At 46.8% G+C, this 115,343-nt stretch carries 91 protein-coding genes, 2 rRNA genes and 1 riboswitch (1 of these 94 running past the window's edge); of the genes, 63 read left to right on the top strand and 30 right to left on the bottom strand.

Going from position 1 to position 115,343, the window contains the following annotated elements:
• From EC604_RS03855 to EC604_RS03875, 5 genes are all read left to right on the top strand, one after another.
• Nucleotides 1-123: ribosomal RNA gene (locus EC604_RS03855) — 23S ribosomal RNA — on the top strand; the annotation flags it as partial.
• A gap of 147 nt (nt 124-270) precedes the next feature.
• Nucleotides 271-387: ribosomal RNA gene (rrf, locus tag EC604_RS03860) — 5S ribosomal RNA — on the top strand.
• Nucleotides 388-623: 236 nt separating this feature from the next.
• Nucleotides 624-1,247, top strand: a complete 624-nt coding sequence (locus EC604_RS03865; protein ID WP_123062891.1) for a deoxynucleoside kinase — start codon at nt 624-626, stop codon at nt 1,245-1,247.
• Entirely contained in the window at nt 1,244-1,900 is a 657-nt protein-coding gene (locus EC604_RS03870; protein ID WP_123062892.1) for a deoxynucleoside kinase, read from the top strand. The genes EC604_RS03865 and EC604_RS03870 overlap by 4 nt, the downstream gene beginning before the upstream one ends.
• Before the next feature lie 265 nt (nt 1,901-2,165).
• Nucleotides 2,166-2,648: a hypothetical protein gene (locus EC604_RS03875; protein WP_123062893.1), complete on the top strand. Its 483-nt coding sequence runs from the start codon at nt 2,166-2,168 to the stop codon at nt 2,646-2,648.
• A gap of 117 nt (nt 2,649-2,765) precedes the next feature.
• Here the strand turns inward: EC604_RS03875 and EC604_RS03880 are convergent, their stop codons facing one another.
• The 4 genes from EC604_RS03880 to thiM all read right to left on the bottom strand — a co-directional run bounded on the left by EC604_RS03880 (nt 2,766) and on the right by thiM (nt 6,113).
• Nucleotides 2,766-3,509: a MerR family transcriptional regulator gene (locus EC604_RS03880; protein WP_123062894.1), complete on the bottom strand. Its 744-nt coding sequence runs from the start codon at nt 3,507-3,509 to the stop codon at nt 2,766-2,768.
• A gap of 317 nt (nt 3,510-3,826) precedes the next feature.
• Nucleotides 3,827-4,492, bottom strand: coding sequence for a thiamine phosphate synthase (thiE, locus tag EC604_RS03885; RefSeq protein WP_123062895.1), 666 nt, complete (start codon nt 4,490-4,492; stop codon nt 3,827-3,829).
• Nucleotides 4,492-5,304, bottom strand: coding sequence for a bifunctional hydroxymethylpyrimidine kinase/phosphomethylpyrimidine kinase (gene thiD, locus EC604_RS03890; RefSeq protein WP_123062896.1), 813 nt, complete (start codon nt 5,302-5,304; stop codon nt 4,492-4,494). The genes thiE and thiD overlap by 1 nt, the downstream gene beginning before the upstream one ends.
• Nucleotides 5,304-6,113: a hydroxyethylthiazole kinase gene (thiM, locus tag EC604_RS03895; RefSeq protein WP_123062897.1), complete on the bottom strand. Its 810-nt coding sequence runs from the start codon at nt 6,111-6,113 to the stop codon at nt 5,304-5,306. The genes thiD and thiM overlap by 1 nt, the downstream gene beginning before the upstream one ends.
• Before the next feature lie 186 nt (nt 6,114-6,299).
• Nucleotides 6,300-6,402: riboswitch (TPP riboswitch) on the bottom strand.
• Nucleotides 6,403-6,632: 230 nt separating this feature from the next.
• Between thiM and EC604_RS03900 the strand changes: the two genes are divergently transcribed.
• The 7 genes from EC604_RS03900 to EC604_RS03930 all read left to right on the top strand — a co-directional run bounded on the left by EC604_RS03900 (nt 6,633) and on the right by EC604_RS03930 (nt 16,441).
• Complete coding sequence (locus EC604_RS03900; RefSeq protein WP_123062898.1) at nt 6,633-7,514, top strand: radical SAM/SPASM domain-containing protein; 882 nt, start codon at nt 6,633-6,635, stop codon at nt 7,512-7,514.
• 245 nt (nt 7,515-7,759) lie between these two features.
• A complete protein-coding gene (locus tag EC604_RS03905; RefSeq protein ID WP_123062899.1) occupies nt 7,760-10,600 on the top strand; it encodes an S-layer homology domain-containing protein in 2,841 nt (946 codons plus the stop codon).
• Between the two features lie 338 nt (nt 10,601-10,938).
• On the top strand, nt 10,939-11,607 hold the full coding sequence (locus tag EC604_RS03910; protein ID WP_192895056.1) for a pectate lyase: 669 nt from the start codon (nt 10,939-10,941) through the stop codon (nt 11,605-11,607).
• A gap of 323 nt (nt 11,608-11,930) precedes the next feature.
• Nucleotides 11,931-13,409 carry a sensor histidine kinase gene (locus tag EC604_RS03915; RefSeq protein WP_123062901.1) on the top strand — a complete coding sequence of 493 codons (1,479 nt, stop codon included), beginning with the start codon at nt 11,931-11,933 and terminating at the stop codon, nt 13,407-13,409.
• On the top strand, nt 13,406-14,098 hold the full coding sequence (locus tag EC604_RS03920; protein ID WP_123062902.1) for a response regulator transcription factor: 693 nt from the start codon (nt 13,406-13,408) through the stop codon (nt 14,096-14,098). Before EC604_RS03915 ends, EC604_RS03920 begins: the two co-directional genes overlap by 4 nt.
• Before the next feature lie 120 nt (nt 14,099-14,218).
• Nucleotides 14,219-15,730 carry an S-layer homology domain-containing protein gene (locus EC604_RS03925; RefSeq protein WP_123062903.1) on the top strand — a complete coding sequence of 504 codons (1,512 nt, stop codon included), beginning with the start codon at nt 14,219-14,221 and terminating at the stop codon, nt 15,728-15,730.
• Between the two features lie 9 nt (nt 15,731-15,739).
• Nucleotides 15,740-16,441: an ankyrin repeat domain-containing protein gene (locus EC604_RS03930; RefSeq protein ID WP_240036648.1), complete on the top strand. Its 702-nt coding sequence runs from the start codon at nt 15,740-15,742 to the stop codon at nt 16,439-16,441.
• 120 nt (nt 16,442-16,561) lie between these two features.
• On the opposite strand, the gene EC604_RS03935 is transcribed toward EC604_RS03930, so the two are convergent.
• Entirely contained in the window at nt 16,562-17,524 is a 963-nt protein-coding gene (locus EC604_RS03935) for a copper amine oxidase N-terminal domain-containing protein (protein ID WP_123062904.1), read from the bottom strand.
• A gap of 278 nt (nt 17,525-17,802) precedes the next feature.
• Here EC604_RS03935 and EC604_RS03940 point away from each other — a divergent pair, with 278 nt between their 5' ends.
• From EC604_RS03940 to EC604_RS03965, 6 genes are all read left to right on the top strand, one after another.
• A complete protein-coding gene (locus EC604_RS03940) occupies nt 17,803-20,226 on the top strand; it encodes a PQQ-binding-like beta-propeller repeat protein (protein WP_161556852.1) in 2,424 nt (807 codons plus the stop codon).
• Between the two features lie 154 nt (nt 20,227-20,380).
• Entirely contained in the window at nt 20,381-21,208 is an 828-nt protein-coding gene (locus EC604_RS03945; protein WP_123062906.1) for a methionine ABC transporter ATP-binding protein, read from the top strand.
• Entirely contained in the window at nt 21,205-21,876 is a 672-nt protein-coding gene (locus tag EC604_RS03950) for a methionine ABC transporter permease (RefSeq protein ID WP_123062907.1), read from the top strand. Before EC604_RS03945 ends, EC604_RS03950 begins: the two co-directional genes overlap by 4 nt.
• 51 nt (nt 21,877-21,927) lie before the next feature.
• Nucleotides 21,928-22,764, top strand: a complete 837-nt coding sequence (locus tag EC604_RS03955; protein ID WP_123062908.1) for a MetQ/NlpA family ABC transporter substrate-binding protein — start codon at nt 21,928-21,930, stop codon at nt 22,762-22,764.
• Between the two features lie 193 nt (nt 22,765-22,957).
• A complete protein-coding gene (locus tag EC604_RS03960; protein WP_240036649.1) occupies nt 22,958-24,952 on the top strand; it encodes a methyl-accepting chemotaxis protein in 1,995 nt (664 codons plus the stop codon).
• Nucleotides 24,953-25,305: 353 nt separating this feature from the next.
• A complete protein-coding gene (locus EC604_RS03965) occupies nt 25,306-28,413 on the top strand; it encodes a response regulator (RefSeq protein ID WP_151458042.1) in 3,108 nt (1,035 codons plus the stop codon).
• 19 nt (nt 28,414-28,432) lie between these two features.
• Here the strand turns inward: EC604_RS03965 and EC604_RS03970 are convergent, their stop codons facing one another.
• Entirely contained in the window at nt 28,433-29,107 is a 675-nt protein-coding gene (locus EC604_RS03970) for a response regulator transcription factor (protein ID WP_123062910.1), read from the bottom strand.
• Between the two features lie 73 nt (nt 29,108-29,180).
• Nucleotides 29,181-30,029, bottom strand: a complete 849-nt coding sequence (locus EC604_RS03975; RefSeq protein WP_123062911.1) for a helix-turn-helix transcriptional regulator — start codon at nt 30,027-30,029, stop codon at nt 29,181-29,183.
• 148 nt (nt 30,030-30,177) lie between these two features.
• On the opposite strand from EC604_RS03975, the gene fabF reads away from it, so the two are divergent.
• Entirely contained in the window at nt 30,178-31,416 is a 1,239-nt protein-coding gene (gene fabF / locus EC604_RS03980; RefSeq protein ID WP_123063386.1) for a beta-ketoacyl-ACP synthase II, read from the top strand.
• Nucleotides 31,417-31,497: 81 nt separating this feature from the next.
• Here the strand turns inward: fabF and EC604_RS03985 are convergent, their stop codons facing one another.
• Nucleotides 31,498-32,730, bottom strand: coding sequence for a nitrate/nitrite transporter (locus EC604_RS03985; RefSeq protein ID WP_123062912.1), 1,233 nt, complete (start codon nt 32,728-32,730; stop codon nt 31,498-31,500).
• Between the two features lie 34 nt (nt 32,731-32,764).
• A complete protein-coding gene (locus EC604_RS03990) occupies nt 32,765-32,968 on the bottom strand; it encodes a hypothetical protein (RefSeq protein WP_123062913.1) in 204 nt (67 codons plus the stop codon).
• Between the two features lie 266 nt (nt 32,969-33,234).
• On the opposite strand from EC604_RS03990, the gene EC604_RS03995 reads away from it, so the two are divergent.
• From EC604_RS03995 to EC604_RS04015, 5 genes are all read left to right on the top strand, one after another.
• Nucleotides 33,235-35,532, top strand: coding sequence for an FAD-dependent oxidoreductase (locus tag EC604_RS03995; RefSeq protein ID WP_123062914.1), 2,298 nt, complete (start codon nt 33,235-33,237; stop codon nt 35,530-35,532).
• 41 nt (nt 35,533-35,573) lie between these two features.
• Nucleotides 35,574-37,700 (top strand): assimilatory nitrate reductase catalytic subunit NasC, encoded by a 2,127-nt coding sequence (nasC, locus tag EC604_RS04000; RefSeq protein ID WP_429350844.1) that lies wholly within the window; start codon nt 35,574-35,576, stop codon nt 37,698-37,700.
• 318 nt (nt 37,701-38,018) lie between these two features.
• Nucleotides 38,019-38,438 carry a hypothetical protein gene (locus tag EC604_RS04005; RefSeq protein WP_123062916.1) on the top strand — a complete coding sequence of 140 codons (420 nt, stop codon included), beginning with the start codon at nt 38,019-38,021 and terminating at the stop codon, nt 38,436-38,438.
• 36 nt (nt 38,439-38,474) lie between these two features.
• A complete protein-coding gene (locus EC604_RS04010; RefSeq protein WP_123062917.1) occupies nt 38,475-43,448 on the top strand; it encodes a DUF4132 domain-containing protein in 4,974 nt (1,657 codons plus the stop codon).
• 266 nt (nt 43,449-43,714) lie between these two features.
• Nucleotides 43,715-44,167: a GNAT family N-acetyltransferase gene (locus tag EC604_RS04015; RefSeq protein WP_123062918.1), complete on the top strand. Its 453-nt coding sequence runs from the start codon at nt 43,715-43,717 to the stop codon at nt 44,165-44,167.
• A gap of 241 nt (nt 44,168-44,408) precedes the next feature.
• Here EC604_RS04015 and EC604_RS04020 read toward each other — a convergent pair whose 3' ends face one another.
• The 6 genes from EC604_RS04020 to EC604_RS04045 all read right to left on the bottom strand — a co-directional run bounded on the left by EC604_RS04020 (nt 44,409) and on the right by EC604_RS04045 (nt 48,061).
• Nucleotides 44,409-45,200, bottom strand: coding sequence for a formate/nitrite transporter family protein (locus tag EC604_RS04020; protein WP_123062919.1), 792 nt, complete (start codon nt 45,198-45,200; stop codon nt 44,409-44,411).
• A 250-nt stretch (nt 45,201-45,450) separates the two neighbouring features.
• On the bottom strand, nt 45,451-45,864 hold the full coding sequence (locus EC604_RS04025; RefSeq protein WP_123062920.1) for a hypothetical protein: 414 nt from the start codon (nt 45,862-45,864) through the stop codon (nt 45,451-45,453).
• A complete protein-coding gene (locus EC604_RS04030) occupies nt 45,864-46,385 on the bottom strand; it encodes a hypothetical protein (RefSeq protein ID WP_123062921.1) in 522 nt (173 codons plus the stop codon). Before EC604_RS04030 ends, EC604_RS04025 begins: the two co-directional genes overlap by 1 nt.
• Before the next feature lie 26 nt (nt 46,386-46,411).
• Nucleotides 46,412-46,630 carry a bacteriocin immunity protein gene (locus tag EC604_RS04035; RefSeq protein ID WP_123062922.1) on the bottom strand — a complete coding sequence of 73 codons (219 nt, stop codon included), beginning with the start codon at nt 46,628-46,630 and terminating at the stop codon, nt 46,412-46,414.
• 51 nt (nt 46,631-46,681) lie between these two features.
• The gene (locus tag EC604_RS04040; protein ID WP_123062923.1) at nt 46,682-46,984 is read right to left on the bottom strand and encodes a hypothetical protein; all 303 of its coding nucleotides are present in this window, start codon (nt 46,982-46,984) and stop codon (nt 46,682-46,684) included.
• An 84-nt stretch (nt 46,985-47,068) separates the two neighbouring features.
• On the bottom strand, nt 47,069-48,061 hold the full coding sequence (locus EC604_RS04045) for a quinone oxidoreductase family protein (protein ID WP_123063387.1): 993 nt from the start codon (nt 48,059-48,061) through the stop codon (nt 47,069-47,071).
• A gap of 208 nt (nt 48,062-48,269) precedes the next feature.
• Here EC604_RS04045 and EC604_RS04050 point away from each other — a divergent pair, with 208 nt between their 5' ends.
• From EC604_RS04050 to EC604_RS04065, 4 genes are all read left to right on the top strand, one after another.
• A complete protein-coding gene (locus EC604_RS04050; protein WP_123062924.1) occupies nt 48,270-49,130 on the top strand; it encodes a LysR family transcriptional regulator in 861 nt (286 codons plus the stop codon).
• 14 nt (nt 49,131-49,144) lie between these two features.
• The gene (locus tag EC604_RS04055) at nt 49,145-50,284 is read left to right on the top strand and encodes a threonine aldolase family protein (RefSeq protein ID WP_123062925.1); all 1,140 of its coding nucleotides are present in this window, start codon (nt 49,145-49,147) and stop codon (nt 50,282-50,284) included.
• Between the two features lie 90 nt (nt 50,285-50,374).
• The gene (locus EC604_RS04060) at nt 50,375-50,848 is read left to right on the top strand and encodes an SMI1/KNR4 family protein (protein WP_123062926.1); all 474 of its coding nucleotides are present in this window, start codon (nt 50,375-50,377) and stop codon (nt 50,846-50,848) included.
• A gap of 34 nt (nt 50,849-50,882) precedes the next feature.
• A complete protein-coding gene (locus EC604_RS04065) occupies nt 50,883-51,758 on the top strand; it encodes a LysR substrate-binding domain-containing protein (protein WP_123063388.1) in 876 nt (291 codons plus the stop codon).
• A 6-nt stretch (nt 51,759-51,764) separates the two neighbouring features.
• Here the strand turns inward: EC604_RS04065 and EC604_RS04070 are convergent, their stop codons facing one another.
• Together EC604_RS04070 and EC604_RS04075 are read right to left on the bottom strand one after the other, a co-directional pair.
• On the bottom strand, nt 51,765-52,754 hold the full coding sequence (locus EC604_RS04070) for an aldo/keto reductase family protein (RefSeq protein WP_123062927.1): 990 nt from the start codon (nt 52,752-52,754) through the stop codon (nt 51,765-51,767).
• A gap of 106 nt (nt 52,755-52,860) precedes the next feature.
• The gene (locus EC604_RS04075) at nt 52,861-53,892 is read right to left on the bottom strand and encodes a PocR ligand-binding domain-containing protein (protein WP_123062928.1); all 1,032 of its coding nucleotides are present in this window, start codon (nt 53,890-53,892) and stop codon (nt 52,861-52,863) included.
• Between the two features lie 367 nt (nt 53,893-54,259).
• Here EC604_RS04075 and EC604_RS04080 point away from each other — a divergent pair, with 367 nt between their 5' ends.
• From EC604_RS04080 to EC604_RS04115, 7 genes are all read left to right on the top strand, one after another.
• The gene (locus tag EC604_RS04080; protein ID WP_090917434.1) at nt 54,260-55,399 is read left to right on the top strand and encodes a glycerol dehydrogenase; all 1,140 of its coding nucleotides are present in this window, start codon (nt 54,260-54,262) and stop codon (nt 55,397-55,399) included.
• Nucleotides 55,400-57,169 carry a dihydroxyacetone kinase subunit DhaK gene (dhaK, locus tag EC604_RS04085; protein WP_123062929.1) on the top strand — a complete coding sequence of 590 codons (1,770 nt, stop codon included), beginning with the start codon at nt 55,400-55,402 and terminating at the stop codon, nt 57,167-57,169.
• A 491-nt stretch (nt 57,170-57,660) separates the two neighbouring features.
• On the top strand, nt 57,661-59,808 hold the full coding sequence (locus tag EC604_RS04090; RefSeq protein ID WP_123062930.1) for an alpha/beta hydrolase family protein: 2,148 nt from the start codon (nt 57,661-57,663) through the stop codon (nt 59,806-59,808).
• Between the two features lie 558 nt (nt 59,809-60,366).
• On the top strand, nt 60,367-61,548 hold the full coding sequence (locus EC604_RS04095) for an alanyl-tRNA editing protein (protein ID WP_123062931.1): 1,182 nt from the start codon (nt 60,367-60,369) through the stop codon (nt 61,546-61,548).
• A gap of 20 nt (nt 61,549-61,568) precedes the next feature.
• Entirely contained in the window at nt 61,569-62,912 is a 1,344-nt protein-coding gene (locus tag EC604_RS04100; protein WP_123062932.1) for a DUF1963 domain-containing protein, read from the top strand.
• A gap of 137 nt (nt 62,913-63,049) precedes the next feature.
• A complete protein-coding gene (locus EC604_RS04105) occupies nt 63,050-63,508 on the top strand; it encodes a GNAT family N-acetyltransferase (protein ID WP_123062933.1) in 459 nt (152 codons plus the stop codon).
• Nucleotides 63,509-64,152: 644 nt separating this feature from the next.
• Nucleotides 64,153-65,511: an amino acid permease gene (locus EC604_RS04115; RefSeq protein ID WP_275670024.1), complete on the top strand. Its 1,359-nt coding sequence runs from the start codon at nt 64,153-64,155 to the stop codon at nt 65,509-65,511.
• Nucleotides 65,512-65,645: 134 nt separating this feature from the next.
• Here the strand turns inward: EC604_RS04115 and EC604_RS04120 are convergent, their stop codons facing one another.
• Both EC604_RS04120 and EC604_RS04125 read right to left on the bottom strand, forming a co-directional pair.
• Complete coding sequence (locus EC604_RS04120) at nt 65,646-66,626, bottom strand: alpha/beta hydrolase (protein WP_123062935.1); 981 nt, start codon at nt 66,624-66,626, stop codon at nt 65,646-65,648.
• A 16-nt stretch (nt 66,627-66,642) separates the two neighbouring features.
• Nucleotides 66,643-67,257, bottom strand: coding sequence for a TetR/AcrR family transcriptional regulator (locus tag EC604_RS04125; RefSeq protein ID WP_123062936.1), 615 nt, complete (start codon nt 67,255-67,257; stop codon nt 66,643-66,645).
• 104 nt (nt 67,258-67,361) lie between these two features.
• Here EC604_RS04125 and EC604_RS04130 point away from each other — a divergent pair, with 104 nt between their 5' ends.
• From EC604_RS04130 to EC604_RS04145, 4 genes are all read left to right on the top strand, one after another.
• Nucleotides 67,362-67,601: an anti sigma factor C-terminal domain-containing protein gene (locus tag EC604_RS04130; RefSeq protein ID WP_123062937.1), complete on the top strand. Its 240-nt coding sequence runs from the start codon at nt 67,362-67,364 to the stop codon at nt 67,599-67,601.
• Nucleotides 67,602-67,952: 351 nt separating this feature from the next.
• Nucleotides 67,953-69,395, top strand: coding sequence for a WXG100 family type VII secretion target (locus tag EC604_RS30240; protein WP_205127912.1), 1,443 nt, complete (start codon nt 67,953-67,955; stop codon nt 69,393-69,395).
• Between the two features lie 15 nt (nt 69,396-69,410).
• Nucleotides 69,411-69,890, top strand: coding sequence for a hypothetical protein (locus EC604_RS04140; RefSeq protein WP_123062938.1), 480 nt, complete (start codon nt 69,411-69,413; stop codon nt 69,888-69,890).
• A 288-nt stretch (nt 69,891-70,178) separates the two neighbouring features.
• A complete protein-coding gene (locus tag EC604_RS04145) occupies nt 70,179-71,933 on the top strand; it encodes a methyl-accepting chemotaxis protein (RefSeq protein WP_123062939.1) in 1,755 nt (584 codons plus the stop codon).
• Between the two features lie 103 nt (nt 71,934-72,036).
• Here the strand turns inward: EC604_RS04145 and EC604_RS04150 are convergent, their stop codons facing one another.
• A complete protein-coding gene (locus EC604_RS04150) occupies nt 72,037-72,942 on the bottom strand; it encodes a LysR family transcriptional regulator (RefSeq protein ID WP_123062940.1) in 906 nt (301 codons plus the stop codon).
• Between the two features lie 141 nt (nt 72,943-73,083).
• Between EC604_RS04150 and EC604_RS04155 the strand changes: the two genes are divergently transcribed.
• Complete coding sequence (locus EC604_RS04155; protein WP_123062941.1) at nt 73,084-74,127, top strand: 2,3-butanediol dehydrogenase; 1,044 nt, start codon at nt 73,084-73,086, stop codon at nt 74,125-74,127.
• Between the two features lie 195 nt (nt 74,128-74,322).
• Here EC604_RS04155 and EC604_RS04160 read toward each other — a convergent pair whose 3' ends face one another.
• Both EC604_RS04160 and EC604_RS04165 read right to left on the bottom strand, forming a co-directional pair.
• Nucleotides 74,323-74,838, bottom strand: coding sequence for a GNAT family N-acetyltransferase (locus EC604_RS04160; protein ID WP_123062942.1), 516 nt, complete (start codon nt 74,836-74,838; stop codon nt 74,323-74,325).
• A gap of 179 nt (nt 74,839-75,017) precedes the next feature.
• On the bottom strand, nt 75,018-75,785 hold the full coding sequence (locus tag EC604_RS04165; RefSeq protein ID WP_123062943.1) for a helix-turn-helix transcriptional regulator: 768 nt from the start codon (nt 75,783-75,785) through the stop codon (nt 75,018-75,020).
• A gap of 174 nt (nt 75,786-75,959) precedes the next feature.
• Between EC604_RS04165 and EC604_RS04170 the strand changes: the two genes are divergently transcribed.
• The 6 genes from EC604_RS04170 (at nt 75,960) to EC604_RS04190 (ending at nt 83,538) form a co-directional block, all read left to right on the top strand.
• The gene (locus EC604_RS04170; protein WP_240036651.1) at nt 75,960-78,314 is read left to right on the top strand and encodes a glycoside hydrolase family 127 protein; all 2,355 of its coding nucleotides are present in this window, start codon (nt 75,960-75,962) and stop codon (nt 78,312-78,314) included.
• 141 nt (nt 78,315-78,455) lie between these two features.
• A complete protein-coding gene (locus EC604_RS30900) occupies nt 78,456-78,686 on the top strand; it encodes a Uma2 family endonuclease (protein WP_345789250.1) in 231 nt (76 codons plus the stop codon).
• Between the two features lie 3 nt (nt 78,687-78,689).
• On the top strand, nt 78,690-78,986 hold the full coding sequence (locus EC604_RS30905) for a Uma2 family endonuclease (RefSeq protein WP_345789251.1): 297 nt from the start codon (nt 78,690-78,692) through the stop codon (nt 78,984-78,986).
• Nucleotides 78,987-79,906: 920 nt separating this feature from the next.
• Entirely contained in the window at nt 79,907-80,638 is a 732-nt protein-coding gene (locus EC604_RS04180; RefSeq protein ID WP_123062945.1) for a hypothetical protein, read from the top strand.
• A gap of 12 nt (nt 80,639-80,650) precedes the next feature.
• Entirely contained in the window at nt 80,651-82,339 is a 1,689-nt protein-coding gene (locus tag EC604_RS04185) for a vWA domain-containing protein (RefSeq protein ID WP_123062946.1), read from the top strand.
• Between the two features lie 59 nt (nt 82,340-82,398).
• A complete protein-coding gene (locus tag EC604_RS04190) occupies nt 82,399-83,538 on the top strand; it encodes a toxic anion resistance protein (protein WP_090917471.1) in 1,140 nt (379 codons plus the stop codon).
• Nucleotides 83,539-83,628: 90 nt separating this feature from the next.
• Here EC604_RS04190 and EC604_RS04195 read toward each other — a convergent pair whose 3' ends face one another.
• From EC604_RS04195 to EC604_RS04210, 4 genes are all read right to left on the bottom strand, one after another.
• Entirely contained in the window at nt 83,629-84,243 is a 615-nt protein-coding gene (locus tag EC604_RS04195) for a hypothetical protein (RefSeq protein WP_123062947.1), read from the bottom strand.
• Between the two features lie 111 nt (nt 84,244-84,354).
• Nucleotides 84,355-84,669, bottom strand: coding sequence for a hypothetical protein (locus EC604_RS04200; protein WP_123062948.1), 315 nt, complete (start codon nt 84,667-84,669; stop codon nt 84,355-84,357).
• Nucleotides 84,670-84,798: 129 nt separating this feature from the next.
• Nucleotides 84,799-85,836: a cupin domain-containing protein gene (locus EC604_RS04205; protein ID WP_123062949.1), complete on the bottom strand. Its 1,038-nt coding sequence runs from the start codon at nt 85,834-85,836 to the stop codon at nt 84,799-84,801.
• A 90-nt stretch (nt 85,837-85,926) separates the two neighbouring features.
• Nucleotides 85,927-86,520: a TetR/AcrR family transcriptional regulator gene (locus EC604_RS04210; RefSeq protein WP_123062950.1), complete on the bottom strand. Its 594-nt coding sequence runs from the start codon at nt 86,518-86,520 to the stop codon at nt 85,927-85,929.
• A gap of 194 nt (nt 86,521-86,714) precedes the next feature.
• Between EC604_RS04210 and EC604_RS04215 the strand changes: the two genes are divergently transcribed.
• Nucleotides 86,715-87,473 (top strand): SDR family oxidoreductase, encoded by a 759-nt coding sequence (locus EC604_RS04215; protein WP_123062951.1) that lies wholly within the window; start codon nt 86,715-86,717, stop codon nt 87,471-87,473.
• Nucleotides 87,474-87,702: 229 nt separating this feature from the next.
• Here EC604_RS04215 and EC604_RS04220 read toward each other — a convergent pair whose 3' ends face one another.
• Entirely contained in the window at nt 87,703-88,737 is a 1,035-nt protein-coding gene (locus EC604_RS04220) for a LacI family DNA-binding transcriptional regulator (protein ID WP_123063390.1), read from the bottom strand.
• A gap of 448 nt (nt 88,738-89,185) precedes the next feature.
• Here EC604_RS04220 and EC604_RS04225 point away from each other — a divergent pair, with 448 nt between their 5' ends.
• The 4 genes from EC604_RS04225 to EC604_RS04240 all read left to right on the top strand — a co-directional run bounded on the left by EC604_RS04225 (nt 89,186) and on the right by EC604_RS04240 (nt 94,312).
• Nucleotides 89,186-90,475 carry a sugar ABC transporter substrate-binding protein gene (locus tag EC604_RS04225; RefSeq protein ID WP_123062952.1) on the top strand — a complete coding sequence of 430 codons (1,290 nt, stop codon included), beginning with the start codon at nt 89,186-89,188 and terminating at the stop codon, nt 90,473-90,475.
• A 60-nt stretch (nt 90,476-90,535) separates the two neighbouring features.
• Nucleotides 90,536-91,891, top strand: a complete 1,356-nt coding sequence (locus tag EC604_RS04230; RefSeq protein WP_123062953.1) for a carbohydrate ABC transporter permease — start codon at nt 90,536-90,538, stop codon at nt 91,889-91,891.
• On the top strand, nt 91,888-92,724 hold the full coding sequence (locus EC604_RS04235) for a sugar ABC transporter permease (RefSeq protein ID WP_123062954.1): 837 nt from the start codon (nt 91,888-91,890) through the stop codon (nt 92,722-92,724). The genes EC604_RS04230 and EC604_RS04235 overlap by 4 nt, the downstream gene beginning before the upstream one ends.
• A gap of 295 nt (nt 92,725-93,019) precedes the next feature.
• Entirely contained in the window at nt 93,020-94,312 is a 1,293-nt protein-coding gene (locus EC604_RS04240) for an MFS transporter (RefSeq protein ID WP_123062955.1), read from the top strand.
• Between the two features lie 147 nt (nt 94,313-94,459).
• Here EC604_RS04240 and EC604_RS04245 read toward each other — a convergent pair whose 3' ends face one another.
• Nucleotides 94,460-96,616: an alpha-amylase family glycosyl hydrolase gene (locus tag EC604_RS04245; RefSeq protein WP_123062956.1), complete on the bottom strand. Its 2,157-nt coding sequence runs from the start codon at nt 96,614-96,616 to the stop codon at nt 94,460-94,462.
• Nucleotides 96,617-97,117: 501 nt separating this feature from the next.
• Between EC604_RS04245 and EC604_RS04250 the strand changes: the two genes are divergently transcribed.
• Genes EC604_RS04250 through EC604_RS04260 form a run of 3 tightly spaced genes read left to right on the top strand, consistent with a single transcriptional unit; the run spans nt 97,118 to nt 101,285 of the window.
• Nucleotides 97,118-98,515: an alpha/beta hydrolase gene (locus EC604_RS04250; protein WP_240036652.1), complete on the top strand. Its 1,398-nt coding sequence runs from the start codon at nt 97,118-97,120 to the stop codon at nt 98,513-98,515.
• A complete protein-coding gene (locus EC604_RS04255) occupies nt 98,512-99,936 on the top strand; it encodes a hypothetical protein (protein ID WP_123062957.1) in 1,425 nt (474 codons plus the stop codon). Before EC604_RS04250 ends, EC604_RS04255 begins: the two co-directional genes overlap by 4 nt.
• Nucleotides 99,933-101,285 carry a class I adenylate-forming enzyme family protein gene (locus EC604_RS04260; protein ID WP_123062958.1) on the top strand — a complete coding sequence of 451 codons (1,353 nt, stop codon included), beginning with the start codon at nt 99,933-99,935 and terminating at the stop codon, nt 101,283-101,285. Before EC604_RS04255 ends, EC604_RS04260 begins: the two co-directional genes overlap by 4 nt.
• Nucleotides 101,286-101,646: 361 nt before the next feature.
• On the opposite strand, the gene EC604_RS04265 is transcribed toward EC604_RS04260, so the two are convergent.
• The gene (locus EC604_RS04265; RefSeq protein WP_123062959.1) at nt 101,647-103,419 is read right to left on the bottom strand and encodes an alpha-glycosidase; all 1,773 of its coding nucleotides are present in this window, start codon (nt 103,417-103,419) and stop codon (nt 101,647-101,649) included.
• A gap of 218 nt (nt 103,420-103,637) precedes the next feature.
• Complete coding sequence (locus EC604_RS04270; RefSeq protein ID WP_123062960.1) at nt 103,638-104,213, bottom strand: hypothetical protein; 576 nt, start codon at nt 104,211-104,213, stop codon at nt 103,638-103,640.
• A gap of 482 nt (nt 104,214-104,695) precedes the next feature.
• Here EC604_RS04270 and EC604_RS04275 point away from each other — a divergent pair, with 482 nt between their 5' ends.
• The 9 genes from EC604_RS04275 to EC604_RS04315 form a co-directional block, all read left to right on the top strand.
• Nucleotides 104,696-105,715 (top strand): ABC transporter substrate-binding protein, encoded by a 1,020-nt coding sequence (locus tag EC604_RS04275; RefSeq protein ID WP_123062961.1) that lies wholly within the window; start codon nt 104,696-104,698, stop codon nt 105,713-105,715.
• Nucleotides 105,716-105,811: 96 nt separating this feature from the next.
• The gene (locus EC604_RS04280) at nt 105,812-106,825 is read left to right on the top strand and encodes a FecCD family ABC transporter permease (protein WP_123062962.1); all 1,014 of its coding nucleotides are present in this window, start codon (nt 105,812-105,814) and stop codon (nt 106,823-106,825) included.
• On the top strand, nt 106,822-107,865 hold the full coding sequence (locus tag EC604_RS04285; protein WP_123062963.1) for a FecCD family ABC transporter permease: 1,044 nt from the start codon (nt 106,822-106,824) through the stop codon (nt 107,863-107,865). The genes EC604_RS04280 and EC604_RS04285 overlap by 4 nt, the downstream gene beginning before the upstream one ends.
• Before the next feature lie 13 nt (nt 107,866-107,878).
• Complete coding sequence (locus EC604_RS04290; RefSeq protein WP_123062964.1) at nt 107,879-108,706, top strand: ABC transporter ATP-binding protein; 828 nt, start codon at nt 107,879-107,881, stop codon at nt 108,704-108,706.
• 407 nt (nt 108,707-109,113) lie between these two features.
• On the top strand, nt 109,114-110,136 hold the full coding sequence (locus EC604_RS04295; protein WP_123062965.1) for a hypothetical protein: 1,023 nt from the start codon (nt 109,114-109,116) through the stop codon (nt 110,134-110,136).
• A gap of 140 nt (nt 110,137-110,276) precedes the next feature.
• Nucleotides 110,277-111,632 carry a diaminobutyrate--2-oxoglutarate transaminase gene (locus tag EC604_RS04300; protein WP_123062966.1) on the top strand — a complete coding sequence of 452 codons (1,356 nt, stop codon included), beginning with the start codon at nt 110,277-110,279 and terminating at the stop codon, nt 111,630-111,632.
• Nucleotides 111,626-113,080 carry an MFS transporter gene (locus EC604_RS04305; protein ID WP_123062967.1) on the top strand — a complete coding sequence of 485 codons (1,455 nt, stop codon included), beginning with the start codon at nt 111,626-111,628 and terminating at the stop codon, nt 113,078-113,080. The genes EC604_RS04300 and EC604_RS04305 overlap by 7 nt, the downstream gene beginning before the upstream one ends.
• Nucleotides 113,037-114,770 (top strand): IucA/IucC family protein, encoded by a 1,734-nt coding sequence (locus tag EC604_RS04310; RefSeq protein ID WP_240036653.1) that lies wholly within the window; start codon nt 113,037-113,039, stop codon nt 114,768-114,770. Before EC604_RS04305 ends, EC604_RS04310 begins: the two co-directional genes overlap by 44 nt.
• On the top strand, nt 114,745-115,343 hold the 5' portion of the coding sequence (locus tag EC604_RS04315) for an IucA/IucC family protein (protein WP_240036654.1). It continues 1,432 nt past the right edge of the window; the window shows 599 of its 2,031 coding nt (coding positions 1-599); its start codon is at nt 114,745-114,747; its stop codon lies off the right edge, out of view. The genes EC604_RS04310 and EC604_RS04315 overlap by 26 nt, the downstream gene beginning before the upstream one ends.

The raw sequence follows: 115,343 nt of genomic DNA on the forward strand, positions 1-115,343 counted from the left end.
CCCCTCAAGATGAGATTTCCCAGTATGTAAGACCCCTTGAAGACGACGAGGTAGATAGGCTGGGGGTGGAAGTGCAGCAATGCATGGAGCTGACCAGTACTAATCGGTCGAGGGCTTATCCAATAGCAAGTTTTAATCGCGTGAATTTCGTTTCGAATCTAGTTTTCAGAGAACAACACTCTGAATGAAGTGAAAATCGGTACATCACAGAATGTGTGTATGGTTTTCAGTTCCAAATGAATGGAAGAAGCTATGCTTCGACCAATCGCGTTTGGTGGCGATGGCGGAGGGGTTCCACACGTACCCATCCCGAACACGACCGTTAAGCCCTCTAGCGCCGATGGTACTTGGACCGCAGGGTCCTGGGAGAGTAGGACGCCGCCAAGCAAAGCAAAGACACACTTGATGGAAATCAGGTGTGTTTTTTTGTGTGGACGATTAAGCTTAAGCTAAGTGATAGAAGCAGTTCGAGTTATGACACGAAATAAGGCTGACGAAACATCCTTATTTTGACTTGTTTTATACATAAAATACTGTCTTTCCATTGTGCCAAGCTGTGATACAATAGGTGAGGTCTATATAGAAACGGAACACGCATAATTACGAGGAGGAACCGGAACACCATGAAATCAGCCCCGTTTATAGCTGTTGAAGGCCCAATTGGAGCGGGGAAAACAACGTTAGCTACGATGCTTTCCCAAGAATTGAATCTTCCATTGGTTAAAGAAATTGTCGAGGAGAACCCATTTTTGGCCTCCTTTTATCAAGATATCGACGAGTGGAGCTTCCAACTCGAAATGTTTTTTCTGTGCAACCGATTTAAGCAACTAGAAGATACCGGTGCCCAATTTATTAAACAGAACAGCCCGGTCATTTCGGATTATCATATCTATAAAAATTTGATTTTTGCTGAACGTACCTTGAAAGGAACGAAGCGGGATAAATATCGCCAAATTTATCATCTTTTAACGGATGACCTTCCGAAACCCAATCTGGTGCTTTACATTGAAGCTGAGCTGGATACATTGATGTACCGAATTAATAAACGCGGGCGTTCCTTTGAGCAAGATATGGCCCCTGCTTATATGGAGCAGTTGATTGCCGACTACAAAACAGGAATGGAGTATTTGGCCAATGGCATGAATCCTCCAGTTATTCTCAAGATTGATGCGGAGCAGCTTGACTTTGTGGAACATCCTGAGCACTTCAGACAGATTGTTAATCAAGTAAAGGAGCTTATCATATGAATAACTATGGCATTCCAGCGAATGCATTAATTACAGTAGCAGGAACGGTAGGGGTAGGGAAATCCACACTAACGGCAGCACTTGCAGATCGTTTGAATTTCAAAACGTCGCTTGAGCAGGTTGATCATAATCCGTATTTGGAAAAGTTTTACCATGACTTTGAGCGCTGGAGTTTTCATCTGCAAATTTATTTCCTCGCTGAACGCTTTAAAGAACAGAAAAAGATTTTTGAATTGGGCGGTGGTTTTGTACAGGACCGCTCCATCTATGAGGATACGGGCATCTTTGCACAGATGCATGCCGATCAGGGCACGATGTCTGCTACCGACTTTGAGACTTATAGCAGCTTGTTTGAAGCGATGGTGATGACGCCTTATTTTCCGCACCCGGATGTTCTAATTTATCTGGAAGGCAGTTTGCCATCGATTCTGAACCGGATTACCGAACGCGGACGTGAAATGGAGATTCAGACAGATCGCTCGTATTGGGAGCACATGCATGAGCGCTATTCCGTGTGGATTAACCGGTTTACAGCTTGCCCAGTACTGCGCTTGAACATTGATGAATATGATGTGCATGATTCGGCTTCAGTCGATGCTATTCTGGAGCAGATTGCGGCTGTTATTAAGCCTTCCAAAGAAGCACAGGTATAATTTAAGTATTTATCCTCTGTAGGACAAGGTTAGGAAAAATAGACATCTCTTTTACAGTGATTCAGGCTGTGGAAGGGGTGTCTTTTCGTTTTTTACATAAGGTGATTCAAATATAGGATTTTAGATGATCAAGCTATATTGGAATATGTATGTATATAGGTATTAAAATACAGAAAATTGTTGAAATTTGAAGCTTTTTGTGGTTTTATAGGAAAGGTGAATTATGGAAATATAGTATAAGCATGACTCAGGAGGGAAAGACATCGTGGAAGAAAAGCAAGGAGTAAAGATTGGAATGCCGATCATCGGTGGTTTGATTGCTGCCATACTGGGAGGTGTGGTATGGGCTGCGATTGCAGCTATGACGGAGTATGAGGTTGGTCTTATTGCGATACTGGTTGGCGTGCTTTGCGGGTACGCTGTCGTGTTGTTTTCAAACAAAAAAATCGCAACGGTGCACAAGATTATTGCTGTAGTTTTTGCGTTGGTGGGTATCTTGCTCGGTAAATACTTGACGGTGGTATATTTTACATCTGAATTGTTTACCGATGTGAGCTTGCTGACTTTGGTGTTTGACGGAGAAATGATTGGTGCGTTTACAGAAACGATCCAAGAATATTTTAGCGAGCCTACAGACTGGTTGTTCATCGTTTTGGCGATTGTATCAGCTTGGCAAATTCCAGGCCGTATGGCGAAAACAAGCATGGCATCCGAAGCATCGACTTCGGATCAAGCACCAAGAGCGTAAGCAAGGTGCGAAGTTCTCGGAGTGGACATAGATATAAGTATGGTTCACATTGCGGCCGGGATCGGTAGAGACGATCAAAAAGGACGTAACTCCTCAGGGGTTACGTCCTTTTTGATGCTATTGGTTTTGATCGGCAAAAACAGCCATGGCATTACACATGAATTGTGCTAGCCCCTCCCCAAACTGATCAATATTCCGCGTGAAACGCTCGTCATCTACATACATTTGGCCAAGAACTTTGAAGGCTTCTGGAGAATAGCTCCCCAATTGATTCAGAACCATGTACCACTGTTTAATCTCGGCCTGTGCTTCGGCAGATTCGGGTGCTGTGTGGCTGATGGCTGACAATCGTCTGAAAATATCATTCATCTGATCAGACAGTTCTTTTTGTTTGTCAGCAGGCGGGTCCTTTAATTTCTGGTGTGCCTCATTGACGGCATGGTCACCCCAGCGTTGACGGGCTTCGTGTTCGTACGGATTGTGACTAAAATCAAAGCCCTGAAATTGTTCTCTAGGGGTCATTTCAATCTCTCCTCTCAGATGTAGTACGGTTTTATCGATAGTGGCAATCATTTGATCCAGACGCTGTCGTTTTTCCAGCAAAATGAGTTTGTGCATATGCAATGCTTCCTCCGCATCAAAGGCGGGGTCATCTAAAATGTTTTTGATTTCTTTCAGCGAGAAGCCGAGTTCTTTGAAAAATAAAATCTGCTGAAGTCGTTCCAGATTGGCATCCGAATACATTCGATATCCGGCAGGAGTGATCTCATCTGGAACAAGCAGCCCGATCTCGTCATAGTGATGCAGTGTGCGCACACTGATCGAAGCAAGTTCGGAGACTTCTTTCACTTTCATGGCCATGGGTGAAACCTCCTTACACCATGAATTGTACAATGTCACGTTACGTGAGAGTCAATAAGTTAATTTTGTGATGGAGGTGACGTTTATATTCGAGGAGAAAGAGTATGTGAAGTCATGTTGGAATGGGAATGTGACGATGGAGTGAGCAGAGTGATGATATACATTTGGGCGAGACTGATGTGAGGGGGCGTGGGAAGGATGCAGAGAGCGTGCAGGAATGGAGAACGCACGAAATGAATAGCGGTAGAGATGAAGAAGGATGTGACACCAAGTGGTTGCATCCTTCTTCATGAGTGGGGCTTGGGAGCATAGCACGGCTATGCCTGCTCCGTGCGGGTGATCGCAGCGAGCTGTGCAGTCGCTGCGTGCACATCGGCCGCGCCCGCGATGGCGGAGATGACGGCTATGCCGTCGGCTTCTGCCGCCATCACGGCGGCCGCGGTATCGGGCGTAATGCCGCCGATACCGACCACCGGAACTGCGATGCCTGCGGCGCGCAGTTCCGCAACCCCGGCGGGGCCCAGCACAGCGTGGGCATCCGCTTTGGAGCGCGTCGGGTACATGGGCCCGACGCCAAGATAGTCTGCGCCCGCCTGCACGGCATGGCGGGCTTCAAGGGCGGAGTGGGCGGATACGCCAAGCATCCGCCCTTCGCCGATGCGGGCGCGTACCAGCGCCGCGTCCGCATCCTCCTGGCCGACGTGCACACCGTCGGCCTCTACCGCAACAGCCAGCTCGACATCATCGTTCACGATGAACGGTATCCTGTGCTGGCTGCACACCTCACGAAGCCGCAGCGCAAGCGCTAAGCGGGCTTCGCCTGTCAGGGCACCAGTTCCCTTCTCGCGGAACTGGAACAGCGTGATGCCGCCAGTGATCGCCTGGCGGAGCACCTCCACCGGGTCACGCGTCGTATTGACGCTGCCCATCACCAAATACAACTGCAGCGCGCGGCGCACCGCTTCCGCATCCCATCTACGCATCAGCGTTCACCCCGCTGTCTGCGTTGGTACGCAAAGTGATTCGTCGGCCCGTGGCCAGTCCCGAATCCCAGCTCATCTTCAATGGCTGCCTGAATGAATGCTCGCGCGGTCGTAACGGCAGCCAGAATAGGGGAACCCTTTGCCAGTTCCGCCGTAATGGCAGCAGAGAACGTGCAGCCGGTTCCGTGTGTATGACGTGTCATTACACGAAGGTTCTCCAAATAATGAAAGGAATGCCCGTCATACAGGACATCGATAACCATACCGCTTCCCGGATCATGTCCTCCTTTAATCAAGGCATACGTTGAACCCATCTGTACCAATTGCTTTGCGGCTTCCTCACGCTCACTCAGGTTCCGAATCGACCTCCCAATAAGCAGTTCGGCTTCAGGGATGTTAGGTGTGATAAGCAAGGCAAGGGGGAGCAAATCCTGGGTGAGTGCTTGCACAGCCTCCTGCTGGAGCAGAGGTGCACCGCCCTTGGCAACCATCACGGGATCAATCACCAGATTAGACCAGCTGTGCTGCTGACATTTTGCCGCAACAAGACGAATAATCTCGGCACTATATAACATACCTGTCTTGACGGCACGCGGCTGAAAGTCGGCTCCCGTTGAATCAAGTTGCTGGACAATGCCATCGTAATCAATCGGAAAGACGCCTTGAACCCCTGTTGTGTTCTGCGCGGCGATTGCAGTAATAACCGTCATCCCGTATACACCAAGTTCTTGAAAGGTTTTGAGGTCTGCCTGAATTCCTGCACCGCCCCCGTTATCGGACCCGGCAATCGTTAACGCTTGAGCAATATTCATCACATACCTCCACGAGTCTGACGAATTTGTGCATGCTCGGAGAACAGCGAAGGTGTCATCTGCGCCAGTTGATTTAACAATTCAATCTGGAAGCTGCCCGGCCCCTGATGAGCCGTTCGTGCTGCAGCCTGTTCAGCGGCTACACCGTAGGTTGTAACAGCCTCGACCACACTGTTCAGCATATCGTTTCCCGGCTTGGCGATTGCAACAAAAGCACCAATCACCGAGCTTAGCAGACAGCCTGCACCGGTAACTTGGGTAAGTAATGCATGTCCGTTGCTTGTTAGGAAAGTATGATATCCGTCTGTAATAATATCGTACTGGCCTGTAATGACGACAATACAGTCAAGCTGCTGCGCTGCCCGCTCGGCAATGCCAATCCGGTCCCCCTCGCCAACCCCGGCATCCACACCTTTGATATTCCATGGTACACCAATGACATGGGCGACTTCGGCGACATTACCTCTTAATACCGTAAGACGAAGCTCACGAACCAGCATTTGTACCGTATCCGTACGATATGCTGTGGCTCCTGCACCAACAGGATCAAGGACAACAGGCACATGATGTGCATTAGCCGATTGTCCGGCTAAACGTATCGCTTGAACGACCTTTTCATCCAATGTGCCGATGTTCAGAACCACCGCTCCGGCCATGCGAGCGACGTCAGCGACTTCTTCATGGGCATAGGCCATAAACGGAGAGGCTCCAAGGGCAAGCAGACCATTTGCCGTAAAAGGAGCAACCACAAGGTTGGTAATATTATGAACCAAAGGATTGAGTGAACGTACACGTTCAAGATAAGACATCGTCATTTCCTCCTTGTTTCGAATTTTATTTTGATTGGCTAGTTTCTCGGTCATCAAGCAACCAGCACATAAGTAACCACATCGCCAAAATACAAAAAAAGCCCCGCCCATTTCCGGAGAAATGAGCAGAGCTATACGTTTTAACTGAAGTTGATCCCCATCAAGGATAGAGATCCCCCACTGCCACTAAAAGCCGCTCCACTTCCCTCCGCTGGTATAACCCAGATCAGGTTCAAAGGGTCCGAATCGTCGTATTCGTCTCAGCCGCAAGGCTCCCCCAGTGCAAATGTACAAGATATGCAGTTATGTACTCAGCATATATCCATCTTGACTTAATGTAAATAGGGCGGGGACTTAAGTCTTGAAATGGGGATAAAAAAATACACTGGACTTTGTTACTGATCCGCTGTTCTGATTTACCTTAGCTCGTTAAACCGATATAATGAGGATTGGCTCATATGGCCGTACTACGAATGAGGGCAGGACCGATGTTCCTCCCGGCAGAATGGGGACCCTGAGTTGAAAACGTTCAAGAAAGTATATATTGAAATTACGAGCATCTGTAATCTGGCATGCAGCTTTTGTCCACAAACGAAGCGAGCCAAAGGATTCATCGACCCTGAAGTCTTTAATAATATATTGGATCAGATCAAACCACACACAAAACATATTTACCTGCACGTCAAAGGGGAACCGTTGCTTCATCCCAAAATTGACCTGCTGCTGGATATGGCTCATGCCAAGGGATTTAAAGTAAACATTACGACCAACGGTACGCTACTGCCGAAGACACAGCATAAATTATTGGGTAAACCTGCACTGAGACAGATGAATTTCTCGTTACACAGCTTTGACGGTCATGAAGGTTCTACCGATCGTGACGGATACTTGCATAACATCTTGTCTTTTGTTCGTGAAGCCGTGAAACACAACGTCATTGTCTCGTTCCGACTATGGAATCTGACGCAGGATAACTTCACCAATGCTCAGATGAATCGAAATCGGGAGACGCTTGAGGTGCTGGAACAGGAATTCAATCTGGATTTTCGCATTGAAGAAAAGGTTGTTCCGGGCAGCGGCGTAAAAATTGCACCCAACGTATACCTGAATCAGGATCATGAATTCCAGTGGCCAAGTCTCGATGCACCTGAAGATGATGGAAAAGGGTTTTGCCATGCACTTCGCAGTCAGGCAGCTGTGCTGGTCGATGGAACCGTGGTTCCATGCTGTCTCGATGGAGAAGGTGTCATCAACCTTGGAAACATCCATGAAAAGAATTTTTCCGATATTGTGGATGGAGAGCGTGCGAACAATCTGGTATACGGTTTTTCCAAACGGGAAGCTGTAGAAGAACTTTGCCGCAAATGCGGATACCGCCAGCGTTTTGGAGCAGGAGCCTAAAATCATACGACAGATAACTCAAGTGTGTTATTCGGTAATATTCCGAGTAGCACATTTTTTTATTATTAGGAAAGAATAGGCGCCATTCGATTCATGATTTCAACTATTATGTAAAATGATAGTCTATTAATCTTGTTTTTATAAATTTACATGGTATTATTATCCTATTGTTCATAAAGGGGGAATAGTACTAAAGTTACATTTTTTGTGTTAATAACGGACGTTTAAGAGGAGTGTGTCGAGTTTTGAATTCAAAATGGAAAAAGTTTAATCGAAAATTGTCAGTAGTACTCTCTACATCTTTGATTGCCTCTATGTTTTCTATGCAATTGCTAGCCTCGGCGGAAGTGACCTCATCATCTGTAACGTCATTTAAGGATGTTGAACAATCGTATGCCAAAACAGAAATTACGAAGTTAATTGAAAAAGGCATTTTATCTGGATTTGCGGATGGAACATTTAAACCCTCAGATTCAGTAACACGTGCTCAATTGGCAAAGATTATGGTGGGTGCGCTTCAATTAAAGCCTGACTCTACTGTAGCTAGTTCCTTTAAAGATGTGGAGCAATCCAAATGGTACGCTGGCTATGTATCTGCACTCGTTCAATCTGGTGTTGCCCAAGGAACCTCGAAGGATACGTTTTCTCCAGATAAAAAAGTTACGAGAGAGGAACTGGCTGTATTCTTCGTAAGAGCATTCGGCTGGGAAACAAAGAATGCACCAACTCAAACAACGAAACCACAGCTCGCTGATATGGATAAAGTATCAGATTGGGCGAAGGATTCTGTGTCACTCGCATATCAATCCGGATTTATTAAAGGTATTGTTCAGAAAGACGGAACAACAACGTTTAATCCAACGGGTGTAGCGGATCGACAAGCATTGGCAAGACTTGCTTATGAGTTTGTCATGAATAAGTCTACATATGAACAATTTATGATTCCTGCGAAGACAGAAGAAGGTACGGACAATTCCAACCCCACAAAACCAGAAACAACGAAGCCTTCTGAAAACAGCAATAAAGGTAACAGTAGCAACAATAGCTCTACCGGGGATAATGGAAACAATAACAACACAGGTGGAAATAATGGAGGAGGTCAACAAACTTCCAGCAAAAACCTCACTTCTCCAGGCACATACACTCTGGGTAACGTAACTGGTAATGTCACGATTGGTTCTCAAGGTGTAATTCTGAAAGACACTAAGATCAATGGTAACCTTCAAGTTCTCGAGTCTGTAGCTAATGGTGATGTTACACTTGATCACGTTACGGTTACAGGAACAACTAGCATTAAAGGTGGAGGACCTAACAGTATCCATGCACTGAACTCTGTTCTTGCGACTGTAATTGTAGATAAGGCAGATGGAAGTGTTCGTTTGGTTCTGGAAGGTGCGAGTGATGTACAACAGATTGAGATCAAGTCTGGAGCCATCGTAAAGAATGATTCCACAGGCGATGTTGGTCCAATTGAATTAACAGACTCTATTCCACATAATGCTGCGGTAGTGTTGAACGGAACGTTTGACTCTATAATGGTTCATGCAGAGCAGATTTCAGTAGAGTTTGGAGACAACTCTAGCATCGGGAATCTCGAGGTGTTCCAACAAGCACTGAATACGGTTTTCAAAATCAATCAAGGTGCAACCGTAAATCGCGCGATACTGGACGCTATTGTACAATTCTCTGGAGCAGGTGCGTTAACTTCTGCACAAGTCAATGTAGAGGGAAGTGACTTTAGCGGGCTTCAACAGCATCCAAGAATTGAAGCAGACCCTACAGTGACTAGTTTGGTATACTTACCTGAAATTATTGATCTTTCAGCTGTAAATGCAACGAAACAAATTGTACTTACAGGTGTAACAGGCTCAGCGAACAAAGATGTGACATCTCTTGCAAGCTGGGAAGTGGAAAATAACGGCATTGTCACTGTAAATAACTCTGGTAAAATTCAAGCTGTAGCTAACGGTACAACCGTTGTGAAGGCTAAATATGGAGAGTATCAAATCCAAGTTCCAGTGACTGTTGCAGTATATAATGAATTGACACACCCAAGACTTGAAGGGGTTCAGGTTACAAATGGAAGTGCTAAACTGACATTTACCAATGGATTGGATGTATCTGAACTGACTGCTGAAGACTTTGTGGTACATGCATACTATAACGGTCAAGAGCGGGAACTAAGTAATTTACAGTATCACAATGGGGAATTTACATTTAGCCCTATCGATAGCTACGGTTCCACATTGTACATTACCGTTGATTCCAATACGGACAAGACTCAGTTTGCAGGAAGCCAAAGTGCTTCTGTAAAACTTACCGGATTCGGTGGACGTATTAAAGATGTCGCTGGAGCACCAGTAGCCAATTTGCAGATTTCTTTCAGAAAAGGTCTGGATAACAAAACGGGTGAGATTGTTGGTACGGTAACGACAGACACTTACGGTAAATATTACATCAATATGCAGCCAGGCATCTATACAGGTGAGCTTGGAGGCGGAGATACAAAGTACATTAGAACATATCTTATTGGTGTATCGGCAGTAAATGTAAATAACCAAAATGAAAATCAAACAGCTATTGAAATTCCGGCAGCTAATGAAACACGTTTTGTATTAACTTGGGGTAAAGATCCAGCAGACCTGGATTCACATCTTATCGGCCCAGCAGGTGATGGAGGAGTGTTCCATACCTACTACGCGGATAAACGTTATTATTATGATGACGAACTTATGGTAGATCTGGATCTGGATGATACTACATCTTATGGACCAGAGACAACCACGATTCGCCAATTGCTTCCGGGAACGTATACCTTCTACGTACATCATTATTCAGGCACGAGTACAATCAAGATGTCTGGTGCTAAAATTGATGTATTCCACGGAGCTGTTCCAACGCCAAGTGCAACCTACACGGTTGAAGAAGGAAGCGGAAATGAATTGTACTGGAACGTTCTGAAAATGATTGTTGCTGAAGACGGTACAGTGACTTATGAAACTGTGAATCAATTTACGAATGTTAATCCGCTCCATACGCTAACACCAGAATCTTCTTCCCAAGAAACAAACGAAGCAGGGGAATAAGATAATCTTTGGTTAGACGAAGTATATTTAGAGAACTCCCTGTTATTTTAAAAACAGGGGGTTCTTTTTTAGGTTAAAGATGATATCCAGACAATAAAGACGGCATATTCGAAGTTGATATCAGTGTATATCAATGTAAAAACAGAATATATAAGTGAGAACAATGTAGAGAGAATGCTAGAAAATGTAAATCTGATCTCAAGATTATTCCTGTAATATTCCTTTTTTTGTAGGATTAGTACAGGTTCCGGGATGAGAGGTTCTTTGCTTCTACGGTTCTGTGGGACAAGTCTGTGACTTGTAAACTAATCCATTCATATTAAGGGAGGATGTTAATGATGAAAAAAATGTTAACGCTATTGTTGTCCGCCGGTCTGGTCGCTTCCATATTTGGTGTTATGCCTGCAGCGGCTGCGCCAACGGTTGTAAACTCAACGATTGTTGTACCTAAGGGCACGACGTATGATGGACAGGGGAAAACCTTTGTGGCGAATCCTTCTACCTTGGGTGACGGTTCTCAAGCGGAGAATCAGAAGCCGGTCTTCCGGTTGGAAGCAGGCGCTACACTGAAAAATGTCATCATTGGTGCTCCAGCGGCAGACGGTGTGCATTGTTATGGTAACTGTAATATCTCTAATGTGGTATGGCAGGATGTGGGCGAGGATGCGTTGACACTGAAATCATCTGGAACGGTTAATATTACTGGTGGTGCAGCATATAAAGCGTACGATAAGGTATTCCAGATCAATGCAGCAGGCACAATTAACATTAAAAACTTCCGTGCCGATGATATCGGCAAGCTGGTGCGGCAAAATGGAGGCACAACATTCACGGTCAACATGACTCTTGATAATTCCAATATTTCGAATGTAAAAGATGCCATTATGCGTACAGACAGTAGCAGTTCACAAGGGCGAATTACGAATACACGTTATTCCAAAGTGCCAACACTATTCAAAGGATTTGCTTCGGGTAAAACGAGCCAGTCCGGTAATACGCAGTATTAAACTACACTGAACGAAATGCTCCAAACCATGTGGAGTGGATGCATTAACGGGGGTGTAGCTGTCGTAGAATAGTCGCTAAAGTCACGAATCTAATCATTTATGGATTTAACTATTCATCGTTTTAATACGTACGTTGCTTATTCAATTAAGCCATGTGCATCATACAGGGCGAAGCAGAGGAAATACTGCTTCGCCCTGTTTCTTTATGTTGAACGTAAAGTGACAATCTTATAGTTATTCTGATTTGCATATGGGCAATAGGAAGCATCTTGTGATAACATGTGCACTAACTGTACCAATCGCATGGTTAAGAGGGGATACATATGTCAATTCGCATCAAAATGCTACTTTCGTTTACAGGCATGCTTGTCATCAGTCTCATGTTTATTTTGCTTACAGCGAGTCTGTATACCATTGCGGCAACGGGGGATTTGCAAAGTTTTCGGGATATATACAAAGTTCATTATCAGATTAATCCTCTCACGGAGCAGGGAGAGGCGATCTTTCAAGAGATGAAGTTTACGGCGAAAAGTAATCCGGACGAGCTGCAGGACAAGGTGTTGCTCCGTGAGTTTGATATGAAGCTTCGAGCCGAGAAATCCGGGCTCTACGTAAGACGTGAGAACAGTCCGATCTTTGAATCGCGGACATTCCACCAACCCGGACTAGGACAGGCACTTCCTGCCTATGATCTGAACAACAATCAGATTCGAAGCACATTTAATATCGGTGAGCGCTTCTACGCGTACGCCAAGTTTGATTTTCAATATTCCGATGGAGAACGAGGCAGCATCTTTGTTATTCGGGAGAGAAGTCCCTTTGCAGAACTGACGCGCAAGCTGTTACCTGTGATGTCCCTTCTGTTGATTGGTGTCCTGATCATCGCTAACCTGCTTCTATTCCGCTGGATTACACGCAGTTTCATTCAACCGTTGCATCAGCTCCGAAGTTCGGCTGAACAGATCAAAAACGGTAATTTGTCTTTCAAGCTTGAACCGGCCTCCAATGACGAAGTTGGACAGCTTAGTGAGGCATTTGAGAGTATGCGGAATCAGCTGCAGCGATCCAATGAGTTGAGACAGCAAGATGAGATTAACCGCAGAGAGCTGATCTCCAACATTTCGCATGATCTTCGCACACCGATTACTAACATTAAGGGATATATTGAGGGGATTCGGGATGGGGTAGCGAACACACCGGAGAAGATGGACACTTACGTGAACATCATTCACTCCAAAGCGGTTAGTATGGATAAACTGGTGGATGAATTGTTCTTGTACTCCAAACTGGACTTGAACCAGGAACCCTTTGTGTTCAATCCGATAGATCTGGTTGATTTTATAGAGGATAGCATTGAGGAATTGCGATATGATCTGGAGGATAAGGACGTATCATTGGATTGGCATAACCGAACCTCAGGCTCCGTGGTGTCCGCTGTGGATCTCGATAAATTGCAACGCACAGTGGTTAACATCGTAGAGAATGCACTGAAATATATGAATGATGACGACAAACGACTCCGCATTATACTTGAAGCTGATCAGGAGTGGAACACCATGACATTCCAGGATAATGGGAAAGGGATATCGAAGGAAGATCTGCCTCATATATTTGAGCGTTTCTACCGAGCCGAGCAGTCACGCAACTCGTCTACGGGCGGAAGCGGTCTTGGGCTGGCCATTGCCCACCAGATTGTAGCTGGACATGGTGGTTTAATCTGGGCAGAAAGCAAGCTGGGCGAAGGCACCAGCATCCATATTCAATTGAAACGGCTCATAGATGAAAGGGGGGAGAAGCCATGACCGATATTCTAATCATTGAGGATGAAACGACTATTGCCGAACTGGAGCGGGACTATTTTGAACTCCACGGATTTACGGTCGAGCTGTGCCATAACGGGGATGAAGGTTTGCGCCGTGCTTTGGACGAGAACTATCGACTTGTCATCATAGATCTGATGCTTCCAGGTATGGACGGTTTCGAATTATGCAGACTCATTCGAGAGGAGAAGGAAGTGCCGATCCTCGTTGTTTCCGCGAAAAAAGAGGAGATTGATAAAATCCGCACGTTTAATCTCGGTGTCGATGATTTCATTACGAAGCCGTTCAGCCCAAGCGAACTGGTCGCAAGAGCCAAGGCTCACTTGACCCGGTATGAGAGATTGCTTGGCAAGAGCAGACCTGCCGAACAGGATGAGATCCATATTCGCGGACTTCACATCGACAAAGGATCACGCCGTGTATTTTTGAACGGAGAAGAGGTGGCTATCACCACCAAAGAGTTTGACCTGCTTGTATTTTTGGCGAGTCATCCGAACCGCGTGTTCAGCAAATCCGATCTGTTCGAACGAATCTGGGGCATGGAATCGAATGGCGATATTGCAACGGTGACGGTGCATGTTCGTAAGCTGCGTGGGAAACTGGAGAGTAATCCGAAACATCCGGAATATATCGAGACGGTCTGGGGTGCGGGTTATCGTTTCACCGTATAAGTTTAGAGAAAGATTCGACGCAGTTTATATTTTGTTAATATATTTGTCCTTTGGAGTTTCTTTTTATCCCCTACGCTATAGATAGATGCAACAACTACCTACAGAGGGGAAGAACATTTCATGAATCTTACAGCTCGTAAACTAGTAGCACTATTAACCATAACCGCATTGGGAACAGCGACGCTCCCATTCACAACACCTCAAGCTCAGGCAGCTGGCTTCACAACTTCGATTTCCGCTACGGCGACACAGCTTACTAATCAACAGGTGCAGGCGGCCATTAAAGAACTGAACGGTCTGGGGATCATGAACGGATATAGCGATCAATCGATGGGTGAGCTTCGGGCGATCACACGTGCAGAGTTAGCTTCATTGATGTATAGAACATTTGATTTGCAGAACAAGACAGGAGACATTGCAGCAACGATAACGGATGTTCAGGCGAATGCTTGGTATGCACCGTATGCTCTGAAAGCAGTGGAGATGGGCATCATGCAGTCCGTGGATGGCGAGTTCCATCCTCAAAGTCTGGTAACTGATGCGGAGCTGGAAGAGGTCGTATCTAAATCATTAAAACGGGATGTGAAGTCCGTACACCATTGGATGAGTGCTTTCTATGAAGAAACGGGCTCTGTGACACGGGGCGAAACGGCAGTGTTGCTGCAGAAGGCGTATCAAGCCATTCCTTCGGATCAAGTCCGCATTGAAAGTATCAAACCGTTGAATAACATGACGCTCGTGATCACTTTGGACAAGCCGCTTACGGCAGAAGATGAAGTGTTTGCCAAATCCCGAACAGACTTTGCACTCAGCGGGGGACTGACCTTAACCAATATGCCTCGTTTGAAAACAGGTTCTGTTGCTACATACATCGTGCCGACATCCGTTCAACAAGCTGGAGAAGCGTATACTCTGACATATAATGGTCAAGATGCTGGTTCATTCAAAGGCAGTGACGTTAAAGTAAATATGACTCAAGTGCGCCAGGTCACGAATGATACGTTTGAGATTGAAGCTTTAAAGGAAAACGGAGTAGTGGATTACGGTTATATTATTTCGGCATACAGCGCTGGTCGTGGGGCTAATGCCTTCATTCTGAACGATCAGGAGCAGGCAGACGGCAAAACATATCAAATTATTTCTTCCATGCAGGGAAGACAAGTTACCATTACGCCGGAAAATGGTGAACCGATCATTGCCAAATATGTTCCGTTTACTCAATCAACAGATGGCAGACAAGAACCCAAATTCCGATTGCCAGAAGGTCAGATTCTGAAACCAGGGGTATCTTATACTGTGACTTCTGAGTGGGCCAATATCGAACAAGCTTCGTTTACGGCGAAATCGTTTGATTCATTAGTCGTTGAGCGTGCCCAAGTTGCAGGGGAAACGGCCGTTGAAGTGACACTTGCCCAAGATCCGGGAGATGAACTATTCTCTGGACGGAGTGTTACCCTTACAGCGCCGGATGGGCATGTCCTGACAGCTACGTATAAATATTCGAGCCGGAAAGGTGCAACAGGAGTATTTGAACTTGCGAATGGAGAAAAGCTCATCTCTGGCACAACCTACACGCTGAACCCAGTTGGCGATTGGAGTGTCGCATCATCGGTTACGGTGGTACAGCAGTAAGGAGGACCCATGAACAAATCCTTGATGCTGATCATTCTGATTAGCAGTGTACTGTTCGTTCAAGGCTGTATGCTTAACGAAAAAAGTAACCCAAAGGAGGGAAGCCGTATGGCCTCACTAAATCAACAGTTATTCAGTGCAGCCGAAGCAAAAGATACCAAGAGTATCGAAAAGCTCATTCAGGAGGGAGCCGATGTTCAGGCTCGGGATCAGAGCGGAAGAACGGCCCTGATGATTGCGACGTACAATCGGGATACCGCATCTGTGCAAAAGTTGATTGAAGCAGGTGCGGATGTTAACCAGCAGGATGACATGTTGAATAGTCCGTTTTTATATGCGGGTGCTGAAGGGTATTGGGATATTTTGAAGCTTACTATTCAGGCAGGAGCAGACCCTGCTATCAAAAACCGTTACGGGGGAACAGCGCTCATCCCCGCTTCGGAGCATGGATACGTCGACGTGGTTCGAGAGCTGCTGACCAATACCACGGTAGATGTGAACCATGTGAATAAATTAGGATGGACAGCATTGCTGGAAGCGATCATTCTAAACGATGGCAATGAACGGCAACATAAGACCATTGAATTGCTTATTCACCATGGGGCTGATGTTAATCTGGCTGATGGCGATGGTGTGACTCCCCTCCGTCATGCTAGAGCAAAAGGCTTTAAGGAAATTGAAGCTATTTTGTTGCAAGCAGGTGCAAAGTAGTGACACGCTAGTGCTACGGGGCAAACTGGAATCTGCCAGGGAGTAACTGAAGAAACAAGAAAAAACAAGAAAAAACGGGATGGAGCAGCTTTGGCTGTCTCATCCCGTTTTTGTTGTGAATTATTTTTCCTCAGGCACCTCAACCATAACCTTGCCTTTGGCTGGAGCAGCAGAGCCGCTTGCAATAGAGCCTGCCTTGTTTGATATCTCGTAGGCAGTTTCCTCCAGCATGAGGGAGTACTTGAAGGATACGAGTGTTTTACCAGCGACAGAAGGACGGGTTCCTGCTTCGGAAACGGACTTGGTTTTAATAAAGAACAAATCGCCCAGAGTTCCCGCTTGTTTACCCAGATTAGCCTGCCATTTCAGCATGGCATTGCCGTTTGTAATTGTATAATAGCTGACCAGATCATTATCCTCAATCATGAAGAAGCGATCCTTTTTACCTTGTTCAAAAATATAAACTGTTGATGAATCTACTGGCCCGAGCGGATTTTTCACCTGTAGGCGCGGTTGGCCGAAGCTTGAAAGCCGCGGCAGTTGCAACGCTGCTTCACGGGCTGCCGTCAAATCGGAACCGTTGTAATCCTTCACTACGGAAGCATTGGTGGTGTAAATATAAGCTTCCTTGGCAGCCTGATTCCAGCGCACTTGTGCGCCAAACGTTTCACCAATGGCACGAAGTGGAAGCATAGCTTTTCCTTTGACCAAGATCGGAGCCGAGGACAAGGAGACATTTTGTCCATTCTTTTTCATCGTTTTACTATCGGGTGTCAGCACGTATTGGTCACTGCCTGTTTTGATGCTGATTTGTTTGCTCTTATTATCATAACCGAAAGTGTAATCCCCGAGAAACTGCAGTTCAGTCAGGGCAATGTACGTGACTCCTTGGCGGATGACCACATCGTATTCTGCAGGCATATTGTTAATATAAGCCATAGGTTTTGTTGTAGCGGCTGCTTCAGCAACCGTAGGCGTGAACATTGCAGGAGCTACTCCTGCGGTCAGAATGGAGGCGGCCAGCAGCATTTTCCATTTTTTCTGCTTCCAAATTGAGTTGTGTGATAGTGTTGTGTTTTTCATAATCAATCTCCTTTCAGATCATTAGACGGACTGATTATCCCAAAAGTTGCATATTAATGGAACATCCACAAGATATTAACCTAATTCCTGTATATTAAACTGTAAAGTGAGGACGTAAAATAAAAGCTCAGTTTAAGGGAGGCACAGATCCTGTGAAGTTGGACATACAATAGAGTAGAGGGGATATGATTTTTCCAAAATTCATTCGGAAAACAGGTAACTTTTTAAAATGGGGAGCGTCTTATATGGAAATAACTTCTATTGGAGGATGAATGTGCGTGAAAAAGGAGCCTAATCAGAACATACGGGGTTATACTCGCTGCGTTACCTTAACGGGAATAACTGTGGTACTGCTAACAGGATGTATGATGCCAGATCCCCAAACGGATGCAATGGGCGGACAGGCTCAGGTCTCAACAACACAGGCAGCTGATACAAAAGCTCCAATTCAAGTCTCCGATACGATTTTTAACGACTTAGCGTTGCCCGATTCATCAACCTTGCTTTCAGCGGAGCAAATTTCCGCCAAGATCCCCTACAAAAAGGGAGAAGGAGTACCACTCAGAGAGGGCTTGCCTCTTTTCAGTGGCCGAAAGGATAACCGCGTTGCAGTAGATCAGATGAAGGTTACATATCTCACTATACCGAAGGAAAAGTATATTTTGACTGGGGTCCAGGGGGAGTGGTTGCAAGTCAAGAACCAGCAGCATGATAGCTACTGGCTTCCTGGATGGTATGCAATTAAACAGAGTAACGCCATAACGAAAATTGCCCCTCGTACATTCACTGTTCGAACCGACAGTAAACTATACCTCACCCCGGACAGTACTATAACTTGGCCTTCCGACGAGGCGCTATTGAAGAAGGCGCTCATCGTGGCTGAGTGGAAGGACTGGGTCGGCGTGTCCATTGCTCCCCGGATCTGGAGCAAGGAATGGACAGGTTATCATCATGTGCTGCTTTGGATCAAGAAAAAGGATGTTACAGGTCAAATGCCTGTTTCCGATGGATGGTTTGCAAGTGAACCATCGTTATCTATCGCTATGCTCCGCCATCTGGTAGATACCAAGCTGGATCAGACGACGACCACCAAGCAGGTTGCCGAGTGGTTAGGGGAGCCGGATTGGAAGGAGCGGTCCAGAAATCTGAATGAACCAGGTGATCCGATGCGGGTTAGACAGACCTGGAGATATGAGCGGCATGACGCACATCTATTGTTAACATTTAATAACAACGGCAAGCTGACAGAGATTCGCTGGAATATGCCAGCGAGTCAGGATAATGAGGCAGATATCCAAAGTTACGAGCGTATGGGCACGTTTACTTATTTCACTCAGGTTGCTGTAGGAAAGTCTCTCCCGCCAACGCTGCCCTGGAAACCGGAATGGGTGAATCAGGGAGATTTGAACTATACCTTTTTAGAAGCGGGTACAGATGATGTACTCCTCATGAAGGGAGATGATGGCGGGTTTAGCGGCATGCATTATGATGATTCCTACTATGCGCTGGATCGACATACAGGGAAAATGCTCTGGAGAGTGCATAACGGATATGGTCCTGCTCAAGCCGTTGTAAATACGAAGCGGGATGCCGTTACACTCTATACAAGTTATGACACGGATCGTAAGCAATATCTGGATCGTGTGCGCCATATCAACCTGAAAGACGGAAAGCTTCTATGGGAATATAAACCTGAAGTACGAGATAAACGGAATAACAGTTCAAACAAGAAAGATACAGCTGACGATACGGTATGGTTGAACGGCATCAAGGCTGCTCGAAACGTAGTTATTGTAGATATCACTGCGGCTGAAGGTTCCAGTAATGGGTGGATTCATGTGCTGAATAGCTCAAACGGTAAACGGTTATGGAGCAAGAAGTTAACGAAAGGATATCAATTAGTTAATCGAAGTGCCGATGAGCCTTATGTTCTGTATCAGGAGAAAAATCAGCTTGTTGCCGCAGATCCTTTAACGGGACGCACGGTTTGGCAGGTTGAATCTGAACCATCCGCGATAGATCATATCGAGAACGATTCCTATTTTGATGGCATCCATCGTTATGATCCGTTTGCCTCAGCCCCCCTTGGGCGCTGGATGTTGCTGGATGATCAGTGGGTGCTGCTTGATCTGACTTCTGGTAAGAAACGATCTCTAATTCCTGCACGTACAGGTCAGCAAATAGAAGTGCTGAATGATGGTATGGTGCTGATTCGTCAGAATCAAAAAGGAAATATGTACGGTGATTACGGCGAATATACAACCTCCTTATTTGATCTAGGTACAGGAAAGATTCGCTGGACGGTTAATGCGAAAATTGAACGCGGTCTTCTAGAGGCAGATCAACTATATGTCATTAGAAACGGATATCCTGCCGCAGTGGATTATCGTACCGGGGAGACACGGTGGGATACACAAGAATCTGTTGGAGCAAACCAATATTCGACCAATCAGGGCAGTTACCTCATCATTGGAGATCATTTGTTGCTTCCTCGAAATGAAGACTTACTTGTGATGGATAAAAAGGATGGGAAGCTGTTAGGGCGTGTGCATGATGTAGTCATGGGGACTCCGGAACATCGGGATCGGGATGCGAAGAATGGCATGATCAACCGAATGGATGATATGGTTTTCGTTGGATCAGCTAATGGACGTTTCCGTGTCCTTCCAGCACATCTCCTGGAAGGAGAGAACTCTTTTTAAAAGCTTGTCTGAGCCGCCATGTTGTTTTATTATAAATGAACAGGATTGCTCGCGCTCCGGTTATCGGCTGTGCGGGCTTTCTTCATGTGTTCTTGAAAGATTCTTGGGAGATACTTGAAGGAACCATACACGATCATTCACGGGAGGAATCTCCATGATTTCATTATATGGTGTGAGCAAACGGTTCAACGAGCGCGGTTCCCGTGCGGATCAAGGATTCGAGGCCTTGCGATCCGTCTCGCTTGAAATAAGTAAAGGTGAGATTCATGGCATTATTGGTTCCAGCGGGGCAGGAAAGTCGACCTTGCTCCGGATGCTGAACGGTTTGGAACAGCCTGATGACGGAGAGGTTGCCGTCAATGGTCAGCAACTAACCGGAATGAACGAGCGAGACTTGCGTCAGGCACGCAGATCCATCGGCATGATCTTCCAGCATTTTAATCTGGTCAGCAATCGCACGGTGCTGAGTAATGTGAGTATGCCGCTGGAACTGGCGGGGAAATCACGTTCACAGCGGCGAGAGCGAGGCTTGGAAGTACTACAATTCGTCGGACTGGAGGACAAAGCGAACCAGTATCCGGCACAACTGAGCGGAGGACAGAAGCAGCGCGTTGCCATTGCCAGAGCGCTTGCCAGTCATCCAGCTGTATTGCTCTGCGATGAACCAACATCTTCGCTTGATCCGCAGACAACAGGCGGAATATTGGATGTTCTTCGTCATGTGAACGAAACGATGGGAGTGACGATTGTTGTTGTTACCCATGAGATGGAAGTGGCTCGTCGATTATGTCACCGTATTACGGTGATGAAAGAGGGGCGAATTGTGCGTACCCTATCTGAATCGGAAGTTCGCAGTATCCCGGCTCCTCAGCCGGACATCCTCACTTCACTGCTTGCAGATGACACTCTGGGTGCAATAGGAACCGACACGGGAACGGGAACGACAGCACAACGTTTGGTGGAACGGGAGGACAAGCGATGATGTTACCTGAGTCGGTGCTTAAATACCAGCACGAAATCTGGCAAGCCATCGGAGAGACGTTTGTGATGGTGGGAATTTCTATTGCAGCTGCCGTTCTGGTCGGATTGCCTCTCGGTACGTTATTGTACTTGTTTCGTAAAGGGCAGCGATACCAGAATCGAGCCTTGTTCACGGTTCTGGGCAGTCTTGTGAATATCATTCGTTCCTTTCCATTCCTGCTTCTGGTCGTCTTCATGATCCCGTTCACTCGCTTGGTTGTAGGAACATCCATCGGTACGTTAGCTGCAACGGTGCCTCTGTCGGTCATAGCTATTGCTTATTATGCCCGTCTGGTTGAACAGGCTCTACTCGATGTGCCTAAAGGTGTCATTGAGGCGGCCTCTTCTATGGGAGCCTCAACTGCGCAACTTGTGCTTAAATTCCTGTACGTGGAGGCAAGGTCTGGTCTTGTGCTGGGACTTACCACAGCAACGATCAGTTTTGTTTCCTATTCTACGGTAATGGGAATTGTGGGCGGCGGCGGTGTGGGTGATTTCGCTATTCGTTACGGTTATCAACGCTTCGAAACGGAAATTATGATATTTACAATTGTTATCATGATTGTGCTGGTGCAGATGATTCAATTTACGGGCAGTCGGCTGTCTCGCTGGCTGGATCGCAGATCCTGAGAAACCTACTAAAAACGACTACTGATTACACAGAGAAGGGGTAAACATCCAATGAAAGCAAAATTAATGCTATTGATGCTCGCGGTTATGCTCGTTGTATCCGCCTGCGGTAAAAAAGAAGAAACGCCTGCTGCTGAGGGGGCGAAGCCAGAAGCACAAGCCGGGCAGGAAGTCACACTGAAAGTCGCAACGTTGATTCCGCCAATGACGGATGTACTGGATATCGTTAAACCGCTCCTTAAAGAGGACGGCGTAAACCTGGAAGTTGTAGTACTGTCGGATAACGTACAGCCGAATACAGCACTGGCGAACAAGGAAGTGGATGCGAACTTCTTCCAACACGTGCCGTACATGAAACAGTACAACGAGGCGAACAATGCAACTCTGGTTCCTGTTCAGCCCATCTACAACGCGATCTATGGCGGATACTCCAAAACGTACAAGTCCATTGATGAACTGCCAGAAGGTGCAACGATTGCGATCGCTAATGATCCTTCAAATATCGGGCGCTCCCTCGTCATGCTGGAACAAAACGGCCTGATTAAACTCAAAGAGGGTGTAGGTTTTAATGCGACACAAGCGGACATCACAGAGAACAAAAAGAACTTCAAGTTCAAAGAAGTAGATTTGCTGATGCTTGCCCGCATGATGGATGATGCAGATTTGGTAGCTATGACTCCTGCCTATGCAAGCCCGCTCGGTCTTACACCAAAAAAGGATGCTTTGCTGACCGAGAAGGACGATTCCCATTTTGCGATCACGTTGGTAGCTCGTGAGGATAACAAAGACTCCGAAGCCATCCAGAAGCTGGCTAAACGTATGGCCGGCCCTGAAGTGAAAGCCTTTTTCGAAAAAAACTACGCAGATATTGCCATTCCAGCATTCTAAGGTACAGATCAGTATAGAGATTTGAACATGGAGATCCGAGCAAATATGCTCGGGTCTTTTTGGTTTTGATCTGACTTCTGTTAACAACTATTTAGAAACTTAATAGAATCGGAGTTAAATTCGTTTAACTTAGTTAATATTTTTTTTGTATGTTGGTACAAATATCAATTTAATATGGAAGAGGTAGAGTGAATTGTCGTTGAAAATCAAAAAAACAGGTTGGTTAGGAAAGAATGTAACCGATTTTAAGGTCAAACTGATCATGTCCTTCATGATCTTTTTGGCGGTCCCTTCCATCACTATAGGTGTATTGTCTTATAACAATGCCAAAGAGGAAGTAACGAAACAAATTCTACTTAGTGCAGAGGAAAACGTGAATTTAGCTAATAGTACGATTGATTTAATCATCAATGTGAAACGAAAGCAGGTTGAATATTATGCGAAGGTTTTTACTGCAGACACCATGAAAAATTCAGAAGCAAACATGCTGGAGGAAATAAAGGGATTCATCGGACAGAACCCGGATGTAGTTCTTGTCAGTGTAGGTGATCAAAATGGCAAATATATATCTTCTTCGGATACAACTACCCCACAAGATTATGATCCGCGAACCAGACCTTGGTATACAGAAGCAATGAGTCAACCTGGTCAGGTTATCGTCACAGACCCTTATACCTCCGCAGCAACGAATTCGGTTACGGTTTCAATTGCAAAGGCATTGGACGACCGCTCTGGTGTAGTCAGTCTTGATCTGGATCTGAATGATATTAGCAGTAGTATAAGTAAGATCAAGGTAGGGGAGCAGGGATATATGGTATTGCTGGATCGTAGCAAAAAGTATATCTATCACCCGAACAGCTCAGCTGGATCAGAGGTGAAAGAGTCATTCTGGGCAGAGGTATTTGATAACGAATCAGGCACATTTGATTATGACTATAATGATCAACCCAAGTTTATGTATTATTTAACGAATGGTTCAACGGATTGGAAAATCGCAGGTACGATGTTCACCTCCGAGGTGGATGAGGCGACAGCTCCGATTCTGCATCGTATGATGATTGTGCTGTTATCTTGCCTTGGAGTTGGGGCTGTAATCATCTGGCTTGTCATGCGCTCCATTATTAGACCGATCAGAGAATTGAAAAATCAAGCGATACAAGTGAGTGAAGGAGATCTGACACAGACTATTGTAAGCAAGAGTTCGGATGAACTTGGTGATCTTAGTGACGCTTTTGGCAAAATGCAGACGAATCTGCGCTTGCTGATCCAGAATGTAGAGCATAGCGCAAGTCAGGTTGTTTCCTCATCAGAAGAGATGACGCAGAGTGCAGAAGTGACCAGTGCCGCGAGTGAGCAGGTGGCCAAAGCTATTCAGGAAATTACGCTGGGAGCCGAGAAGCAAATGCATGGAATTGAGCATAATCATGAGGCCATTCGCGAAATTACGTCTGGTGTGACCAATATTGCGGAGAGATCCATTCATGTGTCCGAATTAGCCAAACAGATCACGTTACAGGCAGAAGAAGGTGGCAACACGGTTAAGCAGACGGTAGATCAGATGAGATCGATTCAAGAGACCGTCTTACAGATGAGTCATATCATTCAGACTTTGGATGAACGTTCTGAGCAAATCTCGGCCATCACAGAACTGATGGGAAATATGGCGAAACAAACGAATCTACTGGCTCTGAATGCGTCGATTGAGGCTGCACGTGCAGGTGCACACGGGAATGGGTTCGCAGTAGTAGCTGGGGAAGTTCGCAATCTCGCAGAGCAATCCCAGCAGTCTGCTCAAGATATTGCTGCCCTGACGTCTGCTGTCCAGAAAGATACATTGGAATCCGTTGATATGATGAAGAAAGTGGCATTAGAGGTCGAACAAGGCATGGAGGTTTCCACTGAAGCTATTCAGAAGTTCGAACGTATTCTGGAGAGTATGCGCGAGACCACACCTCAGATTGAAGATATTGCGGCCACATCCCAGCAGATTATGGCTGGAGTGCAGGAGGTTGGAGCTGTATCGAGTGAATTGGCAGGAATTGCTTCAGCGAATGCCTCAACTTCGGAGGAGGTTGCCGCCTCATCGGAAGAACAGCTGGCTTCGATGGAGGAGATATCAGCTTCTGCAAGAAGTTTGTCAAGTATGGCAGAACATCTGCAACGTCTGATTCAACAGTTCAAGTATTAGGGAGCCGAGAGGCTCTTTTTTTACATTTTGTCTGGTAATTTCGGGGAAGTTTTTGGAATGCATATCGAAGAGTAAATGTTAGAAGAAAGGAGGAAGGATTGGGGAGAAATAAGGCAATATCCGCATTTGAATAAGGGGGAGACGCGTAATATGATTTGATTATTGCGGAGATACAATTGGCCAATCTGGCCTGTCTTTTCGTATATTAAACAACGCTAAAGTCGTAACTTGGATGGTGAACTTTGCTACGCGATCTCGTTTTAAATTTTACATTAATTTTAATTTTCGTCTTCCTCATTCATCACTATCTGAATCAATCGAGTAATCGGCATAAGCCATCATTTACCTCTCGCATGATCATTGGGATAGCGATGAGCATGTTAGGCACTGCGTTGTATTACTTCTCCATTATCTTGGATGATGGCACGATGTTAAGCTTTAGATTCATCGCTTATCTGCTTGCTGCTTATTATGGCGGAGGAGGAACGGCGTTTATCACATTTGCAGGTTTGTGGATATTTAGAATCAATGCAGGATTCTGGCCATCGATTGAAAACCTGAATTATGCGATGTACGAACTTATTTTCGTTCTGGTTACCTCAATGAATTTCAGATGTATTCGCAGATTTGTACACCAATGGTTATCCGGCTCGCTACTACTGCTGTTTGCTTATCAATTCACGATGTCTATGACATATCCATCGACACTCCTTAGCCATGGGATGACTTTGCTTTCTCAAATTCTATGTATGCTACTGGTTATATTGTTCATCTATTTCCTCAATCAGAATCATCAGTACAGACATCTGGTGATTCAAAAAGAGCAAGAGATGCTGGAGATGCTGCGCTGGCAACCAGGGTTTACGTTCAAACTACGAAAGGTGAACGGGAAATTTGAATTCCTCCTGCTCGAAGGGGAGATGTTGTCTCATCTCGGTATGGACATGCGAAGTCTAGAGCAAAGCTTCCAATTGGGAAATATTAAGGCTCTGCCCCCAGATAAAATTCAATTTCTGAAGACACAATTCAACCGCGCCTGGAGAGGCGAACGCTTTTTTTTCGAAATTGAGCACAAAGGAAACTACGCTCTGGTTAAGCTGGGGCCTTTTCTGGAGGGCACGGTGGTGAAGTATGTCATTGGGTATGGACTTGATATTACAGAACACCGAGCTGTCAGGCGAAGGATTCAGGAAAGTGAGGAGCGCTATCGTTTGCTGGAGCGAGTGTCCTCCAATTGGGTTGCAGGATTGGACAGTATGGGCAACATCGTTTCCATTAACCAGAAATTTCTCGATGTCCTCCAGGCGGAGCGGCAACAGGTTATTGGTCGTGCGCTTGCAGATTTGCTGGTGATGGAAAAATCAGATTGCTGGGTTACCGTTTTACAAGAGGTTATCTCGTCTAAAACTAATCATGAGACGGAACTGACCTTCCGGATCGGAGAAAGTGATGAATTGCATGTTCGCGTTCATCTTTATCCGCTCAAGTCATCCGGTTCTAGTGAGCAAATTAAGGCTGTCTTTCAAGATATGACAGATCAGTATCGCTGGGTGAAGGCAGATAAGGCTAGTCAGGCGAAGAGTGAGTTCCTAGCTCTGATGAGCCATGAGTTGCGGACGCCACTGAACAGTATCACCAGCTTCAGTTCCTTGCTGCAACGAACACATCTTACTCCTCAGCAGCAGGACTATCTGGGCAAGATCACCGTATCCTCGCAATCTTTACTTGCATTGGTCAATGATATTCTAGATTTTTCGAGAATTGAAGCAGGTATGTTTAATGTGGAGAATGTTCCCTTTTCCCTGGAGGATGTATTTAAACGAGTGGCAGATCAGATTAGTACGTCTATCGGTAACAAAGATATTAAGATCATTTTTCATACCGATCCCGAGCTGCCTTTAACGGTAATTGGTGATCCGTTCCGGTTGGAGCAGGTTCTTATTAATCTGCTTAACAACGCCATTAAGTTTACGGATGAAGGGTATGTCATATTTCACGCAGAGGTAATTACACTTGAGGATAAACATGTTGAAGTTCGGTTCGAGGTGGAGGATACCGGGATTGGCATCTCCCCCGAACAGATGGAGCGTTTATTTGTTCCTTTCAGTCAGGCCGAACCATCGACCTATCGAAAGTACGGAGGCTCTGGCTTGGGCTTGGTCATTTGTTATCTCCTGATCACATCATTAGGCGGCAGCCTGCAAGTGGAAAGTATACTTGGTGAATATAGCATGTTTACATTTGAGCTGGTGTATGAACTGACAGAAATAGAGGATCGTTCTTTCCTGCCAACCTATCCATTATTATATGCAGTGAATGATGTGATGGTTGTGGAAAGAGACAGAAGAGTTGCAGAAAACCTGGAGCAGATGTTGCGCTCATTTGGTCTCAGGCCCCAAATATATTCTTCTTTTCATGAAGTGCTGGACAATGGTAACTATGATTACGAGAGGGATGAATCGTCTTCTCTCCTGATCATGCTCGATATGGATATGAAACATGTACACGATGATCCGAGCTGGGAGCGATTAATGGATATGCTGCATAGTACCCGGATTCATGTATTAGGGTATAAGCGTGGAGTTAGCGAGAATGCTCTTGCCATCAAGCAGAATTCTATTCATCCGAAGGCAGTCCTGTTTCAGCCGATTACCCGTGTGGGGCTGTTTGAAACTTTGCTGACATTGCAGGATGGAGAAGTACAGAATTTGAGCCAAATGATAATTCAGGATGAATCCTCAGATCGAATGAATCAGGGAGCCATTTTGGTGGCAGAGGATCATGAGATTAATCAGATCGCCATTCGGGCGCTGCTTCAGCAGCTGGGATTTGAAGTGAAAGTGGTGAAGGATGGAGAAGAGGTACTGAGAGAACTCCATGTTCAGCCGTGGAAGCTGATTTTAATGGATTTGTTCATGCCGCTAATGGATGGAATAGAAGCTGTTAAACACATTCGTCAGATGAGACAATACGATCACTTACCTGTTATTGCACTTACGGCAAATAGCGTGAAGAAGGATCATAAGGTATATATGGAGGCAGGTATGAATGCCGTTCTGACGAAACCGATCCATGAACAACAGCTTCAAGATGTACTAGCAGCCTGGATTGATCTGAAGGGATTGCATGAAATCAGGGGGATTGATACGGATAAAGCTCTGAAACAGATGGATAACAAACCGCACATTTTGCAGTACGCGTTGAATAAGTTTGCTTTAGAATACAGCGGGTTTGAGCAAAAAATTCAGACTTATCTTGAGCAAAAGCAAATGAATGAAGTTGTGCGGAGTACACATTCTCTCAAAGGTGTTGCAGCTCACCTGCATGCTGTGAAACTGGTGCAGGCCGTTATGCATCTGGAATCACTTCTGTCTGTTCCATCCTTCGAAGGGGAGTTGACCTCCATCCTGCAACAGGTACAGCAAGAAATTGATCATATTTCAGAGTCACTACCGTGGTAAATATGACTAGCCAAGGTGCCTAAGGTGTGAATTTATACCCGACCCCCCATATGGTTTGAATATATTGGGGGTTTTTCGGGTTATCTTCAATTTTTTTGCGGAGTTTCGTAATATGTACATCAATCGTCCGATCATTAATGTAGGCATCTATTCCGCGAATGGCCTCAATCAAAGCGTACCGACTGAACACTTTGCCAGGATTCAGCACAAACAGCTTCATGATCTCAAATTCGGAAAACGTAGTTTCAACTCTGCGATTGTTCAGCAGGATGGTTCTGCGTGCCAGATCAAGGCTTAACCCTGTTTCGGTTTCGGTCATTAAAGAGTTTTCCAATAAAGCATAGCGGCGCAAAACGGCCTCAATGCGTGCCTTGAGTTCCTGCATACTGAAAGGTTTACAGACAAAATCATCGGCGCCGTCGGTTAAGGAACGAATACGTTCGGACACATCAGTTAACGAAGAAATGACAATCATCGGTAGGGAGGTATGCTCACGCATGATTGCGCATGGATTTTTCCCACCTGAATCAGGTAACATCAGGTCTATCAAAATGATATCTGGTCTGGTTTCAAGCTGCGAAAGTGCACGCCCCATGGTGTCCACACGATATACTTCGTAGCCTTCACCTTGTAAATACAGGGATAAAGTGTCACCCAGCATGTTGTCGTCCTCTATAATAAGCACTTTAGTCATGGTGTTCCTTTCTGAATCCACGTTATATAGGTATGTTAGTAATGGATGTCGCTATCCCTGGCAAGTAAGCAGTTCAGGATTCAATACTTCGATCAAGCAGTTGCATGAGTTTACGCTCTGTCGCAGTTTCTGGTGCGGGTGTATAAATGCTGCATCGCAAATCGGAATTGCCTTGAATCTGTAATGAAGTTAGATCAAACAACATTTTTCCTGCTTTCGAATGTCTGAATTCGATCCATACATCGGGAGCGCTGCTTACGCTGCTTTGTTTCCACAACGCTTGAAAATCAGGGTGGCGATTTATCATATCATCCAAAAATAAATTATACCATTCATCGTCGACATAACGACCATAATAGCCACGAAAAATAGATAAAAATCCGCTGACGAAGTCCTCCCAGTTCACTGCAAGCCTACGCAACTCTTTTCGATCAAATACCAGACTGATCATATTCCGCTGCTCTAAGGGGATCTGTTCAAAGTTCATAAAAACTTGAGCAGCAGCCTCATTCCAGCCGACAATGAAACAGCGCCGATCAGAGATAATGGTAGGACAATAGCGCAGTTCCTGCAAGATTTTCTGCAATGACGAGTGAAGTTGAAGCGTGTCTGGTTCCGGTACGGGCAGATCTGAATAATGCTCCATCGCTAGTGAGAACAAGTATTTACGTTCATCCACAGTGAGTCTGAGTGCAGAAGAAATGCTGTCCAGTACAGCATGTGATACCTGGATGCTTCGTCCTTGTTCCAGCCAGGTATACCAGGTCGTGCTGACGTTAGCCAATTGGGCGACTTCTTCTCTCCTTAACCCGGGTGTTCTTCGCCGGCCTCCGGCAGGCAAACCAACAGATTCCGGAGAGAGTTTGGAACGCTGTGTTTTTAGAAAAGTGGATAACGCTTGTAATCGAATCGCATCACTCAATGGATCACCTTCATTCTGTTTATCATGGTAGTCATTATACTATGATAAATGACAACTTGTAATAGGATATACAGAAATGGCACTATGAATGCATAAGCATCAGGAAACTGAATGAAGAACTTTACAAGGGGGACAAACCGGGATGAGTATAGAACGTGTTGTGATTACAGGAATGGGTGTGATTTCTCCGCTTGGCAATGATGTAGATACATTCTGGAACGCCTTGAAGGAAGGCAGATCGGGAATTTCTCCGATTGAGCATCTGGACAGCGCATTGTATAAAACGAGAATGGGCGGATTGGTTCGTGATTTTGATGGTGAAGCTCGCTTTGGACGTAAAGAAGCCAGGCGTATGGATCGGTTTGTACAATTTGCTGTTGCGGCAGCAGATCAGGCATTATCGGATTCAGGTCTAGTGCTGGAATCGCTGGACAGGGAGCGGATAGGTGTATATATTGGCTCAGGGATAGGCGGTATTCAGACCTTGATGGCTCAGGGAAATGTCTTGTCGGAACGCGGAGCATCGCGAGTTAGCCCAACACTTGTTCCCATGATGATATCCAATATGGCGGCAGCCACCGTTAGTATGAGATTCGGCTGCTGGGGGCCAACGCTCTCTCCGGTAACGGCTTGTTCCATTGGCAACACAGCCATTGGTGAAGCGTACCGGCTGATTCGCCACGGAGGAGCAGATGTTATTTTTGCCGGAGGCACAGAAGCAGCGGTCACAGAGATATCACTTGCGAGTTTTGGTAATGCAACAGCGTTATCTACCAGAAACGAAGCTTGTGCAGCGGCAAGCCGACCATTTGACGCAGGCAGAGACGGGTTTGTTATGGCCGAGGGGGCAGGGATCTTGGTCGTGGAGGCTCTGTCTCATGCACTGGCAAGGGGGGCAAATATTCTCGCTGAGGTTATCGGATATGGAGCCACTTCCGACGCGTACCACATGGTAGCTACTCATCCCGAAGGGCGGGGAGCTTATCTTGCCATGAGAGCAGCGTTGCGGGATGCGAAGCTGGAGCCTCGGGATATCGATGTGATCAATGCTCATGCGACCAGTACAGAGGCGGGTGATCTTTCTGAAACGAGAGCGATAAAACAGCTTTTTGGCGAACTAGCTTATCATATTCCCGTAACAGCGAACAAGTCCATGACAGGGCATATGCTTGGTGCTGCAGGGGGAGCAGAAGCGATATCTCTCGTTCAAACGCTTCTGCAAGGCATTATACCGCCAACCATTAATCAGGAGCAGGGAGATCCCGAATGTGATCTGGATTATGTCCCAAATGTTGCGAGAGAAGCAGTCTTGCAGACGGGCATATCCAATTCTTTTGGCTTTGGCGGACATAATGCGGTTATTATTCTTCAGAAATATTCAGCATGAGCAGAAGGGTTTGAATAAACGGGTGCAATAAAACAAACAGCGCGGCCATATGGCTGCGCTGTTTCATGTGTAGGCAGGGGATCAAGACGTCAGTGAAGTTGAATCCGCAATGCCTTTGCTACTTCTATTCAGCCAGCTTACCCGCCAGCGGGACTGCATGAAGAGTACAAGGCACATGGAAGCAGCAGCGATGAGACTTAGAATGACAAACCCTGGAGTGTAAGATTGATACGTGCTATACAGTTGACCCAAAATGAGTGGCAGTGCGTAACCTCCCAAACCTCCGGCAGCACCTACGATACCTGTCATCAGACCAATCTCGTTGCCAAAACGTTGAGGAACCAGCTGGAATACAGAACCATTCCCGGCTCCAAGGCACATCATGCCGAGAAACAACATGGCGATGACTACCGGAAGCGGCGGCAGGAAGGATACACCCAGAAGCATGATGCATGCGCCGGAGTACAAGAAGGTAAGCATCCGGGTTCCACCGATTTTATCCGCCAGAAAACCACCAACTGGCCGGAAGAAGCTGCCTGCAATGACACAGAATGTCGTAATGTCAGCGGCATGAACGGCAGAAAGGCCATATTGGGTATTAAAGAAGATGGTCAGATAATTACACAGTCCAACGAAACCGCCAAAGGTGACACAATAGAAGGCACAGAAGACCCAGGCATCTTTTTGTTTAAGCAACGTTCCATACTGAGAAAGCTTTTTGGGTTCTGGGCGATGCGGACTGTTTTTGGCGAAGATGGAAAAAAGGATAAAGACGATAACAATCGGGATGATCGCGAGTCCGAAAACAACTTCCCAGCTGCCAAAATGAGTGGCCAGACGATTGGCAAACAAGGTAGCAAGAACGGTTCCGCTATTACCTGCCCCGGCGATCCCCATAGCAAGGCCTTGATGTTCTTTAGGATACCACTGGCCCGCAAGCGGCAGTGCAGCTGCGAATGAAGCGCCCGCTACGCCGAGTAAAAGAGCTACGACATACAGCTGGCTGAGGGAGTCCACCCATAACCAGCCTAATAACAACGGAACTAGCGTGAAAAGCATACCGATCTGAGCGGTTAATTTGGGACCAATATAGTCGGACATGAAGCCAAGCACCAGCCGCAGGATGGAACCCCCGAGAATGGGCAGGGCGACCAGATTTGCTTTTTCCAATGGGGTCATCGGATAATCCATAGCAATAATAACAGCGAGCGGACCGAGCATACCCCAGATCATAAAACTGATGTCAAAATACATAAATGCTCCGAACAGCGTAGGCTTATGCCCGCTTTTCCAAAAACTTTTGCTCTCTACCATTCCTCATCGCTCCTCATCCAAGTAGGTTCTTTTTTTATGTCTCTAATGCTTCGTTCAGGCAGAAAAAGGCCGCAAGCCGTCCTGAACTAGAACGATTTGCGGCCCCGTTGCCGACAGGCGGTACACGTCTTTGTGCTCCCGCTTCTGAGATGATCACATCGCTGTGATTTTGATTCAAATTATAAAAAGGGAAAAACGTAATGTCAATAAAAATAACATTAAATTTTGAAATAATCATTTTTTAGTCTGATGTTTGAAATTTCATGTCAAATTAGTTGACATATATTTTGAATTCAATTAATCTGAATTTAATAAGAATCTACACAATGGCGTGTAGAACTCGGAGGCAATGGTGCCCCTTTTCCCCATACGGAGAAGGGGTTGTTGTGTTTTCGATCAGAGAAAGGGTTATTGTGCTTAATTCAATAAGAGGGTTGTGCTCTTAGAATCAAAGAGAGTTGTTTCTGTTTAGTTTGCAGATGTGAAAGGGATAGGGGGCAGCCCATGAGTAGAAAGAAACTGGTGGTTATCGGCAATGGCATGGCTGGAGTGAAATGTGTGGAAGAGATTATCAATCTGGAGCCGGATATGTATGAGATTGTCATCTACGGGACGGAACCTCGCCCCAATTACAATCGAATTATGTTATCCAAAGTACTCCAAGGTGAGCATTCCATACAGGATATTATCATCAATGACTGGACCTGGTATGCCGAGCGTAATATCCGGCTGTGCACAGGTGAGACGGTTCACCGGATTGACCCCCGTACGAAGTTTATTGAGACGGAAACTGGCAAAAAGGAAACGTACGACATATTGATCCTCGCGACAGGATCTTCTCCATTTATTCCGCCAATCCCGGGCATCGATAAGGAGCGAGTCATGTCTTTTCGGTCAATCGACGACTGTACTCGTATGTCAGATTACTCCAGAGAATACCGCAAAGCGGCTGTCATCGGCGGTGGTTTGCTTGGGCTGGAGGCTGCAAGGGGACTGCTGCATCTGGGGATGGAGGCAGTGGTGGTCCATAATGCACCTTATATTATGAACCGACAACTGGATTACGAAGCTGCAGCGATGCTTCAACGTGAGCTTGAGGATCAGGGCATGTCCTTTCTTTTGAATAAAAATACGCAGAAAGTTACCGGACGTTCACAAGCGCAGGGGCTGCTTTTCACAGATGGATCGAAACTGGAGGCACAACTGGTCATTGTCGCTGTCGGAATTCGGCCGAATGTGGATCTAGCCAGGAGAAGCGGCATTGCTACACAGCGTGCTGTTGTGGTTGACGATCATATGCGTACCAGCGTGTCTGATATATATGCCGTGGGGGAATGTGCAGAGCATCGGGGGATTAGTTATGGTCTCGTAGCGCCGCTGTATGAGCAGGGAAAGGTGCTGGCACGCACATTATGCGGACAGGAGGTACCGGGTTATGCTGGTTCTGTTCCTTATTCTCAGTTGAAAGTATCGGGTGTAGATGTTTTCTCGGCAGGAGAGATCAGCGGCGAAAAGCTGGAGACGGCAATTCAGCATTTGGATGGTATTCAGGGAACGTATAAAAAAGTGCTGATGCAAGCTGGCAAGGTTCGAGGTGCCATTTTGTTTGGAAACACGGTCGAGGGCACAGCCCTACTGGGCTTGGTGCAGCGTGAAGCGGATGTGGCTGAGCTTGCTCCCAAAGGAGATGCATCAGATCCTGCAGTGACAGCAGCAGCTGCGCTCCCAAGCCAGGAGACAGTCTGTGCGTGCAACAATGTAACCAAAGCAGCGATCCTAAAAGCTATTCAGGAGCAACGCCTGGAAACGGAAGAACAAGTGAAACAGCAAACCAAAGCTTCAGGTTCATGCGGTGGTTGCAAACCTATGGTGGCCGCACTGCTGAAACACGCTAAATGTGTGGAACTTGGAGGTGTCAGCACAAGTACTGAATCAGGCAGTACGGAGGAGAAGCCTGCTGTGCTTCCTGTATGTCACTGTACGGAGATGAGCCACGCAGAACTGAAGCATCGGGTGAGCGTGATCCTGGAGACATATGCAAAAGAAGTTAACATTTCGAACGTTGCATCCGGAGTCCTTCCATTGGAAGACACACAGATCCATTCACTGTTGAAGCAGCTGAACTGGCATTCGGAACACGGGTGCCCGGTATGTCTTCCTGCAATTCGCTATTATGTTTATGTTTCAGGATTAATGCTGTCCTCTACAGAAAATGAACTGAAAACAGAACTTAACCAACTACAAATGGAAGATTTACAAGTGGAGTTGGAGCTGGAGCAGGAACATCATCAGAGCATTTACATCTACTCGGAGCGACATGTATCATCATTGGCTTCTAATATTACTGCAAGCGAGCTGGAGACGAGACTTCGTACCGATTGGGAAACTGCAATAATGCCTTCCGAAGTGAACATCGCTATTGCTTGGGATTCTCGATCCCCGGTGAATGCGCTGGTTTCCGATTTAGGACTGCAGGCTTCTCCGGCTGGATGGGAAATTTACGTCGGAGGTCATGCTGGGCATCCGGTGAAGGAAGGCTCCCTGCTCGGGACAACTGAATCAGAGCAACAAGCGTTCATTCTCGCATCGGCCTGTCTGCAATGGTATCGACAAACGGCTTGGTTTGATGAACCCTTATGGATGTGGACGGAACGACTGGGGATGATGTCGATTCGGGAAACGCTTTTGGATACACAATTCCAACGAGAACTTACGTTTAATCGTGCACAGGAGCGCGAAATGGATGCAGAACGTAGAGCGGAGATACTTTTGGAAAAACCCATTGCCCAGGTGAAAGCTTGAAGGCTCAAATGAATAACCCGGAAAGGTAGGAGAGTATGATGATGGACGCGGTAAATACAGAACAAGCTAAATCGAGATTATATGTAAAAGAGACCCAGTGTCCTTATTGCAGTGTGCAATGCAAAATGTCCGTAGAAGAGCTTGCCGCTCCCGTTGCAGGTCAGAAAGTGGCGGAGTATACGGTTCAAGGTGTGCCTAATAAGGCTTCGCAGGGCCGCTTGTGCGTGAAAGGAATGAATGCTCATCAGCAAGTGTTCAGTTCCGAGCGTTTGATGTATCCGCTCATTCGCCGTCAGGGGGAATTGGAGCCGTGTTCATGGGATGAGGCAATACAGACGATTGCAGATCGGTTACAACAGCTTCAAACGACGTATGGTTCTGATGCCGTTGGCGTATACGGCGGAGGCTCGCTGACCAACGAAACAGCGTATCTGCTTGGGAAATTTACCCGCGTGGCACTCGGCAGCAAGTACATCGACTATAACGGCCGCTTCTGCATGTCAGCAGCAGCTTCTGCCGGAAGCAAAGTTTTCGGAATGGATCGGGGTTTGACATTTCCGCTCTCGGACATTCCTAAAGCAACATGTATCATTCTGGCAGGAACGAATGTAGCTGAGTGTCAGCCAACGTTATTACCGTATTTTAATGAAGCCAAGGAGAATGGAACGTTTATTATTGTGATTGATCCTCGCAAGACAGCAACGGCAGCCATTGCCGATCTTCACCTTCAGGTCAAACCGGGTAAGGATGCACTGCTGGCTGACGCAATGCTGAAGGTAATTATGGCTGCCGGCTTGGCTGATTCCAGCTTTATTCAGAAACGGACGACCGGATACGAACAGCTTGTGCAGGAGATGGAAAGTCTCAACCTTGAGCAGGCCGCAAAAGCATGCGGGGTTGAACTGGACTTGATTCGTCAGGCGGCACTGGCTTATGGAGAAGCTCATACTGGCATGATTATGACGGCACGCGGAGTGGAGCAGCAGACGGATGGGCATATGGCTGTTCGGCATTTTTTGAATCTGGTGCTCGCGACTGGCAAAATCGGAAGAACAGGCTGTGGGTATGGTGCCATTACGGGGCAGGGAAACGGACAAGGTGGACGAGAACACGGGCAAAAGGCAGATCAGCTTCCAGGTTATCGTTCCATTGAAAATGAGGAAGATCGTGCGTATGTAGCATCGGTCTGGGGGATAGACCCGGCTCTTTTGCCGGGCAAAGGTGTATCGGCTTATGAGATGATGGAACGAATCCATGAGCAGGAGATTCGTGCATTGCTCGTGATGGGCTCTAATCCGGTCGTTTCGAATCCAAATGTACGTTTGGTGGAGGAGGGACTGCGCAAGCTTGATTTTCTGGTCGTAGCCGATATGTTTCTGTCCGAAACGGCCAGATTGGCCGATCTTGTCCTGCCCGTAACCGCTTATATGGAGAATGAAGGCACACTCACCAATCTCGAAGGGCGTGTTCTCCTGCGGGAACAAGGAAGGCCTGCGCCGGGAGAAACGCTAGACGATTGGGACATTTTGTGCCGGATTGCTGAGAAACTGGGCAAAGGTTCGTTGTTCCAATATGGGAAGGCTGAGGATATCTTCAATGAATTGCGAATCGCGAGTCGTGGCGGGGTGGCGGATTACTATGGAATTACCTATGAACGACTGCGAAACGAACAAGGAGTGTACTGGCCTTGTCGTTCCGTAGATGAGCAGGGCGAGGGAATGTTGTTTCATGAACGATTTGCTCATGTTGACGGAAAAGCTACATTTACTCCAGGAGCAAGTCAAGGGTGGGATGATGTTTCGGAAGCTTTTCCCTTGATTCTAACGAATGGGCGTATTCTCGCTCATTACCTAACAGGTGTGCAAACACGCAGAAGTCCAGCCCTTGCTGCTCGTGAGTTAGAGAACTATGTGGAACTGCACCCGTCAACCGCAGCTCGTCATCGCATCCGTGACGGAGAGTGGGTAGAGGTTCAGTCGGCCTATGGTAGCTTCACTGTCCGTTCGCGAATCAAGGCATCCATCCGCGAGGATACGCTGTTTGTGCCTATGCACTGGGGAGGGATTCAGAATGTGAACCGCGCAACAAGGCCTGATCTGGATCCTTTCTGCCGAATGCCTGGATTCAAGACAGCGGCCGTGAAGATTCAACCGCTACGACTGGTCTAACCATGAATTGATGCAATATTCCAAGAATAAATAGCCGCCCATCTCATGTCGTTTTGCGGGATGGAGCGGCTTTTTGCGTTTTATACGCAATTGGGCTTTAGTTCGCTAGTTCGATGGAAACATGAATATTGGCCCATGAAAGGAGTGAGCGATTTCGTTATGATATTCATTAGGGGTACATATGTACGCATTCGTTCTGTTTTGCAAGATACGGCTACAGGGTATTAACTGTTGAAGGATAAGGAATCTATATATTTGTAATAAAATGGTTTTTTTTAAATGAGTTTTGATTGAAGTAATGAGAGGAGGAATGAGGCATTGAATGTATGGATTACAGTGAAAAGTCTGGGCAAGCGCAAACCGGCTCTTGCAAAACAAGCCGCTGAACTTCCGGAAACAACAAGCACACTTCGGCTGCTTATCGAGAACATGGTTGAACAACAGGTGAAAGCTTTTCGAGAGAGGAAGGACGCGGCGGGGATGCTTGTCTATCTGATGCCCGAGGAGATTGACGCGCAGGGTGCTACGGGAAAAGTAGGTTTTGGCATGATGCGTGGCGAGGGCGTTCCCGATCTTGGGGAGGCGAAGGAAGCCGCGATACTTGCTTATGAAGACGGGCTGTACAAAGTATTTCTGAATGATGAAGAATTGGAAGACTTGGATCAGCCATTGAAAATAGAGGATGGAGCTCATGTAACCTTTATCCGCTTCACGATGCTAGCCGGACGTCTGTGGTAGGGAGAACAGAAGCAGTATGACAAGGAGGAGAACAGGATGAATCAGGAAGATCAGGTACAAGCATATATCGAGGGATTGCAGGAAAAAGCAACGACCCTCACAGGGACCAAGCTGGAAGTAGCTAAATATATGATAACGTTGGCAGAGTCGACGTACTTGCGTGGGGATGAAGAGGACTATTTTCAAATGGAGAGACAGCTGATGAGCCTAGCATTAGAGAATCAGCAGCCGTTATTCCAGCCGATTCTTGAGGTGCTTGAGCACCTGACCTCTGACGGGTTTGTTGCCAGATTCCGCTATATTGCTGAAGGTGCGACGCTTTACCCTTATAGTACAAGCTATGAACGCAGACCTTTCAGAACATCCGATCCAAGACAACATGTCATTCATGTGTTACGCAAACTGCTCGGTTTATTCCGAATGGAGGCTAGAGGAGTTAGTTTGAAGGAGTATTTGACCGTTCGTGAGCAAAATATGCTTCATCAGCATGAGTTCCGTGCGGTACTGCCGGATTGTATCGCTTATGAACTGGATCATTCGAACATGGAAGTCAAGCAGGCACTGCACGATATTATTTATGGCGATAACCAGACTGCATTACTGACGGGTGAAATGATCAAGGGCATCTTTATGAGTGAACAGGCCGATGCGTATCACATGGTGGGTGAACTCTTGATTGCAGCAAGACTGCAGGAAGGGCTTCGCCAGAGCATTGTGGAACGAATGGACGAAGGTACGTTAGAAGCGTATATTTACATATTAAAAATCATTCTGGACAACAATCTGATTCGATTCAGTTCCGTTGTAAGAGCCTTGGGCGTATGGACGGGGATCGGGATTGAAGCAGCCAACCAGCGTGTGGCAACACAATTGCTTGAGCAGATCTATGAAGCGCTTGTGCATGAGGATGTTCGTGAGGCGTGGAGACAGGAGAAAAACGCTAATAAACTGTACATCAGCCTGTGGGCAACAGCGGTCATTGAAGAGAATGATTTGCAACCTAAGGTTACAGAGATCATGGACCAGGGCGAGTTGTACCAGAAGATTGTGGCTCAGTACGTTCTGGCTAACAGCCAGTACCTGGGGCTTCGTCTTGCTATGGCACGTAATCATCTGGGTGTGCAGCATCCGGAACTGATGCACTGGGTTGTGAAAAATTATACGGCGGCGTATTCGCACAATTGGAGCTTTGAAGAGGGAGAGCACCAACGTAGTGTCTATGTACCTCGCTGGGATGTGCTTGAAGATAAACAGGCACGCCGCCATGATTTTGATCAGTTTAAACAGATGCTGGATTTCATTCCTAAGGGCGGTTCAGGCGGGCCTTCAGGTGTGCTGGATTTTGTGAACTATCAGATCAATAGTGATGACGTCATCAAAAAAATGTTGTATTTGGCTGCTTATGATATGGATGCGGACTGGATTGCTGAGATCATTGCTCTCAAGGATCGATTAAGCCCCGAAATGCGCGGAGAGCTTCTGTCGCAGTTTGTGCAAGAGCCTGATAACGAGGTGCAGCGCCAGTTTGTGTTTGAAAGTTTGTCTGATAAAAGCATGAGTAACCGAGAAAGTGCATTGCAAAAAGTGAAAAAGTTGGTATTAACCGAAGATGAGCTACAGCAGATGGAAGTACTGTTAAAACTCAAAACGGGATCTCTCCGGCAAAAGGTGATTCAAGCCCTGTTGTTGCAACCTGTTGAGAAGTTGAAGGATTCGGTTCAACGATTACTAAAAACGAAGAATGAGCTGCAACGTCTGGGTGCACTTGAACTGTTAACGGAGATTAAAACGGATACGGCACGTGTAGAGCAACTGGAACAGCTCAAGCCATTCGCAGAGGAACTAGAGAAGCCTACAGCCAAGGAAAAGAAGCTACTCGACAAACTATTGGATGAAGGAAGTCGTTACACAGCCTCCAATGGATATGGTTTATTTGACCCGAATCAACGGCAACCGCTGTTGGATGAAGAACGTGACCTTTCTGGCTACAAGCCAAAGGATATATTTAATGGTTCTCTGGATAAGATCAGTACTTTCCTAAAGGGATTAAATGAACTGGTTCATGAGCACAGGGATCATGAGTATGTGGTGGAGTATTATGCAGGTTACAAAGATACGTTGCTCATTGGAACCAGCCTTCGTTCCAAAGTTCCTTATGCCGATCGGTCGAAAATGAAACAACTGGATCAGTTTCCGTTGGATGAAGTGTGGAAGCAATATTTCGAGCAAAACGGTCTAAGCAGTTTAGAACTGCTACAGCTATATGTCGAACTGCAGTTAGGCAAGCTGAACAGCACATTGGATGAACATTATTCTTTTTATCGAGAGCAGTATGATTATGACAAATTAAGAAAGATGCCATTACTAGAGGGTTGGCGCAAAATATTTGCCGAACAGACCTATCCATTGAATGAGATGGTGAAGCTGCACGAGGTGATGGGCGCACTGCCTTATAAGGATCAGGTTCATGCATTGATCTCGGCTGCATTTCTGGATAGTGATTCAGCTGAAATCTTCGAGACCGCAGAAAAGGCATGGGCTTCCATTATTTTAAGTATGCCTGCAGAGCAAATGGAGAAGGAAATGGGGATGCTTCAGATTCTGACAGACCCATGGAAATATATCGTCCGGAATGCCGTGTATGACGACGCGAGCTTCAAGCGATACTTCCAGACCTCGTATCAATTTTCTCACCTGGTAGAGCCTTATCATCCGTTGTCCCTCCTGTCACTCGACGATTTCCTGCGAGCCTATCAATTAGGACTGATTGATGATCAGGAGATCTACCGTCAACTGATGGTCGGACAGTCCCGTTATCTGTTCATCCGTGACATGACTTCAGCGCGTACAGAGCAGATCAAAGATGATCCGAAGCTGATTCATCTGCGCGATACGGTGGTCAATCGTATTCTGGAGATTGAACTGACCCGGGGGGAACTATCCACTGAAGTGAGTAACCTGGCTATGAAACTGGAACGCATTGAGGGCATGGAACATTGGGTGCATCTGGTTGCTGCCATGGATCAGGATACGTTTGTTCGTGGGTATATTTATAGTTATGGTGAAGGGAATACAACGCGTAAAGAAATGTTCAGTTATCTGATTAAGCATTGTCATCCACGGGCTGGGGAAGATGAGCAGTTGCTGGCGGAATTGCTCCACAAGTATCCGGTTAAGGAGAAAAAGCTGCTGGAGGCTGCAATGTATGCACCGCAATGGATGGAACTTGTGGCGAAACATCTAGGCTGGAAAGGGCTTCGTAGTGCGGCTTGGTACTTCCACGCTCACATTAATGAACAATTCAGTGCGGAGAAGGAAACAATTGTTGCGCATTATTCTCCAATTACGCCGCAGGACTTTAATGATGGGGCCTTCGATATCGCCTGGTTTGAAGAGGCTTACGCTGCGGTTGGAGAAGAACGATTCAACCTGCTGTACGATTGTGCCAAATATATCTCCGGCGGAGCCAACCATCGCAGATCACAATTGTTCGCAGATGCTGCGCTTGGCAAACTCAGTCTGAAGGACATGCATGATTCGGTAGCAGACAAGCGGAATAAGGATCACCTACTGACCTACAGTCTGATTCCGCTGGCAGAGGAACGGGATCGGGATGTAAGAGAACGTTACGACTTTATCCAGAAGTTTCAGTTGCAGAGCAAGCAGTTCGGGGCGCAGCGGCGCGCGAGTGAAGGATTAGCTTCACAGATTGCGCTGGGCAACCTTGCGCGGAACGCGGGTTATGCTGATGTAACACGTCTCATGTGGGATATGGAAGCGCGTAAGCTGGATGAGGTAAAATCTTATTTCGAACCGCATACACTGGATGACGACACGACGGCTCAACTCGTCATTGATGAGGAGGGACAGTCTGATCTCGTCATTGTCAGCAAAGGCAAAGTGCTGAAGTCCGTTCCGGCTCGTCTCAAAAAGGACGGATACATTGCACAGTTAAAAGAATTAAAGTCTGATCTGACCGATCAGTATCGACGCGCTAGACAGGAACTGGAGCGTTCCATGACGGCAGGAACGACCTTTACACGTCAGGAGATCGCGAGTCTGATGCTCAATCCAGTTATTCATCCTCTGCTCAGGACGTTGATCTTCAAGTCAGGTGAAAAGCTTGGAAGATTTGATGCTGCATCCAGTGGATTGCTTGCTCCGGGCACAGAGGGAGTTACTTATGCCTTGAAGGAAGAGGATCAGTTGCTAATTGCGCATCCGCTGCATTTGTATGAGAACGGTAAGTGGAGTGAATTCCAGCGTGATCTGTTTACTCGTCAGGAACGTCAGCCGTTTAAGCAGGTTTTCCGTGAACTGTATCTGCCGAATGAAGATGAGCTTGCTCAAGGTATGGTTTCTCGCCGCTATGCAGGTTATCAGATTCAGCCGAATAAAACGGTAAGTTTGTTGAAAAGTCGTCAGTGGACGGTAAGTTATGAAGAGGGATTGCAAAAGGTGAGTTATGAGCATAACTTGATCGCTAATCTTTATGCAATGGCGGACTGGTTCTCTCCAGCAGATACGGAAGCACCTACGCTGGAGACCGTTCAATTCTATGATCGTCGTACGTATAAACCTGTAGAATTGAAGGATGTACCGCAGGTGTTCTTCTCTGAGGTCATGCGTGATATTGATCTCGTGGTTAGCATCGCACATGTTGGCGGTGTGGACCCAGAGGCAAGTCTTACGACCATAGAGATGCGACATGTCATTGTGAATGAGTCTTTGCGTTTGCTCAAGCTGGATAATGTGCGTTTGGACGGGAATTATGCACGAATCGATGGTGGACTGGGTGAATATGCCGTTCATTTGGGAAGCGGTAATGTCTTCAAGCAGGCCAGTGGTGCAATGTATATCGTGCCTGTGCATAGCCAGCATCGGGGACGAATCTTCCTGCCATTTCTGGATGAAGATCCAAGAACCGCCGAGATTCTGTCCAAGATCGTACTGCTGGCTGAGGACAAGAAAATTAAAGATCCGCAGATTCTTGCACAGCTTCAGCAATAAAGATATATGTGTAGCATTAATGTACTTGAATGATTATAGACCGCCTCACTTGGGGGCGGTCTATTGGTTATACCATTTTTTAATGAGAGAAGCAGCGGTGGAATCTATGGATTGGCTATATAATGGTGTTGTTTGCAGATGTTGAGGATGACAGGATATGTTAAGATATACGCAGGAATCAAGGTACATACGAATCGGTACATGAGTAAGTATGAATGGGATTCTGCGCTACATTATGTTTTCAGGCAAAGGAGAGTGCACAAGACATGTTAATGGTACCTTATCGGGAGCAGGATCACCCCAAGTTAGTAGCCATCTGGGAGCGTGCTGTTCGAGCAACACATACATTTCTGGAGGAGCATCACATTCTGTTTTATAAAAAGATGGTCGGTGAAGCTTTGGAATTCAAACAAGTCGAGGTCTGGGAAGTGCTGGATACCGAGCAAGAACCTATTGGTTTCATCGGTCTGGATAATAGCTTTATTGAGATGTTGTTTGTGGACGAGCATTTTCAGGGACAAGGCGTTGGGCGATTTCTGGTTCATCAAACGATGAAAATGAAGGGCAATGAGCTTAGAGTAGATGTGAATGAGCAGAATGAGGATGCAGCCCGGTTTTATGCGAAGATGGGATTTGTACAAACAGGACGCTCCGAACTGGACAGCTCAGGTAATCCTTTTCCGTTGTTACACCTGGAAATGAAGCGAGCAGGGGCTTAATTAGGTGGAAACGTCTGTCAGGCTTGAGTGAGAATGGTTTAAGATGCTTCTTTGAATGACTTAGCATGTTTAGTTCGGTGCAGCTATTCATCAAGCCTGTCGGGTAAGATGACGACAGGTAAAGGTAAAAACCCCGGTGGTAACTCCTGTATGGGAGGCGCTGCCGGGGTTTTGGGTTTTCCTTACTGGTGAACCGCGGTCATTGAACCGGGCAGGAAGGGGGCTTTTTTCCAAAATAACATTAATGTGCCTCTTCATCGTCCAGGAACGGTTTGTTCACTGCATAATACATGAAGCCCATCAGCAAGACGCCACCTACCAGATTACCAAGCGTCACAGGCACCAGGTTGTGAATCACACCACCGAACGAGATCGTGCCAGGGTGGTTTAACACAAGCGCAATCGCAAACGTACACATATTCGCAATGCTGTGCTCATATCCCGAGATGAAGAAACAAAACACAAAAAGCATCATGGCAAACATTTTGGCGCCATTCTCTTTCATAAACATCGGTACGAAGAACGCCAGACACACAAGCCAGTTACAGAGGATTCCGCGGAAAAAGAGCTGCATCGCTGGCGCTTCCATTTTGTGCTCGACTACACTTAACAGAAAACCGTTGACTTGGGCTGAATCAAACAGTCCCGTCAGGTAGATCAGCAGGGCAAACACCGCCGCACCCATCAGATTTCCGCTATAGCTCGCAATCCACAACTTAACCACTTCAAGCCAGCGCAGCTTTTTGCGTAACGCCGCATAGGTGTAATAGAACGTATTGCCTGTAAATAAGTCACCGCCGCCATAGGCAATCAAAATAATTGCCGCACCGAACGTAATGGCTGCCATAGGGTATGTAAACGGTGAATTCTCCATATAGAAGAAATTGCCCGTCTTAAAAGCCACGATGACTCCGAAGCCGATAAACATGCTGGCCAGCATGGAGCGTGACAGGTATCGCAGCAAACTTTGCTTGTAGATTTTGTGTTTCTTCATAGCAAGTTGCTCGACACCCCGTAAACCTTCCGTTTCCATAATTCGCCTCCTGTATGTAATGAATCATCCAACTTTTCTACATTATACCTGTAATTTGCTTCAATAGTTGACCGAAATGAAAGAAATTAAACTATACATCATTAGATCGCCGAGAATGCCGAAGGCTGGCGTATGTACGATCCTACAGAAAACATCAAGATGGCAACTTTAACACAGAAGCACTTAAAGCAGAATACTTAATGTATAAACAACTCACGTAAGGTACCCTTCCACAGGGGAAGGGCTTAAACTATTCGGGATCAAGTTCCCTCTTGTATTGCTCTACGGGAAAAGGAAACATGCAGCTCTGCCAAATGTCATTCAGCTGTGCTTCTGTCCGTTCATGTGGAACATGCTCTTCGGTGTAAGAGCGCTCCAACTTATCGCGCATAAACGCTTCCGCACGGGGACTAGGGCGAGAGTGAAACTGTTTGGAAAATTCGCCGTGAACGTCTGCCTCTCTCAATTTGCTAAGAGCACTATTTAATAAGGGACTGCCCGCATACAATAAAGATTCAGTCTCTTCACATTCGAACTTGAGAAAAAGAAGTGCCTTCTGAATGGCATGAATCTCGCCTTGAGTAAGATGTACTGCCTGAGTCGTTTCCTCTGTTAAATGTTCACCAGCTTGCTCTGGTGATCGTTGTTCATCACTTGAGTTCATTAATCATCACGTCCCGAGATAGATTGAAGTTCCCGTGCTGCCGAAGCACCGAAGTCGGGATGCGTTTGCAGTGATTCCAGCGCCAGCACAGCATGCGGGAGATGTTTGTTTGCTTTTACAATATCAAAAGCAGCACTTTGAACCAATATGAAGGCTTCCGATTCAATGACCTCCTGAGCCAGTCGAATTTCAACCTCGGTAACAGGGAGAAGGGCTAACGCTAGTAGAGCATAAATCTGTACATCCTCGTCTTCTTCCGGATTGCGTACTAGCTGTCCTGCTGCTTCACGGATGTTAGACAGGAGGGGAGAAGTTCCTGCCATACCGAGGGCACGCCAAGCTTCGATACGTACTAAATCTTCCTCGTACGTATTCATACCAAGAGCAAGGACTTGCGCAGTGAGTTCAGGATCATGTAATTCGATGATCTGACGAAGTGATTCCTGTTTTTCCTCTGATGTGGCTGAATCGAAATGAGGAGATCCAACTGCATCATGTTTTTCTTTATCTTCATTAGACATGTATATCATTCACCTCCTGAATAAGTTCAAGATTGGGGTGGGAGTTGAATTGGGCGTGCTTGGAGCGCTTCTTCTACGATCTGCTCCGCGGTTAACTCACGTTCGTCCCAAAAAATCAGATTGCTAACCTCCGCATAAGGCAACGCCTCCTGCACCTCTGTTAACATATCATCCAACTCTTGCTCAGTTCCTTCCGCGTTCATAATTTTGCGAACTAATACGACGAGATGTTCATGATTGGACATTACAGTACCTCCTGAATGTTGAATTAAAGAAATAAGTTGGGGTCAGCCTGCTTAATCCGACATGGGCTGATCCCATGGATCAAATTTCACGAAAATGGGCAGCAGTTTCGGTGCTAACATGAGATGTAGCGCATCTGTCTTTGGCACCGTATAAGAGATGATATAGTCCCCAAAGTGCGGCTGATATTCAAAGTGTGCGAATGTGACCGTTTGATCTGGATACTTGGCAGCTACGTATAATGTTGTAGCCCCTCTAGCCAGCAATTCCTTCACCAGAGGGATCTGAGCAGTAAGCATGATTACGATGAGTGCAACGATAGCGTGTTTCATGTAACGTTTAAGAAAATGAGTCAAAGACAAAACCCCCTATCTGATGACCATGTCCAAGCATTAGTCTATCATTGATAAGGGGAAAGTTCATGATCACAAGGTCGCTGTTTAGTGCATCGTAATAGCGATATTACCGAACTGCTCGCCTTTTTCCAACCGTCCAAAAGCCTGTGCCGTATGTTGCAGTGGATAGATGCTATCTACTAGAGGATGAATCTTATGTTTATCTACCCAATCCAGCATCTGCACAAACTCTTCACGGCTGCCCATAGAAGTGCCGATCAAGCTGATCTGTGGAAAAAAGATCGAACGAATCGGCAGATTCAGATCATCGCCGGAGCTTGCGCCAAACATCACGATTCGTCCGCCTGGTCGGATGATCTTCTCGTATTTGGGAAACATCGCTTGTCCAATACTGTCCAGAATGATGTCCACAGGCTCATGAGGATTCATCAAGTTATTCCAGTTCGCATGACTATCCAAAGCTTGATCAGCCCCAAGACGTAAGGCCTCGTTTCGTTTAATCTCACTTCTGGATGTTACGGTTACCTTCGCCCCTGCAGCCACAGCCATAAGCAGAGCATACGTAGCGACGCCGCCTCCAATGCCAGGAATGAGAATATGCTCACCTGCTTTCAGACCGCCACGAGTGAACAGCGCACGATAAGCAGTTAGCGCGGATAGAGACAGTACACCAGCTTCAATCCAGGAGAGATGTTCAGGTTTGGATAGCACATTGCTGGCAGGCAGCGTGATATATTGCGCTAGTGTTCCATCCGAAGGGCCGCCGACGATACCTGGAACCACAGGCACATCTGCGGTATTTTCCCAGCCGAGCGTCGGGTGAATGATGACTTCTTGGCCTATGGGGATATGTTGCACGTCTTCGCTAACTTCCACCACAATGCCTGCCCCGTCCGATCCGGGAATAAGCGGAGTGTCTTGAGGCGTACGATCTGACATAATGAAGAGATCCCGGTGATTAAGCCCAGCGGCGCGAAGCTCTACAACGACTTGTCCGGGGCCAGCTTCAGGTGTTGGACATGTTGAATATTGAAGACCTTCAAGGCCGCGATGACCTGAATGTATAATTGCATTCATCGTTTTGGATACGTTCATGGATGTTACCTCCCTGTAGGATATCGGTTATTGTGTCATCGTAGTTTTCTAGTAAAAGAGATAGACTACGCTTTACCGAGTCATTGTACAGGTGAGAAGGAAACACGTAAAATAAACAGAAATGAAGGTCAGTATCATAATTAATGATAGATAAGAAACGTTCATATAAAAACAAGCAGGTGAAGAGCACATGGATGCAGGTGATTTGAAGATATTTCAGGCGGTTGCCCGCGAAGGCAGTATCAGTAAAGCCGCCATTGTACTTAATTATGTGCAGTCCAACGTGACCACACGGATTAGACAATTGGAAGCGCAGCTTCAGGTACCGTTGTTTCATCGCTCTAATCGGGGGATGCTGCTCACTCCAGCAGGGGAGAACCTGCTGGGATACGCAGATCGAATATTGGAATTATTAGATGAAGCAGAGCAGGCCGCACAGGAAGGAAGCCCACCGTCGGGAAATCTTCGTTTGGGTTCGATCGAGACAGCAGCTTCTCGTTTCCTGACACCGCTTCTGGCAGAGTACTGCGCATGTTATCCGGAGGTACGTTATTCCCTTGTCACAGGTGGCACACACGAGCTGAATCAGAGGGTTATCGTGCATGAATTACATGGTGCTCTGGTGTATGGCCCCGTCGAACATGCGAAGCTGAAATATATGAAAATATACGACGATGAACTGGTGCTCATTGTTAAACCGGGCGAACATGACATGTCAGCGCTGCTCAACAGACCGATGTTGTTTTTTGAGGTTGGATGCAGTCATCGTACTCAGGCGGAGGATTTTTTGAAGACCCAAGGGGTTCATTCATTAAACGTTATGGAATATGGGACACTCGATACCATTATCAATGGCGTCACAGCCGGGTTAGGCGTATCCTTGCTGCCCCGTTCTTCGGTGGTTCAAGCGGCATCCAGAGGTGAGGTGCAGATTGTATCATTGCCTGACCCGTATTCTCGTCTGGAAGTAGGATTTGTTTATGCTCATGGTGAACATATATCTAACGCTCTTCAAGCTCTAGTGGAGATTATGACGGTACCGGAACAGTAAAGGAGAGGTTGATTTTGTATAAACGTACAGGCACTGAAAAGGATCATGATGTAGAACAAAATAACAAATTAACGCTTGCCGACGCATTCGGTCAGGCGGCGTACATTGTAGGCGGGAACGGCAGCCGCAAAGTGAAAGTGCTGCAGGAGGCGCTGGAACAGGTAGATGGAGAAACATTCAGTGACCACTACGGTCACGGTTCAATTATTGATGAGTTCCAACAGGAAATGGCAGATGTGTTAGGGAAGGAATCGGCGGTTTTTTTTCCAAGCGGCACGATGGCGCAGCAGATTGCACTTCGTATCTGGTGTGACCGGGCAGGTATCAAGCGAGTTGCGTATCATCCACTGTCTCACCTGGAGATTCATGAAGAAGATGGGCTAAAGGAGCTGCATCAGATCGAAAGCATTTTGCTGGGCGAAGCGGATCGTTTGATTACACTGGGCGATGTGAGAGGAATGAAGGAGAAATACGCCTGTTTGTTACTTGAGTTACCGCAGCGTGAGATAGGCGGGCAACTGCCGGCTTATGAGGAACTGGAGGCGATTTCGGCGTACTGCCGTGAGCACGGGATCAAGCTGCATCTGGATGGAGCGCGGCTGTTTGAGATCACACCTTATTATGAGAAAACACCTGCGGAGATTTGTGGTTTGTTTGATAGTGTATACATCTCTTTTTACAAAGGTATTGGCGGAATTGCAGGAGCTATTCTTGCTGGAGAACCGGACTTCATGCAGGAATCCAAGGTGTGGAAACGGCGGCATGGCGGGGATCTGATTGGACTATATCCCTATATTCTCAGCTCTCAATATTATTACAATGGACGTATTGGCAAAATGGGACATTATTACGAACAGGCCAAGGAACTGGCGTCACTGTTTAATGCATGCTACGGGATTCGCACGATCCCTGAAATTCCCGTCTCCAATATGTTTCACATTCATTTTGCACTTGCCGCTTCCGAAGTTGAACCACTGCTTGTGCAGATGGCGCAGCAGTTTGATATCGCGATTACATCGTATCTGAACAAAACCGGAGGTAACAGTTGCTCATTCGAAATGTCGACAGGGGATCGATATGATCTGGTGCCGCAGGACAAGCTGCAGGCCGCGCTGACCTGGCTGGATGGGGCGCTGCAGAAACAGTTGTTGTAGGGAGTCATCGACGTTGTAAAAACTTTGGGTGAGATTTGAATTACTATGGTTTCGAATTATGTTACATGACCAAGGGAGGGAGTTAGCCAGATGAAAGCTTCGGAACTGGAACCGATTCGAGAGTTGTTGGTGCAGGCATATGGTACAACGATGGGGCAGGGCAGTAAACCTGAAACCGAGCAGGACATCGAGAGTTTCGAGCAAAAATACCAAGTGAAGCTTCCAGCGGTATATCGCGCGCTGCTGCTTGAATTTGGAGCATGTAACTTCGGTGATCCTGCCTTATTTTCTGCCAAAGAGCTAGACTGGGCGTATCCCGAGTTTCTGGATGCGTATCGAGAGTACGAGAAGGAATACGACCTGCCTAGCGGGCTGAAGCTTTTTCCAATCGGCGGATTCGGTGAGGGCAGTATTGCCGTTTTGGATGAGACTTCTGGCAAAGTGTTAATGCTCATTCATGACGACGCGAGTGATCTTCCTTTGCGTGAAATCGAGCCAGACTTCTATAGACTGATGATGTTACTGGCAGAGTCTGCAATTTGGGTGGAGAAGCAGATGAAGTAACGGGGAGAGGTGCATGGGAGGTGTATCAGGTGTGATGGATATTCGTAAATTACGCTACTTTATCGCCGTGGCGGAGGAACTTCATTTCCACCGTGCGGCTGAAAGATTAAATATGACTCAACCGCCGCTGAGTCAACAGATTCAAAATCTGGAAGAAGAACTTGGCGTAAAGCTGTTGGAACGTACGAAAAAGACGGTTAGGCTAACACCTGCAGGAGCCGTGTTTCTGGATCAGGCAAGACTAATTTTAGCTCAGCTTGAACGATCTATCCAGCTTACACAGAAGGTTGACCAAGGCGTCGTTGGTCATATAACGGTAGCTTTTGTGGATTCGGCTTCAGGCAGTATGATGGTCGATGTGCTAAGGCGATTTCGGGCAGTGTACCCACAGATCGAAATTACACTACGTGAGATGACATCTTATGAACAACTGCAGGCACTGCAAGATGGACAAATCCATATTGGATTTTTACGATATCAGGAGCATACGCCAAATGTATCCTTTCAAATCTTCCAGGAAGAAACGTTAATGGTGGTGGTTCCAGACGATCACCCTTTGGCAGAGCAGATTCAAGTGTCGATTACTGACTTGGCGGAAGAGGATTTTATTTTGTTCCCTAGCCATCTGGGCACACCTTTTCATCGTCTCGTTCGGGAGTACTGCAGGGAGCATGGGGTAGAACCGCGAATTACGCAGGAAGCCATCCAGATGTATACGATTGTGAACCTCGTTGCTGCAGGTATGGGAGTGTCCATTGTTCCTTCTTCGGTGGAGGTGTTTCAGCGCAGAGGTGTGGTATTTTTACCTTTAATAGAAAAACCGCCCTCCGTACCCTTATACATGGCATGGCGGACGGACATTAATCAGGGTGTGATCACCCGTTTTATACACATGGACAGGAGCGACTAATCTACATTAACCCGTCAGGACAGGATTCCTCTCAATCCATTTTCCTAATATTTCATCAATTCGAGTGAGGATATCCTGATCCAGTTTCACACCGGAAGCTTTTACATTTTCCAGTACTTGTTCTGGCCCGGATGCCCCAATAATCACTGAGCTGACATAAGGATGATGAAGAACCCAGGCAACAGCGAGTTGAGGAAGAGTCAGACCTAGTTCCTTCGCTAGAGGAAGAAGCTGTTGTACAGCAGTCAGCACATCATCGTGCAACCAATGACCGGCGAGCTTGTTGAAGAATGGTTTCCCTGCTTTGGCTGCTGCCCGTGATCCGGGCGGCACTGCTGAATACGGAAGGTATTTACCCGATAGTATGCCTTGAGCGAGTGGAGACCATGTAATCTGTCCCAGACCTGCTTGTACGCTTGCTGGCACAACTTCTTGCTCAATTACACGCCATAACATCGAATACTGCGGCTGACTCGCGATGAAAGGTACACGCAACTCTTTAGCTAGTGCGGAGCCTTGCTCAATCTGAGCAGCTGTCCATTCGCTAACCCCGATATAATGAACCTTGCCTTGACGAACAAGATCAGCAAACGCAAGGAATGTCTCTTCCAGTGGAGTGTGTGGATCATAGCGGTGAGCGTAATAGACATCGATATAATCCGTTTGCAATCGTTGTAATGAAGCACTGCAGGCTTCCATAATATGTTTGCGGGAAAGTCCTCTGTTATTGTGACCTGGACCGGTTGGATGACAGACTTTGGTGCATAGTTCAATACTCTCTCTTGGTACTCCCTTGAGAACCTCTCCCAACACAGTTTCCGCCTTGGTATTCGAATATACGTCTGCCGTATCAAATGTCGTAATACCTGCCTCCAATGCAGCTTGGACACAAGCTTGTGCTGTTGGATCGTCAACTTGTGATCCATGTGTAATCCAGTTGCCCAGCGAAATCTCACTGACGGTTAAACCGCTGTTTCCCAATTTGCGATATTCCATTTGTCATGCCTCCTCACTCATCTGGACTTCATTGTAGCAAGTGCAGATGATCAGGTGAAATATCTATTAAGCACATGATTGATATGAAAAACATATCACAGGTTAATCAGCTCTCCTGAATATATTTACGATAGAGGGCAGGCGTGATTTCCTCGAACTTTTTAAATATTTTAATAAAATACCCCGCTTCATTAAATCCCAACTCATCGCTGATCTGCGAAACAGGCATGTCTGTGACCTCCAGCAGCTGCTTGGCCCACTTGATTTTGAGCTTGGCGAGATACGTGGTGAAATTTTCACCCGTCTCCTTGGCAAATAATCTGCTGAAATAGCTTGGACTCAAGTGGCACAGATCGGCTGCCTGCTTTAGCGATACTTGTTCGCTCTTATGGCTATGGATATATTCAAAAGCAGGCTGGAGTACCGGATTGAGACTCTCTGTATCACTTGGACTATTTTTGAGATAAGCATCCGCAATGGCATTGGTCATTTCCTTTTTGATCGACTCGATGTTACGGATCGAATACCCCGGCAGGATGGTGGACAAGTTGACGGATTCCTGATTGCCAGAAGCTTTTTCGAACATCTCCACCAGCAAGTTTTTGTTCAAGGCTTCCTCCACAATATAGTTGCAGAGCAGCGACAGCATATTCGAAATCTTTACAATCTCCTCATACGTCATGACAGGTAATTGGTCGTAATCTGCCTGCAACTCCTTCATTTTCGCATCATGCATCGGTACGTTTTTGGACGTCACGATCTGCTCCAGATCGCTCCCCTTCTCGGGATCGGCCAGTTTGACTTGTCCAGCCATCACCGCGCCAATATATTTCCCATCAATGGTAATTGGAATCGCAATATCAATGATATTGAAATGACAGAGATAAACGTAAGGCTCGTTAAGGCGAACAGCCTCCAGACCGCCGCGAGAATCACACTTTTGACAATAGGGAAGGAGCTCGGGGTCTTTGCGAACGTTCTGGCAGAATGCTTGACAGCTGCTATGGCTGGTAACGGGTATGCCTTTATAATCGACGGTAAGAATGGCAAGTTTGGTGACGGTGGCAAGGGAATCTTGAAGGCGTTTCCACTTGTCTAGATCCAGTATTTTATTGATGTGCAGATATTCTTTAATCATGTGAAAAACCTCCGTAGCAGATCGAACTCATCGATCGGAGAGTCGTTAAAAAGTTAAAAGTTGTACATATTAAGACGTGAACAGGACGGGTAATGGAAAATAGGAGGTCAAAATTCAACCATCTCATGACAATAACATACCACGATTATGCGAAAAAGCAAAAAATTACGATTGCAAATTATAATAATTTGTTATCAAAGTCCACTGTAAACCTCTTGTTTCTGCGTTATATTTAGGTCAATTGCAACAGTTAAAATTTGATGTAACACGGAGCAAGGCCGCTTCACCTTTGAATTTCAGTTAAGAGGGACGAGTGCTGCCGCGCAAAACATTCTATTAAATCTACTTTTAGGAGGCATATCATATTATGAGAAAAGCATTTATCAGCCCAACCAAATACGTGCAAGGCGAAGACGAATTGTTGAACCTGGGTTATTTCGTAAAATCCTTCGGAGATTCTGCATTGTTGATTGCACACCCGGATGATGTACAGCGTGTCAAAGCCAAGCTGGATGCAACAGCAGAAAAATTCAATATCACGTTTGTTGAAAGCGGTTTTAGAGGTGAATGTTCACGTGAGGAAGTTGCTCGTTTGCAAGAAATCGCGAAAGAAAAAGGCTGCACATGCACGATCGGTCTCGGTGGCGGTAAAGCCATTGATGCCGCGAAATGTGTTGCTGAAGGCGATGCACTGATCATCTGCCCAACGATTGCAGCAACAGACGCACCGACAAGTCACTCGGCAGTATTGTACACACCAGAAGGTTCTTTTGACGATTACGCATACTTCAAGCAAAGCCCAAGCGTGGTGCTCGTAGATACAACCGTTATCGCTAATGCACCAACACGTTTCCTCGTATCCGGTATGGGAGATGCATTGTCCACATACTTCGAGGCAAGAGCAACAGCGAAATCCTATTCCCGTGTGAATGCAAGTCTGCCAATGGGTTCCCGCGAAGGGTACACGCCTTCTGCTGTAGGAACCAACGCAGCGCTGGCGCTTGCTAAATTGTGTTACGAAATGCTGCTTACGGACGGCGCCAAAGCAAAAGTAGCGAGCGACAGCAACGTGGTAACTCAAGCCCTGGAAAACATCGTAGAAACGAACATCCTGTTGTCTGGTCTTGGATTCGAAAGCGGCGGTCTGGCTGCAGCTCACGCGATTCACAATGGTCTGACGGTTCTGGAAGGTACACACCACTATTTCCACGGTGAAAAAGTATCCTTCGGTACGATTGCACAGCTCGTACTTGAAAATGCACCAACCGAAGAATTGCACCAAGTGATGGACTTCTGTCTTTCCGTAGGATTGCCTGTAAGTCTTGCAGATATCGGCGTAGAAACCATTACACAAGAAGAATTGTTGAAAGTAGCAGAGATTGCGTGCATTCCAGAGGAATCCATCCACGCGATGCCATTCCCGATTACAGTTCCTGAAGTAGCCGCAGCGATTGCAGCAGCTGACCGAATCGGACGGGAGTACAAAGCTCGCCAGGAGGCAAAATAAATGAAAAAAATCATCAACCAGGCTGAACATGTTGTCATGGAAATGTGCAACGGGATTGCGCTCGCGCACCCGGAGCTGGAATTCCTAAAAAAATATAAAGTGATCAAACGCAGAGAGATTCAAACTGACAAAGTCAGCCTGATCAGCGGCGGCGGCAGCGGTCACGAGCCAGCACATGCAGGTTATGTGGGTAAAGGTATGCTGGATGCGGCTGTGTGCGGAGATGTATTTGCATCCCCTTCCCAAATCCAGGTTTATCAAGCGATCAAAGCAACGGCAAGCAACAAAGGTACACTGCTTATCATCAAAAACTACAGCGGCGACATGATGAACTTCAAAAACGCAGCACATCTGGCTGAAGAAGATGGCATCAACGTGCAATATGTACGTGTGGAAGATGACATCGCTGTGCAAGACAGCTTGTACACGGTAGGACGCCGCGGTGTAGCTGGAACTGTTCTGGTTCACAAAATTGCCGGTGCCGCAGCAGAAGAAGGACGCAGCCTGGAAGAAGTGAAGGCTGTTGCCGAGAAAGCGGCGCAGAACGTGCGTAGTATCGGCTTTGGTTTCACTTCTTGTACGGTTCCTGCCAAAGGAACACCAACCTTCGAAATTGCGGAAGACGAGATGGAGTTTGGCGTTGGTATTCACGGTGAGCCTGGTATTCGCCGGGAGAAAATCGTCTCTGCAGATGAGCTTGCAGGACGTATGGTTTCCGCATTGCTCAAAGATATGAAGCTGGATCAAAATGCGTCCGCCGAGATCGCTGTGCTTGTGAACGGTTTTGGTGCGACCCCTCTGCAAGAGCTGTACTTGCTCAACAACTCGGTTCAACGTGAGCTTGCAGGACATGCAGGTCTTAACGTAGCGACGACATTTGTAGGCAACTACATGACCAGTATCGACATGGCAGGTGCATCAGTTACCATTCTGAAGCTTGATGATGAATTGAAAATCTTGTTGTTTAAGGAAAGCGACACACCTGCGTTTAAAGTGTCCGGCCCTCCAGTGGCGCAAGTTGCTTACTCCGAAGCGCTGGAAGCGGTTGTGACTGAGGATGCTCCAGTATCTTATGAAGTGCAGACGGATGCGTCAGCAGCTGTTGTTGAAAACAATCAGTTCTCACTGGATAACATGGTTTACCTGATCGATAAAATGGGCGAGATCATCATCAAGAACGAAGTACCGTTCTGTGAACTGGATTCCCATGCCGGTGACGGCGATTTCGGAATGAGTGTAGCCAAAGGCTTCCGTCAATTGAAGCGTGAGTGGAACCACATCGTTAACGAAGAGAAAAAAGATATCGGTTCATTCCTCGATGCATGCTCTCTCGTCATCATGGAGTATTGCGGCGGAGCATCCGGCCCAATCTGGGGTTCGGCATTCCGTGCAGCGGGCAAAGCGGCAGGTGAGAAACAACAGTTGAATGTCGCTGAGTTTGCTGAAATAATGCAGGCAGCGGTTCAAGGCATTCAAGCAACAGGTGAACGTTCCTTCGGACGCGGTGCAGTTGTGGGTGACAAAACGCTGATCGATGCACTCGTTCCATGCGCAGATGCCTGGAAGCAAAGTGCAGCGTCTGGCGACGACTTCAAAACTGCATTTGCCAAAGGTGCAGCAGCAGCGGTTGATGGTGCGAAGAAAACGGAAGATATCGTAGCACGTATGGGACGCGCAGGTACGGTCGGTGACCGCAGCCTGGGATATCCGGATGCTGGCGCGTATGCGCTGGGTGTTATTTTCACCGAACTGTCCGAGTCTTTGAAGTAAGAGAGGATTCATTGAATTTGCTTGCATGACGATATAGATTATACAGAACGATACAGATATGAACTGACACAGGTGACGGCGCCGGAGTCCGGCGTCGTTATGTGTGCTTTTTTTAGGCCATATGAGTCAATATTTACATGTACTCATTTACATCCAATTCGAATAGTTAAATTTAGATTTATTGTTGGCTTGTATTGTTAACTGCATTATGACATGCTGTTTCGCTCATTTCCTCGAGGGAAGCGTATGCATAGTGATATCTATTTATCTATATAATTTGAACTAAAGATTTTACACAGTCCACTCCGATGACAGAAGAACCTTCCAATCGCTGTTATCCCCAGATTTTTTGGATTCCCTTTTCCAAAAGGAAAAATCCGGTGATAAAGGCGAGCGCTTCGCTTTTCCAGGTTTTTTCTGTCCTCTCCGTTATTGTGTAAAAGAATAGTTCAAGTTATATCGCATTTTATATTACTTAAAGGAGCCAACCAATGAGAACAGTCACATCATTCTTGAAGAAACCGCAGGGGTTGCTGGTTTTATCACTTGTTCTGGTCATTTTCGGCAGTTTGTTCGCCGGCATGTTCAACACATCCTTCTATTCCGTTAAGGTTAAAGAGATCAAATTCAAGGCCGATCACGGAACATTATCGGGTCTGCTGTACATGCCGAAAGGCGCGGGCGCTGATGATAAAAGGCCAGTAATTATTACAACACATGGTTATTTGAACACGAAAGAAATGCAGGATGCACCTGCCATTGAGATGTCCAGACGTGGTTACATCGTGCTCGCACTTGATATGTATGATCACGGGGATTCCCGCTGGAGTGCACCTATTCCAGTGAAAGATATGTTCGGCACATTCTGGATTTATTCGCAATTCGATGCAGCTAAATATATCTATGATCAGGACTTCACGAAAAAGGATGACAAGGGTAACGCGTACGTTGCCGTTAGCGGTCACTCCATGGGCGGATTCTCGACACTGCTCTCCATGTACATGGATGAGATGACTTCACTGCAAACAGGACACCGCATGATCTATACAGGGATCTCTGTAGGCGCGGATTATTCGTATGCAGCAGCCGTGGCTCCGCAAGATCAGCTACAAGCAGCTTTTGGAAGCCGTACAGTGGGTATGATTGCGGGTAAGTATGACGAGTTTTTCTTCAATAAATCCGACGAAGAGAAAACAGCCGCTGAAAAAGAAATCAAAGGTACCGTGATGCGCAAGGATTTTGCCGCAACGATTTCGGGTAAAACATTCCTCGGACTGGCAGCAGATGCGCCAAGAGCGGAAACGGACAAGTTTACAGAAGTACAGTCCGGAGACCTGTTAGTGGATGGCAAAGTAGTACGCCCTTCGCAAACGGGCGAGCACATCATGTTCACACCGAATCAGACTCACCCGTGGAACCATTTTTCACCAACGACAACGGGACATCTGATCGACTTTTACGCGCATGCTTTCAATGGGGTAACTTCACCGAACCAGACCAATGTAAATCTGGGATCGGGAAATCAGATCTGGTGGGCGAAGGAAGCCTTTAACTTTGTAGCCTTGATCGGTTTCTTCCTGATGATTGTACCGTTGATTACGTTGTTGCTCAGATTGCCATTGCTGCGTAAAGCGGTTAGCAGCGAGATTGCAACAGTATCCGCTGCCGTAAGCGGCAAGCAAAAAACAATGTACTGGCTCGCGATTGCGTTCAGCACGCTGATTCCGGCTATTCTTTTCCCAACGCTGATGGATAAATCGGCAGACGGATTGAATGTATTGCGTATCATTGCTCTGATCTTGTTGATCGTAAGTGTGCTTGGTGCAGTCATTGGATTTATCTTGGCTGGAAGCAAAAAGAATGATTTTGCGGCAAGCCGCCGGATGAAAAACATGGGCGTAGGCAGCGTGCTGCTGGCCATTGTATCTCTGGTCATGTGGGTTGTGTTTAACTATGCGAGCAAAATTGTCGTTACAGGCACATACTTCAATGAACCAACGACGAACCAGATCGTATACTGGGCGCTGGTATCGGCATTGATTATGATTCTGGTGACCTTTGCATTCCACTATTTCTCCAAAAAAGATGCAGGTACCCGTTTCAGTGATTACGGAATCAGCTTGAATATCGGAACAATCATTGCCAGCCTTGTAACAGCTGTACTCGCTATTGTAATCGGGTATGCACTGCTGTTCGCGGTACAGGCGATCTTCGGAACGGACTTCCGTATCTGGACATTTGCGGTACGTACGTTTGAACAGGCACATTTCGTGACTGCACTGCGTTATGCACCACTGTTCCTGATCTATTACTTTGTGAGTGCCATTGCTCTGAACGCCAATACGCGCGGCAAACGCGGCGGTATGTTCCTTGCTATTGTACTGAATGTGGGCGGACTGGTATTGTGGATGCTGGCACAGTATGGCAAAGACTTTATGACAGGTGTGGCGCTGTATCCAACTCAAGCACTGAACGGCATCCTGTTGTTCGCACTGGTGCCATGTCTGATCATTGCTGCCGTATACGCACGCAAATTGTTTGAAAAAACGAACAATGTATGGCTCGCGGCATTTGTTAATACGTTGCTGTTTACAATGGTGACGGTGGCCAATACCGTCCTCTTCTGGAACTTGGTTTAATGTGAAAAAAGATATGGCGTGGCTTGTAGATTACACTGCTCACTCCGATGGCTGACTATGCTGGTTGTGGTAGACACATGGGAACGTTACAGCCAAAAAACCTTTCGATCGCCCTTATCCCCGGATTATGTTGATTGATCCCCTGAAGGGAACAATCCGGTGATAAGCGTCTGCTTCCGATGCAGCTTTCTTGCAGAAAGCTTTTGAGCGAACGCTATGCTTCTTCAGGTCCTTTTTGTCTGCTTCGTTCTTGGTGTCTACAGGCGAGCATTAGTCTTCCATCTCCGTTCCGGTGTAATGAACGGGCGACATATCCAACGTTTTCAGATTAAACGTTGGATAGTAAAAAGACCGTTCTGTAGGCTTGGCTTACAGAGCGGTCTTTTTATATTGAGTAGACCGGAACCAAAGAATTTAATAGATAGCTTATCATTTGCAAGATGATCTCAACTGCATAGATGTAGAGATAGAAGTGGCAATATTGGCTTTCGCTATGGGAAATAGTGTAATCTGAGAGTAGATGTAACTTACTTGAACGAGAAGGGACGAATCCATTCAATGACTCAAAAAATTTACTATGACGCTGCTTACACGCGCGAGTGGCATACACATATTACAAATCGAGTGACGAAGGAAGATGCCATATACGTTACGCTCGCCGAGACGGCATTTTATCCGCATGGAGGCGGGCAACCGTGTGATCTAGGACAGATTGGCGGCATTGCAGTTCTGGATGTGAACTTGGAAGACGGAGAAGTATGGCATAAGCTGGAGCGTTCCCCGGAGCAGGATGAAGTGGACTGTGAGCTGGATTGGGAGCGAAGATTTGACCACATGCAGCAGCATACAGGGCAGCATTTGTTGTCAGCAGTTACGTTGAAGCTAACGGATGCCATGACACTCAGTTTTCACCTGGGCACGGACTACGCAACGATTGATGTAGCTGCAGAGACTCTCAGCGCAGCACAGCTGGCTGAAGTTGAGCAAGAGGTGAATCGGCAGGTTGTCCGCAATGCCACGATTCATACGTCCTGGGTTACTGCCGAAGAAGCCGCACGTTTGCCTTTAGTGAAGCAACCGACGGTGACGGAGGACATTCGCATCGTGGAGATTGAGGGTGTGGAGTACAATGCTTGCGGTGGTACACATGTGGCGGCTACAGGCGAGATAGGAATCATTAAACTGCTGAAAACGGAGAAGATCAAGAGCAGCACACGAATTTATTTTAAATGCGGTACGAGAGCTTTGAACGAATTCACAGCAATTCAGCAGGTTTTGAACGGCATTACGACCAAATTAAAGACAAGCCGGGACGAACTTCTGGAGCGTATTGAGAAAACGGAACAGGAGCAGAAACAGCTGCAAAGCGAGCTGAATGCTGTCAAATCTACCAACGACGCTTACTACGCACGGGAGCTGCTTGCGGCACGGGAAGGGCTGGTCATTGCCCAGATTTTCGAGGACAAATCACTCAAGGACATGCAGAGTCTTGCTGCCAAACTTACGGAAGAGCATGAAGGTTTGGTGCTGTTTGCCAGTATCTCGGAAGCGAAGGTGGTGCTGGCACAGAACGGGCAGCCTGCGGAATGGGCGTGCGGACCTTTTTTCAAAGGCAATCTTGGAGCGTACCAGGGCAAAGGCGGCGGCAGTGAGAAGATAGCTCAGGCAGGATTTGCGAGCAGTGAGGATGCGCTTGCGTTTTACGAATTCACCAAGGAGCAGCTTGGACACCATTCCTAAAGGTTGAAGGAGGCGGAAGCATGGCAGAACGTATCCCGTGTATACGCAAAGGATGCGACCATATGATTTTACCAGCAACAGCGGCTAAAACAGGTGGGTATTGTATGCCTTGTAAACAGGAAATGGAACGGGAGGCACACCAGCGTTATATTGAAGCGAATCGGCGAGATGTCGATCTATATGAAGGCATTACGGATGCGGTGCATATTCTGAAAATCATGCATGAACCTCGGACATATAACGAACTTATTCGATATGTACCGTATAAATACTCCATGGAACAAGTGTATCTGTCCCTTTCGGCAGAGCAACAGCATGAGATGAAGTGTTACGCAATGGATTTGATCCGCTCAGATGACGAGGATGGCGGTAAGGATATCTTGCTGTATCTTGTTTGTTATCATGATCTGCCCTTGACAGCGGAAATTCCCGAACTTTTGGAGAGGGATATCGTTTATCCAGCTGTTCTGTTCAAAAGCGCCTCTGGCGAGACGCGAGATCATCTGATTCAGCAGGTGAACAACGATAAGGAGAATCGCAACCACTTTCTGATCATGCTAGCCTATATCGGTGACGATGCTGTTGTGCAACAGTTCTGGCAGTGGAAGCAGTCTCCGCCCGAATGGGCTGGCGAGCTATATGTCGAACCTGAGTGTTATACGTTGCAGGCGGGTTGGGAGTTAACAGAAGAAGGTCAACGCAGAGAATTGTTCATCACCCCGAGTTATTCATTGTATGAAGCAGGAGACAATGATGTAGAAGGAAGCGAGAGTGTGAATTTGGAGGGTTCTCCGATTTCTTTGCTTGTGCCAAGCTCCAGTCTTTGTCCATGGTGCGGTAGTTCATTTATCAGCTTAATGAATTTACATGTCAAACATCCATCGCTTCAGTCTGTTCACTGGAACTCTCCACAACTTGATGTGCATACCTGCTTGGTATGCAGCAGTTACAGCGTGGTGTACATGGAAATGGATGCAGAAGGGAAACCGATCTGGAGCAAGCATAATATGAAGCCTGATGGATTTGATGATATCGACGTTGAAGAGATCAGGGTCGATGTTTCGGGACTTGTATCGAGTACTCTAGATGATTCGGTACAGCGGCGTCTGTTCCATATTGCGCCCAAACCGCGCCAGCCTTTTCATGGCAGTGAATGGGCCATGGAACCTTCTCTGTCCCAGGTTGGAGGTCATCCTGGTTGGGTACAGGATGCAGACTATCCTTCATGTCCGGCATGTTCTGTTACGATGAAAGCCATTGGACAGCTGGACGGTGAGATGATCCAGGAGAATGGTGAAGGTGTGTATTATATGTTTGGTTGCGAGCCTTGCCAGATGACAGCAGTATCGTATCAGCAGTCATGATGTTATCCGTCCACTTTCCAAGCGTCTTCCAGCAAGAAACCGCTGTTGTCATAAAACCTGACATCATTGTAATATATAATCATTGATCAGCTTCGTGGAGATAGATAAATTACAAAATGTCGGCAGGAGTGGAAACGATGGATATTAGAGTGGATGATTTGAGTGGGGATCAGGTAAAAGCACTAATCGCGGAGCATTTGTTAGGTATGGCGGCGGATTCCCCACCAGAGAGCATACATGCTTTGAATCTGGATGGGCTGAAGAAACCCGAGATCACATTTTGGTGTGCATGGGAAGGCAATGAGCTACTTGGCTGCGGAGCCATTAAGGAACTGAACGCGGAGCATGGTGAACTGAAATCGATGCGTACAGCTTCCGCTCATTTACGCAAAGGGGTAGCACGCCATATTTTGACGCACATCATTGCAGAGGCGACAACTCGCGGATATCAGCGCATCAGCCTGGAAACGGGTTCGATGGATTCTTTTATACCGGCACGCAAGTTGTATGAAGACTTTGGTTTTAAATATTGCGAGCCGTTTGCTGACTATGTTCTAGACCCAAACAGTACATTTATGACCAAAGTGATTGAATAACAATATAGATGATGAATTTAAAATGGAAACAGCCAGTCTCTCCAGTATAGGGAGTCTGGCTGTTTGACGTTTATCTGAGCGTGTACGCTAGCATTTCTTTTCCACCGTTTCAGTCTATTTGAAGAAAAATGAAACATTTGATACAGTTCATACAGCGTAAAAAGTGGTAAACTAAAATTCGGGATTTGAACGCTGTGACGCACCAAAGAATGGAGAGTGCGGGAAAATGCTCTACTGGTGGTTTGAAGGAATGAACCCATTGTTCGTTGGATTCGTATTGTGTCCCATATTGGCTGTGATTCTGGGTGTGTGCTGGTATGCTTCGAAATGGTGCAGTAGGACAATTGCTTTGGGTATATCTCTTTTGCTGCCTTTGCTGTATATCACTAGTGATTGGGGGACGTTCACCGCCAATCTGGATGCATGGCTACTTTATGGAATAGGATATAGCTTGGTTACATGGGGAACATATCGATTACTTTGTGCAGTTATGGGGTATAAATCATAGGCATGTCATAAGTTTGGGATGAATTGGCCATACAGAATGGGTGGGCTGTTTCATCATGGATAGGGTATACTGGACTTTATATTGCTCAAAAATAGACAAGGATTACAGACGTTTTTGTACCTCAGGAGGATTTCAATTGGCTCAGACTCAGACGGAAGAATCATTACAGAAAAAATTAAAACCCAGACACATTACCTTTATGGCAATGGGGGGTGTCATTGGGACAGGCATTTTTAAAGGTAGTGCAGGCACGATTGGACTTGCAGGTCCAGGTGTCATTGTGACCTACATTTTTGCCGGACTGCTATTACTTGTGGTTATGGCTGCGATGGCAGAGATGGCTACGGTGTACAAGAACAGAAATATGAAAGATTTTGTACAGGAAGCGTTCGGCAGCCGAGTTTCGTTTATTATGGGATGGATGTACTGCTTCTTGTGGTTATCGGTATGTGTCATCGAGGTCATCGCGGCGGGCAGTTTCCTGCAATATTGGTTCGCAGATGTACCGCTGTGGATGCTCAGTCTGGCGTGTGCTGCATTCATCATACTGGTGAATCTGCTCAGCGTTGGTGTGTTCGGGGAATTTGAGTTTTGGCTGGCCGGGATCAAAATTGCGATGATCATTATTTTTATCGTGCTCGGGGCTGGGCTGATCTTTGGTATTATTCCAAGTGACAACACACCATACCTGCAAAACTATACACAAGCTGGCGGGTTCTTCCCGAACGGATGGACATCGATCTTCTCGGCGCTTCTTGTTGTTATGTTCTCGTATGGAGGGTCGGAGCTAATCGGTCTGACCTTGACGGAAACGGAAAATGCGGAGAAAGTGATGCCCAAGATCGTAGGCAATTTCATGTTCAGAATCATTTTATTCTTCACGTTGCCGATTCTGATTATCTGTGGTCTGATTCCTTGGAACGAGATTGGGCCGGAAAGCAGCCCGTTTGTACAGGTACTGGCGTCTATAGGTTTGCCGGGTGCTGCGCATATTATGAACTTTATTCTGGTAACGGCGGTGCTGTCCGCAGCGAACTCGGGCATCTACGGAGCATCTCGTATGATGCATTCCATGGCTGTTGGCGGGGAGGCCCCTAAAGCACTCGCCAAAACCAACCGCAACGGAAGCCCGATTAATACCTTGCTGGTGTGTACCGTTGTGTTGCTGGCAGGTTCCATGTTAGGACTGTTTGCCCAAGATCAGCTGTTTAGAGTGTTGCTTGCTGTTCCGGGTTTTGTCGTGATTCTGGTCTGGATCTGCATCGCTGCTTCTCAGCTTAAATTGCGTAAAAAGTATCCGGTTCAGCCTACATTCAAAGTGTGGGGATTTCCTTACATCACCGGAGTAGTTGTCTTGATCCTGAGCGTCATTGCTCTAATGTTTGTGTTTGATGAAGGCAACCGGTTCAGTATTAGTATCTGTCTTAGTGTACTTGCATTGCTGACGATATGGTCTTTGATTCGATTCCGCAAGATGAATAGCAAATCAGCTTAAAGAGACTAAAGTAAAAAGAAGGTACAGATGATCTCATATTGTTGAGATGTCTGTACCTTTTTTGATAAGCATATCTATGTTGTTTCTTAGAAAAAGATGATGTCTGATTATACTGCTGACGTTAACAGATTAATTTATTTGCCTACATACTTATCCATAAAACGGTCCACTCTTGCAAAATACTCCGTTGGATAATGATTGATAGCATCAATGTGTTCGGTATTTGCTGGATACCATACCTCTGCATTAGGATTATCCTTCAAGTTCTCAAAGATCTTTTCTGAATTTGTATAACTGATCTGTTGATCCCCAGTACCGTGAATGAGCATAACCGGTTTATTTTGCATCTTCTTGACCGCATCCATAGGCGACACAGAATCAAGATCAATGTCAAATGCCCAATTAGCCATCCATGTGGAGGTATAACCGAATGGAAATGCAGGTAATCCAGAGAATACAGGCAGACCCTCTCTTAAAAATAAACCGGCATTACGAAACGGACTATCTGCTACAACCGCTTCGATATCATCACTTTCACTTGTAGCTAGCAGGGACGTAGCAGCTCCCATAGAGAAGCCAATAACGCCAATATGTTCGCCTGCCTGGCCTCTGGATTTCAAATAGTCAACAGCTGCAAGCAGATCATATTTCTCACGCAGACCAAGTGTGATCATCTCGCCATCGGATTTACCTTGTGCGCTGAGATCAAAGGCCAATATATTATAACCTTTCGGGATGAAATGCTCTGCCAACTTTGGCGTACGTCCCTTGACGAGGCGATTACTTGTATATCCATGCACGACAATAAGCGTTTTGTTACTTGCTTTGCCTGAAGAAATGTTTGCCGGGAAGAAGGTCCCTCTTATCGTGTTATCACTTTTTAAACTCTTGAATTCAACGACCTCATAGGGTGTTTTATCCATGTTCAATTCATAACTGACATCGGTATCTCGTGGATGGTGTAACAGGATGTCTACGACTTTATAAGATATGAAGAACACAACAGTTAAAATAAGTACGAGGGCAATCGTCAGGCTCCATAATAGTTTCTTATGTTTTTTAATGCGATTTTTAAATGTCGAATCGAGTTCGATCGACGGTTGTTGTTGCTTCATTTTATTTCCTCCAGTGTTAGTTCGTGCTGTGTTGCACGGGGGCAAACAGATAATAGGCATGTGCCTTTAGATTTTCCCATTCCGGATGATGAACAATATCTTCTCCGAGTGTTAACGCTACCCCATTTAAGAAAGAGATATAACTTCGTGAGATCATGGCCGGTGAGAAACCTGGGTTGAATTCCCCCAGGGATTGCCCCTTTGCATAAACGCATTCAATCGTATCTGTCATTACTTTTATACTGTCCAGAACCTGTTGAGTAAGCTCCGGGAACCTGATTCGTTGTCCCAGGACAGATTGGACCAGTCGTAACTCATTGGTGTAAGAGTAAATATGGTTGAATTGTTCTTCTACCATGTTTTTAATCAATGCTGCTGGTGATTCATCTTGTTGAAGCATAGCCAGTGATTTCTTCTGGATATCTTCAAGCGGTTCCAGGACAGCCGCATGAAACAAAGTTTCTTTAGTTGGGAAGTATTGAAATATGGTTCCGGAAGTCACACCGATATTTTTAGCAATAAGAGCCGTTGTGGTGTTTGAGTATCCACTTTCCGCAAACAAGACGACAGCTTCTTCCAAGATGCGTTTACGCCGCTCAAGCCTTTTCTCTTCATTCACAGTTCTAGCCACTAAAATTCTCCTTTCTCTTATCTGTACATTAATTAATTAACTGATCAATTAATTAATAATATAGCCGAATCTATCTTATATGGCAATAGTGAGTTTTGATTTTGATGTACATATGCCGGTCAGCAAAACCGACAGAAGTGAATGGCAAGTCGTTTCTGGATGCTTTGGAACAGGGGAGACATCTTCAAGGGTTATATCATTATGAGTTCAACCGAATCTACGATTATTTGAAAAAAGATAAAAAAGAGCCACAAGAGAGCGATATTCGCATTCTGGGTGTCGTGGTGACGGGAACAGCAAAACAGCTGCAGTCCCTGAATGGTCAGCCATATCTCAGAGGGTAACGTTGGGCGCTATAGTGGACAAATATTAAGTTTCCAGGTTCAAACTTTCTTAGAATATTTCTTGATCATTAAAGGAGTGATGATGAAAAATGAAGGATCTCGGCGCATGCGCCGGGATTTTTTTGTAGATTGGGAGCGAGGGGGTATCTAGGTTACAAAGATTGTTACAAATAGGGCGTACTGGGGGTAATAGGAACTAAAAGATTAAGACCTCAGTCTCTACGAAAAGAAATTCAATCCAGTTATACTGAAACCTCATGTGCTGGTGGATGAACTGGCATATATGAAACACAGAATCTTCGTGTAACAACGAAATACATAATTAGAACAATATCGATAACGGGGTACACCATGACAACGATTAAAGTAACCCCGGAACAGCTATTGTCCGTTTCAAAACAGTTCGTCACAGCCCAAAGACAGATTACTCAGATGAATCACGTCTTGAAACAACAGCTGTTCGAAATTGAAAGGCAGTGGAACGGGAACACTAAGGAACGATTTTATGCTGATTTCATCGCGGCGCAACGAGTGATGGACAACTTCAGTTCACTCTCCCTCTCGATTGCCAAAACGCTTGAAGGACATGCGGAGAAATTCAGACTGGCGGATCAGCAGACTACGCAATCCTACGATGCCAATTGTATGCCGCCTCCACCGGATGAATGCCGGGCTCCCACTGTAGACAATCGTAATGCTTTTCAAAAATCGGTGGATAGTTTGAAAGAACTCGGTACTGGTTTTATGCAGGCTGCAGATGACCGCTACCAGAAGCGTTACGACAGTGTCGGCGGATTTCTGGACTATTGGACGTTTGGTATCCCAAGTGGTCTGGTGGAAGGTTACATGGATAGAGCGGATAAAGCCTTTAATTCTGCCAATGATACAGCCAATTGGCTGACGTTTGGCATCCATGGTACAATCCGTGAAGCGATATTCCCCACGAATGCCTGGTCCAGCGAGCACTGGGCCAATATGATGGGCATGGGAGGCATGATGGTCGGCGGTGGTCTCACCGCCAAGATGATCAAACCTCATAATCTACTGACATCGTCAGGAGGCGGTACTAAGGTTAGTGTTTTGAACCAATGGCCGGGAACTGGACAGATGACGGGCGGTTTTAACGGATTTAAAGACCCGCGTCTTCAAGTGATGGACAATATTGCGGAGAGTAAAAAGGCCCGGGAATCCTCTAAATTCTCTGAATTTGTGGAGAAGGAAAAGGAGATTGGTAAGGGAACAGGGAGTACTGGCTATATATTAGATCCTGTTCAAATGAGAAAATATATAATTGTACCAGAAGATGGATTCCAAGCTCTTCTTAAGAGAAAATACATCGAAATTAGAAAATCAGGTGTTGAGGATATTGGAGTAGTAGCGAAGAATACGAATTTAACAGAGGAACAGATTTTAAGGATGAAAAAACATCTGTTCTTAGACAGAAAACAATTATCTGTATCTGGTAAACCATATGAGGAGTTGTACTTTCAGGCAGACGCAGATATTGCATACGCATGGCAGAAGGCTCAAAAGAACGCACTAACTGAAAAGGATATAGAATGGTTTAAAAAACTAGCCAATCATGAGCTTAAAGAAAAGCAATATATGGATGGTGGTATGCCCTTAAGAGATCCGTCTACATGGAATAATGACACAAAAAGATTTGATCCCGATCCTTTAAAAAATGCACACGATAAGGCAAATATAACAGATCCCAATCCAACAGCATCCTTCCCAGGCTATGATTCTGGTTCAGATTTTATTAAACATATGGATGGTGGGATTGATTATTAAATATGAGGTGAGAGCATGTATCTTAAACAAGCAATTGCAAGGATAAATAATATTGATTGGAGCTTGGTGGGCGGTATTGCTTCTAAAGTGGAGGCTGACTTGGCATGTGAATTCCTGCGAAGATTGGCTTGTTTTTTCAAAGAAGAGGGGATCAGTCCGATAAAACCTTTAGTTGCTGACATAGCAAAATTACTAGGTGATACTGAAGAAGTTGAGGTATCGGATTATTGCAATTCAGAAGTTGTTGAGTTTTTAGGAGAAAATATATATGTGAAAAATATTATTCAATATTATTTACATCTTGCTAAGTATGCTGAAGAACGCCCAGAAACATATAGACATTTGAATGTATATGAACCTTTGATTAAAATTCTTGAAAGGAAGGGGCTGTTTGTTCTTAGAATAAATGCTTTGGATATTGTGAACGGATCACATATCCCTTTAGAAGACTGGTATGAAAATTTTGTGAATATGAACTCCCTTGAAATAGATTAGTTAGAGGAGTTTACTGTTTGATTACAGAAACGACCCCAAAGTACAATCCGATAAAGATGATAGAATCTTAAAGAAAACCTCTAAAAAACCTCGCTTCATAACTCTTTTTAAAGTCCCTAATACCAAAGCTAACACGGAAATGATAACGTTTTTATGTAAATCCAATATTTTCTTGCGTAATTCGACATATTCATATACTATTTTCCCATACTTAGTGCTTCAAACATATGTTTTTTGGGTACGGCCTAGTCAAAAAGGCTTGGGTTCGTGGGGAGGAAGAGGGAGCAAATGATCGGTTTTTTCAGGAAACGTCTGGTTGTGCGTATTGCGGCTATTGTTACACTGGTCATTACGATTATAGCAGCGGGAAGTATGCTGACGCAGATCGCTAATGTGAAACTTGCTGCGCAGGGGGCTATCACGAGCTACAATATTCAGATTGCCGAGAGTTATGTGAAGCAACTGGATACTGCAACATATGTGGAATTTGCCAAGGACCCCAAGGAAAATGAGGAGTATCTCCGTATTCGGGATGAATTGGACGATTTCCGAGTGCGTATTGGTGCTATGTATGTGTATTTCGTCAAAATTGACGATAAAGGAACTCCACTGATCATGGTGGACGGAATGAAGGATGCGGATAAAGCTTCAGCAATCAACGAAGTGACGGACATTCCTGCAGATGCGGTGCAGAAGTTGCTGCAAGGGGAAACAGCAAGTTCGCCGATTATTAATAATCCAGAGTATGGTGATTATATTTCTTCCTATGCTCCAATTCTAAATAGCAACGGTACTCTTGCAGGTGTGATTGGTATCGATACAGGGATTTCTGTTATCGGAGGTATCGAAACCGATATTTTGAGATCAAGTCTGCCGTTGTATGTGATCCTGTTGCTTGTTACTCTTGCAGGTATTGCTATAGTGATGTGGTTTATCGTTAGAGGACTGCGCCCTCTACATCCGCTGAAATCGAGTGTGGAAAAGATGGCACAAGGTGAGCTTGCCGAAGCAAATCGCATTTTGACAGCCTATCGTTTGAAGAGCAAAGATGAGATCGGAACAACGTATCAGGCGATGATACATATGTCAGGGAATTTAAATAAAATGGTAAGTGATATGGTTGGAGGGGTAGCTTCAACAACCGAATTGTTATCCGAATCCACGAAAGAGTTTAATCGGAGTACGGAAGAAATGCTTGCCATGAGCAAAACAGTGGATCGTGCTGTCGAGGAGATCAGACAAGGTGCTCACACGCAGAAGCAAAGCGCAAGTGACAGTGCACATGCCATGGAAGAGATTGCAAAAGGCATTAACGATATATCTGAATCCTCCAATGTGGTGTCAGATGCAGCAACAACGGCACTGGCTACGGCGGAGTCCGGGCAGCAGCGCATGACGGTGATGAAGAAACAGATGGAAAATATCTCCGCAGTATCTGGAGAGGTCACCTCGATGGTGCAGGTGCTGAACAACTATTCTACTGAAATTGGTGGTGCACTGCATACGGTTCGTGACTTCGCAAGTCAAACCAAACTGCTCGCGCTCAATGCCTCCATTGAGGCCGCGCATGCGGGTGAGCATGGAAAAGGTTTTGCCGTTGTGGCGGAAGAAGTGAGGAAACTTGCGGAAGCCTCCAGTTCGTCTATGGAACGAATCTCGGACTTATTGCTTCGTATTGAACAGGAGTCGCAGCAGATTGGTTCCCGAATGGGGGTTACTGCTCAGGAGATTGGTCAGGGCGTCATATTTACAACTGAAGCGGAGCAGGCATTCTCACAAGTCGTGGATGCGTTCCAACTGGTTACCCAGCGCATTCAGGAGGTTTCTGCTGCAGCTGAAGAAATTACGGCCGGTTCGGAAGAGGCGGCAGCTTCGGTCAACACCATTTCACAGATTTCTGCAGGCGTGTCAGATCACTCGGATGAGATCTACCGTTTGATGCAGGATCAATCGGTGATGTTCCGTAAGGTGGCCGAAACGTCTACGATGCTGGAACAGCAGACGCATGAGATGAGTGAAGCAGTGAAAAAGGTGAAGGTGTAAGTGAAGCGGCAACTAAATTAAGAGGAAATAAGTAAAGTGCTCCGCCACATGGCGAAGCGCTTTTTTTGCTAGGGGCATATCACCTATATGCATGAACAGCAGATCATAGATGGGCGAGTTCAATCGCTTGTTTGAAGCGCTTGGAAAATTGTTCCGCCGCAGCTGCAGCCTCCCTGAATTCTGTCTGCACGAAGCCGATCTGCATTTTAGGCTGCTGGATCTCGGTAATTTCGACCATCTTAATCAAACCCTCTTTCCAAAGCGGATGTTGATGAAAGGAAAAATCATGCCCGATGGTCGCGGCTATATTATTGGTTAATACGGTGCTGATAGCCTCCGAATTATTGGTCTTGAATAAGATGGATAAAGGCCCATATTCGTAGGTGAACTCCTGCAGAAAATCCTCAATGAAACCGTCCCGATATAACGCAAGGTTATATTCTTTTAGTTGATCAGGAGTCACGCGTGTGTGCTTGGCCAGTTCAGACAGTTGATGGGTGCATACAACAAGCTTGCTTGAATACATCGGTGTGAAATGCAGCCCATCCAATTCGCGCAGCTGTTTTGCGTAAATGGCGATAAAGCCCAGATGAGTTTTATTGCTCCGGATGTCCTCAATGATCTCCATCGAACCCTTTTCTTCAATCGATAACCTCAGTTGCGGATGATCCCGTTTCATATCGGCAGCCGATTGCACCAAGTAAGGCATGACACTCGGAAAAGTAGCTACGTGAAGATCGCCGGTCAGCGTAGATGTCGTTGCATTTAGCGATTTCAATTCATCGATTCGCTGTAAAATGTCCAGTGCTTTGGCGATAAATTGTTTACCCTCCGGTGTGGGATGAGTGCCTTGTCTGGATCGCTCGAATAAAACCAGCCCCAGTTCTTTTTCCAGGCGATGAACCGATTGGCTGATCGCAGATTGCGTGACATGGAGATGCTCCGATGCGGCGGAGAACGATTGTGTTTTGGCGATTTCGACAACGTATTCAAGCTGTTCCAGATTCATGCGATCATCCCTTTTTAGTATTAGTATAAGTAATGTTAACATAAGTATCTATAAATATGAATAATGGGTGAATAGCGATATAATATATAGACAAGCAGGACATTCTTGTATTAACAGTTTAGATAAAAGGGGATGTACAGGATGAAGGCAGCAGTATGGTATGGTCATAAAGACGTGCGTGTGGAAGACCGCGAGGTTCCGGTTGCACAGTCGGGTCAGGTGCAGATCAAAGTGGAGTATGCCGGAATCTGCGGCAGTGACTTACACGCATATCATCATGGCGTAGGTATTCAAGAAGGAGAAAATCACCCGCTCTCAGGACAAAAAGCGCCGCTGACACTGGGACATGAGTTTGCGGGAACAGTAAGTGCTCTAGGTGATCATGTAAGCGGTATCAACATTGGCGATCGCGTAGTGGTGGAACCTCTCTACCATTGTGGAACGTGTGAGTACTGTATTCAAGGTAGATACAATCAGTGTACTCAATTTGGTTTTGTCGGATTGAACGGGGATGGCGGTTTTGCCGAATATGTAGTAGTCGAAGCATATATGGTGCACCCGATTCCAGATCAAGTTTCCTTTGAAGAAGGGGCACTGGTAGAACCAACTGCGGTTGCTTTTCATGCCGTACGACACAGCAAGCTGAAAGTGGGAAATAAGGTAGCTGTATACGGGGCAGGGCCGATTGGTTTGCTGACGATCTTGTCAGCCAAAGCGGCGGGAGCATCTGAGGTTTACGCTGTCGATGTTTTCGAGGATCGTCTGGAACTGGCAGCTAAACTTGGCGCAATTCCGGTAAATAGCAGTAAGGTGGATGCAACACAGGTCATTACGCAGCAATCGGGTGGAATTGATGTTGCGTACGAAGCAGCTGGCGTGCAACCGACGATGGACAGTGCTGTGTCAGTGATTAAAAAAGGTGGGGAAGTTGTGGTAATCGCCGCGATTCCGAACCCGCTTCACGTAAACTTCTTCGACATGCTGGTAAAAGAAGCGAATCTGACAGCTACACTGGCGTACCGACACATCTTCCCTGAGGTCATCTCACTCATTGCTGAAGGCGCACTTGATGTGAAGCAGGTAATCACCAAAAAAATTAAGCTGCATGATGTTGTGCAGGACGGACTTGAGCTGCTGATGAGCGATAAGAGTCATGCGAAGATTCTGGTTGAGATTGGCGGTTAATCTCAGGTTCGAGATACTAACCTTGTAACGTTAAGATATCAGGTTTAAACGAGAGGGCTGTTCCTCTTGTCATCTACAGATGGCAGGAGAGCAGCCCTTTGTTTCATGGGTATAAAGAGACGTAACATTTTCCAGAATGTACGATTACTTTGGATAGGCCTGGTAAGTCCGTATTATATGTCGTCCGTTAAGGCCTTATTTTATCTCGTAACGATAGCAGATTGCCTGCCCTCCGCCCTCTACGGGACTGAACTCCTGATCTTCAATAAAGCCAAAACGTTCATATAACCGGATGGCATTCACCATCTGACCACCGGTATAGAGATAAACTGCATTTTTGCCCAGCTCCTTCGTGGATTCCACACACCGCTGAAGCAGTTCACGGGCAATGCCATGTCCTCTCCACTCGGGATCAACACCCAGCAGACGAATAAATGGATAATCAATCGGCAGATCGAAATTGGGATAGGCTTTATGTGCTGTTTCAAATAACTGAACAGTACCGACAATCCGATCTTCGATCTTGGCTACCCATAATTCAGTCAAGTATGGATTGTCCACAGATTCACGGATATCTTTCAGGTAGGCTTCCCAACGATCCGATTGTTCAAACGAGCTCTGGTATTCCGCGTAACTGGCAACCAGAATGTCAACAATCTCAGCATGGTCAGCTGGAGAAGCAGGATGAATCGTAATGGCAGCCGTCGTCATATCTAAATTCTCCTTTTCTTATGAGTAAAGTAGGGAATGAACTTTCCTTGCATTATAACATAGTGAATTCAAGCTAAGATATTGGAATGTTCTATAAGAACTTTTAACTTTTCTATATCTTATTCTAGGTTGTTTGAAGCTCCTAAGGATATCAGGCTAAAGGTGAGTCCGTTCTTAATCTATAAACGATTCAGCTGTGTACTGTATAGGTGATTGCGATATTCGGTCGGCGTACTGGCCTCGTGCTGCTTGAAGGTGCGCAGAAACAGCTTGTAGTCACTAAAACCGCATTGGGCTGCAATCTCCTTCACACTGGCGTTGGTATTGAGCAACAATCGTTTGGCACGGCGCATGCGTTCGGTGAGGATATACGTTTTGAGTCCGATCCCTTTTTCCCGCTTCACCATTTTGGAAATATAGTCCTTGTTGAAATTAAAGTGCTCCGCAATCTCACTCACCGTAATATTCAGATGCAGATGGATATCGACCCATTTACAGATGTGATCCACCACGGCGTTATGCGGGCGATAGTCTGTGCGCAGATTACGTTCTATTTCTTTGAGAAGTAATAGCGCAGCAGCATCCGCCTCTTCGGACGAGAAGGAAGATACATGCAATAACTGCTTAAACAGTTGATTCGCCATGGAAGGAACCTGAATGGTTGAATGGGTTGGAAAATCAACAAATAAGCCTGGCGCTGTCCCGTAATGCATCCAATAGAAGCTCACAGGTGTATCACTGATCTGGTAACCATAATGCGTTCTGCCCGCCTTTAAAAATAAAAGATCATCCGCATGAACAACGTATCGTTTGTCATCCTCAGCAATATACATCTCACCTTCCAGCATCAAAATGATCTCATGAACCGGCATGCTTCGCCGCATATGACTCCAGTTGCCCTCTGATATGAATTTTCCACATAAATAGTGCTCCACTGGTTTTGACATAGGACGGATTTATCCACCTTTTCTTGGATTCTGAGTCTGCTGTAACTGTAGTTTATTTGATAATATGAGGACATTCAAGGGTGGATTCTAGATGGCTGAGATAAGTTCTGGCCTAAGTACAACACGGATTTTATCCTTTATTGCTGAATTCAGACCTACTGAAAAAGAAACCATTTGAAGTTTATTACATATGCCAAAGGAGCGAGCCGCATGATCGATACGAGAAAAGGATTTCTGGGCCCCGCACAGGTTAACTTGCTGAAAGGTCCATTTCAAACGTCACAGCATATCGGAGAACGCTACTTGTTATCACTGGAGATCGACCGCTTTCTGGCTCCATGTTATGAAGCCCACGGGTTAACACCTCGCAAGGAACGTTATGCAGGCTGGGAGTCACGCTCGATTAGCGGACATTCCCTCGGACATTACATGTCGGCCCTCGCGGTGACGTATCAGGCAACGGGGAATTCCGCCTTAAAGCAAACGCTAGATTATGCTGTGAGTGAACTGGCGGCAATTCAACAGACGACGGGCAGCGGATATATCGGAGGTTTGTCGGAAGAGGCTTTCCGGATTGCTTTTCGTGCGGAACATATCGGTGGATTCAACATTGGTGAATATTGGGTTCCGTGGTACAGCGTGCATAAAATCTATCGCGGTCTGATTGATGCTTATCAAATGACGGGCAATGAGCAGGCGATTGAGGTGGTTACACGTTTTGCGGATTGGGCAGTGGAGGGACTGAACTCCATGACCGAGGAGCAGATTCAGACGATGCTGCTATGTGAGCATGGCGGGATGAACGAAGTGTTTGCCCAACTATATGGGATTACAGGGAACGCAGCCTATCTACAGGCGGCCCGGCAATTTACACATCAACTCATTCTGGAGCCGCTCGAGCAGGAGCGGGATGAACTGCAAGGAAGGCATGCCAACACTCAGATTCCGAAAGTCATTGGCGCAGCCGAAATCTACAATCAAGACCCTGTACAGACATCGTACCGGACAGCGGCACAATTTTTCTGGAATACAACCGTGAAGCATCGTTCTTATGTCTTTGGCGCGACGAGCATATCCGAGCATTATGAAGCAAAAGGCATGGAGAGCCTTGGCATCAAAACCGGGGAGAGTTGCTGTACCCACAACATGATGCATCTGACGAAGCAGGTGTTTGCCTGGAACCCGGACAGTGCTTACATGGACTATTATGAGAACGCTGTCTATAACCATATCCTTGGCACGCAAGACCCGGATACGGGCAACAAGACGTATTTTGCCTCTACGTTGCAAGGTCATTATAAAATCTATGGCACACGTGATACGGCCTGGTGGTGCTGTACCGGATCAGGCATGGAGAACCCGGGAAAGTATGCGGAGGCAATTTATTATGAGGATGAACAAAATTTGTATGTGAACTTGTACATCGCATCCGAACTGGAATGGGCTTCACAGGGACTGGCATTAAAGCTGGAAACCGACTTCCCCTATTCGGAAAAAGGGTCCCTGACAATCACCGAAGGCAGCGCCTCGGCTTGTCTAAGGCTACGCGTGCCCTCCTGGCTCCAGAAGCCAATGACGGCAACAGTGAACGGGGATTCGGCCCAGTCGTATACACGTCTGGAACCCGGCTACTTGTCCATCGACCGCACCTGGTCAGCGGGCGATGTCATCACCATTACGCTGCCGATGGCACTGCGCAAATATACAGCCCGGGATGATGCCCACAAGGTGGCATTCCAGTATGGCCCGATTGTGCTTGCTGGTGCGCTTGGCAGCGAAGGGCTTCCCGAGGATACCATTATCGACGAAACTGCACTGAATCCGAAGACGGCTCCGGTTCCTATCATCCGAACGGAAGAAGTGGATGTGAGCAAGTGGATCAAGGTTGTCGATAAAGAGACGCTTACATTTGAGCTTAGCGAGAAAGTGACGTCCACCGGAGAAGCCGTGAAGTTGATCCCGTTCTATGATGTGCATCATGAATTCTACACGGTGTATTGGGCGTTGAATGATGAAGGGGATGCGCTGGAGAAAGCGCTGAACGATATCACCGTCGATAGCGTGCAGCCAGATGGTCAGCAGGATGAGATCGGGCATCGACTGGAGAGCAATTGCCGCGCAGAGCAGTACAATGGCTCCGGTACAGACGGGCGTAACAGGTTGTATATGTGGCGTGAGGCATACGGGGTGAAAGAAGCGGCATTCAGCTACCGCTTGGCTGTAGAGCCGGATGCTTTAAATCATTTGTGCGTAGCCTATTGGGGCGGGGATTATCTGCATTTTGACCGAGAGGGTATTCGGTATGAGCGGCAGTTTAACATTTTGGTGCAAGATGTTGTTGTAGGGGAACAGCGCATTCATATGAACAAGATCGGCGAAATATTCCGTGTCAGCTATGAGATCCCGGAAGAAATCACGAGAGGTAAAGAGAGTGTAAAGGTAACATTCCAGGCAATTGGGGACAAGGGCTGTGCGGGGAAAGTAACGGAGGTTCGCACAACACGCAGCAGACCGGATTTTTTAGTGTGAGCGTCCAGTAACAACAAATCATCTGTTCGATGATTGATATGAAATGAAGTTATTCCAGTGATATAATGGATGCAGTGCATGTGCATACTATAAAATTACGAAACAAAATGTACACAAGTAACTAAAAGAGGAGGTGGAGTCGTGTCAAAACCTGATAATACTGGCGTTTACCGCTTTGAGGACTGGTTAACCTGGGATGGAGCATGGGAATTGATTAATGGAAAGGCATATAATATGTCTCCTGCGCCTACCTCCTTACATCCGTTTATAGTGGGCGAACTGCACTTTGCTTTACGAACGTTTTTTCAGAATCGGCAATGTTATGTATTTGTTGCCCCCTTTGACGTTTTTTTCAGCGAAAGTGAGCAATAGGACATGCCCGATCATGTCGTGCAACCCGATCTTTCCGTGGTATGTTCCAATGATCAGATTTCCAAAAGTGGTTGCCATGGAGCGCCTTCGCTAATCATAGAGGTGTTATCTCCTTCAACGGCACTTAAGGATTTTAATGAAAAATTTAATCTATATCAGAAATTTGGCGTGAATGAATATTGGATTGTTGATCCAGGTAATCAGACGGTTCACGTGTATACCCTTGAGGATGGGCGATATCAGACGCGCCACTTGTTCTCTGAAAAGAAACGATACAATCCGTATTATATCCCGACCTGAGCATTTCGCTGGATGTACTCTTCAAACTTGGATAAGTCATGTTGATCATATTAGCGTCCCAGCACATGTTCGAAATTCTAACGATCCGTACGGAGCTTATTTGGGCGATTTAGGCATGTTGAGAAATCTAACGATCACCAGCGACGCTATTTTAGCCAAAACGGCCTCAAATCAATGGAATCACATCTCAAATGTGAAAATAACGTTTCTCATGATCGTTACATTCTGGGCTGGGCTAAAATACACCAAATAGCGTCATCTGTGATCGTTAGACTGATGATGGGTAGTGAGTAGGTCGGATGCGGATGTGACGAACAATAACGTACACAAGACGAAATGGGAGTATTCGCCGTTTCGTCTTTTTGGCATGCAATTCCCTCAAAAAATCTCATTCTCGCACCCCATCCTACTTATCCGCTTAAAGACAAGTCTATATAAAAAATGACACGCAACCTGATTTTCCACGTATTACCGGATAACATTTCATTTACCGCTAACGCACCTCTGTAGCTCCTGGTTGTCCAGCGGTTCTTCTAATCTAGAAGCTGTGAGCTCGTTTTGTTTTGTCCCTGAAAAGGATAATGGGATAAGCTCTATCCACGTATATTACTATTAAGAGCGCTGCTCCGACATCATAGCTTATGGAGTACCCATATCTGCGCGAGTTTTCTTTTAAATATCAGGTAAGAATCATTCAAAAATCACTCGGAGATTACTCGGAAACCACTCGGAGATTACTCAAACTTCAAGTCAAACTTCTCCTTTTATAGCGCTCTAATATTAACGTAAATATCCCTTACCATTTTCCAATCCTATCCACCTGAGAGCGTTCACATCATGTACAATAAGAAGATGAGAGACAGGGAATATACGACATTTAATCCTAATATCTAACATGAAAGGAGGCCTTAGGATCGACCATGACCAGGTACATACAATTGTTTGGGCTCATCATTGGCATCGTGGCCGTGAATGTTCTGGCCTTCTCCCCAGGTTTTGCCGGACTTGGATTCGGAGAGAGTGCATTCCAGACCGCGCTTTCCGTGACGCTGCTCTTTGGCAGCGTACTTGCACTTTTCTATGGCAGTTACAATTTATTGTTCAAACAGCCGGTCGTTTTGCCTGTGAGACAGATCGAAACCCATGAAGATTATGTAGAGGCTTTATCTTTTTACAGACGCATCAAAATCCTTGAAGAAGATATTACGCTCGGGTTGTCCCAACTGAACCGGATGAAAAAGAAAAAGGAAACCCTGATGAACGTGCTTCATCAACGGTTTGATCCCGGCGAGCTGAGCTTTAAGAAATTCGCTTCGGTCACGGAAGAGGTGGAGAAGCTGTTATATCTGAACATTCGCAGCATACTGAATCGACTGAACGTCTTTGATGAAGCCGATTATGCCAGCATGATGAAAGCCAAATCCCCTACGATCCCGCAGAAGCTTTTTCAGGAAAAAACGAAAGTGTACAACGATTACCTGACCTACGTGAAGGACTCGCTTCACACGAATGAAGAGATTTTATTGAAGCTGGATCAGCTGTTGCTGGAGATTTCGCGCCTGGACAGCTTCGAAGCCGGAGATATTGAGCAGATGCCTTGTATGCAGGAGATTGATCAGTTAATCAAGCACACCAAATTATACAGACAGTGAGGGGTTGCACCTATGGCAAAGAAGGGAAAGTTTTTTCTCATATCCATGATCATGTTAGTCCTAGTATTTGGTCTTGTTTATGGAGGAATCACACTGACATCGAACTTTGGCAAGTCTACCACACAGGTCACGACCGAAAATGCAGGTAAGGAACTTGGCAAATTGTACGCGGACATTGCACCAGCTACAGCAGAACCGGTGAAAGGACAGATTGACCTCGATCCCGTGGATGTTGCAGAATCCTTGCCGGACATTTCAAAATTCCCGGTTACAGTGGAGAACACGACCAATGATTTCGTTGAAATCTTCTCCTCCACCGAGAAGTCAGGCAACGGTGTGGATGGATGGTTAACCGAGGTTGCAGAGGCTTTTAACCAAGCGAACATCACGGCTGGCGGCAAACAGATATCAGTTAAAATCCGTAATATTGCTTCCGGTACAGCCACGGATTACATCAAGTCCGGCAAATATGTGCCCGATGCCTTCACACCGTCCAATGAGCTGTGGGGCGAGATGGTGGAGGCCAGCGGAGTGAAGACCAAGCTCATTTCGAAGCGGCTTGTTGGCAACGTGCCGGGAATCGTCATCTCCAAAGCCAAATATGATGCACTTGTGAACACCTACGGCTCCGTGAATGTGAAAACGATAACCGAAGCCATTGCAAATAATGAGCTTACGATGGGATATACCGATCCGTTTGCGAGCTCCACTGGACTTAATTTCCTGGTTACCGCATTAAATACGTATGACAGTGCCAATCCGCTGGGCGAGAAAGCCATCCAAGGCTTTGAGAAATTCCAGGCGAATGTGCCATTCACAGCGTCCACCACGATTCAGATGCGGGAAGCGGCCAAGTCGGGCAGACTGGATGCTTTTGTACTGGAGTATCAGACCTATGTGAATACGGCCGATCTGAAGAGCGGATATGTGTTTACCCCATTCGGTGTAAGGCATGACAGCCCGCTGTATGCCCTTGGTCAACTGCCGCAGAACAAACAGGAGATCATCCAGAAGTTTGCCGATTTTGTAACGCAGGATCAGTATCAGAAAAAAGCAGCAGAATTCGGCTTTAACGGTCTGCAAGATTACAAATCCGAGCTGGCTACGGTGGATGGTGGAACATTGCTGTCCGCGCAGAAAGTCTGGAAAGAGAAGAAAAATGGCAGTAATCCAATCGCAGCAGTATTCGTAACGGACGTATCCGGAAGTATGGCGGGGGAACCGCTCAACCGTCTTAAAGAATCTTTGCGCAAAGGCCAGAAGTATCTCGGTACCGACAACAGCATTGGCTTGGTTTCTTACTCCAGCGACGTGACCGTGAATCTGCCGATTGCGAAATATGATACGAACCAGCAATCCATGTTTGTCGGAACGGTGGATAGCCTGCAAGCGAGCGGGGGGACAGCTACATTCGATGGCATTGTGGTTGCGATGAAGATGCTGGAGGATTACAAAGCAGCTAACCCTAACGTGAAACCGCTGATTTTTGTTCTGAGTGATGGCGAGACGAACGAAGGACATTCGCTCAAAGATATTCGAGACCTGGTGGAAACGTACAAAGTACCGATCTACACGATTGGATATAACGCCGACATCAAGGCGCTGGAGAGCATCTCCAGCATTAACGAGGCAGCGAGCATTAATGCGGACACCGACGATGTCGTCTACAAAATCGGAAACCTGTTTAACGTACAGATGTAAGTCTATATTAACGTTCATATGGAAGCAGATACGGATGTAACTAAAAGGGGGAACTGCGAATGTCGTTTACGATGGAAATACCGAGCCAGAAGGAAATTCAGAAGGTGATTGAAGAAGAGATCAAACCGGTGCCCGCCGAGGTGGCGGAACTGCAACAGGTAGCAACTTCGAATGTGGATATGATCATGAACCTGGACCTCGAATCCCTGGAGAAGCGCAAAGAAATTTTGCAATCCATTGACGGCTTTGGCATGAACACGATGCGATCCTCTTCCGAGAAAAACGCGCTGCTTCAAGTCTCCGTTGGACATCTGTCCAAGACGGGAGACGAGGGCGGTCAGGTCGCCAAAGGTTTGACCGAGCTGCACATGCAACTGAAGGATCTCGACCCAAGCGTGGTCGATTTCGCCAAAACCGGCTTTCTGGGCAAGCTGTTCAACCCGCTGCGCGCGTATTTCCTCAAATACCAGAAAGCCGACGCCGTCATCGCCGATATTGTCGTTTCACTCGACAAGGGCCGCGCCACGCTGCGTAACGACAACACCACGCTTGAGATCGAGCAGCAGAGCCTGCGCGAACTGACCAAGCGGCTGCAGAAGGAGATTCAGCTTGGTATGCTGATGGATGAATCCATTGATACACAGATTGAGACAGCCAAGGTGCGCGGGGAAGATCCCGAGAAGGTGCGTTTTATTACCGAGGAAGTATTGTTCCCGCTCCGTCAGCGGGTCATGGATCTGCAACAGATGCTGGTCGTTAACCAGCAGGGAATCATGGCGATTGAAGTGGTCATCCGTAATAACAAGGAACTCATCCGCGGTGTAGACCGGGCGAAAAATGTGACGATCTCGGCGCTGAAGATTGCCGTCACCGTTGCCAGTGCATTATACAACCAGAAGATTGTCTTGCAAAAAATCGAGTTGCTTAACCGTACTACGAATGATCTGATCGCCGGTACATCCAAAATGCTGAAGGATCAGGGGACAGCCATCCAGAAGCAGGCTTACGAGGCAAGTATCTCGGTGGATACGATGAAGCAGGCTTTCACGGATGTGCTTTCCGCCCTGGACTCGATTTCGGTTTACAAGCAGGAAGCCCTGCCTAGAATGCGCGAGACGATCGGTCAGTTCCGTGAACTGGCGGAGAGCGGGGAACAGCAGATTCAGCGATTAGAAAAAGGACAGAAGCTTGGTCTGTAACCAATCAATGAGAATAACCAGAAAAAGCAACCATTCCCTAATGACTAGTTAAGGATGGTTGCTTTTTTTTGCGATGATTGCATACAGGCATTACTCGTACCCGATTTTGTCAGCATACGCTAACAATGACTCAGTAACTTGGTCGAGAATAACATCGGCAGCTTTAACTTTAGCATTACCTTGTTGAAGGATCGTGTAGTTCACTTTGTTTTTGGAAACAGCTTGTTTGTAAAGCATATAACCTTCAAGCTGCATATAAGTTCCTTTGATGAAGGAGGTATGAATTTTTTTGATTTCTGGGTTGTTGGATTGAATCAGTTTTGCTTTGGAGACGAATTTGGTATAATTCGGAATCACCGTATTCGTCAGCTTGAGAAACATCGATTTTCGATTCGCTGAAGATACGGTGCCACCTACACTACTCAAGGAATCAATGGCTTTAGACTCATAGGGCCCGATAGCAAAAATCTGATCCAGATATTGTTTTAATTCCGCTTTTTCCTGAATAAACTCATCTTCTGCCTCAGGCTCTTCTGTATCGTCTATTAAATCTCCTTCAGACTGATTTTCGTCCGCAAACTCGTCCTGATCCCAATATGTAGAGAGTTCTTCTTTGGCAGCATTGGCTTGAGGAGCAGGAAAGAGAAGCACCCCGCCAAGCAAAATGAAACTGGTCATTAATGAGATAATACTTGATCTTTTCATGTGAAATGTCACCTCCTTTTATCCTATTTCTGCACTCCTCTATAGTATACATGAAGCCGAGTGGGATTTCCTAGAACTAAAGGTGAAAAACGGTTGGCCCGCAAATTCGGGTCAACCGTTTTTTAGACGCTGCATATAAACAACATAGGGGATAACCAGGACAAGAAACAACAGAGCTACAATGAGGGATAGGAGCAGACAGCTATTAACGAGCATCCAGGCGCCCATTGCCGCGCCAATGACAAAAATATACCAAGATAGTGCCAACACAGCCCGCTCGGACGCGGGAGCTCTGCCACGTGCAGCAAGCAGTACAAGAACGGACGATAACAAAAGCCGGGAAAATCCCGGCTCCAAACGTTCTATCGTGTGTCCGATCCTCTCGTTATTAACTTTCGGGGAAGACGAGTCATGTACGGAATGCATAGGCATCTGTCCTCCATTTTCAGGTAACCATCGGGTTCGCTTAATCTCGCTTAAGTTTAAGTTGCCATTCCCTTAACTGAGCTAATCTCCGGAAATGAACCTTGCAACACTCACGTATAGCCTTCTTTGTTATTTTCCCTTGTTCTGATCCGGTGCAATAAACAACGTATCGTCAGGGAGCTGTTCAGCTTCCTCGCGGGACATGCCCAGATTTGTGGAGAGCACGTCTACCGGATTGCCCGCGATCCATTCACTAAGATCAATGGCTTCATAATGTCCACTGTTGAATCCAATGAGTACACGGCAGACATCATCACCCGTATTTTTGATGTAATGCCCCGCACCCATCGGAGCGTAACCAATGTCTCCAGCTTCAAACTGCTCCGTTACGGCCTGGCCTTCGGCAAGAAATACCGTCATCTCTGCGCTGCCGCTAATGTAATACTGCCACTCATCCGCGTTTGGATGCCAGTGCAGTTCCCGCAGAGCGCCCGGTTGAAGCTCGATCAGAGAGCCTGCCATCGTGGTGGAGATCGGGAAGTCTTCGACGGTTACCGTACGCTGCGTACCGCCGCCTGGCGCGCGTCGTGGCTGTTTGGCATGCAAGGGATAACGATGCGGCGTGGTAAGTTCCGAGTTGCGGCGATAAGTCGCAGAGGGGGAACTGTCATCCGGTACCGGACCTTTGGCAAAATAGGCTTCGCCCTGATTCAGTTTGGCAGCCTGCTCTGGCGTAATACCGAGATTCTGAGCCACGATGTGATCCGGCGTCTGAGTCAGAAAATCAGTAATACTGAACGTGTGATCCTCCGAAAAATCCCCATTGTCAAAAATCAAAATGAAGTGGCATTCGTCCGGTCCCAGCCCCTGAATGGAATGACCGTATCCGCGTGGGAAATACCATACATCTCCGGGTTCAAAAGTATCTGTATACGCATGTCCGTCGGGATGGATAACGGTGGTGCGGCAGGAACCGCTGATCACATATGCCCACTCGGCCGCATTCGCATGCCAGTGCAGTTCACGCATGCCGCCTGGCGCAAGGCGCATGGATACTCCCGCAATACCGATGGATGCGGGGAAGTCATGAACCGAGGCTCCGCGAGTGATGCCGCCGGGACCGGTACGGGGTTCTTTTTGCTCAAGACGATACTTGAAAGATTTCATCATCATTCCTCCTGCTTCAAATTTGAATTCACGAGACAATGTGTAAATAATTGAATAAGGGATATAGTATTATACCCATATTTTGAGAAATTATTCAGTTTTTAATCGTTGTGCGGGCGTGTAATGAATAATTTTAAATAACTCTTCCGCCATGTAAGTGGGACTGTGTTTGAAATCCTGTCTAATCCACTCCATGATCATGCCAAATATGGCGTGAGACTGATAACTTGCGAGCAATTCCGGGTTAATATGGGGCGGGAAAATATGATTCAGATCCTGCAACGATAGATCACGCAGCACATCACAAATCATACGCTGAAAGCTGGAAGAAGCTTCGGATTGCACAGCGAGTGTGTAGAATTGGGCGTGCTGATGCACATGTTCGAAGATGGTAATGGCGGAAGAGGGCATAAGACCCACCTGAAATTCCTTCATTCCCTCATAAGGCTTCCGAAATGAAGTCACCAGATCCTGAGTCACATCATGCAGGATTTCGTTGAACAGGTCTTCCTTGTATTGATAATGTCTGTAAAAGGTTCCCCGGTTCAGATCAGCTTGCTGAACAATATCCGAGATGGAGATTTCCTTGAAATTACGTTTCTGCATCAAGTGAAGGAGAGCTTCCTTCAATGCGGCTTTGGATTTGCGGATTCGTCGATCCATCGCGTCTGATGTTTCGGGCATTGGAATTCCTCCCAGGTGGTATTTATAAAAGATAACGTACAAACAGGTGACAGCCTGTTGTTTAACGTACAATGGGACAAGTTTTTACTGATTGTATCGAAAAGCTATGACTTATTATACTAAGGATAAGAGATAATGAACATTTGTTTGTTATCTTTGTGTAAACGAATACATTTTAAAGGAGACATAGACAAATGAAACTTCAAAATAAAGTGGCCATTGTCACAGGTGCAGGATCGGGAATGGGGAAAGCCATTGCCACATTGTATGCACAAGAAGGGGCCAAAGTCGTTGTTTCCGATATCAATGAAGAAGCTGCTCAGGCTGTCGTTCAAGAGATCGAGGCAAAGGGTGGAGAAGCATTCGTGCTGCTGGCTAATGTAGCGAAAGAGGAAGATGTGCAGCAACTTATTGATCAAACGGTGAGTAAATACGGTACAGTAGACATTCTGGTCAACAATGCGGGTATCATGGATGGGATGGAGCCAGCTGCGGATATTAGCGATGAGCGGTGGGAAAAGGTTTTTGCGGTGAACACAACAAGTGTGATGCGCACCACACGTAAAGTACTGCCAATCTTCCTGGAGAAACAGCAAGGTGTTATTGTCAATATTGCGTCAGCAGGTGGCTTGCATGGTGGACGGGCAGGAGCCGCATATACGGCTTCCAAACATGCTGTGGTGGGATTTACCAAAAATACAGGATACATGTATGCCGAGCAAGGCATTCGTTGTAATGCGATTGCACCAGGAGCCGTTGCGACGAACATCGGCGCATCCATGACAGGTATTAACCCGTTCGGTGCGGGACGGCAGCAACAGGGGATGGCGATCAACCCACGGGTAGGAACGAGTGAGGAGATTGCTAAGGTAGCTTTGTTCCTCGGATCGGAAGAGTCCAGTTTTGTAAATGGTACCGTCATTACGGCTGACGCAGGCTGGAGTTCGTACTGATTTGTTGGCAGATCGTGCCTTGGGGTAGAAAATAGTTCTGCCGTTTAATAATTACAGAAAAAGAAAATTGATGAAAATAAAGTAAGAAAAGAAAAAAGAAATTTAAGCCATAGAAAGTAAAGGGAAAGCCGCAGAAATGCGGCTTCTTTGACATGTGTGCTCGTCGTATATCTTGTCTAAGTTAAAAAAAGACAAACGTTTGCACTTCACAAAAGATGAGGTAGAGCGCTTAACTCAGGAAGGGCTTTGCCTTCATATATAGGGAGGACTCACGTACAATCAGGCGGTGCGGGATAATAACCGGGTTCTGAGCGAGAGGCTCGTTGCCAAGAATTTTTAGTAGAACCTGAACTGCGGTATACCCGAGCTGATAGGTTCCAATATCAATGGAACTGAGCGGAGGTGAAGCAAGTTCGGACAACGCGATATTGTTAAAACTGACCACACTGATATCCTCGGGGACCTGATATCCCAGCTCCGCGAGTGCCCTTAACACACCAAAAGCGACATTATCATCGATAACTACAATGGCGGTAGGCCTGTCGGGCAGCGACATAAAAAGGGACATCGCCCGGAAGCCGCTTTCCTGCAGGAATTCACCCTCTACGATCCAGTCGTTAGTGGCCGTTAACCCGGATTCTTCAAGAGCCTTCCGATATCCACGCATGCGATCATGCGATAACGTAATATCCGGCGGGCCGCTCACAAAGCCGATGCGTGTGTGTCCCTGTGCAATAAGATGCTGCGTTGCATCATACGCGGTCTGCACATTATCGTTGTCAACCATAGGTGCATTCGGATGTGTCTCACTTCGGCCAATAAGCACAAACGGGAATTCTTCCTCTTCGAGAAAAGAGATGATAGGATCGTCCCGTTTGGAACCGAGCAACAGAATGCCGTCGACCCTGCGACCATGCACGAGACGGGAAATGGCCTGTAATTCATCGTCGGAGGACGTCTCGGTGGACAGCAGTAATTCATAGTTGTTACGAGTCGCGTGGGTAATAATGCCGCGCAACAACTCTCCAAAGAAATAGTTTTGAAAAAGCTCCTCCGCAGGACGGGGCAGCATAATTCCAAGCGTCTGCGTTGTTTTGGATACAAGGCTCTTAGCCATCATATTGGGATGATAATTAAGCTCTTTCATAATTTGTTTAACTTTAAGAGATGTTTCCGTACTGATTCTGGGATGGCCTGAAATCACCCGTGACACTGTAGAAGGGGAAACACCCGCCAATTTGGCAATATCCTTGATCGTAATCATGTAAAAAACCCCTTCTGATTCAATCATTTCAACATTCTCCTATGGTAATGCAAAGGGTACCAGAAATCAATTGTTAACTCGTTAACCCAGAATGCAAGCAGAGCAAAATAAAGGAAGAAAGAGTTAGATCAAGGAAATAGGGAATTACTGTGAACAAAATTCAGGATATGGTTAAATTTGAAGGAATACAGCTTGTGCAAACGTTTGTACAAAGAAAGTTTGATATTGTATGATGTGGTATATATTATAGCGCTTACATCAGTGGATTTACATACTTTTAACTTATTTCCCCTTACATATCGGATACCTCAGTGACATTGTCTTTCATTTTGAGCAAACGTTTGTACAATAGTTCACATGGAACACAAATCCTGACAATCTACGGCGTTTAAAGGGTGAAAAGCGCAAAATTTTCTTGAACTACAAAGAGGGAAAGGGGACATTTCACATGAGAAAATGGCAAGGCGCAGTTCTGTCCATCGGAATGGCTTTTACGCTAGCTGCATGTTCAACCGGAGGAGGAGGCAATTCTACTCCGGCAGCGCCAAGTGATAATCCAGAGGATACAGTTCAGCTGACTGCTGAGAATCTCCAGCCGGAGGAGGGCGCGACACTGGTCATCTGGGAGGATAAAAACCAGAGCAGCTTTATTGAGCAGCGAGTCAAAAAATTCGAAGAAAAATATGGTGTCACGGTCAAAATGGAGGAACTGCCGCCAACAGATCAGGTAACCAAGTTAACGACAGACGGCCCTGCCGGGCTTGCTGCGGATGTCGTTGTGTTCCCGCATGACAAGATTGGCAGCGCCTCGGAAGCAGGACTTATTTTGCCTAATGATATCTTCGAAGCCGAAACTACAGCCAATACCAGCGGGAATGCGCTGAAAGCGGTGACGTTCAAAGACATTTTATACGGATATCCGTACAGCGTCGAAACGTACGCCCTCTTTTACAACAAAGCCTTGTACCCCGAAGCACCGAAAAATTTTGATGAAATTATCGATTTTGCCAAAACGTTTAACAATACCAAATCCAATCAGTATGCGCTGATGTGGGAATTACAACAATTCTATTATAACTATGCTTTCCTTGCATCTCAGGGTGGATATATCTTTGGGGACAACGGGATGGATAGCGGTGACCTCGGTTTGAACAACGAAGGAGCGCAGAAGGGGGGAGAATTCCTCCAAAAGTTGAAGGCTGAAGTGTTGCCGCTCAAGATGGGCGATGTGAATTACGATATCAAAAAAGGACTGTTCTCCAGCGGCAAGCTGGCCATGGATATTAACGGACCTTGGACCATTGCCGACTATCGCAACGCCGGAATTGATTTTGGAGTTGCTCCGCTTCCCGCTATTGATGGCAAGCCAATGACTTCCTTCTCGGGTGTGAAAGCCTATTACGTCAATGCGTTTACCCAGTATCCTAATGCTTCCAAGTTGCTGGCCGCATTCCTCTCGAACGAAGAAGCCCAGATGGAGAACTTTGACATGAACGGTACGCTTCCGGCGAACAAAAATGTGGCGGGTAACGCCAAAGTGCAGGAAGATCCGATTAACAAAGCCTTCCTTGAACAATTCAACAACTCGACACCGATGCCTTCCCTTCCAGCCATGGACAGTGTATGGGGACCGATTTCATCAGCCATTACCGACATTTGGGATAGCGGCAAGGATGTCAAAGCCTCACTCGACAATGCTGTGAAACAGATTAAGGAGAGCCTGGCTACCACACAATGATGACGAAACAGCGATGACACGATGAACGATGAATGATACCAAACGGAGAGGAGGGAGCATATGCGACAACAGCATGTCCCGGTGTCTGCCCAGCCCAATAGGGAAAAGCAGCACCGGATGACAGCAGCCATATGCTCCATCATACTGCAAGGTCTCGGACAGTTATACAACCGGCAGTGGATTAAAGGCATTGTGCTGCTGCTGCTGGAGGGAGCAGGACTCGCGTACCTGCTTCCAAGGCTGTCCCAAGCGGTATGGGGAATATGGACACTGGGGGAGAATACACAGCGTTTCGTGAAAGTGAATGGTTCAACGGTGCTTCAAAAGGGCGACCATTCCATCTTTTTGCTGCTTGACGGAATTATAGTGCTGCTGGTCTTTTTTGTGTTTGTGCTTGTTTACATCCTGAACATCCGGGATGCGTATATGACCGGACTTGCAAGAGAGCAGGGGAAACCGACGCTGGGAGCCGCGGCAACGATGCGCAATGTGATGGACAAAAATTTTCCGTATCTGTTCCTGTCCATCCCGGCACTCGGTATTCTGTTTTTTACAATCATGCCGATTCTGTTCACCGTTACGATTGCGTTTACGAACTATGCAGCACCGGATCATATTCCACCAGCCAAACTGGTGGACTGGGTAGGGTTCAAAACGTTTACGGATCTGATCCAGCTCAAATCCTGGAGCCAGACGTTCTACGGGGTGCTCACCTGGACAGTCATCTGGGCAGTCTTGGCGACAGTAACGACGTACTTCGGCGGAGTGCTTGTAGCTTTGTTAATTGAACAGAAAGGCATCCGATTCAAAAAGTTATGGCGTACCATTTTTATTTTGCCTTATGCCATTCCACAGATTATCTCGCTGCTGCTGATGCGTAACCTGTTCAACGGTCAGTTTGGTCCGATCAATACGTATATGCGAGCCTTCGGACTGGAAGGATTACCATGGCTGACGGACCCATTCTGGGCCAAGGTTACCGTCATTGTCGTCAACATGTGGATCGGTATCCCGGTCAGCATGGTGCTCATTTTGGGCGTACTTACAGCTATTCCGCGTGATCTGTATGAGGCAGCCGAAGTAGACGGCGCTTCTGCGTTCCAGAAGTTCAAAATTATTACGATGCCGTTCATTTTATTTGCCACGACACCGGTGCTGATTATGCAGTTTGCCGGGAATTTCAACAACTTCAATGTCATTTTCCTGTTAACGAACGGTAATCCGCTTCGCGGAGACTATCAGTATGCAGGGGCAACGGATTTGCTGGTGACCTGGCTCTACAAACTCACGCTCGACAATAATAGATTCAACATGGCTTCTGCGGTAGGTATTATCATCTTCCTGATTATCGCTACCTTCTCCATCTGGAACTTCCGCCGCTCCAAATCATTCAAGGAGGAGGACATGATCCAATGAAGAAACGCAACAATCCGATTCGTTTGATACTCAGTTACGTGCTTTTGCTGATCATTGCCGTCGTATCCGTCTATCCGGTTTTGTGGATTTTTCTGTCGTCCTTACGTCCCGGTGCGGCATTGTTCAGTGAACGCTTATGGCCGGAAAGCTTCACGCTGTCCCATTATGGAGAGCTGTTTAACAATCCGGCCTTTATGTACGGCAGATGGTATATGAATACGCTGAAAATAGCCTTCTTTACGATGATTTTCTCTACATTAATGGTGACGCTAGGGATGTACGCGTTGTCCCGGTTCCGTTTTCGGGGGCGTAAAACGATTCTGTCCACCATGCTCATTCTGGGCATGTTTCCAAGCTTCATGAGCATGATTGCCATCTATATTATTTTGTTGCAAATCAAACTGCTCGATACACATGCTGCGCTTATTCTGGTCTATTCCTCTGGAGCGGTGCTGGGCGGATTCATCGTCAAAGGTTTCTTTGACACCATCCCGCGCAGTCTGGATGAAGCAGCTCGTATCGATGGCGCAAGCCATCTGCGTGTGTTCACAAGTATCATTCTGCCATTATCCAAGCCGATGCTAACATACGTCGCTTTAACCAGCTTTACGGGGGCATGGATGGATTTTATTTTTGCCCGGCTCGTGCTGCGTACCAAGGAAAACTGGACTCTGGCCGTAGGCATGTGGGATCTCGTAAACCGCTATCAGGACAGTAACTTTACGATGTTTGCAGCGGGAGCTGTATTGATTGCTATTCCAATTACCCTGCTGTTTGTATTCCTGCAGCGTTTCCTCGTTCAGGGTCTGACAACAGGGGCGTCCAAAGGTTAATATCTCTCTATGGACTCGAAAGATTAACATTACTCCATGGCATACCAAGGGAAAGATCACTCACTCCTGTGCCGTCAACAACATAGTAAGTCGCAATATGGGCAAGATGAGCCACACTTGCGGCAATTCACCAGGCACTTCCGCAACGTCATGTCTTCGTCGACTGGCCACGCTTCGGAAGTGTCTGCTTGTGCTTAGAGGTACGGAGAATGAAATCCAGGCTGTCTAATTCAGGGTTCTGATTAAGGCTTGCTTGTTTAGGGCTTCTAATGAAAAAAAAGGAGGAACGTGATGTATGAGCATGAACCCTTCCAGTGAGCCCGAGGCTGCAGCTAAAGCCTATCCAGGGGGACAAGCTATTCTGCAGAGCAGTGAAGCTCCGCGCACCCTATGGCGTAACAGGACGTTCCGCAGAATCCTGTACGGGTACGGCATATCTGTTTTTGGCGACTGTTTTAATAGCATTGCCATCAGTCTGTGGGTACTTCAGACGACAGGCAGCGCCAAGAGTATGGCTGCCATACAGATCTGTAATATGGCAGTCAGCTTTATATTTGGATCGGTGGCGGGCACAGTTGCCGATCGGCTGGATCGGAGGAAGCTGATGCTGGCTTCAGATGTGTTTCGCGGTGTGATCGCGCTATTGATTGCGGTTAGCCTGTTCAGCTGGCATGTACCTTTCCCTGTATTGCTGTTATTGCTCTCTTTATCGATGTTTTCAAGCCTCTTTCAGGCACCGGCATTTCATGCTTCCGTTGCTAGTATGGTCGGCAAGCAGCACATCCAGCAGGCAACGGGTACCATTCATCTGGTGGACAATCTGGCTCGTATCAGTGGTTTGGCTGCTGCCGGGGTCGCTGTAGCTGCATTTGGCGGTTTTGTCGCCATCCTGATTACAAGTGCGACTTTCCTATTGTCTGCAATCTGTGTGCTGCTGGCAGGGCGTTTCCCGCAGGTGATGCGTACCAGTGGCGACCCGAAATCTTTTGCGCAGGCGTGGCGCAGTTCATTTGCTTACATCTATCGGAGTCCGCTCATTCGTTCCATTGTATTACTCAATCCGTTGCTGCTTCTCTTTTTTATGTCGGCCATGATGCTCATTCAGGTGATGGCCGTTAACGTATGGAAGGCGAATCCAGTTCAATTTGGTTTGATCGAGACCTGTATTCCTCTAGGATACATGATTGGATCAGGAGTGTTGATTGCTTCGGGAAAAAGATTGAAACATCGCGGGCGCTGGGTCTTTATCGGCCTGCTTGTGTTAGGACCTGTTTATATGCTTCTGGCTAATGTTTCTTCGCCTCTCATGGCCTTGCCGCTTATCATAGGTGGAGGAGCCATGTTTGCCTGTTGCACGATGTTGACCCAGATTATGCTTCGCACTGCCGTACCGGATGAGATGCAGGGGAGCGTTTACGGTGTCGTTGGCACCATTACGAGTACAGCGCCGATCCTGGGCCTGACGGTAGTCTCGATCTTCGCAGATCACTGGGGCGCCGCTACGGTCTTGGAAGGCGTAGGAATATTGCTGCTTGCCACGGGGATCATTGCAATTACAACCTTAAAGTCCATTCGAACCTATACTTAGATATTCATCCCAAGGAAGATAGAAATTTTTTCAACGAGAATTAGACGAAACATCCTCTGTTACTGAGCCGATCACATAGCAAAACCCGGAGCATACGCTGCATTTGCGTATTCCGGGTTAGCTTGTGTATTCAAGGATATGAAGTTCTTACTGCCAGTTTACCGTAACGGTGGCTGTTCCGCTTGCCGGTGTGGTGAATGTATGGTTAGAACCGCTCTCCCATGTAATCGTTGAACCGTTTTTCTTGAAAAACTTGAACTCCAGCTGTTTGCCTGCCGGTACGCTGACATCATAGTACCAGGTTGGGTATTGATGAATGACCTGATTGAATGCTGGTCCAATGGCAGTGGAACCGGTGCTCCAGTTACCAAGCTCGGCTACGTTGCCTGTCAGATAAATGTTCTGTCCGAGCGTTGTGGACGCATTGTTTACGACGAAGCGAACCGTAACCTGATCGCCGGTCAGGATGGTGAAGTTGTTATATGCATTGCTGTTTACCCCGTTCGCAGCAACTTTGACTGCATAGTTGCCAGCGGCAACGGAAGGGATGGTTACTTTAATCTGCGTATCTTCCCAAGACGTAATCGCTGCTCCGGTAACCGCTGTGGTGCCGAAGTAGACCGTGCCTTTTGTCGAGCCGAATCCACGGCCATCAATTGTCACAACATTACCGGGTTTCCCCATAACCGGCCCAACATGACCGATGGTTGGTGTCGTTTCGGCTGTTGTGTATTGCCATACTGCCGTTGCGCCCGCGGCAAGGGTGAAGTTGTTAATGCTGCCGTTCGTGGAGGTGACGTTATTTCCGTTCAGCACACCGCCAAGTACATCCGTGTATGAGCCTGTAGGCAGGGAAGTACTCAATCCTGCAATGCTTGCTGATGTGGAAAGATTGCGGTTTACAGCGACAACGGCTACACTCTTGCCGAATTTGCGCTCATAAACATATACATCATTGTTAATCCAGCGCTGCTGTGTGGAACCGTAGGCAATGGCCGGATTGGATTTGCGCAGAGGCGCGAGTTTGCTGATGACGTTAAATGCTGTAGTGGATTTGGAGAAAGAAGGCATTTTGGCCCGGTTATCCGGATCGCCATTCCCCGTCAAATACTGTTCAGTACCATAGTAGATGGCAGGCACACCACGTGAAGTCAATGTGAAGGCCAAAGCCTGCTCCAGGCGGCGATTGTTGACCGCACTTGTTTTGAAACGATCCATATCATGGTTGTCGATGAACGTCACCTGATCGTTCACTTGGTTGTAGTCCGTAGCTGTGCTGTTAATCATGGAATCCAGAGCGTACATGTTGGACGTGTTATCACGGAACACATTACGCACCGCAGAGTTAAAACGGAAGTCGAGCAGGCTCATACCAGACTTGTTAGCAAAGTCCTTGTTATCTGCATCGGATGCAGCTGATCCCAGGAACCATTCTCCAAAAGTGAACACGGGTTTGTGTGCGTAGATGGAGGACATCCAGCTCTTTTGCCAACCGAGAGGCATATGTTTCACCGCATCCACCCGAATACCGTCGACGCCCATATCAAGCCACAGTTTGATCGCGTCTTTGAAGTATTTGTCGATGGTCGCATTATTGTGGTTGAAGTCGGCCAGGTCATACAGATTTTTGTAGATGCCGTTCTCCAGAGAAGAGAAGTCAGAGCCGCCATTGTGATGGAAATACCCGTTGGTATCATTGGTATAACCGCCTACCAGTGTACCGTTATCGTACAATCTGCCGTTTTCGGCAAAAGAGGTGTCGGTTTCCATCGCTGGAGAGGTATGGTTCGGTGCGAAGTCAATAACGATCTTGATGCCTTTGGCATGAGCCGTCGTAATCAGGTTCTGAAAATCCGCCATCGTGCCAAAGTATGGATTTGTCTTTTTGAAGTCCCGAGCCCAGTAGCCGTGGTAGGCAGTATTGGTTACACCGCTATAGTTGATCGTTGCAAAAATATTTTCGACAGGCTGGGAGATCCACAACGCTGTGACACCCAGATCACTGAAATAGTTATCGTTGATTTTGTTGATTAACCCATGCCAGTCTCCGCCGCAGTAGAGCTTCAAATTGCTGCATGTTGCATCATAAGCGGCTCCGGTAGGATTGTTGGAAGGATTGCCGTCCAAAAAGCGATCCGTAAATACTTGGTAGATCACATCTGTACTGAAGCTCTGCTTGTTGGTCACGGCGGTGTCCGGATCGGCGTATATAGCAGAAGCTGGCAAGAACGGCAGGGCGCTGCCGGCAAGCAAGCCGAGGGTCAGTGTGGTGCTGAGGAATGCGCGTTTGGCCATTTGAAACATGGTAATCCACCCTTCGTGAATGTAGTAGTTTTTTGATAAACAACCAATTGGCTTTGAATTGTAGCGCTTACAATAGTGCAGGTTGATTCACTGAATTGTTTGGATTCCTCCTTTCGGGCGTAAACGCAGACAACCCCGGTATCTCCTTGGGGAGTTACCGGGGTTGTCCTAAACCACTGGGGTTTAAAAAGCATAGCCCTCGAGTTATGATCACAACGCTATCGTAAGAAAATTTGGTTTTTATGTCAATAACTTTTTTCTAAGCATTTTTTTTCTATTTTTATATTTACAAAAGTATCCCGCTCGATTTAAACTATTCGCAGATTCATCAAATTAAGGGCTATGCATTCCGGATCAGCTTGTAATTCGGCTGACCTATCCGGGACAACCCCGTCTCTCCTGAGGCGGGGTTGTTTGTTGTCACCAAGATTTCACAGCAGGATCCGTGGGAGGTTTTCTTACTTATTTTGTTCTGAGGGAAAAGGAAAAGAGAGGCGGTTGATGGCAGTGAGCACAGGATCGGTTATAGAGTGTCTGAAAAACATCCAGGCAACGCAGCTTGGCAACAAGCGAAACATTTACGTATATCTTCCGCCAGGTTATGAGGAGCAGGTTGAACGGTATTACCCGGTGTTGTACGTACATGCAGGACAGCGGGCTTTTGGGCCCTCCAGTCCGGGGAATGAAACGTGGCAGCTTGACCTGGCAGCAGATGAACTCATCTCTGCTGGCCGGATTGAACCTATCATTATTGTTGCCATAGCCCACGTTCGTCCGGTTACCCGCAACGAGTTCTACCACTACGTTGACGCTGAGCAGGAAGCAATCGGCATAGGAGGCTCTGGAATTGAATACGAGCAATTTATTATGGATGAGCTTAAACCGATGATTGATCAGCGATACCGGACAAAGAGAGATAGAGATTACACGGGATTACTCGGTTCCTCGGCAGCTGCATTATGCAACTTGCATATCGGGATGCGTCATCCGGATGTGTTTGGCAAGCTGATCATGATGTCTCCATACTTTGTGGATGCACAATTGGATGAACAAGCAGAGTATGGACTGCGTGAGAAAAAGATGTACCGACTGCCGGATACCATTCCGGATGTGAACATGTGGGTGGATATTGGAGACACCGAAGGATTATTCTTGCCTGAACAGGTAAGAACAGTCGTACAGGAGATGCTGGATCGGGGAGCAAATATGAAAAAGCTGGCTTACTTCGAGCAGTCGGATGCGTGCCATCAGGAAGCGGATTGGGGAGCGCGTGTACAATTGCCCCTGTTGCACATGTTCGGCCAAGAAGGGCAACCCGCTTCACTGGAGCTGTATGGCAGAGATGTCATCGGACTGAAAGGTGGGATGCAGGTAAGGGTTCAGGCGCGGCTCCAGTGTGATAATGGGCTAAGTCAGACATTGCTAGGCGGAGAATATGCTTCAAGTCATCCCGAAGTTCTTCAGGTTCTTGCAGATGGTACGCTGATTCCCCGTGCCACAGGGAGTGCTGTGATTACACTGAAATCGGGTGATTTAACGGCTACACGAGATTACAGTGTTATATCTGAACTAACCCCCGTTGTACAAGTATGTATGCAGGCTAAGCTTACACCAACATTCAGATCATCGGAGCCATGGGAAGAATTCATCTACGGCGGGATGGGCATGAAGCTCATGCATACAGGTGATGGTCACTATGAAGGCTGTTATCATCTTCCGCGAGACAGCGGCTTCTCGTTCCGTTTTACCCGTGGTTTCAGGCAATTCGAGACGGATCAGGAAGGCAATCCCATAGCCAACCGAGTATTTCGTGCAACCGAAGACATGTCTCTCCACTATCATATTCAGGCTTGGGGCAGTACATCTGCCAAAGTAGAAATAGGAGGCTCCCTCAAATGATAATCCATTCCTTCGCTCCAACACTGGACATCCCTTACTATTATCCATGCAATTTCCCTCTGATCCATGAAGTGCTTGAGCGGCAGGGCTCCTTGTCAAGTCTTGCCATGCTGGCAGCCAGCCGATTGTATACTCTGCCATCATGCGAAGATAATGGCTTGGTAAAGACGTATTTTCACAAGCTGGATTATGAGGAACCGATCTGGAAGATCACTAACCAGCGGGAGCTGGGCAGCTTTGAGGAAGGAAAAGTACAGATTCGGCGGCAGCTTGAAACGGGCAGGCTTTTTTTGGCGACAGGCACCAGCTACCATCTGCCTTACTGCGACGATTATCACAACCCTGAGTATATTAACAAACATGTCAAACAAGGCTCACGACATTACCTGATGGATCATTGGCTTGCCGTGTATGGCATGGATGAAGACCATATGTATGTATATGATCCTGTTTTTTACAAGTTTAAAGGCAAGGTGGAACATGCGGCTTTTCATGATTTTTGGAGAGGGCATCAGACCATTCCTGAACTTGCGGGTGTTAAACGGAAGGAGACGCTGCGAACCTACGGAACAACGGACATTCAGGCAAAAGCCCTGCTGGATTCGCAGGGTTATCGGGAGATGCTGGCACAAGCACTGACTACTCAGGTACATGAATTTTTGACAGGTAGAACGGTCACGGAGGGAACTCGGCGTTTTTATTTTGGACATGCTGTATCTACGAGTTTGATCGAGGCGCTGGAAGGAAATGCAGGAGGGAATGCAGAGAGCGAAGCCCGAACTTCGGGTTTGCTTTTTGATATGCGGTGGAGTCGATATTATTTCCGGGATCTGCTCAAGGAGTCTGCTGAGTGGCTGGGTGCACCGCTTGACCAGTATGCCAAAGAATATGAGAACATCATTCTCCGGTGGGAAAAGGCGAATAACCTGCTGCAGGTAGGACGGATGAAACAGCGCGAAGGGTGGCAAGCACAGTTGTCAGGCGTCGTGCAAGAGCTGGTCGCAGATGAATGGTATTGGTATGAGTCCTTCAGACGAGCACTGCCTCAAGCTTCCACATATGCGCGGCAATCCCAAACAGATATAGACAACGAAAACGAACACAAGGCAGCTCTGTTACGCATTGTACTGGATAGCTGCCGGGAATTGAATGCATATCATAACACATTCATTGCGTTGGATGAGGGCGGTAATGCACCACTATATGGCCGGGATGGACGACTGAATTCACTGGAACTGGTGTCATTATTAGCTGTGGTGGAGCAGGGCATTGAAGAGCATTGGGGAAAAGGCCTGGGGAACGCTCTTGCCGAGATTGCTGCTGCTTCCTTGCCGGAAAGCCCGTATCAGACGGTAGGCTCGCTGGTGAATTATCTTGCACAGCATCAGACCTTGGGCAGTAATGGGGAGGGTGTGAGATGATTGATTTTTTGCTAGAGCGATTTACCGCTCACGGACAGCACCCGGCGTTTATTTGGGAGGATCAAGAGTACAGTTACGAGTGGCTGGTTCATCAGATTTTTCTCATGGGAGAATGGATCAAAGGAGAGGGGATATCCGGGCGGGTTGTCACATTGGAAGAGGACTATTCTCCTTATGCAGCATCGGCAATGCTGGCATTGCTTGGAGCAGGGTGCATTGTGCTTCCGATCGATCGTAATTTGGTCGAAGCGAAACGGGACGAGTACGTAAAGTTGGCACATGTAGCTGTGCGCTTGGGGGTAGATGAAGGCAAGCTCTTGGTGAGACAGGTATGCAAGACTCATGAAGAAGAAGCGATGCCATCCATCTTGAATGAATTGCGACTGGAGCAGATTGGCGGATTGGTTCTGTTCTCCTCAGGATCTACGGGAGTGAGCAAGGCAACGGTTCACCGGGCAGACCGGTTGTTACAGTCCTTTCGACGGCAGGTGCGTCCGCTGCGTACCATACCCTTCATGATGTTTGATCACATCGGCGGGGTGAACACAATGCTGCAATCGCTATCCAGCGGCGGGTGCCTGTGTATTGTGGTGAATCGTACTCCGGAGGAAGTGTGCCATACCATTCAGAAACATCGTGTACAGGCGCTGCCCGTATCCCCAACTTTTATGAATTTGCTGCTTCTGGCAAAACAAGATGAGCATTACGACCTTTCCAGCCTGGAAGTGGTCTCTTATGGCTCGGAAGTAATGCCTGAGTCGGTTTTGGATGCATGGACTCGGCGTTTTCCGAGGATCAGGACGATTCAAGCTTACGGCATGTCCGAATTGGGGATTTTACCAACACGCTCCAAAGAACCGGGATCGCTGTTATTTTCCATTCAGGATGAAGAGGTGAAGTGCCGCGTTGTGGACGGTGAACTGCAGATTCATACCGCAACGGCGATGATGGGTTATCTGAATGCCCCTTCTCCTTTTACAGAAGACGGTTGGTTGCGAACAGGAGATGAGGCAGTGGTGGAGGGAGGATATATCCGCATTCTGGGTCGTCGTTCCGAGATTATTAACGTAGGTGGCTGGAAAGTGTACCCTGCTGAAGTGGAGAGTGTGCTTGAAGAGATGGATGGCATTGAAGCGGCGGTAGTTACGGGAGAAGTGAGCGGGATAACAGGCCAGCAGGTGAAAGCGACAGTACGGCTTGCTAACCCCAGTTCACTAAAAGAGCTTCGCAGGGCTATATGGGCTTATTGCCAAGATAAACTGCCTGCATACAAAATTCCGCAGAAAATTGTGATCACAGAAGAAGCGCTCGTCAGCTCCCGTATGAAAAAGGTCAGAAAGCAGGTATGATCGCCGCGGGATCATGCATGACCGTTTTATCAGAGGATGTTCAGGCTGAGATTGCTCGCTAAATCGTTTGATTGATAAACTAGAGAACGCATAAATCCGAAGGGATGTGCGTTTTTTTGTTCATACAGGAGAGGCGTTCCTTCAGAGGCAATTGTCTGCTTTTTTATACCAAAAAGGGCCGGACGTTATTCACGTTCAGCCCTTCGGAATCTTCCCCATTCATATTTAGCCCTTGGAGATCCAGCCTGCATTATTTAGTAAAGGAAAGGGAAGCATGGGATGACTCACAGCATGTTGCTAGTTAAGTGCACAGAAACACAGCAAGGATTAATAGCAGACATAGGCCCCCCCTTTACCAAAATCATGCTTCTGCCGGCTGTTTCACCTCACATTGCAACAAAGAGAAGCCGTATGCGCCGAGATCCAAGGTCAACTTGTTCTGTGTTGCCTCAACCGAAGCCGTAGTGTACAAGTCGCGCCATACATTATGATCTGCCCAACCAAGCTCCAGTTTACAAGGCTCGTCACTGGCATTGATCACCAGCAGCATGCGTTCTCCCGTTTCCGAATCCATACGTTCCATAGCAAGGCAAGGGTCACCTGCTTCGGCATACATAATCTTTAACCCCGCGCTGCGCAATGCTGGATGTTTCTTTCGTACCTCAATCGTATGGATGAAAAATTCAAGCAGTTCCCGGTTCTGTTTGCCCACGTCCCACTCCATACATTTGCGGCAGCCCGGGTCATATCCACCGTCCAGTCCGATCTCATCTCCATAATAGACGCAAGGCGCACCCGGATAGGAGAAAAGCAACGTTACAGCCAATTTCATTTTGCGCATATCCCCATCACATAACGTCAACAACCGCGGAGTATCGTGGCTGCCCAGCAGGTTAAACGCTGCTTCGGTAACCGGTTGGGAGTACGAAGCAAGCAGTTTGCCAATTTCGTTGGCGAATCCGAGTCCATCCAGCTTGCCATGCACGGCATAATCCAGTACGGAGTTGGTAAAAGGGTAGTTCATGACTGCATCGAACTGGTCGCCTTGCAGCCACATTAATGAATCATGCCAGATTTCACCGAGCAGATAAGCATCGGGCTTGATCGCTTTGACCGTCTGACGGAACTCACGCCAAAATTGGTGATCCACTTCATTGGCAACATCCAGTCGCCAACCGTCAATATCCATCTCTTCAATCCAGTAGCGTGCAACCTCAAGCAGGTACGCTTTGACATCCGGGTGCTCCGTGTTGAGCTTCGGCATGAGCGGCTCAAAGGCAAAGGTTTCGTAGGTCGGAATGCCATCCTCAACCCGTGGCGGCCAATCCTTGATGTAGAACCAGTCTGCATAAGGGGAATTAGCGCCATTTTTCATTACGTCGACAAAAGGAGGAAACTCTCTTCCCGAATGGTTAAATACAGCATCCAGAACGACTCGTATACCGCGAGCATGACATGCGTCCACTAGCATTCTCAATTGTTCATTCGTACCAAACTGAGGGTCAACCTTCAGATAATCGGCGGTGTTGTATTTATGGTTGGTCGTGGCCTCGAACAATGGACAGAAATAGATGGCTGTGATCCCGAGTTTACTAAGATGATCCAGATGATCCATCACGCCTTGCAGGTCTCCGCCAAAGAAGTTGGTTGGTGTAGGCGTACCACCCCAAGGTTCAGCATTTGCTGGCGTCAGAGAGGGGTCACCATTCGCAAAACGTTCGGGGAAAATCTGATAAAAAACAGCATCCTTAACCCATGCAGGCGGTTCAAAAATATCAACCGGATTCATAAATGGAAAATCAAACATTTCCAATGGATGATCCGGCAATGACTGCTCAAATCCTCGCTCGGTCATCCACACAGAATCTTCCCCTTGAATTAGTTGGAATGCATAACGTAGTCTGCGGTAGGGCGGAGATGTCTCGGCTTCCCAATAATCAAACATTTCGTCCCGGGCGAAAATCCGCATAGGAATATGCGTGATCGTCCGATCCCAGGCATATTTATCTCCTGTAATCGCGATGACCGAATCCAAATCCCCTCGTTTGGACCGCAAGCGAAGATGCATGGTTGTGCGATTATACGCATAAGACCAGTTCAGTTTGGGACGATGATAAATCGCTTCTAAAATCATGGATATCACTCCTTGGCACATGGTTAAATGCAAGATAAGGCTAGAGAATGCCGTGGAAAACGCCGTAGAAAACGCAAAAAAGGCACAACCTCTCATGTTCACGAGGTTGTACCTTTCGGCAGCATAGCCTTTTGATTATACGGTTATTATACGAATTATTTCTGCAAAAGAAAATACTTTTTTTCCTTAATTATCAATTTATTATGGAGCCGAGTACATTACATCTGGAATCCCAGTTGCTCTCCGTATGTCTTCACTTCTTTAAGGTACTGCTCGATGCTCTTTTTACCCGCAGCAATCTTGTCATTACCCTGCTTGAGGAACGTGCGGTTTACTGTTGTTTTGGAAACAGCCTTTTTGAACAATTGATAACCTTCCAGCTGTGCGTAGCTGCCTTTAATCAATTTGTCATGGATTTTTTTCAACTGGGTATTCTCCGGTTTGATCTGTTTCAGCATGGAAACATACTTTGTGTAATTTGGGATAGCTGTGTTGTTTAACGTCAAAAAGAAAGATTTGCGATTGGAGGAGGTGATGTATGTGTTTCCGCCTATGGCGCTCATAGCTTTTGTTTCATAAACAGCTGCTGCCTCCAAAGCATCCAAATAATCCAGAAAATCTTGATCATCCGCTGTAAGCTCTTGTTCTTCCTGGTTAATTGTCTCTTCCGTGTTTACCTCATCCGAAATCACAGTGGAATTGTCTGCTGCCGCAGTATAATGCCCTGTTGGAAGAATTACACCGCCGATCAACACCATGCTCATCAGGATCGAAAGAATCCAATGTTTTTTCATAATACCCGTCCCCTGTCTTTATATATGTGATTTTATTCCAAGGGATAATCTAACATAAGAAGAGTTTCATTCACAGGAATAATTTAGGAATAAATTATGGATTAAAGAAGCCGACTCTAAGTCTGAAAAGTAGAATGTATTGTAAAATTATTCATAAATATGAGATATGGATGTATAAATATTAATAATTTGTATATCGTCACATCATGAAATAAAAGGGATAGCTCAAGGTTATATTTTGCCCAGAAGAAGTAGGCGACATTTGACATAAGTGGTTACATAACCGTTTGATAATATTGATTTATATTATATGCATTCACCTCAAATGTGCATATATAGCAGCGTTTCTAGAATAAATGAAGCTAGATATTCATCGTGAATATTTTTCCAAATAAGTGCTTGTCTAAATCAACCAACTCCATTACAATACAATTGATAATGAGATTCAATATCATTTAGAGTGAGAAGGGGAGACGAGTTCCATGTTTCGATTCAGCAAAAAGTTATATATTTATGCAGCACTTATTCTTATGATTTCGCTGCTGGCTGGCTGTGCTTCAGGGGGAAATGCGGGTACAACCAATACAGCAAGCTCAGCAACAAGTGGTAAAAGTGCTGAAGGCAGCACGGAGGGAGATAAAGCTGTCAAAGCAACAGACGAGACTCGGGTAATCAAACATGCGATGGGGGAAACAAAAATCACGGGAACTCCGCAACGAATCGTGACACTGTTCCAGGGTGCGAATGATGTCGTCGTTGCACTTGGCGTGAAACCGGCAGGTGTTGTGGAATCATGGGTGCAGCAGCCGGTTTATGAATATCTGCGTAAAGATCTGGATGGTGTACCGCAAGTAGGTCAGGAATCCCAGCCCAATCTGGAAGAAATCAACAAGTTGAAGCCTGATCTTATCATTGCAACCAAAATCAGACATGAGGAAATCTATGATCAGTTGTCACAGATTGCGCCAACAGTAGTAACCGAAACGCTGTTTGACTGGAAAGAAACATTGAAGATTGCCGGGGAAGCCATGAACAAAACAGAGGAGTCGAATAAGCTGCTTGCCGATTGGGAGACGCGTGTCGCGGATTTCAAAGAGAAAATGGGTGACCGTCTGCCGATTGAAGCAACCATTACCAACTTCAGAGCCGATCAGGTTCGTATTTTCTACATGGGATATGCAGGTAAGATCCTGAAAGAACTTGGTTTTACAAGACCGGCTGGCCATGATGAAGATAAATGGGGTGTTGAACTGACATCCAAAGAGGCTATTCCGGATATGAATGCAGATATGATTTTTAATTTCAATTCAGGTACGGATACGGCAGCAATTGAGAAAAATTATCAGGATTGGACAAGCAGTCCGCTCTGGAAAAACCTTGATGCTGTGAAAAACAACCAGCTGTACCAGGTCGATGAGGTGGCTTGGAACATGGCAGGCGGATATACATCAGCCAACATGATGCTGGACGATCTATACAAGCTCTTCAACCTGAATAAATAATAACCGGATTAGGATCTGCCATGCACCAGAACTTTCGTTAGCGAAGTGTAGGGGCAGGCAGGTCCTGTTTCACTTCACAGATGAAAGAGTGAGAGTATGTTTCCCCTTTTTACCAAGGCGAGTGCCAAAATATACGGGTTGGTCGGATTGTTCATTCTTACGTTGCTCGCAGCAACCGCCAGCATGATTCTGGGACGCACCCCTATTACGTTTCACATGTTATGGGATGCGGTTCAGTCCTATGATGATACATCAGTGGAGCATGTGGTGCTACTGACAGAGCGATTGCCACGCACGGTTATTGCGGCTGTTGTAGGGGCAAGTCTGGCTGTTGCAGGCGGACTGATGCAGGCGCTGACACGTAATCCACTGGCTTCCCCGAGTGTGTTCGGGATCAACGCGGGTGCGATTTTCTTTATTGTTATTGCTGTTGTTATATTGTCCGTGTCTTCCTTAACCACGATGATGTGGTTTGGGTTTGCCGGGGCAGCCATATCGGCAGCTATTGTATATGGTTTGGGTTCACTGGGGCGTGATGGCCTGACTCCAATCAAAATTGTTTTAGCGGGTACTGCTATTTCAGCCTTGTTTGCCTCCTTTACCCAAGCGATTCTTGTGCTGGATGGCACAGGGCTGCAGGATGTCCTGTTCTGGCTTGCTGGTTCGGTAAGTGGACGAACGCTGGAGATGCTCTATCCTGTTCTACCTTATATTGCGGCAGCCGCACTGGTGTCTTTATTTATGGGCAGAGCCATCAATTTGTTATTAACAGGGGATGACATTGCCAAAGGAATGGGACAGAACGTACTCCTGGTCAAAGTGATGATGGGAATCGTCACGGTAGTACTCGCGGGTGGTTCTGTAGCAGTTGCCGGTTCCATAGGTCTTGTGGGCCTCGTCGTACCGCATATTATGCGTGCTTTTGTGGGCAATGACTATCGCTGGCTTGTCCCGTATTGCTTCTTTGGTGGAGCGATATTGTTAATGTCAGCTGACGTCGTAGCAAGGCTGGTCATTATGCCGCAGGAAGTTCCGCTGGGTGTCATGACGGCATTAATCGGTGGTCCTTTCTTCGTATATATTGCCCGCAAGGGGGTGACGAAGATATGAAGAAGATGCTGACGTATCGGAATAAAAAGGACACGGTCTCCATGCAAGTGGAACGTAAGCCGATGGTTGTCATCGTCGTATGCCTCATTCTGTTTTTGACAGCCGGGGTGGTCGGAACCAGTATGGGAAGTGACTTTATTTCCCCGCTGGACGTCATTCGAACCATCTTTGGACTGAATGCAGGAGAGCATGATTTCGTCGTGCTGACACTCAGGCTTCCACGTGTGTTGTTATCTCTGCTTGTCGGGGCCGCACTGGGGATGTCGGGTGCACTGTTGCAGGGCATTATCCGTAACCCACTTGCCTCACCTGATGTCATCGGCATAACTGGTGGTGCTGCAGTGGCAGCTGTAGGATTTGTAACATTACTGGGTGGAGCCGTAAGCATTAAATTGCTGCCACTCTTTGCGGTTATGGGTGCTATGGTAACAGCATTCATCATTTATATCTTGGCCTGGAAAAAAGGAGTCAGTCCGATCCGGCTGGTGCTGATCGGTATAGGCGTATCGGCTATTACGGGCGCTGGCACGACGTTTATGCTGATACTAAGCCCGTTTTATACAGCAAGTCAGGCTTATATCTGGCTAACTGGCAGCATCTATGGTGCCACATGGACAGATATTCAGACGATATTACCCGTGATTGTCATCGTCCTGCCTCTTGCCATGTGGTTTGGCCGCAGTCTGAATGCACAGGAGTTCGGAGATGACCTTGCGACAGGGCTTGGCGTTACGGTGCAGTGGCATCGATCTGTGTTGTTATTATGCAGTGTGCTCCTCGCCGGGATTGCTGTGTCTGTCGCTGGTACGATTGGCTTTGTGGGTTTGATTGCCCCGCATATCGCACGAAAACTGGTAGGGCGGATGTTTGGCAGCTTGCTGCTGGTATCCGGCTTTGTAGGTGCTTTACTGGTATGCACAGCTGATCTCATTGCCCGAACGGCGTTTCTGCCGCTGGATATCCCTGCAGGCGTATTTACCGCAGGAATTGGAGCACCGTTTTTCCTGTATCTATTATTTAAGAATCGAAACCATTATTGAGGGGGAGAGAGCCGTGAGTATTCTGGAAGCCAAGGATCTTACCATCTCCTATGGAGCAGATCCGATTATAGAAAACCTGAACCTGACCATTCCTAAGGGAGAGATTACAGTCCTGATCGGCAGTAATGGCTGCGGCAAATCGACGCTATTGCGCACGATGGCAAGACTGTTGAAGTCCAGCTCAGGCACGGTGTTGCTGGATGGAGAAGAGATTGCAAAGCTGCCCACCAAAGAAATCTCAAGACGTATGTCTATTCTGCCCCAAGGACCAACGGCACCGGAAGGTTTGACCGTGAATCAGCTGGTTCGCCAAGGACGCTATCCTCACCAGACATGGCTTAAACAGTGGTCGCGTGAGGATGAGCGCATGGTCGAACTGGCTCTTGCATCCACACATCTGACAGCACTTGCGGATCGGCCTGTTGATGCGTTATCCGGTGGTCAGCGTCAACGCGCATGGATTGCGATGACCTTGGCACAAGGTACAGAAACATTGCTGCTGGACGAGCCTACGACATATCTGGATATGACACATCAGATTGATATTCTGGATCTGCTGTTTGAATTAAATGAACGAGAAGGGCGTACCATCGTAATGGTGCTTCACGACCTGAATCTGGCCTGCCGATACGCACATCATATTGTTGCGGTGCACAACAAGTCCATCTATGCAGAGGGTAAACCGGAAGATATTATCAATCGTGACCTCGTGCGAAACGTTTTTCAGATGGAGTGTGATATTGCTGTAGATCCGTTATTCGGTACACCAACCTGTATCCCGCACGGAAGAGGCAGGAAGCTGAATGAAACTCAGCAGCGTTATACACAGCTGGCTAGATGAACGGGAGCTTCGGGGCACCTGTTTGTCAAAGATACCCAGAATGCTGAATCGCTACGTTTGCTATGCTTTTTTGGAAAATGCTACGCCTAGAGCGTCAATGAAAATAGGCGTATACGTCATATTTTTACGATTATCCATCCTTCAAATATTCCTCAGTACCATCATCTTATCGTCATGGGGATAACGAAACAGGCAAGCAGAGGATTTGGAAACTCCATGGCTTGCCTCGTTTGTTATGCCTATGTATGCCACTATTCCACGATTACATAACCAAATCCCATCGAAAATAAATATATTTTTTTCCTAAAAAGTTTCATATTGACAACAGGCAAATAATTACCATAAAATAGATTTTGCGTGATACTGATAATCATTATCAATAAAATCAACCGATAGGAAGGTCGGATATGAATTTACTTCGTTCCAAAAGTTCCGTATTTCCAGAAGGTTTTGAGAATCTACAGAATCGGCTGATTCTGAACAAAGCAAGGGAGATGGGGATCGGGTGCGAGCTGCTGGTGGATGGTTGTGAGGATTTTCTACAACTGTCCTTGGAGCACAAACAGATCATCATTAACAAAACAAGAACTCATCGGCTACCGCTGATCGCAGGACTGCTTGCCAAGAATAAACAGGCATGTAATCTGATCCTGCATGAACAGGGGATGCCAGTTCCCCCGTATATCGTTGTAGCAGCCATGGGAGAAGAGGCCGAAGTTTTCCTCCATCAATACAGTTCCATCGTAGTCAAACCGCTGGATTCCAGCAGCAGTCAAGGGGTTACGCTGGATGTACGAACTGTTGCTGAGCTGGAAGCGGCAATACATCTCGCAACCCAGTATGGCAGTAGCATTCTGCTACAACAATATGTCATTGGAACCGACTACCGGGTGCTAATTATCAACGATCAGGTAGCGGCGGTTAACCAATACCGTCCTGTGTATGTGACGGGCAACGGTAGTTCATCTGTCCGTGAACGGATTGAAATGCTGAACCGGAACCGCATACAGGATACAGAGATTGGTGCGTACGAAGCTTTCCCCGCGATTGATCCCGAAAATACTCATTTGCTGGATACGTTGCGTAAGCAAGGTCTTGCTTTGAATGACGTGTCTCCTGTGGATCAGGAGATTGAGCTGTATGATCTCCGGAATTCGGCGGCCGGGAAGATCAGTGAATTTTACAGGGATTGTACGGATGACATTCACCCTGATAATGCCCGCATGATGATACAGGCAGCCCAAGCGCTCCAGATTGACGTTGCAGGTATAGATGTTCGCTGCAAGGACATCCGAGTACCTATTACGACGGCACAGGGAGGCATTCTGGAGGTCAACGCATTGCCGGATCTGACTCACCATGTGTATCCACATGGCGGCACGACAAGGGATGTTGTCCGTCAATATCTGGAGTATCTATTTCAGAGTTAACGGCTAACGCGTAATAAAGCGCTTGTTTCACAGGATGATGTGTTGAACTTGTTTCAGTATGTAATGGGTTGTCACAAATTCAATAACCAATGTACAGGCATTTTTTGACCTGAATCGATGATAAGGGGCGTTAGAGAGTTATGTCAGTAGAGGTACAGACGGAATACCTGAAACTGCAAAACGAAAAGGAGTCCAACGCACGAGCGTACCCAAGGCACTTTCCGCTCGTTATCAGCAAAGCTCAAGGTATCAAGATTACGGATACGGAAGGCCGTGAGTATTACGATTGCTTGGCAGGTGCGGGCACACTCGCGCTTGGACATAACCATGAAACAGTCGTTGGTGCTATTCGCGATGTTCTGGATCAGCAGATTCCATTACATACACTGGATTTGGCCACACCACTGAAGCTTTCGTTCATGCAAGAGATATTCTCTTTACTGCCCGAAGAGATGCGGGATACATCCAAAATCCAGTTCTGCGGTCCAACGGGGGCGGACGCGGTTGAAGCTGCAATTAAGCTAGTGAAACATGCCACAGGCGGGAAGTCCATTCTGGCTTTCCAAGGTGGATATCATGGTTCAACTCAAGCGACGATGTCGATGAGCGGCAATTTGAGTAAAAAAGAAAACCTGCAAAGTCTCCTGCCGGATGTGCATTTCCTGCCATTTCCCTATGAATATCGTTGTCCGTTTGGGGTTGGTGAAGGCATGACCGCCCGATTAAGTGCACAGTACATCGAGAACTTACTGGATGATTGCGAGAGCGGAATAGCTGCACCGTGCGGAGTGATCGTAGAAACCGTACAGGGCGAGGGTGGTGCAATTCCTGCGGATATCGAGTGGCTGAAAGAGTTGCGCCGAATCACTGCGGAACGAAATATTCCGCTCATTATTGACGAAGTGCAGACCGGCATTGCACGTACGGGTCGTATGTTTTCGTTTGAACACGCCGGCATTGTACCTGATGTCATTATTTGCTCCAAAGCGGTAGGTGGCAGTCTTCCCATGTCCGTTGTGATCTATAAGGAGGAGCTGGATCAGTGGAAACCCGGTGCGCATACGGGCACATTTCGTGGCAATCAGCTGGCCATGGCAGCAGGTCTAGCCACGCTGCGTTATATCCGGGAGCAGAATGTGATGCAGAACGTGCATCTGCGTAGCGAGCAGTTCATGGCAAGGCTACAAGCGATGAAAAGCCGTTTTGCCGAGATTGGTGATGTTCGTGGCCGAGGGCTAATGATCGGTGTTGAAGTGGTTAACCCGCAAGGCGGCAAGGATCGTCTTGGACATTATCTACAGCATGGTGAACTAGCGTCAGTCATTCAGCAACAATGTTTCCGTAATGGACTCATTGTAGAAGTCGGCGGACGTCATTCTGCGGTTGTGCGTTTCTTGCCGCCCCTGAATATTACGGAGAAGGAAGCAGGCGAGGTACTGGCGATCTTTGAACAGTCCGTATCGGAAGCCATTGCATTAACGGCAGCTTTATGCTGAGTGTATCGCTGCTTCGGCGGCACGCGGTTTTACTCGCCATTCTACTGGGAGCCTTCACGCTTGTGCTTACCAACAGTGCCTTTAACCTGCTGCTTCCGTATTTTATCGAATACTATGACATTTCCGCCACGGCGGGCGGCTGGATCATTGCCCTGTATATGCTCGCCATGACATTAACGATGCCGCTGGCTTCCCTGATCGTGGATCGGCTGGGGCGTAAACGGACGTACATGCTCGGTATTTGCATCTATGGGATATTTTCGGTGCTCGGAGCATTGCTCCATTCCTATATTGAAGTATTGCTGCTTGTAAGATTCATGCATGGTGTGGCGGCTGGCCTGATGATTCCTTTATCCCTTGTGTTGCTGTTTGATGTCTACGGCCCGGAGGTTCGGGGACGCATTACGGGTGCATGGGGACTGCTGCTGATGCTTGCTCCTGCGGCTGGACCGACCCTTGGCGGATTTATCATTCAGTATGGACGGCTGGAGATGCTGTTCTGGCTGAATGTACCCTTGGCTGTTTTTTCACTGATCGGCTGTGGACGAGTGATTCAAGCCTACACCCCGGCTCGCAGGAAAAAGTGGCATCCATCCAGTGTGATGCGGCTTGTTAGCGCAGTGGGTGCACTCAGTCTGGGCGTACAGGTGTACGCCAGCCCAGCAGTAGCTCCGTGGATTTCCTGGACATTGATTGTCCTTGGCATAGTACTGCTTATTCGTTTTATCCAGGTCGAGAATAAACGTGATGAACCGCTGATCCGTTATTCGTTGCTGCGGAGAAAAGGGGTATTTCCTCTTACCGTTCTGATCTCCACGATTCAGGATTGTGTCATGTTTGGCGTGATTTTTGCGCTGCCTCTGCTTTTTCAGGAGGTATTTCAGTGGTCTCCGGCGCTTTCCGGTGCTTTGTTCATTCCGCTCTCCATCTCCACGAGCCTGTTCATGTGGATCGGAGGAAACTTGCTGGATCGTGGACGGTCACTTCAGTTTATCGCTTGGGGCACATTGCTGGTATCGGTATCTATTTTGACGTTTGCCTTTCTGCCCATGGGGGCGTCCATAGGGATCATCGGGTTGCTGATGGCGTGCCGGGGCATTGGCGTAGGCCTGTCCGGTATGAGCATTTCTGCGATCGGGCTGCAGGCGTTACCTGAGGAAGACATGCATGAAGGATCGGTGTTGTCCACAACGATTGAACGACTGGCTTCATCGTTTGCGGTCATGGGCATGACACTGTATTACGATATGCGCTGGCAATGGCTCGCCGAACATGGCAGAGCGATTGAGCTGGCGAAATGGGGAGCCGTTAAAGAACTATGCGTCGGTCTTGGTTGCGCCATTCTGCTGACGTTACCTCTAGTCTTACTTATAACTCGAAAGAAGGTTGGCTTCATTGTTCAAAATGGAAAACAAACTCCGGCCCAAGGCGGAGCAACAGGCCGATGAGCATTCCTGCAAGTTGCTGCTGAACTGTTATATCCGTGAGCTTGGGCCGGAAAAAGCAGAACATATGCAGCTTAACCCGGATACGCTGACGTATACGATTGCTTTTCCAACCAGCCGTGTAAGCGTGATGGGGCTGCTATCCTACTACTCGGCGATGGGGGAGCATGAATATCTCAGCATGAACTGTAATGGACAAGCCGTGCATTACCGGGATCTGGTGCGCTGGATTGCGTCTGAAATTGCCTTAGATCCAGGCAGGGGAGCCGAACGCGTTCGTGAATTTACTCAAAAAGTGGAGAACAGTGTGGCTAACCTGACCTTGTATATTGAACAGGCGTCCGATCTCGGGATATATGACTACATTACCTCTGAGCAATCCCTGCTGTACGGTCATCCGTTTCATCCTTTTCCGAAAAACTCCAGAGGTTTCACTGCCCAGGACGTGCAGCGATACAGTCCGGAACTTCGAACTTCATTTCAGCTCTGTTACATCGCCGTAAGACAGGATGTGTATACAGAGGAATGGGTGCAGCATGCGGACAAAATGGATCTGCATCAGCTTCTGGGAAGCCATGAATGGTCTGTTTCCAAAGAAAAGCTGGGCATGTATAGACTGTTGCCCGTTCATCCATGGCAGTATGCATACGTTTCACGTCTGGACGAGGTACAGCCATATATCCGTGAAGAGAAGCTGCTGCTACTAGGTAGCGCAGGACCGTTTGCCTATCCGACCTCTTCGGTACGTACAGTATACATTCCGGACTGGAACTGCAACATCAAGCTGTCGCTGCATATGCAGATTACCAACATGATTCGCACCAACAGTGCCGAGCAGATGCGGCGGACATTGGATGCGTCCAGTTATGTGTGGCAGCAGGGGTGTTTCGAAGCGGAACCATATACCCATATCGCATATGAGACAGGTGTAGCGACATGTAAGTTTCAGGACGAAGAACTTACCCGATTATTCACCGTTGCTTATCGTCCGATTGAGTTTGACGCTGCCAATACATATGTATTGTCCAGCCTGGTGGAGTCGCCGTTGCCAGGAGCTCCATCCCGCTTAGTGACCATGCTGTGTGGTAAACGGGATCATGCCGATGTCGTTGATCGCGACAAGGTCGAGCAGTGGCTGTCACGATATCTGAACTGTTCGCTGTTGCCGCTTGTGCGTGCGGCTGGAGAGAAGGGCATTCATTTTGAGGCCCATTTGCAGAATACGTTGGTGACGCTGGAGCAGGGCATGCCGGTTGCCTTTATCGTACGTGATCTGGAAGGGGTCAGTGTAGATGAGCAGTTGGTGGGTGGATGGCAGCGGTATGAGCAGGGGGAGATTCCGAATTCGAAACCGTCTGAGCTGTTACGTTATTCGCGTGAGAAGGCGTGGGCGCGAACCTCGTATTATTTTATCGTGAACCATCTTGGATCGTTAATTCATGTATTGGCTCGGGATATGAATGTGTCCGAGGAATACTTTTGGATACAGGTACGTAAGGTGCTTGAGGAAGAATGGGCACGAACAGGTAACGTTTATGTAGAGCATTTGCTGACTGCAGACGCTTTTCTAGCCAAACAAAATCTGGTGAGTTGTCTCACGGGCATTAGTCAAACTCCGGCTTATGTGCCGGTAGGTAACGTCATGAAACGTTTAGGGAGTGAAGCACGTGAGATTCGTGGAAATCGGCAATGAGGCAGAAGAGAAGAAGGGAAGTAAAACAGCAGAAATGTTAAAAACAGACGCAACTGCAACAGGCGGAACAAGTGGAAATAAGATTAACAGCACGAGTGAACAAAGCGAACAAAACGAATCAAATGAACCAAATGAACCAAATGAATCACACCAATCAAACATAGTTGAAAAAGGACGTAGAAAGCCAAATGACGGCGCAGTCCCCGTATACGTGGAAGTTCAGGAGCGGATCATACGCCAGGCACTGGAAGCGATGTGGTTCGAAGATATCTTGGATCGTCAGGTGAACGGGAGTGAGTGGTCGACCTGCGGTGTTACTGCATCAGGGGAATCCGTGGTGTATACGTGTGACGCAGAGCAGAAGTTTTCGTTTGGACGGGTGAAGGTGAAGGTCGGGTCGATCAAGCGCGAAGGCGTTGTCTGCACGGATCTGGATGTGTTTTTGGAAGAGATGGTGCTGAATCGTTTGCAGGGTGCGAAACTCACGGCATTTGTTCAGGAGTTGCAAGAAACGATGGCGAAAGACAGTCAGTGCCGGGCTTTGCTGCCTCTTCGCATTCCGGCAGAGGATCG

It is taken from the genome of Paenibacillus amylolyticus, assembly GCF_003719335.1.
GTDB classification, from domain to species: domain Bacteria; phylum Bacillota; class Bacilli; order Paenibacillales; family Paenibacillaceae; genus Paenibacillus; species Paenibacillus amylolyticus_D.

Bases quoted from the DNA above. Each gene is read 5' to 3' on its own strand.
- EC604_RS04090 (WP_123062930.1), top strand. From the start codon at position 57,661: ATGAGAACAGTCACATCATTCTTGAAGAAACCGCAGGGGTTGCTGGTT.
- EC604_RS04075 (WP_123062928.1), bottom strand. From the start codon at position 53,892: ATGATTAAAGAATATCTGCACATCAATAAAATACTGGATCTAGACAAG.
- EC604_RS04065 (WP_123063388.1), top strand. From the start codon at position 50,883: ATGGATATTCGTAAATTACGCTACTTTATCGCCGTGGCGGAGGAACTT.
- EC604_RS04025 (WP_123062920.1), bottom strand. From the start codon at position 45,864: ATGAACTCAAGTGATGAACAACGATCACCAGAGCAAGCTGGTGAACAT.
- EC604_RS04285 (WP_123062963.1), top strand. From the start codon at position 106,822: ATGAAGAAGATGCTGACGTATCGGAATAAAAAGGACACGGTCTCCATG.
- EC604_RS04245 (WP_123062956.1), bottom strand. From the start codon at position 96,616: ATGTTTCAAATGGCCAAACGCGCATTCCTCAGCACCACACTGACCCTC.
- thiM (WP_123062897.1), bottom strand. From the start codon at position 6,113: ATGTCTTATCTTGAACGTGTACGTTCACTCAATCCTTTGGTTCATAAT.
- EC604_RS03990 (WP_123062913.1), bottom strand. From the start codon at position 32,968: ATGATTATTTCAAAATTTAATGTTATTTTTATTGACATTACGTTTTTC.
- EC604_RS03920 (WP_123062902.1), top strand. From the start codon at position 13,406: ATGACCGATATTCTAATCATTGAGGATGAAACGACTATTGCCGAACTG.
- EC604_RS04150 (WP_123062940.1), bottom strand. From the start codon at position 72,942: ATGAATCTGGAACAGCTTGAATACGTTGTCGAAATCGCCAAAACACAA.
- EC604_RS03935 (WP_123062904.1), bottom strand. From the start codon at position 17,524: ATGAAAAACACAACACTATCACACAACTCAATTTGGAAGCAGAAAAAA.
- EC604_RS03865 (WP_123062891.1), top strand. From the start codon at position 624: ATGAAATCAGCCCCGTTTATAGCTGTTGAAGGCCCAATTGGAGCGGGG.
- nasC (WP_429350844.1), top strand. From the start codon at position 35,574: ATGGACGCGGTAAATACAGAACAAGCTAAATCGAGATTATATGTAAAA.
- EC604_RS04045 (WP_123063387.1), bottom strand. From the start codon at position 48,061: ATGAATGCAATTATACATTCAGGTCATCGCGGCCTTGAAGGTCTTCAA.
- EC604_RS03970 (WP_123062910.1), bottom strand. From the start codon at position 29,107: ATGACTAAAGTGCTTATTATAGAGGACGACAACATGCTGGGTGACACT.
- EC604_RS04275 (WP_123062961.1), top strand. From the start codon at position 104,696: ATGTTTCGATTCAGCAAAAAGTTATATATTTATGCAGCACTTATTCTT.
- EC604_RS04100 (WP_123062932.1), top strand. From the start codon at position 61,569: ATGGCAGAACGTATCCCGTGTATACGCAAAGGATGCGACCATATGATT.
- EC604_RS03925 (WP_123062903.1), top strand. From the start codon at position 14,219: ATGAATCTTACAGCTCGTAAACTAGTAGCACTATTAACCATAACCGCA.
- EC604_RS03950 (WP_123062907.1), top strand. From the start codon at position 21,205: ATGATGTTACCTGAGTCGGTGCTTAAATACCAGCACGAAATCTGGCAA.
- EC604_RS04235 (WP_123062954.1), top strand. From the start codon at position 91,888: ATGAAGAAACGCAACAATCCGATTCGTTTGATACTCAGTTACGTGCTT.
- EC604_RS04145 (WP_123062939.1), top strand. From the start codon at position 70,179: ATGATCGGTTTTTTCAGGAAACGTCTGGTTGTGCGTATTGCGGCTATT.
- EC604_RS04225 (WP_123062952.1), top strand. From the start codon at position 89,186: ATGAGAAAATGGCAAGGCGCAGTTCTGTCCATCGGAATGGCTTTTACG.
- EC604_RS04240 (WP_123062955.1), top strand. From the start codon at position 93,020: ATGAGCATGAACCCTTCCAGTGAGCCCGAGGCTGCAGCTAAAGCCTAT.
- EC604_RS04295 (WP_123062965.1), top strand. From the start codon at position 109,114: ATGAATTTACTTCGTTCCAAAAGTTCCGTATTTCCAGAAGGTTTTGAG.
- EC604_RS04205 (WP_123062949.1), bottom strand. From the start codon at position 85,836: ATGAAATCTTTCAAGTATCGTCTTGAGCAAAAAGAACCCCGTACCGGT.
- thiE (WP_123062895.1), bottom strand. From the start codon at position 4,492: ATGCGTAGATGGGATGCGGAAGCGGTGCGCCGCGCGCTGCAGTTGTAT.
- EC604_RS04120 (WP_123062935.1), bottom strand. From the start codon at position 66,626: ATGAAGCAACAACAACCGTCGATCGAACTCGATTCGACATTTAAAAAT.
- EC604_RS03930 (WP_240036648.1), top strand. From the start codon at position 15,740: ATGAACAAATCCTTGATGCTGATCATTCTGATTAGCAGTGTACTGTTC.
- EC604_RS04190 (WP_090917471.1), top strand. From the start codon at position 82,399: ATGTCGTTTACGATGGAAATACCGAGCCAGAAGGAAATTCAGAAGGTG.
- EC604_RS04300 (WP_123062966.1), top strand. From the start codon at position 110,277: ATGTCAGTAGAGGTACAGACGGAATACCTGAAACTGCAAAACGAAAAG.
- EC604_RS04280 (WP_123062962.1), top strand. From the start codon at position 105,812: ATGTTTCCCCTTTTTACCAAGGCGAGTGCCAAAATATACGGGTTGGTC.
- EC604_RS04030 (WP_123062921.1), bottom strand. From the start codon at position 46,385: ATGTCTAATGAAGATAAAGAAAAACATGATGCAGTTGGATCTCCTCAT.
- EC604_RS30905 (WP_345789251.1), top strand. From the start codon at position 78,690: ATGCCCGATCATGTCGTGCAACCCGATCTTTCCGTGGTATGTTCCAAT.
- EC604_RS04080 (WP_090917434.1), top strand. From the start codon at position 54,260: ATGAGAAAAGCATTTATCAGCCCAACCAAATACGTGCAAGGCGAAGAC.
- EC604_RS04160 (WP_123062942.1), bottom strand. From the start codon at position 74,838: ATGACGACGGCTGCCATTACGATTCATCCTGCTTCTCCAGCTGACCAT.
- EC604_RS03985 (WP_123062912.1), bottom strand. From the start codon at position 32,730: ATGGTAGAGAGCAAAAGTTTTTGGAAAAGCGGGCATAAGCCTACGCTG.
- EC604_RS04050 (WP_123062924.1), top strand. From the start codon at position 48,270: ATGGATGCAGGTGATTTGAAGATATTTCAGGCGGTTGCCCGCGAAGGC.
- EC604_RS04255 (WP_123062957.1), top strand. From the start codon at position 98,512: ATGATAATCCATTCCTTCGCTCCAACACTGGACATCCCTTACTATTAT.
- EC604_RS04155 (WP_123062941.1), top strand. From the start codon at position 73,084: ATGAAGGCAGCAGTATGGTATGGTCATAAAGACGTGCGTGTGGAAGAC.
- EC604_RS04035 (WP_123062922.1), bottom strand. From the start codon at position 46,630: ATGTCCAATCATGAACATCTCGTCGTATTAGTTCGCAAAATTATGAAC.
- EC604_RS04010 (WP_123062917.1), top strand. From the start codon at position 38,475: ATGAATCAGGAAGATCAGGTACAAGCATATATCGAGGGATTGCAGGAA.
- EC604_RS04060 (WP_123062926.1), top strand. From the start codon at position 50,375: ATGAAAGCTTCGGAACTGGAACCGATTCGAGAGTTGTTGGTGCAGGCA.
- EC604_RS04270 (WP_123062960.1), bottom strand. From the start codon at position 104,213: ATGAAAAAACATTGGATTCTTTCGATCCTGATGAGCATGGTGTTGATC.
- EC604_RS04140 (WP_123062938.1), top strand. From the start codon at position 69,411: ATGTATCTTAAACAAGCAATTGCAAGGATAAATAATATTGATTGGAGC.
- EC604_RS04070 (WP_123062927.1), bottom strand. From the start codon at position 52,754: ATGGAATATCGCAAATTGGGAAACAGCGGTTTAACCGTCAGTGAGATT.
- EC604_RS04215 (WP_123062951.1), top strand. From the start codon at position 86,715: ATGAAACTTCAAAATAAAGTGGCCATTGTCACAGGTGCAGGATCGGGA.
- EC604_RS04180 (WP_123062945.1), top strand. From the start codon at position 79,907: ATGACCAGGTACATACAATTGTTTGGGCTCATCATTGGCATCGTGGCC.
- EC604_RS04230 (WP_123062953.1), top strand. From the start codon at position 90,536: ATGCGACAACAGCATGTCCCGGTGTCTGCCCAGCCCAATAGGGAAAAG.
- EC604_RS03965 (WP_151458042.1), top strand. From the start codon at position 25,306: ATGATCATTGGGATAGCGATGAGCATGTTAGGCACTGCGTTGTATTAC.
- EC604_RS03915 (WP_123062901.1), top strand. From the start codon at position 11,931: ATGTCAATTCGCATCAAAATGCTACTTTCGTTTACAGGCATGCTTGTC.
- EC604_RS04015 (WP_123062918.1), top strand. From the start codon at position 43,715: ATGTTAATGGTACCTTATCGGGAGCAGGATCACCCCAAGTTAGTAGCC.
- EC604_RS30240 (WP_205127912.1), top strand. From the start codon at position 67,953: ATGACAACGATTAAAGTAACCCCGGAACAGCTATTGTCCGTTTCAAAA.
- EC604_RS03945 (WP_123062906.1), top strand. From the start codon at position 20,381: ATGATTTCATTATATGGTGTGAGCAAACGGTTCAACGAGCGCGGTTCC.
- EC604_RS04265 (WP_123062959.1), bottom strand. From the start codon at position 103,419: ATGATTTTAGAAGCGATTTATCATCGTCCCAAACTGAACTGGTCTTAT.
- EC604_RS04105 (WP_123062933.1), top strand. From the start codon at position 63,050: ATGGATATTAGAGTGGATGATTTGAGTGGGGATCAGGTAAAAGCACTA.
- EC604_RS03870 (WP_123062892.1), top strand. From the start codon at position 1,244: ATGAATAACTATGGCATTCCAGCGAATGCATTAATTACAGTAGCAGGA.
- thiD (WP_123062896.1), bottom strand. From the start codon at position 5,304: ATGAATATTGCTCAAGCGTTAACGATTGCCGGGTCCGATAACGGGGGC.
- EC604_RS03995 (WP_123062914.1), top strand. From the start codon at position 33,235: ATGAGTAGAAAGAAACTGGTGGTTATCGGCAATGGCATGGCTGGAGTG.
- EC604_RS04260 (WP_123062958.1), top strand. From the start codon at position 99,933: ATGATTGATTTTTTGCTAGAGCGATTTACCGCTCACGGACAGCACCCG.
- EC604_RS04220 (WP_123063390.1), bottom strand. From the start codon at position 88,737: ATGATTACGATCAAGGATATTGCCAAATTGGCGGGTGTTTCCCCTTCT.
- EC604_RS04020 (WP_123062919.1), bottom strand. From the start codon at position 45,200: ATGGAAACGGAAGGTTTACGGGGTGTCGAGCAACTTGCTATGAAGAAA.
- EC604_RS04130 (WP_123062937.1), top strand. From the start codon at position 67,362: ATGTACATATGCCGGTCAGCAAAACCGACAGAAGTGAATGGCAAGTCG.
- EC604_RS04185 (WP_123062946.1), top strand. From the start codon at position 80,651: ATGGCAAAGAAGGGAAAGTTTTTTCTCATATCCATGATCATGTTAGTC.
- EC604_RS04195 (WP_123062947.1), bottom strand. From the start codon at position 84,243: ATGAAAAGATCAAGTATTATCTCATTAATGACCAGTTTCATTTTGCTT.
- EC604_RS03880 (WP_123062894.1), bottom strand. From the start codon at position 3,509: ATGGCCATGAAAGTGAAAGAAGTCTCCGAACTTGCTTCGATCAGTGTG.
- EC604_RS04210 (WP_123062950.1), bottom strand. From the start codon at position 86,520: ATGCCCGAAACATCAGACGCGATGGATCGACGAATCCGCAAATCCAAA.
- EC604_RS04165 (WP_123062943.1), bottom strand. From the start codon at position 75,785: ATGTCAAAACCAGTGGAGCACTATTTATGTGGAAAATTCATATCAGAG.
- EC604_RS03955 (WP_123062908.1), top strand. From the start codon at position 21,928: ATGAAAGCAAAATTAATGCTATTGATGCTCGCGGTTATGCTCGTTGTA.
- EC604_RS04095 (WP_123062931.1), top strand. From the start codon at position 60,367: ATGACTCAAAAAATTTACTATGACGCTGCTTACACGCGCGAGTGGCAT.
- EC604_RS03910 (WP_192895056.1), top strand. From the start codon at position 10,939: ATGAAAAAAATGTTAACGCTATTGTTGTCCGCCGGTCTGGTCGCTTCC.
- EC604_RS04310 (WP_240036653.1), top strand. From the start codon at position 113,037: ATGGAAAACAAACTCCGGCCCAAGGCGGAGCAACAGGCCGATGAGCAT.
- EC604_RS04250 (WP_240036652.1), top strand. From the start codon at position 97,118: ATGGCAGTGAGCACAGGATCGGTTATAGAGTGTCTGAAAAACATCCAG.
- EC604_RS04305 (WP_123062967.1), top strand. From the start codon at position 111,626: ATGCTGAGTGTATCGCTGCTTCGGCGGCACGCGGTTTTACTCGCCATT.
- dhaK (WP_123062929.1), top strand. From the start codon at position 55,400: ATGAAAAAAATCATCAACCAGGCTGAACATGTTGTCATGGAAATGTGC.
- EC604_RS04200 (WP_123062948.1), bottom strand. From the start codon at position 84,669: ATGCATTCCGTACATGACTCGTCTTCCCCGAAAGTTAATAACGAGAGG.